This is a genomic window from Snodgrassella sp. ESL0323, assembly GCF_013346865.1.
GTDB classification, from domain to species: domain Bacteria; phylum Pseudomonadota; class Gammaproteobacteria; order Burkholderiales; family Neisseriaceae; genus Snodgrassella; species Snodgrassella alvi.
In genome coordinates this window covers 1-115343 of the sequence record NZ_JAAEDT010000018.1, presented here as the reverse complement: position 1 = coordinate 115343, position 115343 = coordinate 1, and the positions used below count along the sequence as shown (strand labels likewise).

99 protein-coding genes, 4 tRNA genes and 1 pseudogene are annotated in these 115343 nt (G+C 40.5%); 52 read left to right on the top strand and 52 right to left on the bottom strand.

Features of this window, described 5'->3' with window-relative positions; all coding sequences use genetic code 11:
• Positions 1–113: 113 nt before the first annotated feature.
• Positions 114–905, bottom strand: coding sequence for an NAD(+) synthase (gene nadE / locus GY065_RS07320; protein WP_025330923.1), 792 nt, complete (start codon positions 903–905; stop codon positions 114–116).
• 153 nt (positions 906–1058) lie between these two features.
• Here nadE and GY065_RS07315 point away from each other — a divergent pair, with 153 nt between their 5' ends.
• From GY065_RS07315 to GY065_RS07300, 4 genes are all read left to right on the top strand, one after another.
• Positions 1059–1445, top strand: coding sequence for a gamma-butyrobetaine hydroxylase-like domain-containing protein (locus GY065_RS07315; RefSeq protein WP_232346179.1), 387 nt, complete (start codon positions 1059–1061; stop codon positions 1443–1445).
• 69 nt (positions 1446–1514) lie between these two features.
• Complete coding sequence (gene ubiE / locus GY065_RS07310) at positions 1515–2252, top strand: bifunctional demethylmenaquinone methyltransferase/2-methoxy-6-polyprenyl-1,4-benzoquinol methylase UbiE (protein WP_174833633.1); 738 nt, start codon at positions 1515–1517, stop codon at positions 2250–2252.
• A 72-nt stretch (positions 2253–2324) separates the two neighbouring features.
• Positions 2325–3767: an aminoacyl-histidine dipeptidase gene (locus GY065_RS07305; RefSeq protein ID WP_174833632.1), complete on the top strand. Its 1443-nt coding sequence runs from the start codon at positions 2325–2327 to the stop codon at positions 3765–3767.
• A gap of 216 nt (positions 3768–3983) precedes the next feature.
• Positions 3984–5171: an LD-carboxypeptidase gene (locus GY065_RS07300; RefSeq protein WP_100125374.1), complete on the top strand. Its 1188-nt coding sequence runs from the start codon at positions 3984–3986 to the stop codon at positions 5169–5171.
• Positions 5172–5212: 41 nt separating this feature from the next.
• Here GY065_RS07300 and GY065_RS07295 read toward each other — a convergent pair whose 3' ends face one another.
• Positions 5213–5662 carry an Rrf2 family transcriptional regulator gene (locus tag GY065_RS07295; protein WP_174833631.1) on the bottom strand — a complete coding sequence of 150 codons (450 nt, stop codon included), beginning with the start codon at positions 5660–5662 and terminating at the stop codon, positions 5213–5215.
• Positions 5663–5749: 87 nt separating this feature from the next.
• A complete protein-coding gene (gene hmpA / locus GY065_RS07290) occupies positions 5750–6967 on the bottom strand; it encodes an NO-inducible flavohemoprotein (RefSeq protein ID WP_174833630.1) in 1218 nt (405 codons plus the stop codon).
• A 307-nt stretch (positions 6968–7274) separates the two neighbouring features.
• Here hmpA and lgt point away from each other — a divergent pair, with 307 nt between their 5' ends.
• Positions 7275–8126: a prolipoprotein diacylglyceryl transferase gene (gene lgt, locus GY065_RS07285; protein WP_174833629.1), complete on the top strand. Its 852-nt coding sequence runs from the start codon at positions 7275–7277 to the stop codon at positions 8124–8126.
• Positions 8127–8212: 86 nt separating this feature from the next.
• On the opposite strand, the gene GY065_RS07280 is transcribed toward lgt, so the two are convergent.
• The 5 genes from GY065_RS07280 to GY065_RS07260 all read right to left on the bottom strand — a co-directional run bounded on the left by GY065_RS07280 (position 8213) and on the right by GY065_RS07260 (position 15278).
• Positions 8213–10573: a DNA translocase FtsK gene (locus GY065_RS07280; RefSeq protein WP_174833628.1), complete on the bottom strand. Its 2361-nt coding sequence runs from the start codon at positions 10571–10573 to the stop codon at positions 8213–8215.
• 112 nt (positions 10574–10685) lie between these two features.
• Positions 10686–11801, bottom strand: a complete 1116-nt coding sequence (locus tag GY065_RS07275; protein ID WP_110414301.1) for an anhydro-N-acetylmuramic acid kinase — start codon at positions 11799–11801, stop codon at positions 10686–10688.
• Positions 11801–12565 carry an exodeoxyribonuclease III gene (xth, locus tag GY065_RS07270; RefSeq protein ID WP_084587094.1) on the bottom strand — a complete coding sequence of 255 codons (765 nt, stop codon included), beginning with the start codon at positions 12563–12565 and terminating at the stop codon, positions 11801–11803. Before xth ends, GY065_RS07275 begins: the two co-directional genes overlap by 1 nt.
• Positions 12566–12640: 75 nt before the next feature.
• Complete coding sequence (locus GY065_RS07265) at positions 12641–13972, bottom strand: LysM peptidoglycan-binding domain-containing M23 family metallopeptidase (protein WP_174833627.1); 1332 nt, start codon at positions 13970–13972, stop codon at positions 12641–12643.
• Between the two features lie 79 nt (positions 13973–14051).
• Complete coding sequence (locus tag GY065_RS07260) at positions 14052–15278, bottom strand: YihY family inner membrane protein (RefSeq protein WP_174833626.1); 1227 nt, start codon at positions 15276–15278, stop codon at positions 14052–14054.
• A gap of 126 nt (positions 15279–15404) precedes the next feature.
• On the opposite strand from GY065_RS07260, the gene wrbA reads away from it, so the two are divergent.
• Both wrbA and nfsA read left to right on the top strand, forming a co-directional pair.
• Complete coding sequence (gene wrbA, locus GY065_RS07255) at positions 15405–16004, top strand: NAD(P)H:quinone oxidoreductase (protein ID WP_174833625.1); 600 nt, start codon at positions 15405–15407, stop codon at positions 16002–16004.
• 20 nt (positions 16005–16024) lie between these two features.
• Positions 16025–16765, top strand: coding sequence for an oxygen-insensitive NADPH nitroreductase (gene nfsA / locus GY065_RS07250; RefSeq protein WP_174833624.1), 741 nt, complete (start codon positions 16025–16027; stop codon positions 16763–16765).
• A gap of 73 nt (positions 16766–16838) precedes the next feature.
• On the opposite strand, the gene GY065_RS07245 is transcribed toward nfsA, so the two are convergent.
• From GY065_RS07245 to GY065_RS07235, 3 genes are read right to left on the bottom strand one after another with little or no spacing between them, the layout of a single operon-like run.
• Positions 16839–17954 (bottom strand): SGNH/GDSL hydrolase family protein, encoded by a 1116-nt coding sequence (locus GY065_RS07245; RefSeq protein WP_174833623.1) that lies wholly within the window; start codon positions 17952–17954, stop codon positions 16839–16841.
• 37 nt (positions 17955–17991) lie between these two features.
• Entirely contained in the window at positions 17992–19203 is a 1212-nt protein-coding gene (locus tag GY065_RS07240) for an SGNH family hydrolase (protein WP_174833622.1), read from the bottom strand.
• On the bottom strand, positions 19190–20695 hold the full coding sequence (locus GY065_RS07235; protein WP_174833621.1) for an MBOAT family protein: 1506 nt from the start codon (positions 20693–20695) through the stop codon (positions 19190–19192). Before GY065_RS07235 ends, GY065_RS07240 begins: the two co-directional genes overlap by 14 nt.
• Before the next feature lie 697 nt (positions 20696–21392).
• Here GY065_RS07235 and GY065_RS07230 point away from each other — a divergent pair.
• Genes GY065_RS07230 through GY065_RS07220 form a run of 3 tightly spaced genes read left to right on the top strand, consistent with a single transcriptional unit; the run spans position 21393 to position 23810 of the window.
• A complete protein-coding gene (locus tag GY065_RS07230) occupies positions 21393–22388 on the top strand; it encodes a cation diffusion facilitator family transporter (RefSeq protein ID WP_174833620.1) in 996 nt (331 codons plus the stop codon).
• A gap of 44 nt (positions 22389–22432) precedes the next feature.
• Positions 22433–23086 carry an HAD family hydrolase gene (locus GY065_RS07225; RefSeq protein WP_084586335.1) on the top strand — a complete coding sequence of 218 codons (654 nt, stop codon included), beginning with the start codon at positions 22433–22435 and terminating at the stop codon, positions 23084–23086.
• Positions 23087–23111: 25 nt separating this feature from the next.
• Entirely contained in the window at positions 23112–23810 is a 699-nt protein-coding gene (locus GY065_RS07220; protein ID WP_174833619.1) for an aspartate/glutamate racemase family protein, read from the top strand.
• 70 nt (positions 23811–23880) lie between these two features.
• Here GY065_RS07220 and GY065_RS07215 read toward each other — a convergent pair whose 3' ends face one another.
• The 5 genes from GY065_RS07215 to GY065_RS07195 all read right to left on the bottom strand — a co-directional run bounded on the left by GY065_RS07215 (position 23881) and on the right by GY065_RS07195 (position 30791).
• Positions 23881–24765: an NAD(P)H-hydrate dehydratase gene (locus GY065_RS07215; RefSeq protein ID WP_174833618.1), complete on the bottom strand. Its 885-nt coding sequence runs from the start codon at positions 24763–24765 to the stop codon at positions 23881–23883.
• Positions 24766–24788: 23 nt separating this feature from the next.
• Complete coding sequence (glnD, locus tag GY065_RS07210) at positions 24789–27353, bottom strand: [protein-PII] uridylyltransferase (protein WP_174833617.1); 2565 nt, start codon at positions 27351–27353, stop codon at positions 24789–24791.
• 2 nt (positions 27354–27355) lie between these two features.
• Entirely contained in the window at positions 27356–28594 is a 1239-nt protein-coding gene (locus GY065_RS07205) for a multifunctional CCA addition/repair protein (protein WP_174833616.1), read from the bottom strand.
• Positions 28595–28848: 254 nt separating this feature from the next.
• Entirely contained in the window at positions 28849–30162 is a 1314-nt protein-coding gene (locus GY065_RS07200) for an SLC13 family permease (protein ID WP_174833615.1), read from the bottom strand.
• A gap of 446 nt (positions 30163–30608) precedes the next feature.
• A complete protein-coding gene (locus GY065_RS07195) occupies positions 30609–30791 on the bottom strand; it encodes a hypothetical protein (protein ID WP_100117165.1) in 183 nt (60 codons plus the stop codon).
• 309 nt (positions 30792–31100) lie between these two features.
• Here GY065_RS07195 and GY065_RS07190 point away from each other — a divergent pair, with 309 nt between their 5' ends.
• A complete protein-coding gene (locus GY065_RS07190; RefSeq protein ID WP_174833614.1) occupies positions 31101–31802 on the top strand; it encodes a hypothetical protein in 702 nt (233 codons plus the stop codon).
• A 5-nt stretch (positions 31803–31807) separates the two neighbouring features.
• A complete protein-coding gene (ribA, locus tag GY065_RS07185) occupies positions 31808–32431 on the top strand; it encodes a GTP cyclohydrolase II (protein WP_174833613.1) in 624 nt (207 codons plus the stop codon).
• Positions 32432–32487: 56 nt separating this feature from the next.
• On the opposite strand, the gene GY065_RS07180 is transcribed toward ribA, so the two are convergent.
• The 5 genes from GY065_RS07180 to GY065_RS07160 all read right to left on the bottom strand — a co-directional run bounded on the left by GY065_RS07180 (position 32488) and on the right by GY065_RS07160 (position 50962).
• Positions 32488–35829, bottom strand: coding sequence for a PilC/PilY family type IV pilus protein (locus tag GY065_RS07180; protein ID WP_174833612.1), 3342 nt, complete (start codon positions 35827–35829; stop codon positions 32488–32490).
• A gap of 368 nt (positions 35830–36197) precedes the next feature.
• Positions 36198–39542 (bottom strand): PilC/PilY family type IV pilus protein, encoded by a 3345-nt coding sequence (locus tag GY065_RS07175; RefSeq protein WP_174833611.1) that lies wholly within the window; start codon positions 39540–39542, stop codon positions 36198–36200.
• Positions 39543–39905: 363 nt separating this feature from the next.
• Positions 39906–43262, bottom strand: a complete 3357-nt coding sequence (locus tag GY065_RS07170) for a PilC/PilY family type IV pilus protein (RefSeq protein WP_174833610.1) — start codon at positions 43260–43262, stop codon at positions 39906–39908.
• Positions 43263–43745: 483 nt separating this feature from the next.
• Positions 43746–47126 (bottom strand): PilC/PilY family type IV pilus protein, encoded by a 3381-nt coding sequence (locus GY065_RS07165; protein WP_174833609.1) that lies wholly within the window; start codon positions 47124–47126, stop codon positions 43746–43748.
• Positions 47127–47599: 473 nt separating this feature from the next.
• Positions 47600–50962 (bottom strand): PilC/PilY family type IV pilus protein, encoded by a 3363-nt coding sequence (locus tag GY065_RS07160; protein ID WP_174833608.1) that lies wholly within the window; start codon positions 50960–50962, stop codon positions 47600–47602.
• A gap of 854 nt (positions 50963–51816) precedes the next feature.
• Here GY065_RS07160 and GY065_RS07155 point away from each other — a divergent pair.
• The 4 genes from GY065_RS07155 (at position 51817) to GY065_RS07140 (ending at position 52480) form a co-directional block, all read left to right on the top strand.
• Positions 51817–51892 (top strand) — tRNA-Val (locus GY065_RS07155).
• Positions 51893–51924: 32 nt separating this feature from the next.
• Positions 51925–52001 (top strand) — tRNA-Asp (locus GY065_RS07150).
• Between the two features lie 28 nt (positions 52002–52029).
• Positions 52030–52105 (top strand) — tRNA-Val (locus GY065_RS07145).
• Between the two features lie 290 nt (positions 52106–52395).
• Positions 52396–52480: transfer RNA gene (locus GY065_RS07140), tRNA-Leu, on the top strand.
• Positions 52481–52879: 399 nt separating this feature from the next.
• Here the strand turns inward: GY065_RS07140 and argS are convergent.
• The 4 genes from argS to GY065_RS07120 all read right to left on the bottom strand — a co-directional run bounded on the left by argS (position 52880) and on the right by GY065_RS07120 (position 58040).
• On the bottom strand, positions 52880–54601 hold the full coding sequence (gene argS, locus GY065_RS07135; protein WP_174833607.1) for an arginine--tRNA ligase: 1722 nt from the start codon (positions 54599–54601) through the stop codon (positions 52880–52882).
• Positions 54602–54993: 392 nt separating this feature from the next.
• Positions 54994–55590: a methionine biosynthesis protein MetW gene (metW, locus tag GY065_RS07130; protein ID WP_025330891.1), complete on the bottom strand. Its 597-nt coding sequence runs from the start codon at positions 55588–55590 to the stop codon at positions 54994–54996.
• Complete coding sequence (locus tag GY065_RS07125) at positions 55587–56726, bottom strand: homoserine O-acetyltransferase (RefSeq protein ID WP_174833606.1); 1140 nt, start codon at positions 56724–56726, stop codon at positions 55587–55589. The genes metW and GY065_RS07125 overlap by 4 nt, the downstream gene beginning before the upstream one ends.
• 336 nt (positions 56727–57062) lie before the next feature.
• Positions 57063–58040: a malate dehydrogenase gene (locus GY065_RS07120; protein WP_174833605.1), complete on the bottom strand. Its 978-nt coding sequence runs from the start codon at positions 58038–58040 to the stop codon at positions 57063–57065.
• A gap of 220 nt (positions 58041–58260) precedes the next feature.
• On the opposite strand from GY065_RS07120, the gene GY065_RS07115 reads away from it, so the two are divergent.
• From GY065_RS07115 to GY065_RS07065, 11 genes are all read left to right on the top strand, one after another.
• Positions 58261–59025, top strand: a complete 765-nt coding sequence (locus GY065_RS07115; protein WP_174833604.1) for a GntR family transcriptional regulator — start codon at positions 58261–58263, stop codon at positions 59023–59025.
• A 141-nt stretch (positions 59026–59166) separates the two neighbouring features.
• On the top strand, positions 59167–59547 hold the full coding sequence (gene sdhC, locus GY065_RS07110; protein WP_174833603.1) for a succinate dehydrogenase, cytochrome b556 subunit: 381 nt from the start codon (positions 59167–59169) through the stop codon (positions 59545–59547).
• Positions 59544–59891 (top strand): succinate dehydrogenase, hydrophobic membrane anchor protein, encoded by a 348-nt coding sequence (gene sdhD / locus GY065_RS07105; protein WP_025330885.1) that lies wholly within the window; start codon positions 59544–59546, stop codon positions 59889–59891. The genes sdhC and sdhD overlap by 4 nt, the downstream gene beginning before the upstream one ends.
• 2 nt (positions 59892–59893) lie before the next feature.
• Positions 59894–61663: a succinate dehydrogenase flavoprotein subunit gene (sdhA, locus tag GY065_RS07100; protein ID WP_037395298.1), complete on the top strand. Its 1770-nt coding sequence runs from the start codon at positions 59894–59896 to the stop codon at positions 61661–61663.
• Between the two features lie 12 nt (positions 61664–61675).
• A complete protein-coding gene (locus GY065_RS07095; RefSeq protein WP_025330883.1) occupies positions 61676–62380 on the top strand; it encodes a succinate dehydrogenase iron-sulfur subunit in 705 nt (234 codons plus the stop codon).
• Positions 62380–62631, top strand: coding sequence for a succinate dehydrogenase assembly factor 2 (locus tag GY065_RS07090; protein ID WP_078475763.1), 252 nt, complete (start codon positions 62380–62382; stop codon positions 62629–62631). Before GY065_RS07095 ends, GY065_RS07090 begins: the two co-directional genes overlap by 1 nt.
• A 78-nt stretch (positions 62632–62709) precedes the next feature.
• Positions 62710–63993, top strand: coding sequence for a citrate synthase (gltA, locus tag GY065_RS07085; protein WP_174833602.1), 1284 nt, complete (start codon positions 62710–62712; stop codon positions 63991–63993).
• A gap of 187 nt (positions 63994–64180) precedes the next feature.
• On the top strand, positions 64181–67003 hold the full coding sequence (locus GY065_RS07080; protein ID WP_174833601.1) for a 2-oxoglutarate dehydrogenase E1 component: 2823 nt from the start codon (positions 64181–64183) through the stop codon (positions 67001–67003).
• 65 nt (positions 67004–67068) lie between these two features.
• Positions 67069–68286, top strand: a complete 1218-nt coding sequence (gene odhB / locus GY065_RS07075) for a 2-oxoglutarate dehydrogenase complex dihydrolipoyllysine-residue succinyltransferase (RefSeq protein ID WP_174833600.1) — start codon at positions 67069–67071, stop codon at positions 68284–68286.
• 151 nt (positions 68287–68437) lie between these two features.
• Positions 68438–69850 carry a dihydrolipoyl dehydrogenase gene (gene lpdA, locus GY065_RS07070; RefSeq protein WP_174833599.1) on the top strand — a complete coding sequence of 471 codons (1413 nt, stop codon included), beginning with the start codon at positions 68438–68440 and terminating at the stop codon, positions 69848–69850.
• Positions 69851–70040: 190 nt separating this feature from the next.
• Entirely contained in the window at positions 70041–70601 is a 561-nt protein-coding gene (locus GY065_RS07065; protein WP_037476461.1) for a TIR domain-containing protein, read from the top strand.
• A 12-nt stretch (positions 70602–70613) separates the two neighbouring features.
• Here the strand turns inward: GY065_RS07065 and GY065_RS07060 are convergent, their stop codons facing one another.
• The 6 genes from GY065_RS07060 to GY065_RS07035 form a co-directional block, all read right to left on the bottom strand.
• Positions 70614–71024 (bottom strand): RNA-binding S4 domain-containing protein, encoded by a 411-nt coding sequence (locus GY065_RS07060; RefSeq protein ID WP_174833598.1) that lies wholly within the window; start codon positions 71022–71024, stop codon positions 70614–70616.
• A 108-nt stretch (positions 71025–71132) separates the two neighbouring features.
• Complete coding sequence (pncB, locus tag GY065_RS07055; protein WP_174833597.1) at positions 71133–72371, bottom strand: nicotinate phosphoribosyltransferase; 1239 nt, start codon at positions 72369–72371, stop codon at positions 71133–71135.
• 395 nt (positions 72372–72766) lie between these two features.
• The gene (locus GY065_RS07050; protein ID WP_174833596.1) at positions 72767–73204 is read right to left on the bottom strand and encodes a PaaI family thioesterase; all 438 of its coding nucleotides are present in this window, start codon (positions 73202–73204) and stop codon (positions 72767–72769) included.
• Positions 73201–73680 carry a PaaI family thioesterase gene (locus GY065_RS07045; RefSeq protein ID WP_174833595.1) on the bottom strand — a complete coding sequence of 160 codons (480 nt, stop codon included), beginning with the start codon at positions 73678–73680 and terminating at the stop codon, positions 73201–73203. Before GY065_RS07045 ends, GY065_RS07050 begins: the two co-directional genes overlap by 4 nt.
• Before the next feature lie 58 nt (positions 73681–73738).
• On the bottom strand, positions 73739–74572 hold the full coding sequence (locus GY065_RS07040) for a ScpA family protein (protein ID WP_174833641.1): 834 nt from the start codon (positions 74570–74572) through the stop codon (positions 73739–73741).
• A gap of 8 nt (positions 74573–74580) precedes the next feature.
• On the bottom strand, positions 74581–75354 hold the full coding sequence (locus tag GY065_RS07035) for a ThiF family adenylyltransferase (protein WP_174833640.1): 774 nt from the start codon (positions 75352–75354) through the stop codon (positions 74581–74583).
• A 102-nt stretch (positions 75355–75456) separates the two neighbouring features.
• On the opposite strand from GY065_RS07035, the gene GY065_RS07030 reads away from it, so the two are divergent.
• A complete protein-coding gene (locus GY065_RS07030; protein ID WP_174833594.1) occupies positions 75457–75927 on the top strand; it encodes a universal stress protein in 471 nt (156 codons plus the stop codon).
• 134 nt (positions 75928–76061) lie between these two features.
• Here GY065_RS07030 and GY065_RS07025 read toward each other — a convergent pair whose 3' ends face one another.
• The 4 genes from GY065_RS07025 to trkA all read right to left on the bottom strand — a co-directional run bounded on the left by GY065_RS07025 (position 76062) and on the right by trkA (position 81546).
• The gene (locus tag GY065_RS07025; protein WP_174833593.1) at positions 76062–76604 is read right to left on the bottom strand and encodes an isochorismatase family protein; all 543 of its coding nucleotides are present in this window, start codon (positions 76602–76604) and stop codon (positions 76062–76064) included.
• Between the two features lie 107 nt (positions 76605–76711).
• Complete coding sequence (locus GY065_RS07020; protein WP_174833639.1) at positions 76712–78580, bottom strand: lytic transglycosylase domain-containing protein; 1869 nt, start codon at positions 78578–78580, stop codon at positions 76712–76714.
• A 50-nt stretch (positions 78581–78630) separates the two neighbouring features.
• Positions 78631–80136 carry a TrkH family potassium uptake protein gene (locus GY065_RS07015; RefSeq protein ID WP_174833592.1) on the bottom strand — a complete coding sequence of 502 codons (1506 nt, stop codon included), beginning with the start codon at positions 80134–80136 and terminating at the stop codon, positions 78631–78633.
• Between the two features lie 12 nt (positions 80137–80148).
• Positions 80149–81546 carry a Trk system potassium transporter TrkA gene (gene trkA / locus GY065_RS07010; RefSeq protein ID WP_174833591.1) on the bottom strand — a complete coding sequence of 466 codons (1398 nt, stop codon included), beginning with the start codon at positions 81544–81546 and terminating at the stop codon, positions 80149–80151.
• A 373-nt stretch (positions 81547–81919) separates the two neighbouring features.
• Here trkA and GY065_RS07005 point away from each other — a divergent pair, with 373 nt between their 5' ends.
• From GY065_RS07005 to GY065_RS06990, 4 genes are all read left to right on the top strand, one after another.
• Positions 81920–82825: a M48 family metallopeptidase gene (locus GY065_RS07005; protein WP_174833590.1), complete on the top strand. Its 906-nt coding sequence runs from the start codon at positions 81920–81922 to the stop codon at positions 82823–82825.
• Between the two features lie 232 nt (positions 82826–83057).
• The gene (acnB, locus tag GY065_RS07000) at positions 83058–85643 is read left to right on the top strand and encodes a bifunctional aconitate hydratase 2/2-methylisocitrate dehydratase (RefSeq protein ID WP_174833589.1); all 2586 of its coding nucleotides are present in this window, start codon (positions 83058–83060) and stop codon (positions 85641–85643) included.
• Between the two features lie 326 nt (positions 85644–85969).
• The gene (cysK, locus tag GY065_RS06995; RefSeq protein ID WP_037476438.1) at positions 85970–86902 is read left to right on the top strand and encodes a cysteine synthase A; all 933 of its coding nucleotides are present in this window, start codon (positions 85970–85972) and stop codon (positions 86900–86902) included.
• Between the two features lie 173 nt (positions 86903–87075).
• Positions 87076–87570, top strand: coding sequence for a prokaryotic membrane lipolipid attachment site family protein (locus tag GY065_RS06990; RefSeq protein WP_037476435.1), 495 nt, complete (start codon positions 87076–87078; stop codon positions 87568–87570).
• Positions 87571–87698: 128 nt separating this feature from the next.
• Here GY065_RS06990 and GY065_RS06985 read toward each other — a convergent pair whose 3' ends face one another.
• The 5 genes from GY065_RS06985 to GY065_RS06965 all read right to left on the bottom strand — a co-directional run bounded on the left by GY065_RS06985 (position 87699) and on the right by GY065_RS06965 (position 91857).
• Positions 87699–87980 (bottom strand): YciI family protein, encoded by a 282-nt coding sequence (locus GY065_RS06985; protein ID WP_037476434.1) that lies wholly within the window; start codon positions 87978–87980, stop codon positions 87699–87701.
• 326 nt (positions 87981–88306) lie between these two features.
• The gene (locus GY065_RS06980) at positions 88307–88738 is read right to left on the bottom strand and encodes a carboxymuconolactone decarboxylase family protein (protein WP_037476433.1); all 432 of its coding nucleotides are present in this window, start codon (positions 88736–88738) and stop codon (positions 88307–88309) included.
• A gap of 468 nt (positions 88739–89206) precedes the next feature.
• A complete protein-coding gene (locus GY065_RS06975; protein ID WP_025330861.1) occupies positions 89207–89698 on the bottom strand; it encodes a peptidylprolyl isomerase in 492 nt (163 codons plus the stop codon).
• A 52-nt stretch (positions 89699–89750) separates the two neighbouring features.
• On the bottom strand, positions 89751–90731 hold the full coding sequence (locus GY065_RS06970) for a class 1 fructose-bisphosphatase (protein WP_037395147.1): 981 nt from the start codon (positions 90729–90731) through the stop codon (positions 89751–89753).
• Positions 90732–91008: 277 nt separating this feature from the next.
• On the bottom strand, positions 91009–91857 hold the full coding sequence (locus GY065_RS06965) for a 23S rRNA (adenine(2030)-N(6))-methyltransferase RlmJ (RefSeq protein WP_174833588.1): 849 nt from the start codon (positions 91855–91857) through the stop codon (positions 91009–91011).
• A 185-nt stretch (positions 91858–92042) separates the two neighbouring features.
• On the opposite strand from GY065_RS06965, the gene GY065_RS06960 reads away from it, so the two are divergent.
• The gene (locus GY065_RS06960; RefSeq protein ID WP_174833587.1) at positions 92043–92729 is read left to right on the top strand and encodes a glutathione S-transferase family protein; all 687 of its coding nucleotides are present in this window, start codon (positions 92043–92045) and stop codon (positions 92727–92729) included.
• A 62-nt stretch (positions 92730–92791) separates the two neighbouring features.
• Here GY065_RS06960 and GY065_RS06955 read toward each other — a convergent pair whose 3' ends face one another.
• The 3 genes from GY065_RS06955 to GY065_RS06945 all read right to left on the bottom strand — a co-directional run bounded on the left by GY065_RS06955 (position 92792) and on the right by GY065_RS06945 (position 95130).
• Positions 92792–93853: a dihydroorotate oxidase gene (locus GY065_RS06955; protein ID WP_174833586.1), complete on the bottom strand. Its 1062-nt coding sequence runs from the start codon at positions 93851–93853 to the stop codon at positions 92792–92794.
• A 213-nt stretch (positions 93854–94066) separates the two neighbouring features.
• Positions 94067–94516 (bottom strand): large conductance mechanosensitive channel protein MscL, encoded by a 450-nt coding sequence (mscL, locus tag GY065_RS06950; RefSeq protein WP_025330856.1) that lies wholly within the window; start codon positions 94514–94516, stop codon positions 94067–94069.
• Positions 94517–94785: 269 nt separating this feature from the next.
• Positions 94786–95130 carry a hypothetical protein gene (locus GY065_RS06945; protein ID WP_174833585.1) on the bottom strand — a complete coding sequence of 115 codons (345 nt, stop codon included), beginning with the start codon at positions 95128–95130 and terminating at the stop codon, positions 94786–94788.
• Between the two features lie 293 nt (positions 95131–95423).
• Here GY065_RS06945 and GY065_RS06940 point away from each other — a divergent pair, with 293 nt between their 5' ends.
• The 19 genes from GY065_RS06940 (at position 95424) to GY065_RS06860 (ending at position 110373) form a co-directional block, all read left to right on the top strand.
• On the top strand, positions 95424–99797 hold the full coding sequence (locus tag GY065_RS06940) for an RHS repeat-associated core domain-containing protein (RefSeq protein ID WP_174833584.1): 4374 nt from the start codon (positions 95424–95426) through the stop codon (positions 99795–99797).
• Positions 99772–100122, top strand: coding sequence for a hypothetical protein (locus GY065_RS06935; protein WP_202984072.1), 351 nt, complete (start codon positions 99772–99774; stop codon positions 100120–100122). The genes GY065_RS06940 and GY065_RS06935 overlap by 26 nt, the downstream gene beginning before the upstream one ends.
• Positions 100123–100278: 156 nt before the next feature.
• Positions 100279–100485 carry an RHS repeat domain-containing protein gene (locus GY065_RS13090; RefSeq protein WP_202984071.1) on the top strand — a complete coding sequence of 69 codons (207 nt, stop codon included), beginning with the start codon at positions 100279–100281 and terminating at the stop codon, positions 100483–100485.
• Positions 100486–100515: 30 nt separating this feature from the next.
• Positions 100516–100776, top strand: a complete 261-nt coding sequence (locus tag GY065_RS13085; protein ID WP_202984070.1) for an RHS domain-containing protein — start codon at positions 100516–100518, stop codon at positions 100774–100776.
• Between the two features lie 6 nt (positions 100777–100782).
• Positions 100783–101340 (top strand): RHS repeat-associated core domain-containing protein, encoded by a 558-nt coding sequence (locus GY065_RS13080; protein ID WP_256433040.1) that lies wholly within the window; start codon positions 100783–100785, stop codon positions 101338–101340.
• A 21-nt stretch (positions 101341–101361) separates the two neighbouring features.
• Positions 101362–101682, top strand: coding sequence for a hypothetical protein (locus GY065_RS06925; RefSeq protein ID WP_174833583.1), 321 nt, complete (start codon positions 101362–101364; stop codon positions 101680–101682).
• Between the two features lie 177 nt (positions 101683–101859).
• The gene (locus GY065_RS06920; RefSeq protein ID WP_174833582.1) at positions 101860–102471 is read left to right on the top strand and encodes a hypothetical protein; all 612 of its coding nucleotides are present in this window, start codon (positions 101860–101862) and stop codon (positions 102469–102471) included.
• A 333-nt stretch (positions 102472–102804) separates the two neighbouring features.
• Positions 102805–103164: an RHS repeat-associated core domain-containing protein gene (locus GY065_RS06915; protein WP_174833637.1), complete on the top strand. Its 360-nt coding sequence runs from the start codon at positions 102805–102807 to the stop codon at positions 103162–103164.
• Between the two features lie 2 nt (positions 103165–103166).
• Positions 103167–103682, top strand: coding sequence for an Imm15 family immunity protein (locus GY065_RS06910; RefSeq protein WP_174833581.1), 516 nt, complete (start codon positions 103167–103169; stop codon positions 103680–103682).
• 247 nt (positions 103683–103929) lie between these two features.
• Positions 103930–104391 carry an RHS domain-containing protein gene (locus GY065_RS06905; protein WP_174833580.1) on the top strand — a complete coding sequence of 154 codons (462 nt, stop codon included), beginning with the start codon at positions 103930–103932 and terminating at the stop codon, positions 104389–104391.
• A 116-nt stretch (positions 104392–104507) separates the two neighbouring features.
• A complete protein-coding gene (locus GY065_RS06900; protein ID WP_174833579.1) occupies positions 104508–105092 on the top strand; it encodes a hypothetical protein in 585 nt (194 codons plus the stop codon).
• Positions 105093–105242: 150 nt separating this feature from the next.
• Positions 105243–105560, top strand: coding sequence for an RHS domain-containing protein (locus GY065_RS06895; protein ID WP_174833578.1), 318 nt, complete (start codon positions 105243–105245; stop codon positions 105558–105560).
• Entirely contained in the window at positions 105502–105663 is a 162-nt protein-coding gene (locus GY065_RS13605) for an RHS repeat-associated core domain-containing protein (RefSeq protein WP_174833636.1), read from the top strand. Before GY065_RS06895 ends, GY065_RS13605 begins: the two co-directional genes overlap by 59 nt.
• 334 nt (positions 105664–105997) lie before the next feature.
• Positions 105998–106276: a hypothetical protein gene (locus GY065_RS06885; RefSeq protein WP_174833577.1), complete on the top strand. Its 279-nt coding sequence runs from the start codon at positions 105998–106000 to the stop codon at positions 106274–106276.
• Positions 106277–106499: 223 nt separating this feature from the next.
• A complete protein-coding gene (locus tag GY065_RS06880; RefSeq protein WP_174833576.1) occupies positions 106500–106904 on the top strand; it encodes a hypothetical protein in 405 nt (134 codons plus the stop codon).
• Positions 106905–106913: 9 nt separating this feature from the next.
• Positions 106914–107204, top strand: a complete 291-nt coding sequence (locus tag GY065_RS06875) for a hypothetical protein (protein WP_174833575.1) — start codon at positions 106914–106916, stop codon at positions 107202–107204.
• Positions 107205–108418: 1214 nt separating this feature from the next.
• The gene (locus GY065_RS06870) at positions 108419–108589 is read left to right on the top strand and encodes a hypothetical protein (RefSeq protein WP_174833574.1); all 171 of its coding nucleotides are present in this window, start codon (positions 108419–108421) and stop codon (positions 108587–108589) included.
• A gap of 26 nt (positions 108590–108615) precedes the next feature.
• The gene (locus tag GY065_RS06865) at positions 108616–109008 is read left to right on the top strand and encodes a DUF2750 domain-containing protein (protein WP_174833573.1); all 393 of its coding nucleotides are present in this window, start codon (positions 108616–108618) and stop codon (positions 109006–109008) included.
• 147 nt (positions 109009–109155) lie between these two features.
• Positions 109156–110373 (top strand): hypothetical protein, encoded by a 1218-nt coding sequence (locus GY065_RS06860; protein ID WP_174833572.1) that lies wholly within the window; start codon positions 109156–109158, stop codon positions 110371–110373.
• A gap of 353 nt (positions 110374–110726) precedes the next feature.
• Here GY065_RS06860 and GY065_RS06855 read toward each other — a convergent pair whose 3' ends face one another.
• The 9 genes and pseudogenes from GY065_RS06855 to GY065_RS06820 all read right to left on the bottom strand — a co-directional run bounded on the left by GY065_RS06855 (position 110727) and on the right by GY065_RS06820 (position 115228).
• The gene (locus GY065_RS06855; protein WP_037474727.1) at positions 110727–111044 is read right to left on the bottom strand and encodes a hypothetical protein; all 318 of its coding nucleotides are present in this window, start codon (positions 111042–111044) and stop codon (positions 110727–110729) included.
• Between the two features lie 534 nt (positions 111045–111578).
• A complete protein-coding gene (locus tag GY065_RS13075) occupies positions 111579–111803 on the bottom strand; it encodes a hypothetical protein (RefSeq protein ID WP_202984068.1) in 225 nt (74 codons plus the stop codon).
• Between the two features lie 29 nt (positions 111804–111832).
• Positions 111833–112174 carry a hypothetical protein gene (locus tag GY065_RS13070; RefSeq protein ID WP_202984067.1) on the bottom strand — a complete coding sequence of 114 codons (342 nt, stop codon included), beginning with the start codon at positions 112172–112174 and terminating at the stop codon, positions 111833–111835.
• Between the two features lie 662 nt (positions 112175–112836).
• Positions 112837–113106 (bottom strand): hypothetical protein, encoded by a 270-nt coding sequence (locus GY065_RS06845; RefSeq protein WP_174833571.1) that lies wholly within the window; start codon positions 113104–113106, stop codon positions 112837–112839.
• A 120-nt stretch (positions 113107–113226) separates the two neighbouring features.
• A complete protein-coding gene (locus tag GY065_RS06840; RefSeq protein WP_174833570.1) occupies positions 113227–113427 on the bottom strand; it encodes a hypothetical protein in 201 nt (66 codons plus the stop codon).
• A 44-nt stretch (positions 113428–113471) separates the two neighbouring features.
• Positions 113472–113558: pseudogene (locus GY065_RS13600) on the bottom strand (RHS repeat-associated core domain-containing protein); the annotation flags it as partial.
• A 214-nt stretch (positions 113559–113772) separates the two neighbouring features.
• Positions 113773–114027, bottom strand: coding sequence for a hypothetical protein (locus tag GY065_RS06830; protein ID WP_174833569.1), 255 nt, complete (start codon positions 114025–114027; stop codon positions 113773–113775).
• 329 nt (positions 114028–114356) lie between these two features.
• Positions 114357–114545 carry a hypothetical protein gene (locus tag GY065_RS06825; protein ID WP_174833568.1) on the bottom strand — a complete coding sequence of 63 codons (189 nt, stop codon included), beginning with the start codon at positions 114543–114545 and terminating at the stop codon, positions 114357–114359.
• A gap of 125 nt (positions 114546–114670) precedes the next feature.
• Positions 114671–115228: a hypothetical protein gene (locus GY065_RS06820; protein ID WP_174833567.1), complete on the bottom strand. Its 558-nt coding sequence runs from the start codon at positions 115226–115228 to the stop codon at positions 114671–114673.
• Positions 115229–115343: the final 115 nt, after the last annotated feature.

The window sequence follows — 115343 nt, the reverse complement described above, 5'->3', positions numbered from 1 at the left end:
GGTTTTGGCTGATTATTATTAAAAAATAATAATCTGATTTGATAATGTAATTATGGTTGCAGTTTGAAGATTACTAAATAAAAAACCAGATTTTGCAATCTGGTTTTTTTCTATTATTTAAGTAATTCGTCCGGAATCTTGCATACCGGAATCGGGTTGATTTTATGCTGCATGGCACGATGATAACGTTCATAAATAGCAAATACTTCGCGCTCGCGGCCGGTAAAATCGTCTATTTTATGAGTATCGTAGACACTCATAGCCCATTCGAGCTCAGGATAGGTTGCACCAATTTGCTCTTCATCGGTTTTATCGGCATCCCATAATCCATCCGTAGGCGGAGCATCAATAATATTCTGATCTATGTTCAGTTCTTCAGCCAGTGTATATACCTGACTTTTGAGCAGATCGGCAATCGGGCTGAGATCTACACCACCATCGCCGTATTTGGTAAAGAACCCGACGCCGAAATCTTCTACTTTATTACCGGTTCCGACCACAAGCAGACCGCGTTCCTGAGCGTAGTAATATAGTGCAATCATGCGCAGACGGCTGCGTGCATTGGCCAGTGCCAGCTGGGTTTGCTCATCTTTATTGTCACCAATGTCTACTGCCATGGTAAATGAGTCAAAGGTGCGGGTAAGGTCTACCCAGTGCTCTTCTATGTTGTTATAACGGCTTTTCAGCTGACGAATATGCTCCTGTGCCCGTGCTATCTGATTAACTTTCTGATGAATAGGCAGTTCCAGTACCAATGTGGGCAAGCCTGTTCTGGCAGCAAGAGTTGAGACTACGGCAGAATCGATACCGCCGGAAACGCCTACAACAAAACCTTTGCATTTTGCCTGAGTGGCATAATCACGTAACCAGTTAACAATATATTCAATGATGGCTGCTGTTTGCATGGTGTATTCTTTCGCTGATTATTGAGCAGGATTAATATACTTCTTTAAGCCTTGCCTTGCAAAGGGTCTGTTGCGGCTGTTGCTGCCGGCTTATGTATTTAATCTGATTGGGCAGTAAGTGGTATATTAGGTTAGAATAGGTATAGTTTGTTAATGTCTTGTGACGGAAAAAATAGTTATATGCAGGATATGGTACCAGCTGAAATCCGCTTAAGTCAGAACCGGCAGAGATTACGGCTGGTTTACGGAGCAAAAACATATGAGCTTGAGGCTGAGTTTCTGCGGGTATTTTCACCCAGTGCTGAAGTGCGCGGTCACGCGGCGGGGCAGGAAGTATTACAGACAGGTAAGCGTGATGTAACGATTACTGCTTTGTCTCAGGTTGGTAATTATGCTTTGCGTATTGCATTTTCAGACGGACATGATACAGGGTTGTACGACTGGGATTATTTGTATGATCTGGCTGTTCGTCAGGCAGAACTCTGGGCAGGTTATGAAAAGCAGTTACTTCTTGCCGGTGCCAGCCGTGACCCCGACTGATTTGCGGTTATTCGGATGTAGGCAGCCGGATAAGTTTATTTGGGCAATATTTAATTCTGAAAGTGTGGTATGAGCGATCACAAAACTCATTTTGGTTATCAAACTGTTGATGAAGATGAAAAAGCGGGTCGTGTTGCCGGTGTATTCCATTCGGTGGCCAAAAACTATGATGTGATGAATGATGTGATGTCCGGCGGTTTACACCGTATCTGGAAGCACTTTACCATTACCACAGCTCCGGTACGTAAAGGTGATAAGGTATTGGATATTGCCGGTGGTTCAGGTGATTTATCGCGCGGCTGGGCCAGACGGGTAGGACGCAGCGGTGAAGTCTGGCTTACTGATATTAATTCTTCTATGCTGACAGTGGGCAGGGATCGTTTGCTTAATGAAGGGCTGGCATTGCCGGTGGCTCTGTGTGATGCAGAAAAACTGCCTTTCCCAGATAATTATTTTAATCTGGTGTCGGTATCGTTTGGTTTGCGTAATATGACGCATAAAGAAGTGGCACTGGCGGAAATGTATCGCGTTTTACAACCCGGCGGTATTTTGCTGGTACTGGAATTTTCTCATGTATTCAAGCCGCTCAAGCCGGTTTATGATTTATATTCATTTAAGATGCTGCCGCTGATGGGTAAGCTGATTGCCAAAGATGCAGACAGCTATCAGTATTTGGCAGAATCAATCCGTATGCATCCTGATCAGGAAACGTTAAGAAAAATGATGCTGGATGTAGGATTTGATAGTGTGAATTATCATAATTTAACCGCTGGCGTGGTGGCTTTGCATAAAGGGGTTAAGTTTTAGTTTGTCAGTTGACACTGTGTTCAGGCTGCCATATGGTGGCCTGATTTGTTTTATATGTGACTGGATAATGTTATGAGTGAAATTGAACAATTACAGCCGCAGCCGGTATGGCAGTGGTTTGCGCGTTTGTGTGCGGTACCGCGTCCGACATTTCATGAACAGGCTGTGCGGGAAATGCTGGTTAAGGCAGCACAAGAGCATGGTCTGAAAACAGATATTGATGCTAAGGGAAATTTGCGTATTTGCAAACCAGCCACATCAGGTATGGAAAATTGTGTGCCGGTAGCCATTCAGGCGCATATGGATATGGTGGCACAAAAAGGTGCTGATTCGCAGCATGATTTTCAGCGTGATCCGGTGCAGACCAAGATTAAAGATGGCTGGGTTTGGGCTAATGACACGACCCTCGGTGCTGATAATGGTATCGGTTTGGCTATGGGGCTGGCAGTAATATTCAGTGAAGGTATTGCGCATCCTGAATTAACGCTGATTGTTACGGTTGAAGAAGAAATTGGTATGGGCGGAGCAGAAGCGCTAAGTGCCGATTGGTTGCAGATGCCCTATCTGATTAATCTAGATACCGAAGAAGCGGGTGAGATTTTTATTGGCTGTGCCGGTGGCCGCGATGCCAGTATGACCTTACCTCTGAACTGGCAAGCCGGTAAGCTGTCTGCATGTACTGTTCGGGTGTCCGGTTTGCGTGGTGGTCATTCAGGCGTGGATATTGATAAAAATCATGCCAATGCTAATGTATTGCTGGCACGGGTGCTGTCTGGTTTGTATGCACAGATACCTTTTGCTCTGGGTTCATGGCAGGGTGGGGAGCTGCGCAATGTAATCACACGTGAGGCTCAGACTGTGATTGGCCTGGATGCTGATACAGCACGTGCAGCTGTTGCACCAATTGCTGCTGTTATTGCTGCAGAATGGGCAGAAGAAACACAGTTAAATATTGAAGTCTTACCGGCAGAGGATCTGACTCAGGCCGCTACTCTGGAAAGTACTCAAAAAGCGCTTGATTTGCTGCTGGCTGTGCCCAATGGTGTAATGCGCATGAGTGAGCAGTTTAAGGGAATTGTGGAAACTTCTTCTAATATGGGGGAAGTGAAAACCGGAACCGATGGTTTACTGATACATTGTCTGATGCGTTCGCTTCTGGAAACACCTAAAGATGAATTCAGTTTGCGTCTGGCTGCATTAGCGCGAATGGCCGGGGCAAATCTGGAGTTAACAGCAGATTATCCGGGCTGGGCACCGAATGCAGACTCTTCTTTACTGAAACTAACCAGCACTATTTTTGCCCGTCACTATGGTAAACAGCCACCGTTGCAGATTATTCATGCCGGACTGGAATGCGGGATTCTCAGTGGTAAAGCACCTCATCTGGATATGGTGTCATTCGGACCGACAATACGTGCAGCACATTCTCCTAAAGAACGGGTAGAAATTAAAGCTGTGGCTGAATGCTGGTCTGTTTTGCTGGATTTACTCAAATCTATACCGCCGCGGCAGTAATCAGGTTGCCGGTTGGTACTGAAAAGGCATGGCTGTGACATGCCTTTTTGCTATTTTTTTGCTGCTATTCTTCGTAAACAGGGTATAGTAAGCCTTAGCCGGTTTGTACCGGCATAAATAATTTCGGTTCTGACTATTGTTAATCAGAATGAATTACTTTTACAATGGCCCATATATTTTTGTCCGGACAATCTGCCGGATCAGGAAGTGAGTTTTATGGATACTCAACAAAATAGCCGTCGTAATTTTCTGCGTGCCGGTGCTGCTTTTGCAGGTGCCGGTCTGTTGCAGGCTTGTCGCAGCAATCCGAAGCCTGACGTCAAAACAGCATCAACACCTAAAGTACCTGTGCAAACCAATAATAATCTTAATACTATGCGTATTTTTGCCTGTTCCGGATTTGGTGAAAGTGTCAGCCGAAGTGAGCTGGCAGCCCAGCGTCTGGCTATAGCCGGTTTTGCCGTGAGTAATCAGCAGGCGTTTATGCGTCGCTATCAGCGTTTTTCCGGCAGTGATGCTGAGCGTGCTGCAGATTTGCAGGATGTTGCTATCGGCCGGGTACCTGTACCGAAGGTGCTGATGGGGCTGCGTGGCGGATACGGGGCGATGCGTATTCTGCCTCTGGTTAACTGGTCTTCTCTGGGTGCAAGAATGCGTGAGCAGGGTACATTACTGTATGGCTACAGTGATGTTACTGCTGTGCAACTGGCATTGCTGGCTCAGGGGAAAATGTGCAGTTTTGCTGGACCAATGCTGTATAGTGAGTTTGGTAAACCACAGATGAGTTTATTTACCACTCGTTCTTTTATTGAGAACAGCTGTAATCCGAAAATGTCAGTTACAGTTGCCGATATACAGAATTATCAGATACGGGCTGAGGGTATTTTGTGGGGAGGCAATCTGAGTGTGTTGTCTGCGCTCGCCGGCTCTCAATTTATGCCACAGGTGAATGGCGGCATTTTGTTTATTGAAGATGTGGGTGAACAGCCATACCGGATAGAACGCATGCTTCAGACATTGTATCTGAGCGGAGTACTTGCACGACAGCAGGCAATTATTCTGGGTAATTTCCGTATGGGCTCGATTCGTGATGTCTATGACAGTAGTTATACTTTAAATTCTGTGATTCAGACGATGGCAAGGCTGACAAAGGTTCCGGTACTAACTGGATTTCCTTTCGGGCATATTACCGATAAGGTTACCTTTCCCCTGGGCGCCAAAGCAAGTTTGTATTCTACCAATAATGGTGGTTATCAGATCGATTTCAGTGATTATCCGGTTTTGAATCCTTCTGTACTGGCTTTAAATACGCTGCTTCCGCAACCGCCTGCCGTTGAGGGACTACTTAACGGATCTACTGCGCCTGCTAATGATTCTTCATCTGAAACCGAAGATACAATGTAATTATTCTGGCAGTAATTTATCAGCTTGAGTTTTCAGCTGATTTATTCTGGCTGCTCCAGCCATTTGATAATTGCCTGATTGTCAGCCGGAGCCTTGAGCTGACTGAGGGTATAGCGGTTCAGGGAATGATAAAAGGCTTGCTGCGCTTCGCTGAATAGTCGGGGAAGATAGCAAAACTCTGCCATTGAGCATGGGGGTTGCCGGCAGTTGATTAAATGAGGGGTCTCTGATGAGGCCAGCTCCAGTGCCTGAACAATATCACCCAGTTTGAGCTGATAGCTGGAGTCAGCCAGTTTTATACCGCCTTTTCTGCCCTTAAAGGAATCAATCCAGCCGCTCTGCGCCATGAAATATACAATTTTTACCAGATGATTTTTAGATACGCTGAGCTGTGTGGCCAGACTTTCTACGGTAGAAAGTCTGTTCTCAGGCAGGTATTGTAAAGCTAATAATACGCGTAAGCCTAAATCGGTAAAACGGTTTAATTGCATGGCAGACTGTCAGACTAATGGAAGGTTAATTTTGCCTGTTTTCAGCTGCCATGAAAAGATTTCGTTTAAATAATTTTAAAATGGTTATTATGCTGCCAGCTGGCTGAATCCGCCTGTACCAAACAATTCCATGAAAATCTGGTTTTGTGGTATCTGTAAATCACGCAGAGCTTGATATTGTGCATGCATAAATTCTATCGGGCCGCAAATATAATAGTCTGCATCAGCAGGCAGCAGTGAGCTGTCCAGTTCGGATAAATTCAGACGACCAATTTTATCTGCTGCTAATTCTTTACCCGGGTTTTCACAGGCCAGAAAGCTATGTAGGTTAGGCATGCTTTGCTGCAATTCGGTGATATGCTGGTGCATTGCCAGTACATTACTGTTGCGGCAGGCATGAATAAAACTGATATGCTGATGCGGATTTTTTTCTGCAGCAAGGGTATTCAGAATAGCAATCATGGGTGTGATACCAACACCTGCGCTAATCAGAACAGTATTTTTATGCGGATGGTGCAGTATAAAAGTACCTGTCGGGTTGGTTACTTCCAGTTCATCACCGATCTGGTAATGTTCATGCAGTGTTGTAGACACATAACCTTCAGCATGCTGTTTGTCACCAATTTCTTTTTTGACGCTGATGCGGAAATAGTTCGGATGATTGCTGTCGGAAAGTGAGTACTGACGCGGTTGCCGGATGCCTAACTGAGGTACCATAACCCGAACGGAAATATACTGACCGGGCTTATACTCCGGCAGCGGACTGTTGTCTGCCGGTTGCAGATAAAAAGAGGTAATCTCGCTGCTTTCAATCTGCTTATCAACTACTTTAAATTTTTTCCAGCCATTCCAGCCGCCTTCAGTTTGATCTTGTTTCTTATATAGATTTGCTTCTGTGGTAATAAGAATGTCGGCCAGTTGCTGATAAGCGGCAGTCCATGCTTCTATCAGTTCGCTTTCCATGGGGACGTTCAATACCTCACTGATGGAGTGCAGCAGATTGGTACCAACAATTGGATACTGATCCGGCTGAATATCCAGACTGACATGCCGGTGAGCGATCTGACTAACTGCATCGCCGAGGTTCTGTAATTTGGTAATGTTTTGAGCATAAGCCAATACTGCACTGGCCAGTGCATGTGGTTGCGCATCATTGCGCTGGTTGCCAAGGTTAAATATTTCTTTCAGGTCGGGGTTATTAGTGAGCATCCTGTTGTAAAAGTAGCGGGTTAGTTCAACACCGTGTTCCTTTAGAGTTGGAATAGTAGACTGAACCAGTTCGATTTGTCTGGTAGTAAGTTGCATGATTGTTCTCCCGAAAATTTTGTATAATTTAATATGTATATAAAATACATATTTTATATTAGGCTGCTTAATAACAGCTGTCAATAAATACTGAATCAATTAAATGAATAATTTTTCTATTTCAATCTGTTCGGTATTGCTATCAAGGGATGAAATGCGGAAAGTGGCGCATAGATTGGCTAATATGAGTTAAACTGTCTGTTATTTTGGTTGTGGTATTTCTGGTCATTCCGGTTGTTATCCAGAATAGGGTGACAGGCTGTTGTGACTGATGAAATAAGCAGGATATCTGAGGAATGCTAAATTTATGATGATCCATCCGAATTTTGATCCAGTACTGATACATCTGGGTCCTTTGGCCATTCGCTGGTACGCATTAAGTTATATTGTTGGTTTTTGTTTGTTTATCTGGCTGGGACGCAGACGGATTAAAAGCGGGCAGACCATATTTACCAATGAATTGCTGGAAGATTTATTGACCTGGGGTGTATTCGGCGTGATACTGGGCGGGCGTCTGGGCTATGTGTTGTTTTATCAGTCTGCGTACTATTTCAGTCATCCGCTGAATATTCTGAAAATCTGGCAGGGTGGTATGTCGTTTCATGGTGGCTTTATCGGAGTGCTGGTCGCTATGTGGCTGTTTGCCTGCAAACACAAGGTTAAATTCTGGGCAGTAGCCGATTTTGTGGCGCCGCTGATACCGCTCGGACTGGCATGCGGCCGTATTGGTAATTTTATTAACGGCGAGCTGTGGGGACGTGTTACCAGTGCTGATGCATTCTGGGCAATGGGTTTTCCGCACGCTCATGATGATGATGTGGCGCTGGTGAAGCAGGATCCGCAACAATGGCTGCCGGTATGGGATAAATTTCAGATGCTGCCGCGCCATCCTTCACAGCTGTATGAATTTATGCTTGAAGGAATTGTGCTGTTTGTGATTATGTGGCTGTTTACCAAAAAACCTCGTCCGCTGGGGCAGGCATCTATGCTGTTTTTACTAGGCTACGGTGTATTCAGGTTTATTGTTGAGTTTGCGCGTGAACCTGATGACTATCTGGGTTTGCTGGCGATGCATATGTCTATGGGGCAATGGCTCAGTCTGCCGATGATTGTGATTGGCGCAGTCGGATTCGCTTATACTTGTAAAAAAGCAGCTTAAACTAAATTTATAAAGCTGTTAAAGCCGCAATAAAATATATTTATTGCGGCTTTAATTATTGGCAGACCGAGAAAGGTAATTAATCTTTACAGGCTGTCTTTGTGTGCCAGAATCCGCCGGCTGCCACCCAGCTCAGCAGGTGAAACGATACCTGCGGCTTCGAGTGCTTCCATCAGATTTGCTGCACGGTTGTAACCAATGCGCAGATGGCGTTGTAAAGATGAAATAGATGTTTTACGGGTTTCCAGTACAAAGGCTACCGCCTGATCGAATAATTCGTCACTGTTGGCGTTCGGATTAACCTGATTAACATTGGTCTGAGCAGCCTCTCCTGATAATAAGCCTTCTACGTATTGGGCAGGAGCCTGCTGTTTAATGAAGTTAACGATGGCATGAACTTCATCATCGGAGACAAATGCACCATGCAGACGGGTAGGTTCTGCCTGACCGGGCGGTAAAAACAACATATCACCTTTACCCAGGAGGTTTTCAGCACCCATCTGATCCAGAATGGTACGGCTGTCAATTTTACTGGATACCTGAAATGAAAGTCGGGTGGGAATATTGGCTTTAATCAGTCCGGTAATCACATCAACACTCGGGCGCTGTGTTGCCAGTATCAGGTGGATACCGGCAGCACGGGCTTTTTGTGCCAGCCGGGCAATCTGCTGTTCTACTTTTTTGCCTTCTACCATCATCAGGTCAGCCAGCTCATCAATAACAACAACGATATAAGGCAGTTTATCCAATGGTTCCGGATCGTCCGGATTGGTACTGAATGGGTTAACCAGTGGCGTTGATGCTGCTTTGGCAGCTGCTACTTTGTCATTAAAGCCGGTAATGTTGCGTACTCCGACATGCGCTAACAGCCGGTAACGTTTTTCCATTTCGGTAACACACCAGTTGAGTGCCTGAGCTGCTTCTTTCATATCGGTAACTACCGGAGCAAGCAGATGCGGAATGCCGTCGTATACGCTTAATTCCAGCATTTTCGGGTCTACCATGATAAAGCGCACTTCGTCTGGCTGTGCTTTGTATAAAATCGACAGAATCATGCAGTTAACACCGACAGATTTACCAGAGCCGGTAGTACCGGCAACCAGTAAATGCGGCATTTTCGCCAGGCTGGCAATCACGGGTGCACCGGCAATATCTTTCCCCATAGCCATGGTTAATTTATCAGCGGCTTCATGAAAGATTTTTGCGCCCAGTATTTCTGACAGCAGAACGTTTTGGCGTTCTTCATTAGGCAGCTCAATGCCCATTGTGGTTTTACCGGCGATGGTTTCTACAACACGTACGCTTTGTACTGAAAGGGAACGGGCCAGATCTTTATTAAGATTGACTATCTGGCTGCCTTTTACTCCCTGTGCCGGCTCGATTTCATAGCGGGTAATAACCGGGCCTGTAGTGGCACTGGTCACTTCTACTTCAACGCCGAATTCTTTCAATCGGGATTCGATGTGTGCAGCCGTTTGCTGCAAAAGCTCGCTGTTAACCACAGCAGGCTGACCGGAGGGTTTGCTGAGTAATTCTGTATCTGGTAAGTGAATCAGACCATTATCACTTTTTACTATAGATTCAGATACCGGTGCCGGTTTTGTTAAATCCTGTGCAATGGGTACTTCTGTACGTACAGCCACGGTTTTACGGTTGCTGGTGGTAAGCTCGGGTGGTTCGATATTTTTTGCTGTGATATTTTTGGCCTGTTTGACTACACGCCGGACGGTTTTGTTGTTTGGAAATTCGGTAATTAACCGCTGCGGTCGGCGCAGTAATTTGCACCAGAACCATTCAAACTGTGCACCAAGTTTTTCGATTACGGTTAACCACGATACCTGCAATAACATTGACAGTCCGATCAGCATCATAAATATACTGATAATCAGACCACCGGTCATACCGAAGAATTGATGTAATAGTTTTCCGAAACTCTGCCCGGTTAAACCTCCGGCACCAATAGGCAGAGCATTCTCAAGCATACTGGTAAATACCAGATTTTCCAGGGCAGGGCTGAAAACCAGAAGTACAGTTAAACCACTCAGAGCCAGCCAGCTGCTGTAGGGTTTACTGTCAACACTGGTGTTAAGAGAGCGTGCATTGAGCGGACGAAAGCTTTTATACAGGGCGATAATGGCAGCAATAATTAACCACCAGACAGATAAACCGAAAATATAGTAGCCGATATCAGACAGCCATGCTCCGGTAAGACCAGCCAGATTATGAGTTTTATTAATTTGTGCAATACCGCGTGACCATGCCGGATCAGCCATATCAAAGCTGGCTAATGACAGTATGACAAACAGGGTAATCATCAGTGCCAGCAGCCAGAAAATATCATTAATGAGATTCATTAACCATGGCTGTCTGGGTTTGCTGATTTCCTGTGGTTTGAGTTTTTTCGGTAACTGCTTGCTCGGAGCAGTTTTTTTTCGTGTTGTGGCCATAAATGTTGCAGCTTAATTTGGTATTTTTATCAGAAATTAACTGGTTATTATACGTTCTGTCAGGCTCTGTATCTGATATTAGTAACAGGATTTAACGGTTTTTTGCGGAGTATCAAACCCAGTAACCGCAGCCGGGTATACGTGCACCATGAGCACCCGTAGCATGATGAGTGGCTACAGGCTGACGCTGATACCAGCATGCAGCCAGCCAGGCAAAGGCAGAAGCCTCAACCAGTTGTGCCGGAAGTTGTAAAGTATCGGTGCTGTATAGAGATATCCGATGTAATTCAAGCTGCTGTGCCAGTGTTTGCATCAGAAGCAGATTTTGCGCCCCGCCGCCACATGCATATACGCAGCCGGCATCAGGTGCGGCATTTATAATGGCATTTACTGCACTGTGTGCGGTTAGTTCAAGCAGAGTGCGTAATACATCTGCGGGATTTTCCTGTCCGTTAAGATACTGGCTGAGCCAATCGAAACTGAATAAATCACGGCCGGTGCTTTTGGGATAAGGCTGGCTGAAATAGGCATGGCTGAGCATGGCTTGCAGCAATGGCTCAATTGTCCGGCCTTGTGCGGCAAGTGTGCCGTTAAAATCAAATTCCTGCTGCCAGTTTTGCTGTACCCATGCATCCATCAGCATATTGGCCGGACCGGTATCGAAGCCGAATGCCGGCTGGTGTGGTTGCAGAACGCTGATATTGGCAATGCCGCCCAGATTCAGAACCACACGGCATTGCTTTTCATCAGCAAAAACTGCCTGATGGAAGGCCGGTACCAATGGCGCACCCTGACCACCGGCTGCTAAATCGCGGCTGCGAAAATCACCTACTGTGGTAATACCAGTAAGTTCGGCCAGCAGAGCCCAGTCCATTAGCTGAATACTGTAATGCTGTTCCGGTACATGACGTATGGTCTGACCGTGACAGCCTAGTGCTGTCACGGCTCGTGCTTCGGTTTGTGCTGTACTGAGCACTGTACTGACAGCCTGTGCATTCAGGCGTGCCAGCTGCTGTGCCAGTACGGCTGCCTGTGCCAGTTCGTTCTGCTGTGGTATTTGTAATGATAATAGCTGCTGCCTGAGTGTTTCCGGGTAGGCGACGAATGCATGTGCACAGACACCTAGCCATTGAGTACCGGAAAGTTTGGCCAGTACGGCATCAATACCATCCATGCTGGTGCCTGACATCAGGCCGATATAGTATTGAAAAGAAGGTGTGCTGTTCATCAGGCGAAAGTAGCCATTACCGGTGCATGATCACTGGGGCGTTCCCAGCCGCGGGCTTCGCTGTCTATCTGTACTTCACGCAAAGCCGGCAATAACGCATTGCTGATCAGTATATGATCTATGCGTAAACCAAGTTTACGTTTAAACATATTCATACGGTAATCCCACCATGTATAGTTTGTGCTGTCCGGATAAAGATAATACAGACTGTCTGTTAATCCCAGATTCAGCAACTGCTGAAACCAGCTGCGCTCCTGTGCTGAACACAATACTTTGTCCTGCCATTTTACCGGGTCATAAACATCTGTATCGTGTGGTGCGATATTAAAATCGCCCAGCAATATGGTTTTGGGATGTTGTGCCAGCTCAGTGTTGATATAGTTATTCAGTGCCGCAAACCAACACTCTTTATAGGCAAATTTTTCGCTGCCTACAGCCTCACCATTGACGCAATAAGCACAGATAATTCTGACATCATTAACCGTTGCCGCAATAATACGTTTTTGCGGTTCATTCAATTCGGGGATATCAACTGTTACGTCCTCAAGAGGCTGTCTGCTGAGTATGGCAACGCCATTATAGGTTTTCTGTCCGTTCCATGCTGCATGATAGCCAATTTGGGTAAAATCAGTTTCCGGGAATTTATCCTGCTCAAGTTTCAGTTCCTGCAAAGCCAGTATATCCGGCTGGTTTTCTTCGAGCCAGCGCAGCGTATGCGGCAGACGCACATTGAGAGAGTTGACATTCCAGGTGGCAATTTTCATGATGGATTCTGTTTCAGCAAAACGGGTATTGTATGCGTAAAATTTGGTGAGTTCCAGAGCAGATACCGCTATCAGTTAATCCAGCTGGGCAATGGTAACATTCAGATTACGAAAGCCGGATAACTGCTTATCCCAGTGATGCTGTTTCTTTTTGAAGTCAGCCAGTTCACGTGCATTCAGTGTGCGGGTCGGCAGGGCAACGCTGGTCGGATTTACCGGCTGTCCGTTAATCCGGACTTCGTAATGCAGATGCGGACCGGTAGAAACACCAGTACTGCCTACGTATCCGATAATATCACCAGCCTGTACACGCTGACCAACACTTAGATTAGCAAAAGCACTCATGTGTCCGTACAGGGTTTGCATGCTGTCGTTGTGTCGCAGCACAACTGCATTGCCATAGCCCCCTTTGACACCAAAGCTTTCAACAGTACCATCCGATGGGGCATGTATGGGTGTTCCGCTGGCAACAGCATAATCGATACCGCTGTGCATGCGCAGAGTTTGCAGTATCGGATGAAAACGTGTACCAAAGGGGGAAGAAATCCGTGCACCATCGACTGGAACACTGGAAAACCCTTTGCGCAAAGGTTTACCGTTTATATCATAGTACTGGCCGTTACCATCATTACCGGTATCGTAATAATAGGCATGATAAATATTGCCATTGTGGCTGAATTCTGCTGCGCGTATATCACCTGTTGCCAGTTCCTGACCGCGATAATACAGGCTGTCGTAAATCAGGCGGATAGTATCGCCACTTTGCAGCGAGTTAATATCAATTTTGTCTTTGAAAATTTCACGCAGTGATTCTCTGATTTCTACCGGAATACCTGCTTGTGCCAGTGCTCCTCGTGCAGAGGTTTTAACGACAACGGCTTTAAATGTCGGCAGAGTTTCAGTATCCACTGCGCTGATATCGGCATTCCAGTTATTACCGGTTTTTTTCAGTGCCACCAGATTTTTTTCGCCATTATCATCATCATTAAAAAACTGGATATCGGTAAGGAGGCCATTGTTATCGGTGCGGATACTGAAAACCTGATTGACCTGTAAATGCTGTACCTTATTTTTGATGATGTTAAGACTGGTAATGCGCTGAATTTCATCTGCACTGATACCAAAGCGGCTTAGTACCATGTTAATCGTATCGCCGGGCTGGACGATTTCGTCCCGCCAGAAATTCTGTACAGGTGCCTGGGTTTTAATGTTAACCGGTGCCAGTTTAAGTGTTATATGCTTTGGCTGATAACGATCTGAATTGTGTTTACGGCCGGATATGAGTACAACCAGTATAATCAGAAGCAATACGATTGCCACGGCAATACCACACCAGAGTTTTGGTTTGGCGGCTATTTTCTGTTTTAACTGCTTTAACAAGGCTGATGATTGAGTTAACAGGGACATGGTTGTGTATCGGGCAATCCATCCTAAAACAGGTAAATGTAAAACTATTTATCTGAAATTACCAGTGTCAGAATAATTTTTATGATTGATTTTGTGTTTGCTGTTGTAGTTGTCTTGCCCATCGGGACAGACTGATATTCAGTTGCTGTAAACATGGCTGTAGCAAGATGTTTACGGAAGTAGCTACGGCTGAATTGTGATTAGGCTGATAAATAAATAGTTGATACAAATCTGACAGCATGATTTTATCCGGATCTTTTTGCAATATCCAGCCGTCACTACAGTAAGCAATATAATGCCGCTTTTCGAGTTTAGAAAGTATCTGGTCTAAATGTTTATCACTGATTCCGAGCTTTTGCTGCAACAGACAGGATTTGACAACCTGTCCTTGTTGCTGAGCTGTTACCAGCTGATACAACAGATCAAGTGCATTTTCAAATGGCTGATACTGACGCAGATGGCGAAATCTGTCCTGATGCCAGTAGGGCAAAGAAGAGGTAAGTACAGCACCGGCAAGTAACAGTAACCATAATAAATTCAGCCAGATTAAAAATACCGGTATTGCTGCAAATGCACCATATACTTTCTGATAATTGCCGAAATAGGTAACAAAAATGGCAAAACCGCGCCGCAATAAATCCAGCCCCACTGCTGTGATGAAAGCACCCAGCAAAGCATGCTGCCATCGAACAAAACAAAATGGTACCAGTTTATATAATAAAAACAATAAAATGGTGAATAGCGCCAGATTAGTGATAATTTTAAAAAATATGCTGTAAAACGGTATCTGATTAGCCATATTGGCCGGATTAGATAATAAACCGATAAAAGACAGACTCATTCCCAGTACGACCGGTCCCAGGGTTAGTAGTGCCCAGTAAATCAGAATACGAATCCATAGTGGTCGTTGATCGCGTGCTTGCCAGATTTGATTAAATGCATGCTCGATTGTTTGAATCAGCATCAGTGAGGTAATAATCATAAAACTGATACCGACAGCGGTTAATCCACTGGCTTTATCTCGAAAATCATACAAATAGTCACCGACAGAATCGGCACCGGCTGCCGGAACAATAATGTGAGTCAGAAACTGATTAAAGCGTGTGGCCATATCTGCAAACATGGGAAACGCGTTAATGACAATAACAGTAATAGTAAAAAAAGGTACCAGTGCCAGCAGCGTAGTAAATGTCAGGCTGGCGGCAATAAGCGGCAGCTTGCAGCGCTGATAGTTATGCGCAACAAACAATAAAAACTGTGGCAGGCGCTGCTGTAAATATTTGCTTTTAAATAATTGTATATTCATGGTGACTCCTCACATGGCTGATTGTAACCAAAAAGAGCAGGCGGCGCAGACTTTCCGTGCAGGCTGGTCAATTTATGACACTTACGGCACAATAATAGCCTTCAGACAATCTTTAAGGAGCAGTATATGGCTGATTTACCTATTCTGGTGGTGTATTACAGCCTGTCAGGCAGTACCCGTAATCTGGCACTGGCACTGGCTCGTGGTGCAGACAGTGTAGAAGGGTGTGAAGCTTTGTTACGCACTATACCGAAAGTGTCGGCTGTATGTGAAGCAACAGCAGCGGAGATTCCGGATGAAGGAGCGCCTTATGTTACTCTGGATGAAGTTCAGAACTGTGCAGCACTTGCTCTGGGCAGCCCGACGAGGTTTGGAAATTGTGCTGCACCGGTTAAATATTTTCTCGACAGTACCAGCAGCTTGTGGCTGGCGGGTAGTCTGATTGGCAAACCAGCCTGTGTATTTACCAGTACCACCAGTTTGCATGGTGGTCAGGAAAGTACGCTTTTAAGTATGATGACTCCGCTTTTGCATCACGGGATGCTGTTGTGCGGTATTCCGTTCAGTGAACCACAGCTTAATGGTACCCATAGTGGCGGAACACCTTACGGTGCCAGCCATGTGGCCGGTCATAATAATAATACTCAACTAAGTGCTGAAGAAGAGGCACTGGCTTTTGCGCAGGGTAAACGGCTGGCTGAACTGGTGCTGCGTCTGAAAAGCTAAAATTAATATCAGGAATAATCATGAGTTACCACACCAATCTAAAGAGTGAAGCTACTTTACCGACTATTTACCGTCATCGCTCTATCCGTAAATTTACTGAAGAAGCTTTAACGGATGAGCAGCGTGAAGCGATCTGGGAGGCCGGTCGTGCTGCTTCTTCATCCAGTTTTATGCAGAGTACCCAGATTATTCGCGTTACAGATACGGAAAAACGTGCGGCTTTATGTGAAGTTGCAGCCAATCAGAAATACGTACGTACTGCTGCAGAATTCTGGGTATTTTGTATTGATTACACAAAACACAAGCAGGCTTTTCCTGAAGCCCAGCTGGACTGGACTGAAGGATTAATTCTCGGTGCTGTGGATGCCGGTATCATGGCACAAAACTGTCTTCTGGCAGCTGAATCAATGGGCTTGGGTGGTGTGTATATTGGTTCTCTGCGTAATGATGTCGCCCGTGCGGCAGAAATACTGGCGTTGCCGCCATTAACTTTTCCGCTGTTTGGCATGTGTATCGGGCATCCAGCTCAGGATCCGATGTATCGTCCCCGTCTGCCTTTGGAAACACTGGTGAGTGAAAACCGTTATAAGGCACTTGATGCAGCCAAACTGGCTGCTTATGATGAACAGCTTACTGCTTATTATAAAGAGCGCAGTGGTCTGGATCTGAACTGGAGTAAAGCTGTGACTAACAATTTTTCTCAGCCTTTACGTCCGCAGATTCTGCCATTTTTGCATCAACAGGGGCTGGCGAAACGCTAAGCAGACTGCATAAAAATAACCGGTTTTGTAGGATAATTACCCGCAGAACCGGTTTTTTTATTTAAAGTAAGAATTACCGCTGCTGACGCATGGATAAAATACTTTCACCCAGTGCCTGACCAAGCCGCTGATAACCTTTTGAGGTAAAGTGAACACCATCATTGCGGGCCAGTCCCTGATTAATCCATGGTTTCATACTGCATTCACCACCCATTACCGCCTGCCAGTCCCAGAAAAATACCTGCTGGCTTTGTGCCACTTCTTTTTGCATTTCCTGTAATTCAGTTAGTTTTTCCGGTCGTACGCCGCATGAACCGGCTGTACTCTTCAGACTTTCCGGTGCGCCCAGAATCATGATGGCACTGTCGGGAGAGGCTGTGCGAATGCGGTTAATAGTTTCAATCAGATTTTGTTTAACAGTTTCAGTTTCAACCCCGTTAAAAGCTTCGTTCGTACCATAGGCAAGAATAATCAGGTCGGGAGCAATGACATTCAATTCCTGCTGCCAAGCCTGGGTATTCCAGCGGTTCCACTGAGTAAGCTGGGCTCCATTAATTCCCAGAGCAGAAAATACCACTCCCTGGCGGTTTGGATTACGTACCCACCAGCCGCCTATGGCTGTCTGAAAGTTCATACCGGCAGTAACGGTAATCGGAAAACGTGCATTAAACTGACTGAAATGCCATTGATTGTCTTTAGGTTGTGCGCCAAGTTCAATCTGTTTACCATTACTGTCGGTAATCGTTAAATCTTCATCATTCGGTCCCTGACGGATAGTGACGGTAACCGTTTGTTCGGCTTCGGGCTCTCCACGTGTTTTGATGGTCATCACAGCCCCTACAGAAGGAACAGCTACCAAACCGCCAAGTGCATAATTTTGGCTGGTATCGGTACGGCTGGAGATAGCCTGCCAGCCCTGATTCTGATAGGTAAAACGCGCCAGACGTAAACCTGGAAACTGAGTCGGCATAGCCCAGCCGGGACCGCCATTGCCTAATTGCTGCTGTAAGTACACACGGGCAGCATCAGTAAGGTAATCAGCTGCTGTATGTGAATCACCAATTTGTACTATATTGATGCTTTTTTTCTGTAATGCCTGGGCTATCTGAGCAGCATGATTATTCTGCGAAGATGCTGATACCTGTTTGCGGCCAGATTTTGCCGGAACCGGATCTGCTGAACAGGCCATGATCGACAGGCAGCAACTTAAAATGACAAAATGTTTTTTACTGTACATTTGTTGAATCGTTATCCATAGTTTGTGCTGGCAGGTTAAAGCGGTTAAAAATATTTTGGGCAATAATTTTTTGCCCGGTCACAGTAAAATGAATCCCGTCTGAACTGCGGGTTTTAATTTTTTTTCCATCGGTTTGCGTTACCGTATCATAAAATTCATCACCATTACTACCCAGCATTGCGCGGGTATCCATAACATACCCTTGATTCTTGTTTACTTCATCGGTAGTGATCTGACGCAGATAAATCATTTGTTCATTCAATTTCTGTTTTCTCATACTTGGCGGAGTCAGCCACAAAACAGTGACCTGATGCTGTCGGGCGCTATCCATAATGGTTTTAATGCGGCTGCGGTAAATGCTTTCCCATTGAGGAGAAGCAAAGCTGATAAATCTGCTGCCGTTATGCGGATCAGGAATATCCCATGGATCATTAGGACCAAGAAACATAACCAGTATTTTGATTTGCGGATTAGTAGCCAGTGTATTTCCGATTGTTTGCGGCCAGTTAAAAAAGCCCGGATAGGTTAATCCGGTACTCTGTTTGCTGAGATTAATGGTTTTAATACCATAAGTTTCACTGAGCCATTTTTGCACATGTGGTGCCACCCCCTGCATTAATGAATCTCCAGCAAAAAACACTTCATCAGCAGCTGCAAGTGTAAAGGCCGCTTTCATATTCTTTACTTTGGCTGCTTTTTTCAGGGCATGCCTGTGCTGCTCCTGAGCAAATTTTATTTGTTGCTGTATTTTGGCTTTATAGCTGTCAGTATAGGCGTAATTATCATTATAAGCAGTGATGATGCTGAGGTTAGCAGACTTGATATACTGATTAAGCTGGCTGATACCTTTATTAAGTGTTTCGCCTGCACGGCTGCCTGTTTGCCACCATGTCTGCTGTTTCAGGTTCGTTAAAATACTATTGCTGTGGTAAGTTTGCTGATAATAGGCGATGACTGAATTTTGCATCAGCCAAAGTGAAATAGTTGCAGTGATAAAAAAGAATAGTAAAACAAAACGAAATTGTTGTTTATTGCTTTTCTTTGGCTGCTCTCTGGTTTCTGTTTCTTCACTTGCAACGACAATAGGTACGGTCGTGATGGTTTTTACACTAACAACTGGTATTTCCCTGAACTGGGAAAACTTTTTTTTACTTCCCTTTTTGCGGTAAGAAGGCACGCGGCGATATTTAGAAATTGGCATAGATAAATCCCGGAATACCAGCCGGCGCACAGATTAATACCAGAACCACTAACAGTAATAAAGGAAGAATCAAACTGTATCGGGGCAAAGAATCGGCGCGCTCATATAACATATTAGTCAATTTTGCCAGAAACGGATACATTATCCATGCCAGCAATAACAAACTGAAAAAATAAAACGGATTGGTACTCAGTGGTACATTGATATTGTTGTAAAGCAATGCGTGTAACAAAAGCATAGCATCGTTAAGTGTAGGTGCACGGAAAAAAACAAAACAAAAACATACAAAATGTACAGTCACAACAATGCTGATAATTTTAGCTGGCCGGCTGCTTTTACTCAGAGCGTCTCGAGCTTTATTTAATTCACAATGACGCAGACGACTGTACAGCCAGTCGCCCAGATTAAGCAAGATCATCCCGGCTGCATGCAATAAGCCCCAGATTAAAAAATGCCAGCCTGTCCCGTGCCAGATTCCGGATAATGCCATGGCTATCAGTAGGTTAAGCTGAGTGCGTGCCATTCCATGTCGGCCACCGCCCAATGGGATATAAATATAATCCCGTATCCAGGTTGATAAGCTGATGTGCCAGCGCAGCCAGAATTCGCGGATATTGTGTGCCAGTAATGGTGCGCGGAAATTCACCGGAAGGCGAAAACCCAGTAGCAGCCCCATCGCTATCATTAGGTCACTGTAACCGGAAAAATTAAAAAACAGCTGAACAGTATAGCCATATATGGCAGCCAGTATTTCCAGACTATGATATTGCATGGGATTGGCAAATACCGGATCTACCCAATTGTCGGCAATCCAGCCGGAAAGCCACCAGTTTTTCATTAAAGCCATTACAATCAGACACAATGCCAGAGTAGGTGCCAGAATTCTGCGGCGTTGCGGAGTATAGATTTGTGTTACCATGCCGCATGGCTGGTTATATATATCCGTTAACCCGCGTGCATCGTAGGCGCGTGCAATCGGTCCTGCAGTAATAGTAGGGAAAAAAGCCAGATGCAGAGCCAGACCCGGTAATGAAAAAACTTTACCGGCAGGCTGATTGTGGCATCGCTCCTGATAAAGAGAAACCAGATAGCTGATAGCCTGAAATGAGTAGTAGGACAGTCCCAGCGGTAATATGATATCCGCCAGCCATTCGGAACTCAGTTTCAAACTATCCAGACCATAGCTGACAGACGTGCGGAAAAAATCAAAATATTTCCATAATGCCAGATTCAGAATAGTACATATGATTGCAGTTATCAGCCATATTTTGGGTTTAGCGGCATGAACTATTCGTACAGATGTGGCATAAATAAATACCGTAAATAGCATTAATGCAATTAATGCCTGTATTTTTCCGCACAAATAAACAATCAGATAACTGGTACATAGTAAAAGCAGATTTTGCAGTTTCGGTTTGCTGCCCAACAGCCAGTAAAGACAGAAAAAGGCAATAAATGAAAGGCTGAATTCAATAGATATAAAACTAAACATGAAACAGATAAACAGTCAAAAGTAGTGATTGTTAAACCATGCCAAACATAAATAATAAGAAAAGGAACAGTTGAGAATCAGTTAATTCATGTTTCTGCTTAAGTTCAGATTAATTCCGGCAGCTAGTATATGCATACAATCTTCGTTTTGTAAGAGTATAATTAATTCAATGATCTGGTATTATGAATAAGCTTACAAAAAATCTCACATTACCAGAATAAACAAGTATTCTCAGTGTGAATGAAAACTACATATTCATAAAATATAAACACTTCAAACCGAAATATGTATTCTTTTCGCTTAATCTGGATTGGCTGTCAATTCTCAAGTCTCTTAGTGATCAGCCGCACACTGAACATGACTTGTACAAGCAGGTATTTTACCTTGATATGTGAAATAATGTAAGGAAATAATAGATAAAAATTTATTATTTTAATAATAAACATTTAAAAATAATTGCTGCTTTTACTGATATCAATATTTCTCCGCACGAAGCCTGAGTAAACACCGGCAAAATTTCTGTGTTTTCTGCTATTATCAACTTATGTAAAAAATTTATTGCCGGTATGTATATAAATATTAACTATGGATTCCAGAATGTTCTGAGCTGAAATCTGCTGATATTCACATTTGACTTTTACCATATGTTAGGGTTTAACGTATTAATGGTATTAGACAATATTTATAAAGGAATACTATGCACGACCACGACCACGACCATAACCATATACATGAGCATAAACATGATGAAACTCATCATCACCATCATCATCTAGGTGCACATAGTGCAGATAAAAAAGTTTTAAGTATTTCACTGCTGATTATCGGTGCATATATGGTGGTAGAGATTATTGGTGGTTGGTTAACCAATAGTCTGGCACTGCTGTCGGATGCTGGTCATATGTTTTCGGATGCACTGGCGCTGGCATTGTCGTTAATCGCATTTCACCTGAGTGAGCGGCCGGTAAACGGTCGGCAGACCTTTGGTTATAAACGCTTTGAAATTATTGCGGCGGCAGTAAATGGTCTGGCGCTAATGGTAATTGCAGTCATGATTGTTTATGAAGCCATAGGTCGTTTTGTTAATCCGCCGGATATTGCTACCCGGGGCATGCTGGTTATCAGTACGATTGGTTTACTGGTAAATATTATTATTGCCTGGTATATGCACAGCAGTAGTGAAACGGAACATAATGTAAACATGCGCGGGGCGTTTTTACACGTACTGGGTGATTTACTCGGTTCGGTGGGTGCTATTGCCGCGGCTGTACTGATGATGCTGTTTGGCTGGCGCTGGGCTGACCCGGTAGCAAGTATAGTGGTAGCCTGCCTGATTGCTTACAGTGGAATCGGAATCCTGAAAACTACTTTGCGTATTCTGATGGAAGGCACACCGGATGCAATTGAGCTGGAGCAGCTGGGCAGAGTAATTCAGGAAATGCCAGGAATTAAAGCAGTACATGATTTACATGCCTGGACTATTACCAGCAATATGAATGCTTTGTCCTGCCATATTGTTGTTGATGGTACATTAACGATAACGGAAGCAGAGAAACTGGTTAATGAACTGGCAGAAGTATTGCTCAGACATGATATACATCATGTTACAGTACAGACAGAAAGCGCAGCCCATAAACACAGCAATAATCTTTTATGCTGTATCCCTTCTGTTGCCGGTCAGCATGTTCATTAATACAATATAATCAGATTATCAGACCATATTTCAGGTAGAAAATCATGATTAAAGCTGTGTTATTTGATCTGGACGGTACCCTGGCCGATACGGCGCCGGACTTAGGGATAGCCCTTAATAATGTGCTGCAAAAGCAGAATTTACCGCCTAAAACGATGGCAGAGATTCGTCCGGTTGCCAGTCATGGCGCAGCAGGACTGATTAAACTCGGTACAGGTATGCAGCCTGATAATCCTGCGTTTGCAGCTTTGAGGCAGGATTTTATGGCTGAGTATGAACTGCATTTTACTGATCAGACAGTTTTATTTGGCGGCATCAATGAGTTATTAGAAAAACTGGCTGAACAGAACATAGCCTGGGGGATTATTACCAATAAGCCGCATGTTTTTACTGACCGTCTGGTACCAAAACTCGGATGCAGTATTGAACCGGCTGTAATAGTAAGCGGAGATACCACCAGTGCGCCGAAACCCAGTACCGAACCCATGTTCTATGCCTGCCGTCACATTGGCGTAGCTCCCGAAAACTGCCTGTATATCGGTGATGCAGAGCGTGATATGCAGGCAGGACGTAATGCCGGCATGATTACAGTACTGGCGAACTGGGGATATATCGGTGCAGAAGACAACATATCGCAATGGCCAGCCGATTATATTGTTGAGCAGCCAAAAGAAATTCTTCAACTATTAAGTAAATAATTTTTTAAACGAACAAGGGGAAAACATGAAAACCATTGGGTTGCTCGGTGGCATGAGCTGGGAAAGTTCTGCTGAATATTATCGCATGATTAATGAACAAGTACGTGAGCGTCTTGGCGGTACGCATTCAGCCCGCAGCATCATGTTATCTGTAGATTTTGCCGAAATCGAAGCTTTGCAGCATCAGGGACGATGGGATGAACTGGCTGAAAATATGTGTACAGCAGCACGACAGCTGGAGCAGGGCGGAGCACAGTGTATTGTAATTTGTACCAATACCATGCATCGTATGGCTGAACGGGTACAGAATAGTATAACAATACCTTTGCTGCATATCGCTGATGCAACAGCTAAGCAAATTTGCAGCCAGAAACTGCTAAAAGTTGGCTTACTGGGTACCGAATTCACCATGAAACAGGATTTTTATAAAGGCCGGCTTACAGAAAAATTTGGTTTAGAGGTATTGATTCCTGACGATAAAGATTGTCAGACAGTACATAAAATTATTTATGAAGAGCTGGTATCAGGTATCATACGTGAAGAATCACGCCAGCAGTACCGGCAGATTATCCGGCGTCTGGTTGATAAGGGCGCTCAAGCCATCATTCTTGGCTGTACCGAAATTATGTTACTGGTTTCGCAGGATGACAGTCCGGTACCGGTATTTGATACTACGGCAATTCATGCTACTGCAGCAGTAGACTGGGCTTTAACAGATAAATAATGCAGTTTCCGAAATATAAAAGCGGATAAACTGATAAAACAGATGGCTATCTAACCATCTGTTTTGTTTTTCAGACAGATTCAGTTAAACGGTTGCGCAGCCAGCGTGCAGCCGTAGCTATTTCTCCGGCGCATAAACCTATAGGGCCGGTATCATTGGCAGCAAGAATATCTGCCGCAGCACCATGTAACCATACTCCGGCTGATACTGCCTGCTCCGGTGGGATTTGCTGAGCCAGCAAACTGCCGATTATGCCGGCTAAGACATCACCGCTACCTGCTGTTGCCAGTCCCGGATTGCCGGTTTCATTTTGCTGTATCTGGCCATGAGGTGAAACAATCAGGCTCTGATGACCTTTTAAAACTATCCATGCTGAATATTTTTGCGCCAGCTGGCGTGCGGCCTGATAACGGTTATTCTGAATTTCACTAATACTGCATTGCAGTAAGCGTGCAGCTTCTCCCGGATGCGGTGTTAAAACAACATTTTGATTATTTTGCCTGCCAGTCAGCAAAGCAGGCTGCTGAGCAAGTAAATTCAGTGCATCGGCATCGACTACCATCATATGCTTCTGTTGCAGACATTCAGTCAGTGTTGCCAGTGCCGTAGTTGAGGTACTCAGACCACAGCCAATCACCCATGCGGTAATATCGGAACGGTGTAAAAGCCGTTCAGCGGTATTTAACATAATTTCTGGCTGCTGGCTTAGTATTGGCATTGGTAATATTGGTTGCTGAAACCCAAGCCATACTTTACCGCAGCCACAATGCAGTGCAGCTATTCCGGCCAGAATAATCGAACCGGTCATGCCTTCTGAACCACCCAGAATACCCAGCGTGCCAAACGTACCCTTATGGCTCTGAGATGGACGCTGCTGACACAATGCAGGAAACTGTCTGTGTGCCTGCCGTTGCCACTGGCTGAGAATATTTTTATCAATCTGAAAACTGTTCATTATCTGTTTCCCGTTATCACTGCTTAGCGCAGTAATTGATCCAGAAGGGCATTTTTAAGCTGCAATTGCTGTTGAGTATCGGCCAGTTGAGGCGCATATACCAGAAAACTGTCTTCTACCCGTTCATCCAGAGTAGTGATTTTGGCAAAGCGAATACTGATATTTAAATCGGATAAAACAGCAGCAATGTTGGCAAGTAAAAAACGCCGGTTTGCTGTAATAATGTGCAGGCTGTACCAGCCGGGATTATCTTCTTCATCAATACTGATTCGCGGTGCAATCGGAATATGACGGCTGCGCCGGCTCAGACTGGCCGGATTGCTCGCAGACATCGGCAATTTACCATTTACAAACTGATTAAGCGCCAGCTCGGTTTTATTCTGAATGGTCAGATAATCATTCGGGTTGAGATTCGGCGGAAATTGCAGAATAAAAGTATCCAGAATAAAGTTGTGTTCGGTGATATAGGCACGGGCAGTCAGAATGTTCATTCCTGCTTCACTGAAAACCGAAGCCAGCTCAGTGAAGAGTTTCGGGCGGTTAGGCATATAAACCATCACCTTCAGGGTATCATTATCCGGCAGCATTTGGCTGTGTGCCTGAGCCTGCTGTTCATAATTAATAATTTTTGATAAATGCCATAAAATATCTTGCCACTCATGGCGGGCAAAATAAGCCTGACCAAGAATATGCCACAATTGGCGTTGCTGTGATTCGCTGATGTGATATTGATTTAACTCATGCATTGCCTGTTGCCGGCGGTCAAGAATAGTCGTGTGCCGGTTACTTTGTTTACCATTGAGCTGATGCAGCGTGGCTTTATATAAATTTTCCAGCAAACTGGCTTTCCATGAATTCCAGATTTTCGGATTGGTGCCCCGGATATCTGCTACGGTCAGCAGATATAAAGCAGTGAGCCGTTCAACTGTTTTAACCTGTTTGCTGAATCGGGTAATCACTTCAGGGTCCTGAATATCTTCTTTCTGCGCTGTCATTGACATCAGCAGATGCTGTTCTACCAGCCACGCCAGTAAATCGCTTTCTTCATTATCCAGAAAATGATCTTCGGCAAAGGAGCGGGCATCGGCTACGCCTTTTTGTGCATGGTCACCACCACGGCCTTTGGCAATATCATGAAACAGTGCAGCCATATACAAAATATGTTTGCGTGCAAAAGTATGCATTAATGTTGCGGCAAAAGGCAGTTCATGGCTGTGCTGTTCCATAGCCAGACGCCGCATATTGCGTACCACCATTAAAATATGATCATCTACCGGATAAATATGAAATAAATCATGTTGCAGCAGACCGACTATTTTTCCCCATGCTGGCAAATACCGGCCGAGCACACCATACAGATTAATAAAGCGCAATAAATGAGTCAGACCCTCCCCGTGTTTGAAGAATCCGGCAAAGCATTCGCGATTTGCTGGATTTTGATAAAACTCTTCATTCACCAGCTGATGTGCAGCCGCCCACCATACACGCAGGGTTTTTGGTGCCAGACCAATTATGTCATTGTGTTCCTGAGCAACACGTAAAATGGTAAATATATGCTCAGGCTGTTGCGAGAAAAGTTCAAGATTATGCACCGCCAGCATATTACCTACCTGATAATAATGCTGATCCAGATTAACCACCACACGCGGCAGAGAAGCGTAGACACGGTCGCGCAGCATAGGTACCAGAATACCACTGAGTTGTTTCACGCCTTTTAGTGCACGATAAAAATCATGCATTAGTTTTTCACTGGCACGGGAATTTGCATCATCGCGATAGCCAAGATTCTGTGCTACCTGAGTTTGTAAATCAAAAATCAATCTGTCTTCAGCCCGTTTGGCAGTCAGATGCAGCTCAATACGGATTCTGGCCAGCTGTTTCTGGCAGCTCAGTAACAGCCTGGCTTCAGTTCGGTTCAGAATAGCATTTTTCATCAGCTGATGAATCTGAGGAGGTAATCCCTGAACTTTTGCCAGCCACAATAAAGTATGAATATCGCGTAAACCGCCCTGAGTGGTTTTTACATTGGCTTCCAGCAGACTGGCTTCACCGGCCGCTTTGGTATATCGTTGCCGTTGTTCCAGTATTTTACCTTCGATAAAAGCAGCCACATCCCGCTGTAAATCAAGCTGATGAATCAATTCAGCAGCCAGATCCTGCCGGCCGCATAAATACCGGCTTTCCAGTAAGGCTGAATCACCCGTTAAATCAACCCGGGCACTTTCACATAACTCATTAATTGTTCCTACCTTAGGGGCGGGCTGTAAATGGATATCCCATAATATTTGAACAAAAGCACCAATTTTCTGCTGAATATTGTCATCAATCGGATTTCTGCTGACAATAGCAATATCCATATCCGAATACGGATACATTTCGCCGCGTCCGAATCCACCTATTGCCAGCAGACACATTTCTTCTTCGGCAAACAACTCCTGCCACAGTGTAGACAGCACATCAGCAATTACTCCGGTATGCTGGCGAAAATAGACAAACGGATGCCTGCGCTGCCGGTATATTTCTGCAGCTTGTTGTTTGTGCTTGTGTAGCTTGTCCGACAACTGAGTAATAAGTGCTGAAGATGACATAATTAATAGCCGTGTAGTTGAGATTGACAATATGCATTTTGTATCGGGCGAATCTGATTCAGCCTTGCCTGATCGATTGCCTGAGCTATCTGCTGCGGTTCAGCCACTGTCCGGGCAATTGATGCTGCATCAATTGCCATTGCCGCAGACTGTAAATTTAACCAGTGCTGTTGCTGAGGATATGGCTGATGTTCAAATCTGAGGCGTCCGCGTATATCAGCGAGGCATACACGCAAAATCTGCCTAAATCGATCCGGACGGCGCAATGCATCGGTTTTTTTCAGAATATCCAGTGTCGTTTTGGGTTTAAGCTGACTGACACTATGTAACTTGATATGATATTCACATACCAGTAATGCCAATTGCGCACAGGCTTTGGGTACCTGCCAGCGCCGGTTTACCGCTTCTACGGGTTTTATTCCGGCATAATCATGTCCGGGGTGGCGTGGTAATTTATCTACCGGAGTCAGTGCTTTGCCTAGATCATGAGTGAGAGCAGCATAACGTTCTTCCAGTGAATAATCATTTTCAGCAGCATATTGCAGACACAGTAAAGTATGCTCACCGGTATCTATTTCAGGGTGGAAATCAGCGCGTTGCGGTACGCCGAATAACGCATCAACCTCTGGTAAAATTACTTTCAGCGCACCGCAGGCACGTAAAACGTCTATCATCAGCCGCGGATTCTTTTCCATCAGCCCTTTAGCCAGTTCCTGCCATACCCGTTCGGCAACCAGAGCATTTACCTCACCATTATTTACCATCCGACACATCAGTGCCATAGTTTCATCGGCTACTTTAAATCCATAACGCGCTGCAAATCGGGCAATGCGCAAGATACGTACCGGGTCTTCTGCAAAAGCAGGGCTGACATGACGTAATATACCGCAGCGTAAATCAGCCAGTCCGTTATACGGATCAATCAGATTACCCGATGCATCTTCGGCCATAGCATTAATGGTTAAATCGCGTCGTTGTAAATCCTGCTCCAGCGTCACATCTGCCGCTGCATGAAAAGTAAAGCCATTGTAACCGGCAGATACTTTACGTTCGGTACGCGCAAGCGCATATTCTTCATGAGTTTGCGGATGCAGAAATACCGGAAAATCCTTGCCTACAGGCTGATACCCGGCTTCCAGCATTTTTTTTGCATCTGCGCCAACCACTACCCAGTCGCGGTCGACCACCGGACGTTGCAGATACTTATCTCTTACTGCACCACCAACCAAATAAATTTGCATATAAAATATAAAAAAGTATTAACAGAAAACAGATGATCATTGTGCCGTAGTCCAATCAGCTTGTTAACTGGTTTTTTGCAAACAGACTAGCTGTCTGTTCCGTCAGCCAGCATTAATAAGCAAAACAGCCTTTGGAAAAAAGCAGGCTGAATCCAAATCATCTTAAAGAATATTTAACAGGCAGATAAATATCTGCTGTACGGAAATATAAAACGCTCTGCTTTAAAGCAGAGCGTTTTTAAATAATATTGATATTACATCATCAGAGCCGGAACAATCATAGCTAGTCCGGGAAAAAACGGTACTGTAGCAAAGGCAATAATCAGTAAACGTTTAAACATCATTTCCTGCTGTTTTTCTTCGGTCACACTTACCACCAGAGTACCGGCAATATGAATCGGATTAACGACACTGAGCATAGCTGGTGCCGCACAGGCAGTCAGAATCAAAGAAATTTGCGGAGAATCGCCAAAAATCGTAAATACCATCGGAATCATCAGGCTGATAACACCTAAAGTAGAGGACTCCACATTACTCAGGAACGTAGTCAGGTAAGCGAGCATAAACAATAAAGCAATTTTACTGCTGGTCATACTGAGCAGACCTTGCTCTACCGCTTTCATTGTATCTACTTGCATCATGGTGCCGATGAAAACCAGCAGACCACTAATAACCACTACAGCATTCCAAGGGATTTTTTTCACAAAATCTTTACTTTGCTGCGTAAAAAACAGCATCATAATTACTGCCAGCGTCAGAGCAGTCAGACCGACATTGGCTTTAGCAAATATCACTAATATCAGAAAAATCAATACCGCAATAGTAGAACAGATTGCATAAAATGGCTGTAACTGATGGTTATCACCATTTTCCTGTTTAATTGGTTTTAGCAGTACAAAGCCTTTTTCAGGCGCTTTAGAATCACTTGTTTCGACTACTCTTTTATCCTGAAATACAATTTGCAGGGCAATAACCAGCACAAAACTGATTAACATTCCCAGAAACCAGACTAGCCACGGACTATACTCAACATGTGCTTTTTTTGCTGCATCCAGAATAACCTGACCAGTAGGATTAATAGGTGAAAGTGCACCGGTATTGGCACCAATAATTGCTGCCATTTCACAGATGAAAAATAATCTGGGATGTTTTCTGCCTAAAGCAGCAATAACCGGAACCAGCAACGTTATCGATGCCGTAGAAAAGGCACCGGCTGTCGAAATCGCAAATCCGATAAAATAGCCAATCCAAGGAACAATATTAGTGCGATGCCCCATTTTTGCGTAAATCTGATCTGTAAACCAGCTTAAGCCACCGCTTTTTTCCAGATGAGCAAAAAGTAAGGACACACCGATTAACAGCGTTACAATGGCTCCGGGAAAATGGCTGAGTACATCCTTGCTGGTTAAGACTGTATATGTATCAGAACCATCAGCAATTGCAGTTGTTGCCATAACCATTATAGCCGCAGCACTAAAACCTAAAAGACCAATATTGACATGTCGCCAGACTGCCAGAACCAAAATCACAACCAGTAATATAAGCGATAAAATTTGTGGTAAGTTCATAAGTTGTCCTGACATTCAATAGCAATAATATTTATTCCTGACTGAAGAGCGCTTTGATTTAGAAATAATTATTATCCAAATGGAATAAATTATGTAATCTTTATATTTATAAAACAATTATTTACTTAGTAGTAATTAATACATATCAGATGATATAAAAAGGAGCTTTTAATGTAAATAGAAGTATAAGAAAATTTTTTTATGTTAATTAAGATAGCAATAAATTTATTTTGTTTTTGTACAATACTTTTGAGTTTTGTTCTTATTTTAGACGGAAAATATTTTTCTTAAAGCCACAATTAGTGTAATAAATAGTGTAATAAAAGCTTTATAAGAAATAAAGAAAGCCATCTAGTAAATTATATCGTCATAAAATTGTCTGAAATAAATTATTAATTGCAATTATATGATTACCTAACCAGATGGCTTAGAAGCAAGAAACAAATTTAATGTTTACCGTCAGGTGTCCGGTTTTTTAATTGCCAGCTATTACCCGGATGCTGAGTAGGAGGTGCTTTTTCATGGTCTTTAATAGTTGCATAATTTTCCAAAGCATGACCATGCTGATCAACTTCCTGATAAATCCCGCCATTTGTACCGGAATTATCACCGGGTTTCAGATTGCTCATATACAGCTCCTTTTCAATTATTACCGTGAATCTACGGTGAGTTTATTATTGGTTTAAAATATAAATAATACAAGTACTTAATCTGAATTTAATTTAATAAAACTAATTTAACCAAGTAAGTGACATTAATGCCGGTTTATTCACCGGCTACTGAAGATACACTTAAAGATAATAGCTGCTTCACCTGGATCAAGAAATACCTGAGCAGCACAGTGGCTATTTTTGATATGGTTGAAATGTTGTTATATCCGGTTTCAGCATCATTTTCGGTTACAATAACTGTTTGCAAAGAAAAAAGTAAGGATGTGTATGACATGCGCTCAAGTGCGTGATTACCTGCAAACACAAGGATTGAAATTACCAGTACAAGAAATACAGATGGCAATGCTGGCTACACAATCTGTACTGGAGCTGGCACAGGCAGAAATAGATCTGTCTGTGTTATGGTATGAGGAAAACGGATTTAGTCTGGCTGAAAAATTTAATTTAAATACAAACGCACTGCGCCAAACACATCCGGCAGACTTATTTACATCCAAGGATAACATTGCCTATACCTTGCGTCAGTTGTATCTGGCTCTTGACTCGGTAGCAAGCCGACATCATAACGATACATTTGCTTTATATTTATATGAAGGAAATGATGAAGCAGGGGAGTTATTTCGGCTACTGGCTCGTGGTTGCCAGCTTCCGGCTATATTGAAATGCGATCAGCAGCAGATAAATCAATATTTATTTGCACGCACAGCCATTACAGGCTGGTTGAATCAGGTAAATGATGTGCAATCGTGGCTGAATGATGGCAGCCTGAGCGGAAAACAGAACTCGGCTTCACAACTGGCTGTTCCTGTTAGCGGTGATCAGGGGCAGATACTTGGTGTTTTGTATGCTGCTCATCAGCAGCCTGATGCTATTACTGATACGGAACTGATTGAGTGGATTGCTCTGGCTATGGTGGCGACGCCACTATTATATAATCTGCATGATGCTGTAGCACATATCAAGGGATAAATACTATGTCAACATTACATCAAAGTCATATCAAAGATCATAGTCCTGTACGCTTTATTGCTTCCTGCCGTTTGCCAACGCAATGGGGTGAATTTACCATGCATGGATTTGAAGATGTACGCAATAGGCAGGAACATATTGCTCTTACCGTAGGTGATATTTCTACAGGAGAAGATATACTTGGCCGAATTCATTCTGAATGTCTTACCGGTGATGCTTTATTTTCCCGGCGCTGTGATTGCGGCCCCCAGCTTGAAGCTGCGATGAAAACCGTACAGCAGGCGGGAAAAGGCGTGATTGTATATTTACGCCAGGAAGGTCGCGGTATTGGTTTACTCAACAAAATCCGGGCTTATAAACTTCAGGATGAAGGATTAGATACTGTAGAAGCCAACCTGGCTTTAGGCTTACCGATAGATGCCCGTGATTTCACTCTGGCCAAATATATTCTTGATTATCTTAAAGTACAGTCTATACAGTTAATGACCAATAATCCGCAGAAAGTTGATACGCTCAAAGCACTGGGTATCAATGTTACAAATCGCGTGCCTTTACATGTTGGTCTGAATCCTGAAAACCAGCATTATCTGCAGACTAAAATGGAAAAAATGGGACACTTTGCTAATTAAAATCCAAAATTAAAATAACGGCCAGTATTTACTGGCCGTTATTTTATGATATCAGATTAGCTAGTATAGTTATTTTTCACTTCTCTCCAGGATAAACGTTTAAATTTGATCGAGCATTTGGGAATGTTAATGATAATTTTATTACCATTCGAATCGACACCAAAAACAGGTGTACGGCTACATTCTTCCTTTTTTGCATCAGGATCAGGTATCAATGAACCCTGTGTTCCATTAGTGCCAATATCTAAACCTTTTATAGTATCTGAATTGGATAAAGCTAAACCATACAAACCTTTAACTGTAAGAGCTGCGCCGAAAGGAGCGTTTGGATCAAATTCAATATTGGGATCTCCGCGTTTCAGTCTTCCGCCTGTTTTGATGTTATATTGTATTTTTCCGCTATAAACATCACTTTCCTGCTTACGTTCAGTTACCTGACACGGATCTTCCAGTTTATTGTCCTTTTTAACGTCGTATGCTCTGGAGAAAACCACTCCGGCGTAGGAAATAACAATTGGTTTGCTTACTACACGTTCGCCGGTAGTATTATCCAGATTGAAATACCAGCCACGATGCACCTTGGGATCAAACTTGTTGTCCGACAGCATACGATAGTTACCTGAAGCAGTTAATTGCTGTTTAAGCAGAGCTTGTTTTGATATTTCAGCTGGTGCTTTAACATTCAGATTATCATATATGCCATATACAGTTTGCTGATCTTTGTTATTTAAATCAGATTGATACACATCACTGCCAGTACCGAATGTAACAATTACAGTCGGGTTTTTACTATTGTTATTACCATTATTGTTTGTGTCTTCAACAAGAATAGCGCCCGGTGCCGAGGTTATTGGCGCACCGGCAGAGAATATTTTATGTACAGTCCATTGACTAGGGTCCGGTGATCTGAGATCAAAGCGATATAAATTGCCGCTGTAATCACCGGCATACACAATATCTGCCACACCATCGCCATCAATATCCAGTACTGTCGGGCTGGAAAGACCGCCAGTACGTTCATCAGAGTCGGGATTTTGCTCTGGAGCAAGAGTAGCAATCAGTTCCCCTTTGTTATAGCCGGTTTTTTGGAAACCGTCTGTACCGACATCCACACCCAGAATATCATATATATAAAGTACAGAATCTAAAGATGCATGACTGGCATTATTGCTGGCTAATGTCCCAGAATAATTATAGCCATTACTGATGAATGCAGCCTCACGGATATGATTGGCTACAGAAGTTGGTGATGCGTCCACATCTTCATTTACTCTTAACCGAGCAATAGCTGGGGTACCTACAGTAAATCCAAATAAATTTTTGTTACCTGTAGGGGTCTGAAACAGGGAGACATCCTTATACCAGCCATTACTGCCCGTATTGTCTGCACCAACGGGCTCTTTGGAAACCAGATCGTTACCGCCGATATTGATGGCAAAAGCACCGCGCCCCGCCTGACCCATATTTGATAGCATAAATGTCTGTTGCGGAAGCAGCTTACCTTTGGAGTCAACACGTTTTTCAGTTTGCTGAACAACCATACCGCCGTTTAACAGGAAACGATGCGGATGCTCACTGTTCTTACCGTACTCGTTATGAGTAAGATCTTTATAATAATGCGATACCAGGTCAGAGCCATCGTTACTTTGCCGCTCAATACTCATCGGCATGAAATTGAATTTCAGATCATAAGGATGATTAGCATCATTAGTAGCACTGAAAACATATACCATGCCGTCGTTAGCAGAGGTTACAAGATATTTTTGAAGACCACCATCCAGATTACCGGCAGTAATAATCGGATTATCAATAATATCACCCATGTCTCTGGTTCCGCCAAATCCGGCAATCGGTGAATCAGTCCGCTGACGATAATCAAGTACAAAATTGTCAGTTTTAATAGAAGCATCATCTTTAGAGCGGCTCAGCCAGGCCAGTAAGCCATTAGCCCATTCAGACTGATTTTTGCCATTATTATTAGCTATCTTAAAGTCATCATTCTTAAAGGCTGACAGGTTAGCAGAGTACAGATAAGTATTGGTACCGTTATTTAATAATAACTGGCGATTACCGTATGAAGGTTGAGCGCATTGGCTGCTATTGTTATCAGTAATTTTGCGGATACACAGTTTACTGCTCCATGCGCCTGATTCAGTGATGGCGGTGATGGACAATTGATTTTGCTCAGAGCTGGATATGGCTACACTAGGTGCTGTCGATGTGGTCGTGGTTGTTGTAGCTTGTTGTGAACCTTTAATTGATTCAAAGATTTTACCAAATGCTTCAAGAATTTCATTTTGAGAATTAGCATTATAGAAATTACCGGCAGGCATAGCGCCGTTTTCCAGATAATCAATCGCAGTATTGCCTATACTGTTATGTTTTTGACCCAGTCCCACACCGATAGTAAAGGTTTCGGCTTTCTGTTCAAAAGGTTGTTTAGTTAGCGGGTTTATAGCATTCCATGGTTGTCCGGCTTCATCGGTTGTGCGCTTAGAAGCCAAATAAATTTTCTTACCATCTTCTCTATAAAATGGAGCACTATAAATATAAGGACCAAAATTCTTTGTGGCAAGTGTATTGGTATAGTATTTCAGACGCTGAATTTTGGTGCCATAGGTATCGCCCTGAAAAAAGCTGTCTCTGTCTTTTTTATTTGTTCCTGCATCAAAATATCCATCCACATCCGCATCTGAAGTTGCATAATGATTATTAGATTCACCGTCAGTAAGTATTACAAGATAGGATTTCTGGCAGCGGTATTTTAATTTATTCATAACCAGATTTCTGGCTACAACGGCAGTTTGTTCTGTCAGTGGTGTAACAGTAGTGGCTGTAGCATTTTTTATGGTTTGAGTCAGTTTATTGTATTGTTCTGGAATGGAAGTATCAATAAATTCAAGATTTTTATCATTGCCGTATACTAAGGGGCGATAAGCAAAATACATATTATTACGATAATCATCCAAAATTAAAAGCAGAATTTCTTTTACACTTTCAAGTTTGGTCAAATTTTTACAATCATATTTAAACTCATTAGTATCATCCGGCTTTTTGTCAAAGCCAAATTGATATTCACTCCATGTTTTTGACCATACAATTTTTCCTCGCTTGTCTGTACCTATTGCTATTTTGTGGCGGCACTTATATGAATTTTTTAGTGGATCTTTCATACTACCTGACAGATCAAGTAACAAAGTTATATTGGGTTTAACACTATACGCAGTAGTGATGGTAGATGAATTTTGCAAATACAGCGGAATATCAGCGAATATATTGGTTTCTGCTTGTGCCTGACAGACAGAAAAAGTACTCAGTGCAGCAGTAATGGCTAAAAACAGGATCTTTCTGCCTTTGTAATATGAGCCTTTTTTATTTTTTTTTAAATTATGGTACATCTCGGTTACTCTCCCTGTGGTGTAACAACAATATTTAATATGCTTGTTGTATAAAATTTATAGCTTTATATATTGTCTCTCCTGAATTCATATTTATTCAAGTATCAATATCTTTTATAATAGTAAAAATATGTTAATTATTATGGCATTAATAAGATTGAATTTTGTTTTATATATCTGTTTTTTATGAATAACTATACGTTAAATTCAAATTGAGTATAATTATTTCTATATGATTGTTGTTATTTAAATAAATAAAAATTTGTAATATTTAATATATTTTTATTTTCATTAAATTTATAAACGAATTTTATAGTTTAAACATAAAAAACGGCTGAATATTCAGCCGTTTTTGTCAGAATGCTCAATCAATCCAAATAACTGTTTTTAACTTCTTTCCAGGATAAGCGTTTAAATTTAATTGGACATTTAGGTATATTAATGGTGACTAAATTTCCTTCTGTATCCACCCCGACAACAGGTGAACGAGTGCATTCTTCTAAAGATTTTGGATTAGGTGTTAATGGCGACTGAGTCATATTACCACCGATATCAAGCTTATTATTCACATCTGTCAGGGTAAAACTATACATTCCCTGAGTAAAAGTACCTGCACCAAACGGAGCTTCTTTATCAAATACAAAATTAGGATCACCTCGTTTTAATTGACCACCTGTTTTGATGTTATATTGTATTTTTCCGCTGTAAACTTCGCTCTTTTGTTCGCTAACAGTTATCTGACACGGGTCTTCCAGTTTATTATCTTTTTTAACAGTGTAAGCTCTGGAAATAACAGCTCCGGCATAAGAGATAGTCACTGGTTTGGTTACTACCCGTTCGCCAGTACTACTATCCAGATCGAAATACCAGCCACGGTATACTTTAGGATCAAATTTCTTGTCCGACAGCATACGATAGTTACCTGAAGTAGTTAATTCCTGCCTGAGCAGAGCTGTTTTCTTGACTTCAGTTGGTGCGGTATTATTCAGATTATCATAAATGCCATATACAGTTTGTTGATCTTTATTGTTTAAATCAGACTGATACACATCGCTGCCAGTACCAAAGGTAACAATAACAGTCCTTTCTTTGTTGTTGGCATTGTTGCCTGCGTTATTAGCCAGAATAACACCGGGTGCAGAGGTGATAGGTGCACCAGCAGAAAATATTTTGTGCACAGTCCATTGTTTAGGATCCGGAGACCTCAGATCAAAGCGATATAAATTGCCGCTATAATCACCAGCATATGCAACATCTACTACACCATCTCCGTCAACATCCGCTACTGTCGGGCTGGAAAGACCACCAGTTGCTTTATCATCATCCTCAGAATCCTGTTCAGGTGCCAATCTGGCAATCAGTTCCCCTTTGTTAAAGTCGGTTTTTTTGTAGCCGTCAGTACCGACATCCACACCCAGAATATCATATATGTAAAGTGCAGAATCTGTAGAGCGCAGGCTTGCATGATCGCTGGCCAGGGTCTCAGAATAATTATAGCCATTACTGATAAATGCAGCCTCACGGATATGATTGGCTACAGAAGTAGCCGATGCATCCGGGTCTTCATTTACTCTTAGCCGGCCAATAGCCGGAGTGCCTATGGTAAACCCAAAGTAATTGTCTTTACCGGTAGGGGTTTGGAACAAAGATATATCTTTATACCAGCCGGCACTGCCCATATTGTCCACGCCAATGGGCTCTTTGGAAACCAGATCGTTACCGCCGATATTGATGGCAAAAGCACCGCGTCCCGCTTGACCCATGGTTGATACCATAAATGTCTGTTGCGGACGCAGCTGACCTGTTGCCGGGTCAACGCTTTGTTCAGTTTGCTGAACAACCATACCGCCATTTAACAGATAGCGATGTGGATGCTCACTGTTCTTACCGTATTCGTTATTAGTAAGATCTTTGTAATAATGCGATACCAGGTCAGAACCATCATTACTTTGTCGCTCAATATTCATCGGCATGAAATTGAATTTCAGATCATAAAAATTGGCGTTATTGGTAGCACCGAAAACATATACCATGCCGTCGTTAGCTGAGGTAATCATATATTTTTGATAATCGCCATTCAGATTACCGGCAGTAATAATCGGATTATCAATAATATCACCCATGTCTCTGGTTCCGCCAAATCCGGCAATCGGTGAATCAGTCCGCTGACGATAATCGAGTACAAAATTGTCAGTTTTAATAGAGGCATCATCTTTAGAGCGACTCAGCCAGGCCAGTAAGCCATTGACCCATTCAGACTGATTTTTGCCATTATTATTAGCTATTTTGAAATCATCATTCTTAAAAGCTGACAGGTTGGCAGAGTACAGATAAGTATTGGTACCGTTATTTAATAATAACTGGCGATTACCGTATGAAGGTTGAGCGCATTTACTGTCATTGGTATCAGTAATTTTGCGAATGCAGATTTTACTACTCCATGTTCCGGATTCTACAGTTGCAGTGATAGACAGGTGATTCTGTTCTGAGCTGGATACAGCTACGGTAGGTGCAGTAGATGTGGTCGTGGTTGTTGTAGTTTCCTGTGAACCTTTAATCGATTCAAAGATTTTACCAAATGCATCAATAATTTCTTTTTGAGAGTTGGTATTAAAGAAATTACCAGCAGGCATAGCGCCGTTTTCAAGATAATCAATCGCAGTATTGCCTATGTTGTTATGTTTTTGACCCAGTCCCACACCGATAGTAAAGGTTTCGGCTTTTTGTTCAAAAGGCTGACCAGTGAGCTGGTTTATAGCATTCCATGGTTGTCCGGCATCATCGGTTGAGCGTTTTGTAACTTTATTAATCTGTAAACCAAGGTTGTCATAAAAAGGAGCATTATAAATATAAGGACCAAAATTCTTTGTGGCAAGTGTATTGGTATAGTATTTCAGACGCTGAATTTTGGTGCCATAGGTATCGCCTATAAAAAATTTGTCTCTGTCTTTTTTATTTGTTCCTGCATCAAAATATCCATCCGCATCAGCATCCGATTTCGCATATAGATTATTAGATTCACCGTCAGTAAGTATTACAAGATAGGATTTCTGGCAGCGGTATTTTAATTTATTCATGACCAGATTTCTGGCAACAACGGCGGTTTGTTTAGTAAGTGGTGTACCAGTCCCGGCTGTAGCTGTTTGTATTATATTAATAAGTTTATCGTAATTAGCCGGAATGGAAGTATCTATAAATTCATTATTGACATCCTTCTCGGGAGTATAAAGCGGGCGATAGGCAAAATACATGTTATCACGATACTGAGCAATGATACCTGTTAAAACTTCTTTGACACCTTCCATTTTGGTATATAACTTACATTTATACTGTATATCATCAGTATTTGTAATGTTCTTGTTATCAAAGCCATATTGATAAGCACTCCATGGCGACCACGTAAGCCGTCCACGTTTGTCTACAATCCGGGTTCTAATTTTGCATTTACGAGAATCCCCTTGCAGGTATTCATTCATACTACCTGATTCATCAATTAACAGAGTGATATTGGGTTTAACACTATAAGCTGTTTTAGTTGTTGATGAATTTTGTAAATGCAGAGGAATGTCTGCAAATATATTAGCGAGGGTATTATCAGCTGCTTGTGCCTGACAGACAGGAAAAGTGCTCAGTGCAGCAGTAATAGCTAAAAACAGGATCTTTCTGCCTTTGTAATATGAGCCTTTTTTATTTTTTTCAAAATTATGGTACATATTGGTTACTCTCCGTATGGTGTAACAACAATATTTAATCTGTTTTGTTGTATAAATTTTAAAGCTTTATATATTTTCTCTCTTGCATCCGGCCTTAATCAAGTATAAACCCTCTTTTTTATAGTAAAGATTTGCAAAATATTATTATATTAATAAATTTATATTTAATATAAATATATATTTTATATATTATTTTATAATATTTATTATTTATATAAATTAATTATTAATATTTAATTATTTTCAAAGTGTAAATTAATAATATTTGATAAATTTATTTTTGTTCTGTTTATGATTGATTTACAGTATTTAAAATATAAAAAAAACGGCTGAATGATCAGCCGTTTTTGTCAGAATGTTCAATCAATTGAAATAACTGTTTTTAACTTCTTTCCAGGATAAGCGTTTAAATTTAATTGGACATTTAGGTACAATAATGTTGATTAAATTCCCTTCTGTATCAACACCCACAACAGGAGAGCGGGTACATTCTTCATAATTTTTTCCATCAGGATCCAATGGTGACTGAGTCCCATTACCTCCAATATCGACATTATTATTAAAATTGGATATGGTAAAACTATACATTCCTAAAGTAATGGTACCTGCACCAAACGGAGCTTCTTTATCAAATACAAAATTAGGATCACCTTGTTTTAATCGGCCACCTGTTTTGATGTTATATTGTATTTTTCCGCTGTAAACTTCGCTCTTTTGTTCGCTGACAGTTTCCTGACATGGGTCTTCCAGTTTATTATCTTTTTTAACATCGTAAGCTCTGGAAATAATAGCTCCTGCATAGGAAATTATAACCGGTTTACTTACTACCCGTTCACCAGTAGATCTATCCAGATTGAAGTACCAGCCACGATGCACCTTGGGATTAAACTTGTTGTCCGACAACATACGATAGTTACCTGAAGTAGTTAATTCCTGCATGAGCAGAGCTGTTTTCTTGACTTCAGTGGGAGCCGTATCATTCAGATTATCATATATGCCATACACAGTCTGCTGATTTTTGGTGGTTAAATCAGACTGATATACATCGCTGCCAGTACCAAAGGTAACAATAACAGTTCCTTCTTTCTTGTTGTTACTAGCCCGAATAACACCAGGAGCAGAGGTGATAGGTGCTCCGGCAGAAAAGATTTTATGCACAGTCCATTTATCAGGGTTGGGAGACCTCAGATCAAAGCGATATAAATTACCGCTATAATCACCAGCATAAACAACATCTACTACGCCATCTCCGTCAACATCTACTGCTGTCGGGCTGGACAGACCGCCAGTGGCTTTTTCATCTTCTTCATCTTCAGAATCGGGATCTTGTTCAATAGCTAACTTAGAAATCAGTTCCCCTTTGTCATAGCCGGTTTTTTTGTAGCCGTCAGTACCGACATCCACACCCAGAATATCATATATATAAAGTGCAGATTCTGAAGAGGGCAGGCTTGCATGATCGCTGGCCAGTGTATCGGAATAATTATAGCCATTATTAATAAATGCAATCTCGCGGATATGATTGGCTACAGAAGTAGGGGATGCATCCGGATCTTCATTTACTCTTAGCCGGCCAATAGCCGGAGTGCCTATGGTAAATCCAAAGTAATTGTTTTTACCGGTAGGGGTTTGGAACAAAGATATATCTTTATGCCAGCCGGCACTGCCCATATTGTCCACACCAACGGGCTGTTTGGAAACCAGATCGTTACCGCCGATATTGATTGCAAAAGCACCACGTCCGGCCTGACCCATATTTGATACCATAAATGTCTGTTGCGGACGTAGCTGACCTGTTGCCGGGTCAACACTTTGTTCAGTTTGCTGAACAACCATACCGCCATTTAACAGATAGCGATGCGGATGCTCACTGTTCTTACCGTACTCGTTATGAGTAAGATCTTTGTAATAGTGCCGTACCTTGTCAGAACCATCATTACTTTGCCGCTCAATATTCATCGGCATGAAATTGAATTTCAGATCATAAAAATTGGCGTTATTGGTAGCACCGAAAACATATACCATGCCGTCGTTAGCAGAGGTAATCATATATTTTTGAAGACCACCATCCAGATTACCGGCAGTAATAATCGGATTGTCAATAATATCACCCATGTCTCTGGTTCCGCCAAATCCGGCAATCGGTGAATCAGTCCGCTGACGATAATCGAGTACAAAATTGTCAGTTTTAATAGAGGCGTCGTTTTTAGAACGGCTCAGCCAGGCCAGTAAGCCATTAGCCCATTCAGACTGATTTTTGCCATTATTATTAGCTATCTTAAAGTCATCATTCTTAAAGGCTGACAGGTTAGCAGAGTACAGATAAGTTGTAGTTCCGTCATTTAATAATAACTGGCGATTACTGTATGAAGGTTGAGCGCATTTACTGTCATTAGTATCAGTGATTTTGCGGATGCAGATTTTACTACTCCATGCTCCGGATTCTACGGTTGCAGTGATAGACAGTTGATTCTGTTCTGAGCTGGATATGGCTACGGTAGGTGCTGTCGATGTGGTTGTAGTAATTTGAGAATCCTGTGAACCATTAATTGATTCAAAGATTTTACCAAATGCATTAATGATTTCTTCTTGAGTATTAGCATTGAAAGAATTACCGACAGGGTGTTGACCGGGAGGAGTAGCACCATTTTCCAGGTAAGGAATAGCAATTTTGCCTTTACTGGTATTTTTCTGACCTAATCCAAACCCGATAGTAAATGTTTCAGCATATTGTTCAAAGGTTTTTTTGTTTATCTCATCCCAGGAGTTCCAGGGTTGTCCGGCATTATCTGTTGTGCGTTTAGGAACATTATAAAAAGCATTACCATCATTAGTGTAAAGTTTATTAGTATAGATATAAGGACCAAAATTCTTTTTGGCAAGTTTTTGTGTATAGTATGCCAAACGATCTACTTTGCGTTGTGCATCACTGTGTAAAATTTTTTTTCTCTCCTCATCTGTTGTTTCTCCATCAAAATATCCATCTACTTTGACATCTGATTCTGCATATTGATTATTGGCCTCGCCGTCTGTAAGCAACACAATATAGGATTTCTGGCAGCGGTATTTTAATTTATTCATCACCAGATTTCTGGCTACAACAGCAATCTGTTCCGTAGTCGGTGTACTACCACCGGCTGTAGTATTTTTTATGATGTCAATAAGTTTGTCGTATTCCTCAGGAATAGATGTGTCAATAAATTCATTATAGCGATCGTCTAAACCCAGAAGCGGGCGATAGGCAAAATACATATTATTACGATATTGGGCGATGATCTTAAGCAAGACATCCTTCACCCCGTCAATTTTTCTGTATTGTTTACAACTATATTGTGTGTCATTATTACTAGCAGGTGCTCCATTTGGATATATATACTCATATTCACTCCAGGGCGACCATGATGTAGTTTTTCCTTTTTTGTTTTTACCTATAGAATTACGGTGCCGGCATTTTACTTCTTTAGTTTGCAGTTTTTCATGCATACTACCTGATTCATCAATTAACAGAGTGATATTGGGTTTTACACTATAAGCTGTTTTAGTTGTAGATGAATTTTGTAAATGCAGAGGAATATCTGCAAATATATTAGCGAGTGATTTATCAGCTGCTTGTGCCTGACAGACGGGAAGAACACTCAGCGCAGCAGTAACTGCTGAAAACAGTGCTTTTCTCCCTTTAGTAAATTTGTCTTTTTTATTTTTTGCATGTTTGTGGTGCATATTGGCCACTCCCCATTGGTATAACAACAATATCCAGTTTATAAAGTAAAAACACTCTCTTTATAGTGTTATATCTATATCATTTCTCTTGAAATTATACACTTTCAATCATAATTTATCACTAAATTAACAAATTTATATAATAAGTAATATTAATTATTTAGATAGCAAAATAAGTAAATATGTATTTACTAATAATAAATATTTATTTTATTTACAAAATGTTAAGCTTTATGATAATGGTAATAGCTTTGTGTACAGGTATTTGGATATTCTGGAAATTTCACTATAAAATATATTTAGATTAATAAGTTAAACTAAATATATTTAAAATGTATATAAAAATTATAACAATAAACTTTAATGAGTTTTAAAAAGAAAAATTTATAGGGATTTCATATTTAAATTATTGGTTTATAATAATTAAATGATTATAAAAAAAACGGCTAGTAAATAATAGCCGTTTGTTGTATTAATGCTAAATTAGTCACTGTAGCCGGGTTTTATTTCTCTCCATGATAAACGCTTGAATTTTATTGCACATCTGGGAGCATTAATGGTAATTGTATTACCGTTAGTATCAACACCCACAATCGGTGACCGAGTACAATCTTCCAGTTCCTGATTTCTCTGCTTTTCCTCCAATGGGGTCTGAGTCAGATTGCCGCCTATTTCTACACTATTAGCGGCTGAAGAAATGGTAAAACTATACAAACCACGAATAGTCACAGATGAACCAAACGGAGCATTTGAGTCAAAAATAAAATTAGGATCTCCCTTTTTTAATCGGCCGCCTGTTTTGATGTTATATTGTATTCTTCCGCTATAAACATCGCTTTCCTGTTTGCTTTCAGTTGCCTGACACGGATCTTCGAGCTTATTGTCTTTTTTGACTTCGTATGTTCTGGAAATAACAGCTCCGGCATAGGAAATAACAGCTGGTTTGCTCACAACTCGTTCACCGGTGCCGTTTTCCAGATTGAAAAACCAGCCACGGTGTACTTTGGGATCAAATTTTTTATCTGTCAGCATACGATATTCACCTGAAGCGGTTAATTCTTGCTCGAGCAGAGCTGATTTGTTAACTTCAGTAGGTGAGGTGTCATTCAGATTATCATATATGCCATAGACAGCCTGTTGGTTTTTATCCTTTAAATCTGATTGATATATATCGCTACCTGTCCCAAATGTAATAATTGCGGTCATTTTTTTGCGGCTGCTATTACCTTTTGCATCTACATCATTAACCATAATGACGCTTGGTGCAGAAGTGATAGGTACTCCCGCAGAAAATATTTTGTGCACAGTCCATTGTTTAGGATCCGGAGACCTCAGATCAAAGCGATATAAATTGCCGCTATAATCACCAGCATAAACTATATCTGCAACGCCATCTCTGTCAATATCCAACACTGTAGGGCTGGAAAGACCGCCAGTTCGTTCATCGGAATCCGGATCCTGCTCCAGACTAAGCTTGGCAATCAGTTCTCCCTTGCTATAGCCGGTTTTTTTGTAACCATCGGTACCGACATCTACGCCCAGAATATCATATATGTAAAGTGCAGACTCCGGTGACGGATGGCTTGCATGATCGTTGGCCAGTGTACTGGAGTAATTATAGCCATTACTGATGAATGCAGCCTCACGAATATGATTGGCTACAGAAGTAGGGGATGCATCCGGATCTTCATTTACTCTTAGCCGGGCAATAGCCGGAGTACCTATAGTGAATCCGATGTAATTGTTTTGACCGGTAGGGGTTTGGAACAAGGATATATTTTTATACCAGTCGGCATTGCCCATATTATCCACGCCAATGGGATTTTTGGAAATCAGATCGTTACCGCCGATATTAATGGCAAAAGCACCACGTCCGGCCTGACCCATAGTTGATACCATGAATGTCTGTTGTGGACGCAGCTGACCTGTTGCCGGGTCAACACTTTGTTCAGTTTGCTGAACAACCATACCGCCGTTTAACAGGAAGCGATGCGGATACTTATCGCTCTTACCATAATTTTCATTAACCAGATCTTTGTAATAATGCGATACCAGGTCAGAACCATCATTACTTTGCCGCTCAATATTCATCGGCATGAAATTGAATTTCAGATCATAAAAATTGGCGTTATTAGTAGCGCCGAAAACATATACCATGCCATCGTTAGCAGAGGTAATCATATATTTCTGATAATCGCCATCCAGATTACCGGCAGTAATAATCGGATTATCAATAATATCACCCATGTCTCTGGTTCCGCCAAATCCGGCAAGCGGTGAATCAGTTCGCTGACGATATATCAGCTCAAAATTGTCGGATTTAATATCCTCATCAGGTTTCGAACGGCTCAGCCAGGCCAGTAAGCCATTAGCCCATTCAGACTGATTTTTACCATTATTGGTTATTTTGAAATTATCATTATTCAAATCTGACAAGTTAGCAGAGTACAGATAAGTTTCGGTGCCATTATTCAATAATAACTTGCGATTACCGTATGAAGGTTGAGCGCATTTGCTGTCATTAGTATCAGTGATTCGGCGGATACACAGTTTACTGCCCCATGTGCCCGATTCAATGATTGCGGTAATGGACAGGTTGTCTTGTTCTGAGCTGGATATGGCTACAGTTGGTGCAGTAGCTGTTGAGGTAGTGTTAGTGGTTTCAGTAACACCTTTAATGTTATCGAAAATATCTTTGAATGCCTGAATAATATTTTCCTGAGAATTGGCATTATAGTTATGTTTACCATCGGCAGGCATGGCACCTTTTTCCAGGTATTCACGAGCAATTTTTTCCGCTGCGGTTGCTGTCTTATCATTCGGCTCTTTCAGTCCCACGCTAATAGTAAAGGTCTCAGCTTTTTGTTCAAACGGCAGTTTGGTGTGCTCGTCTATAGTATCCCATGGTTGACCGGCATCATCTGTTAAGCGCTTTTTAGCTGAAGAATAAATTGCGAAACTATCAGATGTATAAAATTTACTTTCATAGATATACGGACCAAAATTTTTGGTGTAAAGCGTATTGGTATAATATTGTAAGCGCTTAGGTTTATTTTCGTTCTTATATTTAGCCCGAACAAAGAAATCATATCTTTCAGCATCCGAACGCCCTTCATCAAAATAGCCGTCTTTCACTACGTCTGATTTAGCAGAAGTATCATCAGCTTCACCATCAGAAAGCAGCACGATATAAGATTTCTGACAACGGTACTTTAGCTTATTCATGACCAGATTTCTGGCCATGACTGGATACTGTGCAGTTGTAGGCGTACCACCAGCCGCGACGGTATTTTTGATAAGACTAGTTAATTTTTTATACTGCTCAGGATCAGAAGGTTCGAAAAATTCATTATAGCGGTCATCAGTGCCAATTAAAGGGCGATAGGCAAAATACATATCATTGCGATAATTAGCCAGAATACTCAATAAAACGTCTTTTACGCCGTCTAATCTTGTGGCTTCCTGGCATTGATATTGATTATCATTATTATTGGGTGGAATTGTCTTTTTTTCATACCCGTATTTATATTCACCCCAGGGTGACCATGCAATGGTTTTATCTTTACTATTTTTTTTAATGGATGTACGCGTTCGGCATTTGTATGAACCCTTAAGTTTTCCAATCATGCTGGCCGAAGAATCAATAAAAAATACAATGTTGGGTTTGACACTATATGCAGTTTTGGTTGTGGATGAGTTTTGCAAATGCAATGGAATATCTGCAAATATATTTACCTTATTTACTTTATTCTCATTATCCCCTGCCGATACCGGTGTGGTTAATGCTAAAGCAAAAGCACTTAATAAATATTTATATATTTTTCGAAGTCGGATTTTTCTATTATTTATATATAATAATGTCATAATAATTGGTTTCCAGCTTGATGATTTGTGAAATTTAATAAGGATAATTCTATACATAAATTATCCTAATTATATACTATTTTATATAACTTAAATGAATATTAATAGCTGTATGTATATTGTTTTAATTTGAATTATTTTAAATAGATAGATTTTGTATTATGTTTTTATATAAATAATAATATATTTAAAAATAAAAAAACTAACCGGATAAATATAATTTATTTATATTTATTTGTATTATTATTTTTTATTTTAAATGTATGTTTATATAAAATAATTCATTTTTTTAAATATCTCTCTATTTGAATTTATTATTAAATTATAATTATTATATAAATATTTAGTTTTTCATCTGTAAATATTCATTGAATGTTTAGATTAAATATTTCAGATTTTAATTCTGAAAATTTATATTATATTTTAAAAAATGGCTGAAATTTTCAGCCATTTTTATTTAATATTTACAATTATTAATATTTGGGTTTGATTTCACGCCATGAAAGTCGCTGAAATCTGATCGGGCAGCGTGGTACATTGATGGTTAATTTTTCTCCGTCAGTAGTGGCAGCTATCACAGCAGCGCGAGAACAGCTTTCAAACAGTTGTGCTTGTTCACGCAATGGTTTTTGTGTAAGAGAGCCGCCAATATCATATATATTGTTACCCACCACGGTAAAACCAAATGGTCCTTCACTATTCACTATGCTACCAACCGGTGCTTTATCGTCAAACACAAAGTTTGGATCAGTTTTAAGTAATGCACCACCGGTTTTAACATTAAACTGAATTTTGCCGGTAATAACCGAGTTGCGCTGAGTTATTGTGGTTGGCTTGCACGGATCAGGCAGTTTTTCTTCTTTGTTTACATTATAGATACGCGAAAGTACTGCACCAGCATATGATACAATCACAGGTTTGCTTACTACGCGCTCTCCGGAATTACTTTCCAAATTAAAATACCAGCCTTGATGTACTGAAGGATAAAATGGATAGTTACTGAGCTGGCGATAATTTCCATTCTTGGTAAGCGTTTGCTCTAGAAGTCTGCTTTTGCTGATCTCTTCAACATTTTCCCGGCTCAAATCGTCATATATTCCATATACAGTTTGCTGGTCTTTATTGTTTAAATCATTCTGATAAATATCGCTACCTGTTCCAAATGTAACTATTGCAGTTAGTCTGGGTGTTTTATTACCACTAGAGGATTTGGTACTCGTTTTTGCCAGAAATACATTCGGTGCGGCTGTAATCGGGCCATTGGCTGTAAATATTTTATAGACTTTCCAGTCAGACGGATTGGGGGCACGTAAGTCGAAGCGATATAAATTACCACTATAATCACCGGCATAAATAATGCTGGCAATGCCATTCCCATTAATGTCAATCGCAGTTGGGCTTGAAAGTCCCCCTGAGCCGCCAGGTGCGACTAGTTTGGCAATCAGTTCACCTTTTTGTGTACCGGTACGGGTGTATGCCTGGGTACCAACATCTATACCAAGAATGTCATAAATATACAATGCAGATTCAGGTGAGGGTTTTGCTGCAATATCCTGAGCCAGCGATGGAGAATAATTATAACCATTACTAATAAATGCAGCCTGACGGATATGATCCGTTAGTGAAGTTTCCGAGGCATCCGGATTTGAATTAACCCGAATGCGGGCTATGGCAGGTGTCCCTACTGTGTATCCGAACTGATTATTTTTTCCGCCGGGAGTTTGAAACAGGAATACGCTTTTATACCAGTCAGATGCGTTCATATTCTCAGCAGCCAGGGGTTGGTCGGTAAGGATATCGTGGCCGCCGATATTAATAGCAAAGGCTCCGCGTCCGGCCTGGCCTAAAGTAGAGACCATAAATATTTGCTGAGGACGATTATTATCTCCGTCCGTTTGCTGAACTACCATCCCTCCGTTAAGCAGATAAAGGTGATGATTAGTATCATTGGAAGCATAATCTTTACTGGCTAAATTTTTGTAGTAATGTGATACTAAGTCCGAACCGTCATTGCTTTGTCTTTCTATATTTATTGGCATGTAATTGAATTTTAAATCATAAGGATAGCTGGAATTATTTCTTGAGCGAAAAACATAAACCATACCGTCATTAGCTGAAGTAATCAGATATTTCTGACGGTTATTTTCAGTTTTGCCGGCTGTAATGATTGAATTATCAATAATATCCCCAATGTCGCGAGTGTTTCCGAAGTCTTTAAGCGGACGGCGTTTTCGATAATTCAGAGTGAAATTATTTTTTTGCTGAGTGGCGTCAGTTAATGAGCGATTTAACCAGGCGAGCAGCCCGTCACGCCATTCATCACGATTCTTATCATTACTGCTAAGTTTAAACGTATTATTGCTAAAGCTATTGAGGCTATCACTATATAGATATGTATTTTTACCGTCATTGAGTAATAACTGCCGGTTATCATAAGAAGGTTGCATCGGACAGGAATTATTGCTTTGCTTTTCTATGTCATTAATGCAAATTTGGCTGCTCCATGAACCTGTTTCAATTTTTGCCGTAATAGAGAGGTTACCCAGATCAGTATTTGAAATAGCTATGGTAGGAGCTGTATTGGTTGTTTGCATGGTTGATGAGGTAATCTCACCTTTGATGGTTTTAAAAACCTTGTCAAAGGCTCTGATAATTTCATCGCGGGAATTGGCATTGAAAAAGCGTCCGTCAGGATTGGTTTTTTCATTGTATTCTCCGCCTGGCGTCGCAGCATTTTCTAAATAGGGAATAGCTATTTTTGCTTCATTGGTATTGCGCTGACCCAATCCTACACCAATAGTAAATGTTTGCGCTGTCTGAATGAATCGTTTGCCTGTGTGTGGATCGATCTCATTCCATGGCTGGCCTGCATCATCAGTTTTTCTTCTGTCTGGTGATGCACTAATGGATTTACCGGTAGCGTTGTAATAGTCTTTGGTATAAATATAATCACCAAAATTATAATTATTGAGCCTGTCTGTATAGAATTTCAGACGTAATGGCTTATTAACATTATGATTACGGGCAAAAAAATCTAATCGTTCGTTATTACTTTGAAAATCACGATCGAAGTAGGCATCGTAACGTGAATCATTGGTGTTATTGTAATTTTTATCCGAAACTGAATATGTATTATCGGCCTCACCATCACTGAGTAAAATAATATATGATTTTTGACAACGATATTTGAGTTTGTTGATTACTAAATTGCGGGCAATAACCGGGAACTGACGGGTGGTAGGGGTATCACATGGCGTTTCCAGGCGATTAATATTATCAAGCATACTTTCGTAATTATCCTGATCAGAAGTATCATAAAATTTATTAAATTTTTTCTGATCGCCGGTTCCGCACATCGGGCGAAAGGCAAAGTACATATCATTATGGTAGGTTTTAATGATATCTGTCAGAACTTCTTTTACAGCATCAATGCGCCGGTATGTGTTACAGCTATATCTAACTTCCGAAGTGTTTTTAGGTTTTTCATTAAATCCGTATTCATAACCACCATATGGCGGCCAGCTGCCACCTTTACCATTAGGATTAGGAATCCATCTGCTGACCCGGCATTTATAGGTAATGGGTACGATGTTCATAGACATGCTGCCGGAATCATCGATGTAAAGCGTTATATTGGGTTTAACGCTGTAAGATGAAGTGGTAATAGATTTACTTTGCAGATGTAAGGGGATATCGGCAAAAATATTTGCCGCAGCCAAAGCTGATGGGATTGTAGTAAAATTAAAAATACCCAGAAATACAGAAGTCACTATCTGGCCGGATAGGGTGTATTTGATTACTGAAATTTGGCGAAGTTTATTTTTTTGTTTATTCATGAATTTCCTTGTTTGGTTATTGCTTTCCCAACTATCTGTAAAACCTCTGTACGATTCGGTAGATTAGTGAACTATAAGGAAATCTGATGAGTTGCTATAAGTCAGGAAAAGATAAAGTTTCTAATCAGGATTTATGTTTAAATGCTCTGGCAGATATGATTCAAATATGGCTGCAGGCTGGGTTAAGGTTTAACTAAATATATATTAATATTTCAATGTGTTATTAAGCAATTTTATGCTAAAAATTTAAATAAAAAGGGGTTTAACTATCAGTTGATTGTAGAAGAAGATAAATTAACTTTGCTTAGATAATGCTAATAAATAAGCGTAAATTTATAAATAATTGCTTAAATTAATTGGAAATTTGTCTTTATTAAATTGAAAATATTTTATTTTATTTATTCTGGTAGCTATTTAAAAAAATTATTTAAAATTAAATAATTTGTTATTGAATATTTTGAGCAATTTAATTGCTAAAATTTATGATAAATATCGTTTGATAATGATAATTTTATATATATATATATTATTGAATTTAAAGCTAGGTATATAAGATATAAATATAAACTTGGGTTGATATAACAAAAGTAATACATGTTTTGCAGACACATTTAATATGCTATCAGCTTCAGTTTCAGAAAACAGATAAACTTCGAACTAAGCCAGTTACTTTAAAGATCCATATGAGAAGAGGGTATCTAAATCATACCCTAAAGCTTAATTAAAAGATAAATTTTAAATAACATAAAATTTAAATTGAAAAAACAGTAAACTAAAAAAAATATGCAACATCGCGATAAAAAGGGCTTGCTGTGTTTCTTACTCTGTGATTAAATACGCGCCTCAACAGCACAGGGTGATTAGCTCAGTTGGTAGAGCGTCTGCCTTACAAGCAGAATGTCGGCGGTTCGACTCCGTCATCACCCACCAGTTTTCTGTTTTATGCGTTGCATAAAACTTGCGCGGTGGTAGCTCAGTTGGTTAGAGTACCGGCCTGTCACGCCGGGGGTCGCGGGTTCGAGCCCCGTCCGCCGCGCCACTTTCATATTTGCTGTTTTCTCTCTTAGGGGTGATTAGCTCAGTTGGTAGAGCGTCTGCCTTACAAGCAGAATGTCGGCGGTTCGACTCCGTCATCACCCACCAATATGTTTTTCTCCTGATTTCTGATTTAATTAAATTCTTGATTGTTAGTGAGCTATTTGTTTGCTGTTTTTTATATGCAATCAAACTATCTGTGCTGGTGACATTCATAGCAGATAATCAGTTTGTGATATTCGGGCTGTTATTATTTTATATTGGGCACTAAGAAACTTCCCGGCATTTATGTTCACTCACAGCTTATTTGCATCTGTCTGTATATGCTTAAGATATTTCACTTGGCACAATTTGCAAACTAACCTATAATTCATCGCTCAATCTTTTACTGATTGATTGCGGATATGGCGAAATTGGTAGACGCACCAGATTTAGGTTCTGGCGCTGAAAGGCGTAAGAGTTCGAGTCTCTTTATCCGCACCATCGAATTTTAAAGATATCTTATAAGCTAAGATATCTTTTTTTATTTCTACTCAGTCTGTCTGAACACTAACTAAAACTACTTAGAAATTTTTTATCTGCTGTCAATTTTGTATTTTAAGTATAATTGTCATTGGTATGATATTCGAATTTATCTGAATTCGAAGTTAAATTAATTCTATATATACTGTTGTAAGCTTTCATTGACAGGTATTTATACAGATATATATTTTATGCGTAAGGTATGGTTTACGGATAAATAATATTTATCAATAGGTAAGATTTCAAACGTATATTGTAGATATTATCTGACTGATGTTGGGCTGATTTGCCAGTTGAAAAAATGCACCATTATATAAATTTAAATGGTGCATTTTTATTTTGCTGATATGTTTGTTTTAGTTACATGGTTTCAAGTGTATCTATACCTAATAATGCCAGACCCTGTTGCAGGGTTTTGCCGGTAAGGCTGGTGAGCTGCAACCGGCTGTTGCGAGTGGCTTCGTCTGCTTTCAGTATTGGGCAGGCTTCATAAAAGCGGCTGAACAGGGTGGCAATCTGATACAGATAAGCGGCGAGATAGTGCGGATAAGAGGTATTGGCAACACTATCCAGAACATCTTCAAATTTAAGTAATTCTACAGCCAGTTGTTGTTCCATGGCTTCGTTCAGGGTGATCGCAGCATTGTTATCCCAGGTACCTGCTTTGCGAAAAACACTTTGTACACGAGTATAGGCATATTGTAAGTAAGGAGCAGTATTACCTTCGAAAGAAAGCATGCTGTCCCAGTCGAATATGTAATCACTAGTACGATTTTTACTTAAATCTGCATATTTTACGGCACCTATGCCTACGACTTCACCTATATGCGCGATTTCATCGGTGCTCAGTTCAGGATTTTTGCTGGCAACCAGAGCAGATGCACGTGTTACAGCTTCGTTTAGTAAATCCATTAATTTTACTGTGTCACCGCTACGGGTTTTAAACGGTTTGCCGTCTTTACCCATCATGGTACCGAAAGGTACATGTTCCGCATGCACGGTTTCAGGCAGCCAGCCGGCTTTACGGGCAACTGTAAATAATTCATCAAAGTGCAGGCTTTGGCGCGCATCCACAACATATAACAATCTGTTGCCGTGCAAGGTATTAATCCGGTAACGCAGGCAGGCTAAATCGGTACTGGCATACAGGAATCCGCCATCTTTTTTCTGAATAATAAATGCTGCTGGTTCATTATCCTGATTTTTAAACTCATCCAGAAAAACAACTTTAGTACCGTCACTGTCAACGGCAATACCTTTGGCAAGAAGTTCATTTACAGTTGATTGTAACTGATCATTATAAAATGATTCGCCGGTTACATCGGCTGGTAAAAGTTTTAGGCCAAGTTTTTTATAGACCGCCTGAGCATGTTGCAAAGAGGTCTGTACAAACTGTTGCCACAATGCCAGTACGCTGGCATCTCCGCTTTGAAGTTTAACTACGTAATCACGTGCTGTGTCGGCAAAGTTTTTATCTTCATCAAAGCGTACTTTGGCATTACGATAGAATTGTTCTAAATCCGCCAGTTCGAGATCTGCACGCCCGTTTTGCTGTTGTTCTATCAGGTAGGCAACCAGCATACCAAATTGTGTGCCCCAGTCACCTACATGATTTTGGGCAATAACTTTATGTCCAAGAAAAGTAAGTACCCGGTTGAGGCTGTCTCCTATGATGCTGGAGCGTAAATGACCTACGTGCATTTCTTTAGCTAGATTGGGTGAGGAGTAATCTATAACTATTGTTTGTGGCTTGCTGTTTCTGGCAATGCCCAGATGCTCATCCTGCAATGAGGTCTTAATATATTGTGCCAGTTTTTCAGGACGAAGTTTTAAGTTAATAAAACCAGGGCCGGCAACTTCTGCTGTGGCAATCAGTGGGTTCTGCTGTAATGCATCGGCAACTTTTTGTGCCAGTTCGCGAGGGTTTTGTCTGGTTTTTTTGGCGGCACCCATGACGCCGTTAATCTGATAATCGCCAAAGTCACGATTTTTGGCTGGTTGCAGAATAATTGGCTGGTCTGTGAGCCCGTTTGCGCTAAATGCTTGTTCAACTTCAGCTGCAACTAGTTGATGTAATTTCATGTTAGTCTGATAAATAGGAAAATAGCTAATTTTCGCATAAATAAGCGTAAATCGCATTAGCGCAGCACAATGAATAAACAGACTTGACGGGAATAATGTCTAAATTAGTTAAGAAAAATTTTCTGTGGTTATAGCGGTTATAAAATAATTATATAGGGGTTAGGATTGTTATTTATAATAAATAAATTAAATAAAATCAAATATTTATATAAGTATATATAGTTGAATTATCGAACTTTTGATTAAGAATACTATATCGATAAATGAATTGGTAATTATCAATTAGATTAGCTGATTTATGCTGGATATGAGTTGTGCGTTTTTAGTGTGTAAATGGATAATGTTGTTAAAGTATACCAGATACCAGCCGGTATACTTTAACTGTGTGATGATCAGCCTACGCGATAAAAGGCCAGACTACCAAGCAAGTTTGGCCAGAGGGAAATGCGTTTATTTCCGCTCATTACTGCTCGTTGCAAAATTTTTAAATGATTTTTGGCACATAATTTATCAAAATCCTGAAGGGTGCACCAATGAATGTTCGGGGTGTTATACCATTGATAGGGCATGCGTTCGGATACCGGCATATGTCCGCCCAGTGCGATTTGCAGGCGGTTGCGCCAGTAGCCGAAATTGGGAAAGGTGACAATAGCTTCTGCGGCGACTCGTTTCATTTCCTGCAGGATGTTTTCCGTATTTTGCATAGACTGAATGGTTTGGCTCAAAACGATAATGTCAAAGCTGTTATCATTAAAATGTTGCAAACCGGCTTCCAGATCAGCCTGTATTACGTTGATGCCACGTTGCATAGCAGCTAATACGCTATTGGTATTAATTTCTAATCCATATCCTTGACAATTTTTGTGTTTGACTAGTGCGGCCAGCAGTTCTCCGTCTCCGCAGCCTAAATCCAGTACACGACTATTGGGTGTAATCCAGTCGAAAATCATTTGCAGGTCATCACGCAGTGGTACTGATGATATGTTCATTGTGTTAGTTCAGTGGCAATATTGTTGAAATAAATGCGGATAGCCGCCTGATAATCAGCATCTTCCATTAAAAAGGCATCATGTCCGTGAGCTGATTTAAGGGCAATATACTGCACGGGTTTGTTGGCTGCTACCAAAGCATCGAGTAATTCCTGTGAGCGTCTGGGTGAAAAACGCCAGTCGCTGCTGAAGCTGGCTATCAGTATTTTGGCCTGAATTGCCGATACTGCGGCTACCAGATTACCATCATAATCACGCGCCGGATCAAAATAATCAAGTGCTTTTGTCATCAGTAAATAACTATTGGCATCGAACACTTCAGCGAATTTATCGCCCTGATAGCGAAGATAGGATTCAACTTCAAATTCAACGTTGTAATCATACTGGTAGTTTGGTTGTCGCATCTGGCGACCGAATTTTTTACCCAATCCGTCTTCTGCCAGATAGGTAATGTGTCCCATCATACGAGCGATACGCAAACCTCGCCGTGGAATTTTCTGCTGTTGCGCGTATTGTCCCTGACAAAAATCCGGATCAGTAAGAATGGCTTGTCTGGCTACATCATTAAAGGCAATATTTTGGGTAGATAATCGTGGAGCTGAGGCAATAATCAATGCATGTCTCAGGCGTTGCGGTTTGTCGATTGCCCATTGTAATGCCTGCATCCCGCCAAGACTTCCGCCCATAACCGCAGCCCATTTATCAATGCCGAAGCGGTCGGCCAGCATAGACTGACTTTCTACCCAGTCCTTTACGGTTACCATTGGAAAATCAGCGCCGTAAGCTTTTCCTGTGTCCGGATTGATACTCAACGGACCGGTGCTGCCGTGACAGCCGCCCAGATTATTTAAGCCGACAACAAAAAAACGATTGGTATCAACAGGTTTTCCCGGACCAATCATATTATCCCACCAGCCGGGGTGTTTATCATTTTTACTATGGTAACCCGCTACATGGTGATTTCCTGACAGTGCATGACATATTAATACCGCATTACTTTTATCTGCATTAAGTGTGCCGTAGGTTTCAATCATTAATTCAAACCGAGACAGAACACAACCGTTTTGCAGGGTGAGCGGGCTGTCAAAAGACCACTTTTGCGGGGTTACAATGCCAATGCTGTCTATTTCTTTCATAAGATTAGTTAAAAGAATAGAAAACTGGCATTATAACGACTTTGTCTGGTTTGCACAGATATAACGTGTTTTGGAAAATAAATGATAGGCCGTTTGCTTCGTCTGTTTCTTTTTGTAATGTTATTGGGTGTTTTGCTTAAGTATATACTTGGAAGGCAGCAAAAACAGACGCTCGGATACTGGGTAAACTGTCTGGCGCTGGTGTTGATAGTAATTAGTTCGCTAATATTGCTGATATTTGTATTGAAATCTGTTTTGTATTAATCAGCATTAATACAAACAGGTGATAAAAAAGCCGGTCTCATGTTTCAGGCCGGCCAGAGATATTTTCAGTATTTAAAGTAAGCTGCTCACTTCTGCTTTTTCTTCTTCAAGTTCAGTCAGTGTCTGATTAATACGCTGCTGACTGAATTCATCAATAGGTAAATCCTGAACAATAGTGTATTCGCCATTTTCACAAGTCATGGGAAAGCCGAATACTATTTCTTTTGGGATGCCATAAGAACCGTCTGAGGGTACGCCCATAGTAACCCATTCTCCATTACTGCCGATTACCCAGTCATGAATCTGATCGATAATTGCATTGGCGGCACTGGCAGCAGAAGAAAGACCCCGGGCTTCAATGATAGCTGATCCGCGTTTGCCTACTTTAGGTAAATACTCTTTTACATACCAGTCCTGATCATTAATCATTTCTGCTACGTTTTGATTATCTATCTGAGCAAAGCGGTAATCAGTGTACATGGTGGGACTGTGATTTCCCCACACGCACAGTTGTTTTATTTTGCTTACTGGTTTATTAATTTTTTCTGCCAGCTGACTAAGTGCGCGATTCTGATCCAGGCGCATCAGTGCGGTAAAATTTTTCGCCGGTAAATCAGGGGCAGACTTCATGGCGATATAAGCATTGGTATTGGCTGGATTACCAACAACAAGGACTTTAACATCGCGGCTGGCTACTTTATTCAGTGCTGCACCCTGTGTTTTGAAGATTTCCGCATTGGCCTGTAATAAGTCGCTGCGTTCCATACCTTTACTGCGCGGACGTGCACCGACGAGGATAGCTATATCTGCATCTTTGAATGCCAATTCTGGATCATGAGTTGCAAACATATCGGTAAGCAAGGGAAATGCACAGTCCTGTAATTCCATCATTACCCCCTGGGCAGCAGTTTGCGACTGAGGCAAATCAAGCAATTGCAGGATAACCGGAGTATCAGCTCCCAGCATGTCACCGCTGGCAATCCGGAACAGTAAAGCATAACCAATCTGACCGGTAGCACCCGTCACGGCAATGCGTACAGGTTTTTTCATAACATATCCTCTTAAAATAAAAACACGACTATAAATATTTTTTCTTGTCTTAAAGGTATTTAATATGTCTGTACTACAAGAATTTGGGCTGTATGATAGCAAAATTATTTTCAAAATTAAATTAATTGAAGTAATAGATTGATGCTTTTTTGAGAATATTAAGTGAGTTTTTCTGTGTTATCTTATGTCTTATATAAGACTTTATTTACATGAGTTTGAAATGTCGTACAATAGATTTAAAATCAGTGCGCTTAAAAGACACATTCCTTTATACCAGTCTGTAATGCAGCGGGTTTTTCATTTGCTTGCTGATGGTGATTTCAAGCCTGGTCAGCCTTTGCCCAGTGAATGGGATCTGGCCAGGCAGTGGAATGTAAGTCAGGGAACTGTGCGTAAAGGTTTGAGTGAACTGGCGGCGCGGGGTATTTTACAGCGTTATCAAGGGGTAGGAACCTTTGTTACCCAGCAAAACTGGGACTGGGGATATTATCCTTTTACTGAAATTCCGGTATTGCAACAGGCTAAAACTGAGCAGGTTTGGCCGGTAGCTGAAGTTTTGAGTGTGACTGTTGCTGTTGCGGATGAAGAAACTGCTATGCAGTTAGGTATAAAAATCGCAGAACCGGTATGGAAAATTATGCTGCTATGGCGTACCGGTTATATTGAAGTGGCGGTAGATGAATTATTTTTACCTGTTGCGTTATTGCAGGATTTAAATGTACGTTTTATGCGCCGCCGCCGTAGTTTTTATGCTTTTTTGTTGCTTGAGTATGATGTTTTGATGGATACTTCGCGACAATGGCTTTGGCAAACAGTTTTGCGTCCTGAGATTGCCAGACTGTTGAAGGCAGATATGGCTTCGCATGCCCTTTGTATCGGGCGTTTGAGCCAAAGTGTCGACGGTGTTCCTTATGAATGGCGCCGGCGTTATTTACAACTTGGAAATCAGTCTTTGCTATTAAGTGGTAGCTCTGCTGAGTACTGATAACTGTATTGTAAATAATTCGTGTGTAGTAATGTTGCCTGTTTGTTAAAAACTGGGTCAATTGCAGTAAATTTCGGTTGAGTGCGGCTTTGGCCGCTGGTTTTGAGTTTATATCTTCTAATAATACAAGAGGAGTCACCGATGCAAAAAGAAAGGCCAGTGTATCTGGATATACAAAAGATACGATTACCCATTCCGGGTCTTGTGTCTATTTTTCATCGTTTTAGTGGTATCGCGCTATTTATCTGTATTCCGCTGTTTTTATGGCTGTTTTCAGGTACGCTTTCTCATGAATCTGCGTTCAATACTTATCAGGAGCTTGTACATCATCCTTTGGTGAAGTGCATTCTTTTTGTTCTTTTGCTGGCATATGTTTACCACAGTCTGGCCGGTATACGTTTTTTGTTTATGGATATTCATAAAGGCACAGAACTAAAAACGGCACGCGCTTCGGCTAAAGCGGTGGTTATTTGTGCAATTGTATTGTCCGTTATTATTTATGGAGCGTGCTTGTTATCATGATTGATCGTAAATTAGCCGGCGCGCACTATGGTCTGCGCGATTGGATTATGCAGCGTATCACGGCAGTAATCATGCTGGTGTACTCAGTCTTGTTTTTAATTATGATTATCTGTTTACCGCATAGTTATCAGGAATGGCAGTGTTTCTTTGCTCAGACGTGGGTTCGTCTGATAACACAGATTTTTGTGCTGGCACTGGTATTGCATGCATGGGTTGGTATACGTGATTTGTGGATGGACTATATCAAACCAGCAGGTTTGCGTCTGTTTTTGCATGTTGCCACTATCCTGTGGTTGGTTGGCTGTCTGATTTATTCTGTTAAAGTGATTTGGGGGGTAGCATGAATATGCCCAAGAGTTTGCCGGTACGTCGTTTTGATGCAGTAATCGTAGGCGGCGGTGGTGCAGGGCTTCGTGCCGCTCTGCAATTATCTAAAGCAGGTTTAAATACAGTAGTGCTATCTAAGGTTTTTCCAACTCGTTCTCATACAGTAGCTGCCCAGGGCGGGATTTCTGCTTCGCTGGGTAATGTACAGGAAGACCATTGGAACTGGCATATGTACGATACCGTTAAAGGTTCCGACTGGTTAGGTGATCAGGATGCAATCGAATTCATGACACGCCGCGCTCCTGATGCTGTAGTTGAACTTGAACATATGGGTATGCCGTTTGACCGGGTTGAATCCGGCAAAATTTATCAGCGCCCGTTTGGCGGACATACTGCTGAGTTTGGTAAACGTGCTGTAGAACGTGCCTGTGCAGTGGCAGACCGTACCGGCCATGCAATGCTGCATACCTTATATCAGCAAAATGTGCATGCAGAAACTCAGTTTTTTGTGGAATGGGCTGCTCTGGATCTGATTCGGGATTCAGAAGGTGTGGTAATCGGGGTTATTGCAATGGAAATGGAAACGGGTGAAGTTTTCATTTTGCATGCAAAGGCTGTACTTTTTGCTACTGGCGGTGCCGGACGTATCTATGCTTCTTCTACCAATGCCTATATGAATACTGGTGATGGTCTGGGTATGGCTGCCCGTGCAGGCATTCCTCTGGAAGACATGGAGTTCTGGCAATTCCATCCTACTGGTGTGGCGGGTGCCGGGGTGTTGATTACTGAAGGTGTGCGTGGTGAAGGCGGTATTCTGCTCAACAGTGAAGGCGAGCGTTTTATGGAACGTTATGCGCCAACTGTAAAAGATCTGGCCTGTCGTGACGTGGTGTCCCGTGCAATGGCTATTGAAATTCATGAAGGCCGTGGTGTAGGTAAAAATAAAGACCATGTACTGCTGAAAGTGGACCATCTTGGCGCAGAAAAAATTATGGAAAAACTGCCAGGTATCCGCGAGATTTCCATTCAATTTGCCGGTGTGGATCCAATTAAAGATCCGATTCCGGTGGTTCCGACCTGCCACTATATGATGGGCGGTATTCCTACTAATTATCATGGTCAGGTGGTAATGGCCAAAGGTGATGATCTGGAAGCTCCGGTTCCTGGTTTCTATGCAGCAGGTGAATGTGCATGTGCTTCAGTGCATGGTGCAAACCGTCTGGGTACTAATTCTTTACTTGACCTTGTGGTGTTCGGGAAAGCAGCCGGCGATCATATGATTGACTACATCAAAAAGCAGGTAGCACATCGTGAGTTGCCAGCAGATGTTGGTGAAAAAACACTTGCACGTCTGAGCCGTCTGGAAAATCAGACTAATGGTGAAGAGGTATCTGAAGTGCGTAATGATTTGCAGCGGTGTGTACAGTCACATGCCGGGGTATTCCGTACAGATGCTCTGCTGAAAGAAGGAATTGAAAAAATCAATGAAATTGCCGAACGTGTAGCCAAAACCCAGATTCATGATAAGAGTAAGGTTTGGAATACTGCGCGGCTAGAAGCGCTGGAGCTGGATAATCTGATTGAAGTGGCTCAGGCGACCCTGGTTTCTGCTGAGGCACGTAAAGAATCACGCGGAGCACATGCTTCTGATGATCATCCGAACCGTGATGATGAAAACTGGATGAAACACACATTGTACTACGCTGAAGATCAGCATCTGGAATATAAACCAGTACACACTAAACCTCTGAGTGTGGAATACATAAAACCAGCTGAACGCGTTTACTAAGGAACTATCAAGATGGAAAAAATCCGCTTCCAGGTGTACCGCTATAATCCCGATGTGGATGATAAGCCGTACATGAAAGATTATGAACTCGAAATTGAACCGACTGATGTAAAGCTGTTGGATGCGCTGATTAAACTTAAAGCGCAGGATGACAGTTTATCATTCCGCCGTTCCTGCCGCGAAGGTATTTGCGGTTCTGACGGTATGAACATTAATGGTAAAAATGGTCTGGCATGTCTGACCGATATTCGCAGTCTGAAACAGCCGATAGTGTTAAAACCGTTACCTGCTTTGCCGGTTATCCGTGACCTGATTGTCGATTTTACTCAGTTCTTCAATCAATATCATTCAATTAAACCCTATGTGATCAATGATACAGCTGCTCCGACACGTGAACGTTTGCAGTCACAGGCTGAGCGTAAAGAGCTGGATGGTTTATATGAATGTATTCTGTGTGCCTGCTGTTCTACTTCATGTCCTTCTTTCTGGTGGAATCCTGACAAGTTTGTTGGTCCTTCAGGTTTGTTGAATGCTTACCGCTTTATTGCCGATACTCGTGATACGCGCACCAATGAACGTCTGGACAATCTGAATGATCCTTACCGTCTGTTCCGTTGTCATACGATCATGAACTGTGTGGATGTTTGCCCTAAACATCTGAATCCGACACGTGCTATCGGTAAGATTAAAGATTTAATGTTGAGAAGAGCTATCTGATGCAGGATTTTGATGATAATGCCAAACGTCGCATACGCTGGCTAACCCGACGCGGTTTACTGGAACTGGATATTATTCTTGGTCGGTTTATGACACATGCTTTTGATCAGTTATCTAACGAAGAGTTAGCTGTGTTTGTGGCGTTAATGGATTTGCCTGATCCGGAAATTCTGGCGTTAATCAATCAGTCTGAGGGTTGTACTGACTCTGAATTTGAGTCTGTTCTGGCTAAAATCAGGCAGGCTCAGTAGCTGTAAATACCTGGCTTTTGTTAATGTATTTAAGTTTAGTTTATTTAAATAGAAAAATTGAAAATTAAGGAGTTGGAGATGACTAAGAAAGCTATACTGAGCATTGAGGGGCAAGAGCCTTTTGAGATGCCGGTTTTGTCTGGCAGTTTGGGTCCGGATGTAGTGGACATTCGTAAACTGTATGGTGAGACCGGGAGATTTATGTTTGATCCCGGGTTTACTTCAACCGCATCCTGCGAATCCAAAATCACTTTCATTGATGGTGAAAAGGGGCAGTTATATTATCGGGGATATCCGATTGAGCAACTGGCTGAACACAGTGATTATCTGGAAACATGCTATCTGCTCATATATGGTGAATTACCTGATGCAGTCGAAAAACAGAAATTTGAACTAGGTGTTTTGCGCCATAATATGGTGCATGAACAATTAACCTGGTTTTTCAGGGGTTTTCGTCGTGATGCTCATCCGATGTCAATGATGGTCGGGGTGGTAGGTGCACTGGCTGCATTCTATCAGGATAGTTTGGATATCAATAATCCTGAACACCGCCGAATTGCGGAATACCGCATGATTGCCAAGATTCCGACTCTCGCAGCTATGTGTTACCGCTACTCAAAAGGATTGCCATTTAATTATCCGCGGAACAATCTGACTTATACCGGTAATTTCCTGCATATGATGTTTGCTAAACCAACTGAGGATTATGTTGTTAATCCTGTGCTGGAACGTGCTTTAGACCGGATTTTCATTTTGCATGCGGATCATGAGCAGAATGCATCTACTTCTACAGTACGCATTGCCGGCTCTTCCGGAGCTAATCCGTTTGCATGTATTGCTGCCGGCATTGCTTGCTTGTGGGGACCTGCTCATGGTGGTGCCAATGAAGCAGTATTGAAAATGCTGGATGAAATTGGTGATGTGTCCCGTGTTGAAGAATTTATTCAGGGAGTTAAAGAAAAGCGTTATCGTCTGATGGGTTTTGGACATCGCGTGTACAAAAATATGGATCCGCGTGCCAAAATCATGAAGCAGACATGTGATGAAGTGTTAAAGGAACTGGGATTGCATGATAGTCCTAAATTCAAGCTGGCAATGGCTCTGGAAAAAATTGCGCTTGAAGATCCTTATTTTGTTGAACGCAAGCTTTATCCGAACGTTGATTTTTACTCCGGTATTGTGCTGAGTGCTTTAGGTATTCCGGTAACTATGTTTACCGTGCTGTTTGCACTGGCACGCACAGTAGGCTGGGTATCACACTGGCACGAAATGATAGCTGATCCGAATCAGAAAATCGGTCGCCCGCGTCAGCTGTATACAGGATCCGGTCGGCGCGATTATCTCTCGGTGGATAAACGCTAGTTATTTATGTATTCAGGCAGCTTTATTGCTGCCTGAAGCATACTGATGCTTCATCACCATGCTTATGCGTGGTGATCTGGAATCGGTATGTTGATATGCGGTAATCTGGAATCGGCAATCGATTCTTTATTGGTAGGGGATAGTGATATTCCTGTTTTATTAGTTTGAGGTAAAAAGGATTTTTACCATGATGGAAGAACAAACCAATCTTTCTTATTTATATGGTGCCAATGCTCCTTACATTGAGGAGCTTTACGAGAGCTACCTAAAGGATCGTGATTCAGTTGACGAATACTGGAAAGATTATTTTGACAAAGTAGCTGCATTACCGGGCTATGTTGCCAAGGATATACCGCAATTACCGATTCAGGAATCTTTTGTTAATCTGTCCAGACAGCATGCTGCTACTCAGGGTAGTGTTGATTTAAATGTATTGCAAAAGCAGGTATCAGTATTAAATCTGATGAACGCTTATCGTATTCTCGGTGCGCGTAATGCAAATCTGGATCCGTTAAAACGCCGTCCTAAAGAATATCTGGCTGAACTTGACCCGGCACAATACGGGCTGACTACGGCAGATATGTCTACTAAATTTTATACCGGTAGCGATTTTGGAAGCAGTCCTAAACTGCCTTTATCTGAAATTATTAACCGCCTGGATCAGACTTATTGCGGCACCGTGGGTGTGGAGTATATGCACATTACCCGGCCAGATGAACGTAATTGGGTACAGGAGCGGGTGGAAAAAGATTTATCAGTTTCCAGTTATACGCCTGAGCATAAACGTCGCATTCTGAAGCAACTGACTGCGGCTGAAACACTTGAACGCTATTTGCACACCCGTTATGTCGGTCAGAAACGCTTTTCGCTTGAAGGTGGTGAAAGTACAATTGTTGCCCTTGATTATCTGATTCAGCACTGTGGTAGTCAGGGTGTTGAAGAAGTTATGATTGGTATGGCTCATCGCGGCCGCCTGAATGTGCTGGTAAATATTCTGGGTAAAGAGCCCCGTGATTTATTCAGCGAATTTGAAGGTAAATATACAACTACTCTGCCAAGTGGTGATGTGAAATACCATATGGGTTTCACTTCTGATCTGGCTACCGGTAACGGTCCTTTACATGTTTCACTGGCTTTCAATCCTTCTCATCTGGAAATTGTTAACCCTGTTGTCGAAGGGGCAGTACGTGCGCGGCAGAAACGCCGTGGTGAATCTGGTCGTAATGCGGTATTGCCGGTATTGATTCATGGTGATTCTGCATTTATTGGTCTGGGTGTCAATCAGGCTAATTTCAATCTGTCACAAACCCGCGGCTATACTACTGGCGGTACTATCCATATTGTCATCAATAATCAGATTGGTTTTACGACTTCTGATTTACGTGATACCCGTTCTACGGTTTACTGCACAGATCTGGCTAAAATGGTTGATGCGCCGATTTTCCATGTGAACGGTGATGATCCTGAAGCAGTTAGCTATGTAATGGGTCTGGCAATGGATTACCGTAAGTCTTTCGGTAAAGACGTGGTGGTGGATATTGTCTGCTTCCGTAAATTGGGTCACAACGAAGGTGATGATCCGATGCTGACTCAGCCAATGATGTATAACAAAATTCATCAGCATCCGGGCACCCGTTCTCTGTATTCTGATCGTCTGGTGAGTGAAAATGTTATTACCAAAGAACAGGCTGAAGGGCTGATTCAGGCTTACCGTGATGCACTGGATAAAGGTGAGCATGTTGAGCAGACTACTCTGACTGATTATAACCATAAGTATGCAGTAGACTGGACACCTTATATGGGTACCCACTGGAATCATCCGGTTGAAACCGGTATTCCTGCTGCCGATATTAAACGTCTTGCTGAAAAATTTACTGCATTGCCGGAAGGGTTTACTCCGCATAATACGGTGAAAAAAATGCTGGCCAGTCGTATGGCGATGGCAGAAGGTACGCAGCCGGTAGACTGGGGTATGGCAGAAACTTTGGCTTATGCCAGTCTGGTGACTAATGGTAATGGTGTACGCATTTCCGGCGAGGACTCCGGTCGTGGTACTTTCTCACACCGTCATGCAGTACTGCACGATCAGAAACGTGAAAAAAGTGATGCCGGTGCTTATGTACCATTGCGTAATCTGAGCGAAAATCAGGCTTCTTTCTTAGTAATTGATTCTATTCTGAATGAAGAAGCTGTATTGGCTTATGAATACGGATTTGCCTGCAGTGCGCCAGACCAGCTGGTTATCTGGGAAGGGCAGTTTGGCGATTTTGCCAATGGTGCTCAGGTTGCCATTGACCAGTTTGTCACTTCCGGTGAAACCAAATGGGGACGTTTATGCGGTCTGACGGTCATTCTACCGCATGGTTATGATGGTCAGGGTCCGGAACACTCTTCTGGTCGTCTGGAACGCTGGCTGCAATTATGCTCTGAAGAAAATATTCAGGTTGTAATGCCGTCTGAGGCTTCTCAGATGTTCCACCTGCTGCGCCGTCAGGTATTACGTCCATACCGTAAACCACTGGTAATCTTCATGTCTAAACGTCTGCTGCGCTTTAATGAATCCATGAGCCAGCTCAGTGACTTTACTGAAGGCCACACTTTCCGCCCGGTTATCGGCGATCAGGTTGAAGGTAATGAAAATAGTGTTAAGCGTGTGATTTTGTGTGCCGGACAGGTTTACTACGATATCAATAAAGCACGTCTTGAACGTGATCTGGGTAAAGACATTGCGATTATTCGCGTAGAACAGTTATATCCGTTCCCGTACGAACAGCTAGCTGCTGAACTGAGCCGTTATCCTAATGCAACTGAAATTCTTTGGGCTCAGGAAGAACCGAGAAATCAGGGTGCCTGGTTCCAGATTCGTCATCGCATTGAAAAGATTGCTGGTAGCAAGCAAAAGGTTATTTTTGCAGGCCGTCCGGCTAGTGCCTCACCAGCAGTGGGTTACATGAGTAAACACGTTGCCCAGCTTAAACAGCTGGTTGATGATGCGTTGGACTTGAAGTAATCCGAATCTGTTATGAATAACTGGCCACTGTAGTGGTGGCCGATACCCTTTTTTAGGAGTAATCCATGATTATTGATGTAACCGTTCCTATGCTTCCGGAAAGTGTGACCGAAGCTACCCTGATGACCTGGAATAAAAAAGTGGGTGATTTCGTACAGCGTGACGAAAACCTGATTGACCTGGAAACAGATAAAGTTGTACTGGAATTACCGGCTCAGCAGGCAGGTAAACTAGTTGAAATCATTGAAGCAGATGGTGCTACCGTAACTGCCGGTCAGTTACTGGCAAAAATTGATACTTCAGCTACTGCTGAAGCCGCAGCTCCGGCAGCAGCCGCTGCTGAAACTGCTCCGGCAGCTGCTGCAACTCAGGCTGCCGCTCCGGCTAATCAGTCTCAGGCTGGTGTTGCAATGCCTGCTGCTGCCAAACTGGCTGCAGAAAAAGGTGTGAATACTGCTAATATTCAGGGCTCAGGCCGTGACGGACGTGTACTTAAAGAGGATGTTGCCGCTGCTGCTTCAGCTTTGGCTGCTGCTCCGGTTATGGCAACCAGCAAAGCCTCTGCACCTTCTACAGCCGGCGAACGTGTGGAACAGCGTGTACCTATGTCACGTCTGCGTTCTCGTGTTGCTGAGCGCTTATTACAGTCACAGCACGAAAATGCTATTCTGACAACATTTAATGAAGTGAACATGAAACCGGTTATGGATTTACGTAACCGTTATAAAGAACAGTTCCAGAAAGAGTATGGCGTTAAACTGGGCTTTATGTCTTTCTTTGTTAAAGCAGCTGTTGCCGCATTGAAAAAATATCCGGTTGTTAATGCTTCTATTGATGGTACTGATGTTGTATATCATGGTTATTTTGATATTGGTATCGCGATTGGCAGCCCGCGCGGTTTGGTAGTACCGATTCTGCGTGATGCAGATCAGATGAGTATTGCCGATATCGAACAGGCTATTCATGATTATGCAGTTAAAGCGAAAGACGGCAAGCTGGCACTTGAAGACCTGACTGGTGGTACCTTCAGTATTACTAATGGCGGGACTTTCGGTTCTATGATGTCTACACCGATTATTAATCCGCCTCAATCTGCCATTTTAGGCATGCATGCTACTAAAGAACGTGCTGTAGTAGAAAATGGTCAGGTTGTTGTACGTCCGATGATGTATCTGGCTCTTTCTTACGACCACCGTTTGATTGATGGCCGTGAAGCCGTACTGACTCTGGTAGCAATTAAGGATGCTCTTGAAGATCCTGCTCGTCTGCTGCTTGAACTGTAAGCAAATAAACTGGCTGCTATAGTTAGTATTTTTATCTGGCAGGCAATATTAACAACCGTAATGATGGCAGCCACACATTATCAAATGACGTTTGTGCCGCATTACGGTTTATTTTATCAGTCAGATATATTTATGATTGAAAGGAATTTTAATGTCTCAATTTGACGTTGTGGTAATTGGTGCAGGTCCTGGTGGCTATGTCGCTGCTATTCGTGCTGCTGAACTGGGTTTTAAAACTGCTTGTATTGATGCCGGCTTGAATAAACAGGGTGATGCACCGGCATTGGGCGGTACCTGTCTGAATGTTGGCTGTATTCCTTCTAAAGCTTTATTACAGACCAGTGAAAATTACCATGCAGCGCAAACTGAATTTGCCGAACATGGTATTGATGTTCAGGTTAAAGGCTTTGATGCCAGAAAAATGATTGAACGTAAAGATGCCATTGTAAGTAAACTGACTAATGGTATCGGTTTTCTGTTTAAAAAAGATAAAGTAGAAAGTATTTTTGGCCGGGGTTCTCTGCAAGGGCAGGCTGATGGTTTATGGCAGATTGAAGTTGATACTAATGGTAACAAGCAACAGATAACTGCCAAACATGTAATTGTGGCGACAGGATCTTTACCTCGCCCGCTGTCTTTAACTGAAATTGACAATGTTAATGTACTGGATAATGAAGGTGCGCTGAATCTGGAAGCGGTACCAGCTAAACTGGGCATGATTGGTTCCGGTGTTATCGGGCTTGAAATGGGTTCTGTTTGGAATCGTCTCGGTTCTGAGGTGACTATTCTGGAAGCAATGCCGTCCTTCCTTGCTGCAGCTGATCAGCAGGTGGCGAAGGAAGCTTTCAAAATTTTCACTAAAGAACAAGGTCTTAATATTCAGCTTGGCGTAATGGTTAATGAAATTGTTAAAGGTGAAAACAATGTCACTGTTAAATATACAGTTGACGGTGAAGAAAAAACTGAAACTTTTGATAAACTGGTTATTGCTATCGGCCGTGTTCCCAATACTAACGGTCTGAATGCTGAAGGTGTTGGTCTGCAGAAAGATGAACGTGGCTTTATTGTCGTTGATGATGAATGCCGCACCAGTTTGCCAAATGTCTGGGCAATTGGTGACGTGGTTCGTGGTCCGATGCTGGCACATAAAGCTTCTGCTGAAGGCGTGGCTGTGGCTGAACGTATTGCCGGTCAGAAACCTTTTGTAGATATGAACACTATTCCTGCGGCTATGTATACTCATCCGGAAATTGCATGGGTTGGTCAGACTGAAGAACAACTAAGAGCTGCCGGTGTAAAATACAAAAAAGGTCAGTCCAACTTTGCTGCCAATGGTCGCGCCCTGGGTATGGGTCAGGCTAAAGGGTTTGTGAAAATTTTGGCTGATGCAGATACTGATCGTGTACTGGGTGTGCATATTATTGGACCTGTTGCATCAGAACTGATTGCCGAAGCAGTTATGGCAATGGATTTCAAAGCTTCCAGTGAAGATATTACCCGTATTGTTCACGCTCATCCGACTTTATCTGAAGTGACTCATGAAGCAGCATCTTCAGTTAAATAAAATTTAAATAAATATCTATAATCAACCCGTAATCTTTCCTTTAGATTACGGGTTTTTAAATAATTATTTATATAGTTTGATTTATCTGATTGTATCTAATTATTTTTTTTATGGTCTTTTATTTTAATTTACTGTAATATTCAAAATTTTAAACCTATTTATATTTGAATAAATAATGTCGGAGGGATATATGGCAAAAAATTACAGCGTTTTTCATGTAGAAGAACCATTTAATGAGCTGTCTGCTGGGGCAATGGCTCAGAAAGATTATTTTTATTATAATCAGCTAAGAACATGGAAATTTAAAGATGAGCTTTTTCCTTTTAATGATTTGCATGTAAAAAAATATGATGTTCGCGATGGAAGTGACTGGGATACTGTATTAAAACCGCGTATCAAACAACGTCTAGATCAAGCAGATAACATAATTTTAATTTTAAGTGAAAATACTTTTCAGTCCAGATGCTTAAAAGCAGAATTAGAGTATGGCATCGGACATCTTAAACTACCTGTTATCGTAATATATGCCGACATAACTGATAAAAAGCATATGAAGGTAGAGGGAAAAAAAGATATGAGTTTTAAAGTTCACTATTTTTTAAATAAATTACCCGTTTTTAAGCAATTAAAATCTCAGGTACCAGTTTTACATGTTCCGCTTGATAAAGAAATGGTAGCTAAAGCTCTGAAAAAAAATAATTTTGTTAAAAATACTCATCTACAACCAAATAATTATATGTTAAATGATTAAAATATTATTTAATTATTCCTGCCAGTGTTTTTTCACTTTATCAAGTGCTCTGCGATCGCGTTTAGTAGGTCTGCCGTCAGGATATGCGGCAGTTATCTGACTCGCCTGATTCAAAGCTTTAATGTCTTCACGTTTAGCGATGCTGCTGCTGTCTTCGCTGTAAAGTAAACGGGCTTCAGGAGCGGGACGGCGCATATGATTTAATCTTTTTACCTGAATTTTATAAGGCAGAGAATTAAGAGTTAAATCAATAGTATCACCAACCTGTACATTTTTACTGTTTTTGACTTTTGCACCATTAACCTGAACTCTTCCAAGTTCAATATGCTTTTGTGCTAGAGCGCGGGTTTTAAAGAATCTTGCTGCCCAGAGCCATTTATCCAGACGCATTGCTACTGTGCTGATATTGTTGCTTTTATTCATATAATTTATATATTCCTGTTTGTAATCTTTATTTATTTTAGTTGCTGATAATTGTTGGATTAAATGATTTAGCTTATTTAAAGCAGATTTTGCGCGAAATGTATCATTTTAATCCGGGTTAACAGAAATTTTGTCGGTTATATTGAAAACCTGACGTAAATAAGCCAGAAAAGTGCTGTTATCTGTCATGGTTTTACCCGGCGAATCCGATATTTTGGCCACAGACTGACCATTACATTCAACAAGTTTTAATACGATATTCAACGGGGTTAAACCCATATCATTGGTAAAATTGGTGCCGATACCAAAGCTGGTTTTAAAACGGCTGTTAAAATGAATATATAAGTCCCATGCGCGTTGTAAATCCAGACTGTCGCTGAAAGTCAGCATTTTGGTGCGGGTATCTATTTTGAGTTTCTGATAATGGGCATAAGCTTTTTCACCCCAGATATACGGATCACCGCTATCATGGCGCAGTCCATCAAATAATTTGGCAAAATACAGATCAAAATCACACAAAAATGCATCCATGCCGACTACATCTGTTAAGGCAATACCCAAATCACCACGATACTCATGTACCCAAGCTTCCAGTGCCGCTTTCTGAAAATCACGTAACCGGACATCTAAGGCCTGAAAAGCCTGCAAAAATTCATGAGCCATAGTGCCAATCGGAATCAGATTGAGTTCTTTGGCGATATGTACGTTGCTGGTTCCTCTGAAAACGCCGGGAGCCGCCTCATGAAGGGTTTTAATCACATGCTTTTGCCATGAATAACGATAACGCCTCCGGGTGCCAAAATCGGAAACAACAAAAGGAGAGTTGTAATGATGCTGTTCATTAGCATAGTGATGAATCAGTTCGGCCTTTGCTTGCAGACGACGCTCTCCCTCTGCCAGTATTTCCGGAGATTCCAGCCGATGAAAGTACAATTCGTTAACAATAGACAGCACAAATATTTCGAAAAACATCGCCTGAATAATCGGTCCTTCAATGCGGATATTCAGGTATTGATTATCATCTACAGATGTTTTGATAAAACGCCGTTTTAGTTGAAACAGCTCCATATAGTCGACGAAATCACTTTTAATAAAGCGTAGGCTGCGCAAATATTGCAATTCATCTTCAGTGAATTTCATCTGGCATAGCCGGTCAAGCTCCCAGTCAAGTTCTTCTAAAATTTCACCAAGCGGGTAGGCTGTTTCATGATTGTTACGGCAACGAAACTCATAGACACCGGTTGCCTGAGGGAATTGATGCAATACTACCTGAAGCATGGTGAATTTATATAAATCTGTATCCAGTAAAGACTGAATAATGGGCGGACGGTTGGTATCTATGGTCATATTGCTGGAGCAATTCATAAAAGTAATTAATATGTACTATGCAGAAATATATGTACTGAATTCTGTTTCAGAATTGTTACAGAATTTTTATCCGCATTTCAAAATTTGAGCTCGTTCATTAACAACCCTTCATCTGTTCAAATCAAACCTTTCAGCTCCTGTTTTCATTTAAGAAAAGGATTTTATCTGTATAGCTGTAATCGTTACTCGGTTGCTGAGCAGTTCATCTGAATAACTGTAACATGATTTATTATTACAGTTGCGTTGCTTGAATATAATTTACTATCAATATTGTTTGTTACTCCTGATTTGCTTTGAATTTACTTAGATTGTTATTCCGCTTAATTTCATGTTCAGCTGAGATTTAATACTGTTTACTATTGAAAAGCTTTTTATTAGTTAGCGATTGCTGGCATTTGCAGATGTGCCCGTGCAAAAGCAATGGGTTTATCTGACTGAGCCTGCCACATAGTTGCAGTAACATGTGAAATGCGCTTTCCGGCATGCATAATTTCACATTGTGCATAACTGTCTACAGGTTTACCGCTTAATAAATAATCCGTTGAGTAGTCAATAATCTGGGCAGATTCTTGCAGGTTTTGCTGCTCCATCAGATATAAGCTGATACAACTCTGTAAAAAGCCGCCAATCAGCCCCCCATGCAGTGCAGGCAGGAAAATGTTACCAATATTTTGTCTGGCAAAAGGCAAGCTGTACAGACGTTTATTAAGACTATCCGTACCAATTTGCAGATTGATTGATGCACAGTACGGTATACGCTGATGAGCTTGAATAGTTAGCTGTTCATCCAGTTGAAAAATTGTTGGGTTCATTTTGCCTGCTCCTGTTGCAGATACGCCTGTAATGCTTGCTGTTCTACTTGGGTTAATGGGTTATGAATAAAAGTAGACATTCCCAGTGCAAATGGCCGGGTTTCATCATTTTGAAAGCAGTGGCTGCGGATAAAGGCAATTGGACCTTCCTGCCGGTAACAGTGTGCACGTACATGTATAGGCTGATCAGGCACTGGCTGCATCAGATAATCTATGCGCATATCCAGTGTAGCAGTCGTTTCAAACTGTTGAAACAATGCTGCTAATGTACATGCGGAAGCCATATCTACCAGAGTAGTAATGACCCCGCCATGAATATTGCCGGTTTTCGGACTTTCCAGCAATTCGTCGCGCCAGTCTACCGAAATAACAGGTTCATCAGAACTACTGTCACCGTAGATTTTTAACCAGCGGCAATGCGGAATATTTAAGTAATGATTAAACAGAGTTTGAAATAATACAGGGTTAGCAGGCATAAGATTATCCTGATTGGAATATTAACTGTTATATTATGGTTTTTTACAGTTATTGTCACTAGAATGCTGGTTTATTAATCAATTCTTGATTGTTGCCGGATTCGATACCGGCAGTCTGGATAGAAATCGGATCTCCGGTACTATGCTGGGTAATAAATACAAGCCCTTCTTTGGCCAGTTCCAGTAATGCTATGAAGGTGGTGACAACCAATGCCATACTGTCGTTATGCTTAAAGAGTTCCGTGAAATAACAGTGCTGCCGAGTTTGCAGGAAGCGCAGGACAACGGTCATCTGAGCCCGTACTGATAATGTTTCTTTGACCACATTATGGCTACGATTGTGCTGAGAGCGGGCAAGAATCGCCAGCCATGCCCGGGTTAAATCAGCTACTTGTACATGCGGTGGTTGTGTTACGGCTACCAGTTCAACTGGTAACCATGCCCAGCCGAAATCACGTCCGGCACGGGGTAAAGCATCCAGTCCGGCTGCAGCCAGCTTCATTTGCTCATAGGCAAGCAGACGGCGAACCAATTCAGCACGCGGATCGGCTACTTCTTCTTCGCTGGCGGGCGGAGCAGGGAGAAGTAAACGGGTTTTAATTTCAATCAACACCGCAGCCATTAGCAAATATTCAGCGGTTAAATCCAGCTCATGCTGTTGCATCTGATGAATATAGGATAAATACTGCTCTGTAACAGTAAGCATGGGAATATCCAGTACATCAATATTTTGCTTACGAATCAGATACAGTAATAAATCCAGCGGACCTTCAAAGCTTTGTAATACCACTTGAAGTGCATCCGGGGGAATAAACAGATCCTGTGGAATTTCAGTAACAGGCTGCCCGAAAAGCATAGCAACAGTTTTATCCGCTATACTTTCTTTACTCATGTTATGGTTCAGTGTTTGCACAGATATTCCAGACAAGCCTGAGCACAGCGCAAACCGAAGCTGGCTGTTACTACCATAGAGGCACCATAACCGGCGCAGGAAAGACCTTGCGGAGTAGTTTGTTCTGTTAGGCAGATACCGGACTGAGGAGGAGTTATAGTTTCGCTGGAATAAATACAGGGGATGTGCATTTTATCTGCCGGCTGACGGCTAAAACCATAGTATTTACGCAATGTATAACGCATATTTGCCAGCATGCGGTCATGGGTTACTCTGCTTAAATCAGCGCATTGAATCAAACCGGCATCTTTCTGTCCGCCTGCTCCACCGGAAACAATAAAAGGCTGGTTTCGGGAGGTAAAAAATGCAGCCATAGCCGCTTTTACGCGTACCTGATCAATTGCATCTATTACGAAATCAAACGGCTGGCTGAATATATGTTCGATATTATCTGCTTCCACAAAATCTTCAATGCAGGTAACCTGACAATCTGGATTAATATCAACAATACGTTCGGCCAGAGCTTCGACTTTGGGCTTGCCAATCAGGCTGATTAAGGCCGGAAGCTGGCGATTGATATTTGATTCGGCTACATTATCCAGATCAATCAGGGTTATATAACCAACACCACTTCGTGCCAGAGCTTCTACTGCCCATGAGCCGACGCCGCCCACTCCGACTATACACACATGAGCCGAGGCAAAACGCTGAAGACAATCTTCACCGTACAATCTGGCAATGCCGCCGAAGCGACGTTGATAATTTGCAGAAAAAGTGAGTATTTGCGACACGTAAATTAAATCCGTAAAGCTGTTTTAGGCAGGTAGTGGTATTATACTGTATCTGCCAAGTGATTCGAATTGCTAAAAAGATAGGAGGGTTTCATGTATAGACATTTACTGGTAGCGGTAGATGGCAGCCATACTTCAGAAAATGCCTTAGATCATGCTATTGGTCTGGCTAAGGGGGAGGATGCAGAATTAACTGTCGTGAATGTTGCCAATCCGACTGAATATATGGCTTTGGCTCCTGAATTTCTGCAACATGAAAGTTATGAAGCTGCTGCGTTGTCAGAAGGCAATACTGTACTGGATGCAGCAATCGAAAAAGCTAAAGCAGCTTTACCGGAGACTAAAGTTCATCGGCATCTGCTGATTGCCAATAAAGGGGCAAAAGAAATGGCTCAGATGCTGGTTGATTATGCTGACGAGCAAGGTAGCGATCTGATTATTCTCGGTACTCACGGACGCAGTGGTCTGATGCATTTATTAATGGGCAGCTTTGCTGAAACCGTTATGCGTGAAACCAATCTGCCTCTACTGATTATTCGCAGTGAATCCAAAAATGAAGGTTAAATAATTTGATTTTATACATTAAGTATAAAGTCTCAGATGAAAATAAAGCTGAATCCGTATCAAATCGGATTCAGCTTTTTGGCTATTTGTCTGGATTGCGAAACCGTACAGTAATGTAAAGGATTCTGGCAAATTTAACGGATATATTTTTTATGAATGTCTCTGAATAGCGGGTTGTTGGCACTACCCAGCCATTCAAATGCAATCATTTCACGACTGACAATTTCACAACCGGCTGCCTGCATACGTGCCAGACCTAATTTAACGTCTTCCTGTTCGCGAGAGCTGACTGCATCAGCAACCACAAAAACCTCATAGCCATGTGCGCGCAGATCCAGAGCTGTCTGCAGAACACAGATATGAGCTTCAATACCGGATATGATGATCTGGTTAGCCTGTTGCAGGCTGTCTTCATTCAGCACACCGGCAGCATATACAGAAAAACTTTGTTTCTGGACAATTCTTGCTTGTGGTGCAGCAGTGATGATTTCTTCACGAGTTGCACCGATTTTATCGACACAATGTTCACTGATTAGGGTAGGAATCGCCATATCATGCGCCAGACCGGCCAGCCAGATATTATTGGCCAGCAATTCTTCCGTGTTGTTTAAAGCAGGCAACAGGCGTGTTTGTAAATCAATCATTAATACTGCGGAACGTTTACTGTCTAACAACATAATGTGCTTTCAGAAAGGTTAAATAATCTGCATGTAAATTATGCAGTATTTATATGTAGCTTAAGGTAAACACAGGTTAATCAGAGCAATGATGCTCACTGGCTGTACTAGCGGGCGGGGACGGTACCCATGCGTTCTGTCAGGGTGGTTCTGGGTTCACCAAACAGATTGGCGTAATAAGTCGTATTGGCCATTACATTTTTAACATAAGTTCGCGTTTCATCAAAAGGTATCGTTTCCGCATAAATTGCTCCTTCAAGAGGCGTATTAGCCTGCCAGCGACGAGCACGTCCGGGGCCGGCATTGTAGCCGGCTGTGGCCAATACTTCATCGGCAAATTGTTTACGTACGCTACTCATATACCATGTACCCATACGAATATTTCCGCTCATGGTATACAGCTCGCTGCTGTCCATACCCAGACGTTTGGCTATATCGCGAGCTGTAGCCGGCATGACCTGCATCAGTCCGGTCGCGCCAACACTGGATCGTGCACCAATCATAAAACGGCTTTCCTGCCGGATTAAGCCATACACCCAGGCAGGATCGATGCCGACTTGCTGAGCAAACGGAACAGTCAGTTCTTTAAATGGTGCCGGATAGCGCAATTCATAATTAAGCTGGTTATCAGCCCGGTCTGCACTATAGATACTCATTTCATAAAAACCATTGTTTTCGGCTAATGTTGCGGCAGCAATTAAGGTGTCATCATTGAAATTACGTGTCGCATAGCGCCATTCCTGCTGAGCCTGACGTCGCATTGTCCAGTTGTTTTCAGCCTGTGCAGTTTTAAATAAAGTCAGGGAACGGTCAATATTGCCATCGGTTGCTATTTTGCTTTGAATTTGCTGGCTGCTTTTAGCAACAGTGTTTTGAACATTTACTTTGTTGCCAAGCGCTTCTTTTGCAAGCAGAGAATAAAAATTGTGTCCGCGTTTGGCTGTCTGCTCAAATATTTCACGTGCCTGATTATTTTGCCCTAATGCACGGTAACTGCGTGCCAGCCAGTACTGCCATGTAACCTGTTGCTGCAAAGCTTCTGGCATGCTGCGAATAATGCTATTCAGTTTTTGCCAGCGCTGTAACCGCAGTGCTGAACGGGCATACCATTCCCACATTTCATTATTCATCTGTGCCGGATCGGCACGGTCGAAATAAGTCAGTGCATTTGCTGAATTCAGACTATAAGCCTGAGCCAATCCCAATTGTCCCCAGCCGAAACCGATTTGCTCTTTAGTCAGACTGGCTGATATTTGCTGTAATGTGTTTGCAGCACTGTCTTTACTGCGGTTTTCTTTGCTGGTTACCTGGTATAACAAAGCTTCACGTGCCCCCTGACTGTTTCCCGCAGTGGCACTCAGCGGATCAGGTAAAGGACTACCCAAAGCCTGAGCCAGATTACGTGCATTAGTAATTTGATTCAGTGCAAGCAGATAACGTACACGCCGCCAGCCATTTTGTACATTAATTTGCTGGCTGGCAGCAGCTTGTACAAGCAGGCGATTACATCCTGTCGGCAGATTACCTGTTTCCTGGCTCAGGCTAGCGATCAGGCTGGAATCACTTTCTATACCCCCTTGTACTGCATAGCAACGGGTTTCCATATCACGGACATTTTTATCCATTAATGAGTATTGCTGACGAAATACAGCCCAGTTCCCCCTTTTTCCCAATTGCTGTAACCAGTTATTACGAATACTGTTACTCATTGCACTATCCGGCTGACGGGCCAGGAATTGAGCGGGTAATACATCATCTCCGTTTTTAACCGCTTTAAGAGCATTCTGATATTGCTGGAAACTGCTAATAATTTTATCCGGTGTTTCGCTGGCCTGGGTTCCCGGCAGAACCGCATTACCTGTATTAGAATTAATTGGCTGAATAGGTACTTCATGCTGATTGCTGCATGCAGTTATCAGAAGCAGTGTTCCGGGAATCAGCCGATGCTTTTGAACAGCTAATTTTGATTTCAGCATCATTAAATGTTTAATCAATTTCTTTCCTTCATTTTTTCTCATAATATAATTTATTTTTTCCAGTAAGCCGGCGTAAAGAGTATAAAAACAGTAAAAATTTCCAGACGACCAAGTAGCATAATCATAATACATAACCACTTTTGAATGTCTGAAAGAAAAGCAAAATTATTGGCTGGCCCTACAGCACCCAGTCCGGGGCCGGCATTAGTAATACAGCTTATGGCAGCGGTAAGTGCAGACAGAAAATCTAGTCCGCTGATCATCAGTGCAAAGCTGAATAAAATAATAGTCAGCACATATACAAATACAAAGGCCATTACTGTCAGTGCACGCCGGTCAGGAATATTGCTGCCGTTTATTTTAACCATACTGACAGCATTTGGATGCAGCATCAGCAGCATTTCTCTCAGACTGAATTTAAATAATACAATAGCTCGTACCGTTTTGATACCGCCACCGGCTGAACCGCCGTTAGACAGTATATTGGACAGAAAAAACATCCATAATGAAGCAATTAAAGGCCATTTGGCAAAATCTGTATTTGAGTAACCGTTTGCCAGTCCGATTGAAATCAGATTAAAACTGGTGTAGCGAAATGCTTCTGAAAAAGAATAAAAGCTATGCCACCACAGATACAGGCTGATACCGACAATGCTGAATAAGAGAACACATAATAAAACTCTTACCTCTTCATCACGCCAGTAATAACGTAATGAGCCTTTCTGTAATGCATTAAAATGATTACTGAAATTGATTGCGCCTAATAAAGTGGCAATACTAAGAATTATTTCAATTGGAACGGAATGGAAGTAGGAAATACTGTTGTCGTGGGTAGAAAATCCACCCAGTGAAAAAGCAGACATGGCATGACAGACCGCATCAAACCAACTCATTCCGGCCAGACGCAGTGCCAGTAAAGTGACTATAGTAAATAAAACATAGACACCCCATAAGCGCTTAGCCGTTTCAGAAATACGCGGTGCCATCTTACTGTCTTTATTTACACCGGGTATTTCTGCTTTGAATAGCTGTGTTCCTCCTACGCCGAGCATAGGCATCACCGCAACAGCCAGTACAATAATACCCATGCCACCCAGCCAGTTAAGCATGTGGCGCCAAAAATTCAATGATGGCGCAAGTGAATCCAAACTGGTAATAATAGTAGCACCGGTAGTAGTCAGCCCTGAAATAGCTTCAAAATAGGCGTTAGTAAAGCCTAGTCCGGGTAAATAAATATAAAAGGGCAGACAGGCAATCAGCGCAAAGCCAATCCACAGCATAAATACCAGTGTATAACCATCACGCGGTCGCAATTCACGGTTATAGCGCATGGTTAATAACCATGCCACTACACATACACTCATGCAAATTCCGGCAGTGAAAGCAAATGCTGGAAACACATGATCCATATAGATTAAAGAAACAATCGCCGGAGCAAGCAGTAACAAGGAAAACAGAAAACCGGTTTTAGCCACAATATGTGCTGTAGGCGCAATTTTATTTAGAAAACCTGATTCCTTGTGATGCAAAACAAAGCGATTGGTAAAATGGCTCATAGTCTGGCAGCCTTAAGCAAAAAAGCCCAGTTTGACCTGAATCATTTTTTCCAGATCCTGAACAGCCTTACGCCGAGCGATAAAAAATATAACATGGTCTCCATCTGCAAGAACTGTATCCTGATGATACATAATTATTTTTTCATTGCGAATGACTGCACCAAAATAACAGCCGGCTGGCAGTCGCAGCTGAGTCATGGTACGACCGATTAACTTAGATGTATGGCGATCACCGTGCAGCACTACTTCAATCGCTTCTGCAGAACCGCGGCGTAGCGGATAAACTGCCATAATATCGCCCAGATGTACATGAGTCAGGATAGAACCAATCGTAATTAAATGCGGAGATATCACAATATCAATGGCACTTCCCTGCAATAAATCAACGTAGCTGGAGCGATTAATAATCGCCATTACTCTTTTTGCACCGAGATTTTTAGCCAGCATTGCCGACATGATATTATTTTCATCATCATTAGTAAGCGCACAGAACACATCTATTTCATCGATATATTCGTTTTCCAGCAGACTTTCGTCGGATGCATTACCTACCAGCACAAGAGTATTGTTCAGGTTTTCCGCCAGCCATTCAGCACGATTTTGTTTTCGTTCAATAATCTTGATATCCAACTTGGTTTCCAGTTGTTTGGCAACGCGATAGCCAATATTTCCGCCACCGGCAATCATTATCCTGCGTGTGCGTTTGTTAATCGGTCGCAGCTCACGCATGATGTTTTCTAGATAGGCTGTGGGTGTAAGAACAAAAACCTCATCATCTTCCTGTATGACTGTACTTCCGGTGGGAACGAGCAGATGATTGTTGCGGTAGATAGCACAAATCTGACAATCTACACCTTCTTCCAGATGCTGTTTCAGGTTACTGATGGGCTGATTGACCAGCATACCGCCATTCTGAGCACGAATTACCAGTAAACGAATTTTGTCGTGTGCAAATCGCAGAATTTGCAGTGCACTGGAATGTAGTAATAAATTGACAATCTGCTCTGTTACCAGTTGCTCAGGACTAATGGCTTCAGTGATATTGAATAAGTCCAGACTGGTTTTGTAATTATTATTACCGGTTTCGAATTCAACAAAATCGCTGTAGCGAACCCGAGCTATACGGTTAGGTGTATTGAATAGAGCATAGGCAATCCGGCAGGCTGCCATATTGGTTTCATCATTCTGAGTTAATGCTAATATCATGTCTGCATCCTGTGCACCGGCTGCGGACAATACGGAAGGCCAGGCACCATTGCCTACAATAGTTTGTACGTCAAGGCGTTGGTTAATTTGCTGCAAGGCAATCTCATTGATATCAATAATAGTGACATCATTATTAGTCATTCTGGCCAGATTACTGGCAATAGTTGAACCAACCTGCCCGCAACCGAGTATCAGGATTTTCACGTTATTTACGTCATCTCAGTAGTATCTTTGTTATTTTATCGTTTGTACTGATTGATGCAAATATTGGTGTAAAACTGCGACACTTATGATAATAGATTAATGCAAATGAAATAATAAACGAATACTTTTAAATTGTATGGAATTAAGATTCAAATAATTGAATATATGAATTAATAATGAAACAGTTAATTGCTGGTAACGGCTAAAAATTGGTCTGACTGATATTTTAATGTATGATTATGTTAATTTTACTATATTGAAATTAATATAATAAAATATAATATAAATATTTATTACATATGGCCTATTGATGGCTTATTGAAAAATTGCGAAAAGTATTAATTTTCAATTTCTTTTTTTATTTGGATAAATTATGAATTTACTCAAAATCAAACCGAAACTACTAACTGCTACTGTAGCAACTATTTGTATGGCTTTAAGCGGCTGTGCACAGGTTGCGGATGTGATGGGTTATGATACACAAACATTAAATGAATCTGCAGCTAAGAGCTACTCCCAGATGATGGGGCAGGCAAAGGCTAAAGGTCAGATAGAGACCAATACTCCTGTTGCCAAACGTGTACGTACAGTATTTCAGCGCTTAGTGCCGTATGCTAATGAAGCTAATAAAACGGGTGTGGCATTTAACTGGCAGCTTAATGTAATTCGCAGTAATGAAGTAAATGCCTTTGCAATGCCGGGTGGAAAAATGGTGGTTTATACCGGTATTGTGAAAAATCTGAATCTGAGTGATGATGAAATTGCAGCAATCGTTGGTCATGAAATGACTCATGCTCTTCAGGAGCATAGCAAAAAAGCTGCCGGACAACAGATCTTGACCAGTACAGCTCTGGAAGTGGGCGGTTCTGCTTTGCAGTCAAAAACAGGCGTTAATGCTAATGATATGAATTTTTATAAAGATATATTAAATCAATATGGTTTAAACCTGCCTTTTTCACGTCATCAGGAAAGTCAGGCTGATGCCGGTGGACTGAGACTAATGGCACAGGCTGGTTATGATCCGAATGCAGCCGTTACAGTTTGGGAAAAAATGAATAAAGTAATGGGTAACAATAGCAGCACAAGCCTGTTATCCACCCACCCAAGTAATGATGCTCGTATTAAAGCATTGAAAAAAATGTTGCCTGAAGTATTACCTGTTTATGAACAGGCAAAACAGAATAATCTGACAATGCAAAAACGCCCGGTTAGTCAAAGTAAAAATACACAGGGTAGCGGCGCGCGCAAAGGAACCACTAAAAAGAAAAGTCGTTCCTGAATTTAAATAAATAAGATTGATTTCTTCAGATTAAATTCCGTATCTTTACTATTTACAGCAGCCCGTCCGGGCTGCTTTTATTTTAATCTTTACATTTCCTTATATCGACTACATCTGACTACAAAATGTTTCAATCGTTCCTGTTTTCGGTTATCATTCAGGTTATTGCATTGCTAATGCATAATTAATTTACAAGAAAAATTTAAAAACCATTACATTAAGGACATTCGAGATGTTAGAAGCCTACCGCGCAGCCGCTGCTGAACGCGAAGCACTGGGTATTCCGCCATTGCCGCTAACAGCTAAGCAGACAGAAGAGTTGGTTGAATTGCTGAAAAATCCTCCCAAAGGAGAAGAAAAGTTTCTGGTTGAGCTGCTGTCGCACCGGGTACCGCCGGGTGTAGATGATGCTTCTAAAGTAAAAGCATCTTTTCTTGGTGCTGTTGCAGAAAAAACAGTTATCAGCCCGTTAATTACACCAACTTTCGCAGTTGAATTACTGGGTACCATGCTGGGTGGATATAACGTCCAGCCTTTAATAGAGTTTTTGGATAATGAAGAATTGGCTTCTACTGCAGCAAATGCTTTAAAACATACCTTACTGATGTTTGATGCTTTCCATGATGTAGAAGAAAAAATGCGCGCCGGTAATCAGTATGCTCGTGAAGTCATTGAATCGTGGGCTAATGCTGAATGGTTTACTACGCGTGAAAAAGTTCCGGAAAAAATCACGATTACCGTATTTAAAGTAGTAGGTGAGACCAATACCGATGATTTATCACCTGCACCTGATGCATGGAGCCGTCCGGATATTCCTTTGCATGCACTGGCTATGCTTAAAAATCCGCGTGAAGGCATTCAACCCGATAAGCCGGGTGAGGTAGGGCCGATCAGACAACTGGCTGAGCTGAAAGCCAAAGGTAATCTGGTTGCCTATGTAGGTGATGTAGTTGGTACAGGTTCTTCTCGTAAATCAGCAACGAATTCCGTAATCTGGCATACCGGTAAAGATATTCCTTATGTACCGAATAAACGCTTCGGCGGCGTATGTCTCGGTGGCAAAATTGCTCCGATTTTCTTCAACACACAGGAAGACTCAGGTGCATTGCCTATAGAAGTTGATGTATCCAGCTTGGAAATGGGTGATGTAGTTGATATTTTGCCTTATGAAGGCAAAATTATCAAAAACGGCGAAACTGTTGCTGAATTCGAATTGAAATCTCAAGTAATTCTGGATGAAGTTCAGGCGGGTGGTCGTATTAATCTGATTATTGGTCGTAGTCTGACAGCTAAAGCCAGAGATGCACTAAATCTGGGGCATTCAGAAGTTTTCCGTTTGCCACAGTCTCCGGCGCCAAGCACAGCCGGTTTTACTCTGGCACAAAAAATGGTTGGCCGCGCTTGTGGTTTGCCGGAAGGTCAGGGTATTCGCCCGGGTACTTATTGTGAACCGCGCATGACTACAGTCGGTTCACAGGATACTACAGGCCCCATGACCCGTGACGAGCTGAAAGATCTGGCCTGTCTGGGATTTAGTGCGGATTTGGTGATGCAATCTTTCTGCCATACCGCCGCTTATCCGAAACCTGTTGATGTTAAAACCCATAAAGAATTGCCGGTATTCATGTCTTCACGCGGTGGTGTGGCTCTGCGTCCGGGTGACGGCATTATTCATTCATGGCTGAACCGTATGCTGCTACCCGATATGGTAGGTACTGGCGGTGATTCACATACACGTTTTCCTCTGGGTATTTCATTTCCCGCAGGTTCCGGTCTGGTAGCTTTTGCTGCTGCAACCGGTGTTATGCCGCTGGATATGCCGGAGTCAGTATTGGTACGCTTCTCCGGTAAAATGCAGCCGGGTATTACTTTGCGTGATTTGGTTAATGCCATTCCCTTACAGGCTATCAAAGAGGGTTTACTTACCGTTGCCAAGGCAGGTAAAAAGAATATCTTCTCTGGCCGGATTCTGGAAATCGAAGGTTTACCGGATTTGAAAGTTGAACAGGCCTTTGAGCTCACAGATGCTTCTGCAGAGCGTTCAGCTGCCGGCTGTACAGTAAAACTGCATAAAGAACCTATTGAGGAATATCTCAGATCCAATATCGTATTGCTGAAAAATATGATTGCCAATGGTTATCAGGATGCACGCACACTGAAACGCCGTATTGAGAAAATGGAGCAATGGCTGGCAGAACCGAATTTACTTGAAGCTGATGCAGATGCAGAATATGCTGCCATTATTGATATTAATATGGATGAGATTAAAGAGCCTATTCTGGCTTGTCCGAATGATCCGGATGATGTGAAAACCTTGTCTGATGTGGCAGGTACCCATATTGATGAAGTATTTATCGGCTCATGCATGACAAATATTGGTCATTATCGAGCTGCCTCAGCATTACTGGATGGTAAAACTGATCTGCCAGTCCGGCTGTGGGTAGCTCCTCCTACCAAAATGGATGCCAAAGAGCTGTCTGATGAAGGGTATTACGGTATTCTGGGCCGGGTAGGTGCGCGTATGGAAATGCCGGGCTGTTCTTTATGTATGGGTAATCAGGCACAGGCAAGAGAGGGATCAACTGTTGTTTCAACCTCTACCCGTAATTTTCCGAATCGACTGGGTAAAAATACCAAGGTATATCTGAGCTCAGCCGAACTGGCAGCCATCTGTTCAAAACTGGGACATATTCCGAATATCGATGAATATCGCGAAAATATTGCCATTATCAATGATAAAGGTATTGAAATTTATCGTTATATGAACTTCAATGAAATTCAGGAATATGTAGATGTAGCGGCTAAAGTGGATGCCTAAGATATAACATATACTGATTGCTGTACAAAAGGCTACCGGTGACGGCAGCCTTTTTTATTGGCTGAAATTTTTTATGGCAATATCAAATCTGAATAAGCTTCCTGATTAAGTAATTTTCCAAATGTTAAGATTAAATAATTTTTCAGATTACTGTTATAATAATTGATAGCATTTTAGCAATAATATTAATATTTTAAGCCTATATCATATATATTTAGTACGTCTATATAAATATTAATTGTATCTATCCGCATATAAATTATTTAGGCTGGTCACAATTTTCATCTAAGATAACAAAGATAGTTTCTCATGACGAAGGATAATAAATGAATATCGCCTCTAGCATCACCGATTTAATTGGTAATACACCACTGGTACAGTTGAATCGTCTAAGTGCGGGTTTACCGGGTAAAGTTGTAGTCAAACTGGAATTTTTTAATCCGGGCAACAGTGTTAAGGATAGAATAGCAGCCAGTATGATTGATGCTGCAGAAAAAGCCGGTAAAATTCATTCTGATACAGTAATTGTAGAGCCGACAAGTGGTAATACCGGTATTGGGCTGGCCATGGTTTGCGCTGCACGCGGATATAAACTGATTATTACCATGCCGGAAACAATGAGTAAAGAACGGCGCATGTTATTGCGTGCTTTTGGCGCTGAGCTGGTATTAACGCCCGGAGCAGAAGGCATGTCTGGTGCCATTGCCCGTGCACAGGCTTTCGTTGATTCAGACCCGAAAAAATACTTTATGCCGCAACAGTTTGAAAATCCGGCTAATCCAGAGATTCACCGTGAAACTACTGCACAGGAAATATGGCATGATACCGATGGAAAAATTGATATTTTCGTAGCCGGTGTCGGTACAGGAGGTACCATAACCGGGGTAGGGGAAGTATTGAAAGAGAAGAAGCCTGAAGTAGAAATTTATGCAGTTGAACCTGAAGCTTCTCCGGTATTGTCCGGTGGTTGCAAGGGTCCACACCCGATTCAGGGTATTGGCGCAGGTTTCATTCCTAAAACTTTGAATACCAATATATATGATGGAATTATTGAAGTGCCGAACGATGTTTGTTTTGATACTGCACGTGCCATGGCATCTAAAGAAGGTATTCTGGTCGGAATATCTTCCGGAGCTGCTGTATGGGCTGCTCTGCAGCTTGCAGCCAAACCGGAAAACAAAAATAAACTGATTGTAGTTTTAATTCCTTCTTATGGTGAGCGTTACCTGTCAACACCATTATTTGCCGATCTTGCCTGATCAAACTATTGTATGAATAAAACCGAATCAGAAAACAACTGGTTCGGTTTTTTATTACAGTCATGGCTGTGATACAATTGTAAACGATATATGTACAGCCATACGCTTAAGCTAGCTGGCTTTTAATTTTGTTTTAAGCAATATTTTCAAGCAATATACTGAGTAAACAAATGATGAAAAAAACATTAGCATTATGTGTCGTTGCAGCCTTTTTGGGTGGTTGTTCATCTTTTAATAACCCTTTAACGACTAAGGATAGTAAAGAAGTTAAACCGGTACAGGTAGTAAATGGTACTGCAGCAAATACTGAATTTCATTTAGCCAGCAGCCATTGGTCGGATGTAGCACGGATTCGTAATGAAGCTACTCGCCTGAGTTTTCAGGTTTCACAGGGAAATATGACCAAAGTTCAGGCTGCACAATTACTGGATCAGTTTCGCATAGCTCAGGTAGGGCATAACATGGTAGATGATGACATGTATGCCATTTACTTACGCAGTGTGGTTGAAAGTCAGCAAGGTTCAATTGATACAGCACAGTCGAAAGCTTATATACAGAATGCTTTATCAGGCTGGCAGCAGCGCTGGCCGGTAATGCGCTCCAAACCGGCTAATCCGGCATTTACCAATTTCCTGATGGAAGTAATGAATATGAAGCCACTTCAATAAATCATTTTATATGGCTAAATACCCTGCTAAAATAGTTTAGCAGGGTATTGTTTTATTCATCGATACAGTTTTATTTAATAGCATAAAAAGCAGCCTTTAACAAGACTGTCTGCTGTGAAAATATGAACTTAATTATTTAATAAGTTAGGTGAGATTTTAGCAGCCTGAAATAAAGTAAATTCTAAATCAACAAGATCATAAACACAAAATGGATCTGATTTCATAATATTTTTCACTTCTTCAAGCGAATCACTCATTACTATAATAATAGCACCAGTTTTATTGTCTAAAGGACCTGATGCTATAAACTTATTTTTAGCAAAATACTCATCTAAAAATTTATTATGTTCTTCAAATTTAGCCAGTAGTTCTTCCAGCGGTTTTTTGAATTTGAAAGTTACTATAATCATTAAGTACTCCTTGTATTTTAAATTATTGAAGTAAATTTTTAGCAGAATTTTTCAAGGCCAGAAAATTTTGCTTATTCAAGTGAATCACTCATTACTATACCGCGATGCTTTTAATGACTTCATATAAAGTAAAGAGTTTAATGAAAAGCTTTTGTAGACATTCCCATCAGGTGCAATAAATTCTTTTTCAAGAAAGAAATAGTCTGCTTCCCTATTCAGATAAGCACTTAAGGCTTTAAAAAAGAAATTACCAGCACCTAGACTCTGATTCCTAAATAACCTACACCTTACTTAAGTCAACTGTTCAACATTGCCCATAATGCACCTTATTGCCGCATAGAAATGGCAAGTCTGTTCATTCCATTCATCAGCGATATCGCAAATGTAAGGTCAGATATCTCTGTATCATTGAAGAAATTTTTTAATAACTCAAACGACTCATCATCGGCGTGGCTTGTCGATATTAGTGTTAACTGCTCTGCCCAGTTCAGTGCCGCTTGTTCTTTTTTAGAAAATTGATCACTAACACGCCATCCTGCTACTTCAGATATGCGGCGCTGCGTTTCACCAGCTTTTAGCAGGGAATTTGTATGTAGATTTAGGCAATATGCACATCCATTAATTTGAGAAACTCTGAGATAGACTAACTCAATAAGATTCTGTTCTACAACGCTTTTCTCAAGGGCGACTTTCACGGCTCTAAAACCACTCATGAGTTCTGGTGATAAGTCAAAATATTTCATTCTAAGATTTTTCATGTTCTCATCTCCTTAATTATCATTATTGTCTGCTAAAAATATTAATAACGTAGCGGCAGAATAAACTATAACATTAAAATTAATCATCATTCTTACCACAAATAATATTAACATATTTGCAATAATAATGATTTTGTTCTTTACGTTAATAATAGCACCAGTTTAATTGTCTAAATGACCTGATGCTATAAACTTATTTTTAGCAAAATATTAATCTAAAAATTTATTATATTCTTCAAATTTAGCCAGTAATTCTTCCAACAGTTTTTTGAGTTTGGAAGTAACTATAATCATTGTGTCCTCCTTGTATTTTAAATTATTGAAGTAAATCTTTAGCAAAATTTTTCAATACCAAAAAATTTGGCTTATGAAGACATCATTAATTATACAAAAAAGAGTTAAAAAAGCAGTTAATTGTTTTTTAAAAATGCATCAGGATTATCTAATGCATTTATTTTTTAATGTTCTTTAAACAATTTCAGCTTTTTCAATGATCACATTTTCAACCGGTACATCCTGATGCGGGCCATGATTACCGGTTTTAACGCCTTTAATCTTATCAACCACATCTTGTCCTTCAACTACTTTACCAAATACAGCATATCCCCAGCCGTGTAAATCCGGTTTAGTATGGTTCAGAAAATCATTATCTTTTACATTGATGAAAAATTGTGCGCTGGCTGAATGAGGCTGCATGGTACGAGCCATTGCAATAGTATAGCGATCATTTTTCAAACCATTATTGGCTTCATTTTCAATCGGTTCATGAGTGGGTTTTTGTTGCATATCTTTATCAAAGCCACCACCCTGAATCATAAAACCATCGATAACCCGGTGAAAAATGGTTCCATCATAAAAGCCTTCACGAACATAGCGTTCGAAATTTTCAGCGGTTTTGGGTGCTTTCTCATGATTAAGCTCAATACCGATAACACCAAAATTTGTAGTTAATTTAATCATTAAAATCTCCTGAGGGAGTAAAATAAAAAAATTGCAGAAGGATCTGCAATGGTTAGTCTGCATTATGCATAGCAGTAACGTAGTCTACTTCTTCCTTGCTGCCAAGTACAACGGCTACACGCTGATGCAGGCCTTCTGGTTGAATATCAAGAATGTTCTGACGAGTGTTTGTAGCAGCTCCTTGAGCTTGCTCAACCAGCAAACTCATAGGATTTGCTTCATACATTAAGCGTAGCTTACCAGGTTTATCAGGGTTGCGATTATCCTGCGGATAAGTAAAGATACCGCCACGAATAAGAATTCGGTGCACCTCGGCTACCATCGATGCCACCCAGCGCATATTATAGTCTTTTCCGCGACAGCCACTTTTACCTGCTAGCAACTGAGCAATATAATTTTGCATAGCTGGCTGCCAGTGGCGCTGATTAGACATATTAATAGCAAATTCAGCTGTAGATACTGGTATCTGCGGATTTTCCTGAGTCAGTTGAAACTGGTTATGTTCATTCAGAGTAAACATGGCAATACCATGTTTCAATGTCAGTACCAGAATGGTTTGCGGTCCGTACAGCACATAACCACTGGCAAGCTGTTGCCGGCCGGATTGTAAAAAGCTTTCTGTAGTAAGCGCACCATCCGGTTTAGCCAATACCGAAAAAATAGTCCCGATGGATATGTTCACATCAATATTGGAACTTCCATCCAGTGGGTCGAATAACACCAGAAACTGTCCATTCTGACTGGCTGTAACAAATGAATCCTCTTCCTCGCTGGCCAGTCCGGCAATAGCCGGATTAGCAGAGAGGGTATCAATCATAATCTGATTGGATAAAACATCCAGTTTTTTCTGCTCTTCACCTTGTATATTACCTGTATGAGCGCTGCCCAGAATATTATCCAGAGCGCCCAGACGTATTTCACGATTAATGTGCAGACAGGCCTGACTAATGCTAGTAATCACATCAGGCAAATGCGGTGTAACAGCATATTTTTGCTGCTGCTGTTGCAGATAATCAGACAGTAAAACAGACATGCGAATACTCCCTTTTAAAACTCACTATTATTATACATTTCTTAAGTATTATTCAGCTCGTTTAATCACTATATACATTAGAATGTATTTATCTTTGAATGATTTTTTTCAGAAAATCAATGAAATTATTCAGCGATAATGATTGCGGATTTCCACTTTAATCCGACCTTCTGATTTCTTTATTACAGGCCGGATACACTGCGCATGTAAGCTTACAGAATAGCTTTAACTTTTCCCGACTAAATAACAGAATCTGCTAACCATAAATTATTTATATTCAGGCAATCACAGAGTTAAGAACGAAATGTGCGCTGTCATCCTGAGCCAGTAACCGAGTCATTGCCGGTAATACCTTTTCCAATATCCCGGGCAATGTGTACGGCGGATTGATAATAAACATACCACTGCCGTGCATACCAAAACCATCCGGGCGTGGTGCGTGTACATACAATTCTGCCTGAACAAAATTATCAGGAGCCAGTTTTTGCAGATTTTGGGGTAATTTCAGACTTTCACCACGGCTCAGACATGGATACCATATTAAATAACAGCCACTAGCAAATTTTTTCAGGGCGGTCTTAAGCGTGTCTGTTACCTGTTGGTAATCTTGTTTTAATTCATATGGCGGATCAATTAACACGACTGCACGCCGGCTTGGCGGGGGAAGCATAGATAGCAGACCTTTAAAGCCATCATCGCAAAAAACTTGAGCACGGTTTGGCTGTTTAATATTACGCATATTATTACGCAATAGTTCTGCATCCGCGGGATGTAATTCAAACAGGCGCAGACGATCCTGTTCACGAGCCTGAGCCTGAGCCAGCCATGGGGAGCCGCAATAAAGATTTGTATCATCCGGCAGGCAGGAGACAACAGCATTACGGAATTGTTTTAAACTATTTTCCAGATTAGTTGCAGCCAGAAGCCTGCCGATTCCCTCCCTGTATTCACCAACTTTCTGAGCTTCTTTACTGATCAGGCTATATAGCCCTGCACCTGCATGAGTATCAACATAGCAAAAAGGTTTGTCTTTCAGTTTGAAATATTCCAGTACTGTCATCAGACAATAATGTTTAAGAATGTCGGCATGATTACCGGAGTGAAAAGCATGGCGATAGCTGAGCATGTGCAATAACTGCTGTAGGACTGATTAATTTAGCCTGTTATTGTACCGAATTTACCGGCACGGGCAAAAAAATCTGTATTAAAGCACTTTTCTGATTTATCTTTCCCTTGCGCTAGATTACACAAGATTAAGCTGATACTATGCTTAATCAATTAGAAAATATGACTACTAAAAGAAAAAAGCGAATGAATTACACACTTTATATCGGCAATAAAAATTATTCTACCTGGTCAATGCGGCCATGGGTAGTCATGAAGCATTTTCAGATAGACTTTACTGAGCATCTGGTACGCTTTGACAGTTTTGCACCCGATTCGGTTTTTAAACAAACCATACTGCCGCTCAATCCTTATGGTACTGTGCCTGTATTAACAGATGATGATCTGATTGTCAGTGATTCTCTGGCAATTTGTGAATATCTTGCAGAGCAACATCCGAAACTGGCATTATGGCCGCAAGACTATAAAGCCCGTGCCAGAGCTAGAAGTATAGTGGCTAAAATGCATAATGGATATAATCATATACGCCGGCATTTTCCTATGAATATCGAGGCAGTGTTGCCTGAAACCGGCCAGATTATCCTGCGGGATTTTCCCGCAGTAAAACAAGAAATTGATTTCCTTGATCAGCATTTGTCATCATTTCTGGCTGTATCTGAAGGGCCGTTTCTGTTTGGTAAATTCAGTATTGCCGATGCTTTTTATGCACCCATGTGTTTAAGATTAAAAGGTTTCCAAATTCATACTTCAGCAATCCTGACTGATTATATAAATGCATTATGTGCCAATGAAGCAGTAGCAGCATGGATTACCCAGGCACTTGAAGAAAAAGATTTTATTGCTATGGATGAACCTTATCGTATAAAGCGATGAAAAAATTCTGTACATAATAAAGCAGACAGCCTGATTAACTTCTGGTTGTCTGCTTTTATATATTATTTATTCAGACTTTTCTTAATTTCAATAGCCAGCTGCGGATTCCACATGGCACCAGTAGCACTCATCACAGCATCAGCTCCGGCGGCACGGTAAGCCTGATAATGTTCAGTACAGCTTACACCACCAACACCAATAATCGCAAAATGGTTTTGCAGACGGGCTCTTAATCTGGCCAGACGTTCTACCATTTCTAATCCAGCCCAGCGGATGGCATCACCACAAACACCACCGGTAGGCCGGTCTGCACCTAATGCAGGTTTACCATCTGCATCAACCGGTCTGGCTGATAACGTATTTATAGTACTGTAGCCGTCAACAACTCCGTCCAGCTTACTTAATAAGGGAAAGATAGCATTATCATCTGCAAAATATGCTAGTTTCAGAAACAAAGGTTTATCCGGCACAGCATTTTTAATTTCTTTAGCTATCCGCTCCACTTTGTCAAAATCAAAGCACAATAATTTATTTACCCCTTCATTCGGACAGCTTAAATTAGCTTCCAGTATCGGTGCCTTTGTTTCATTGACCAGAACGGCCGTTCGGGCATAATCTTTTTCTATACTGGATTCATTACCCGGCGTTCCCTGAAAGCTGCCGATAACATATTGGCCTTTCTGCGCAGCCTGAATTGCTTCTGCCATATCAGCCTGCCAGATATCCGGATTATAAGAAGGTACACCAAAAGAATTTGTTATAGATAAAGGCTGAGTGTACTGATTATCAGCCAGAACAGTATCCACATTAGCAGAAAGCTTACCGGCAGGATGAATAGATAGCACATTAGGCAACGGGTGGCTGGCCTGAGCTCGGCTTCGGACAGTTTTATAAACACATAAATCAAAACCATGCTTAAATGCAGCCCGAATAAAATTTGCATTTAACAAAGGGCCGGCAGGAATACCAAAAGGTAAATTAACCTCCATATTCAGAAAACACTCAGGCTGGCTTTGAATATCAGCAGATACATTTAAATTTCTGAAATCACCGAAAGGCCCTTGATGATAATTATCTTCATAGCTTAATAAAGGGTTATAAAACGGAGTCGGGCTATTTTGCATTGTTATTCCTGTAAGTTTAAATTATTTTCTGTGACATATTGAGTAAATATTTAATACGCACACTTATCCATTGCCTGCCTGAAAATATATATAATTCGCTGGCGCAAAAAAAGCTACAGACAATTTGTAGCTTTTTTCAATCGTCTCAAAACTCAGATTTTGTTTGATTACTTGTAGTGTACACTACGTTTTAAAACAAAATATTGTTTTAAATTAATTTAACTCGGATGTGCAGTTCGGGCAGCGTTTTGCTTGAATTGGAATATCTGTACAGCATTGAGGGCATTGTTTTGTGGTAGCTTTTGGTGCAGGACTTTTATGCAGTTTGTCGATTCCTTTGACAACCAAAAAAATCGCAAATCCAATGATTACTAAACTAATAACAGTATTGATGAATAAACCAATATTAAGTGTTACCGCACCAGCAGCCTGTGCCGCACCCAGTGTTTCATACGGGCCCGGATATTTAGAACCACTGCGTAAAGTAATAAATAAATTGGAAAAATCTACCCCGCCAATCAGCAGACCAATTGGTGGCATAATGACATTATCTACCAGTGATTTCACCATATTAGTAAAAGCAGTACCCACTACCATACCGACAGCCAGATCAATGACATTGCCTCGTAATAAAAAAGCTTTAAACTGTTCAATAAATTTCATGTTTGCCTCCATAGTTGGCCAGAAAATCAAGTATTTGGCTTTTTCATAGTAGCGCGATAAAGCAGGCAGTCATACCAGAGCTAAGTTATTCAATGTAAAAATAATAAAAGATATAACTTAATTAAGAATAAATTAAGTTGGCTAAAGAGAATAGGATAATTAAAACAGATGGCTTCAACTTAAATTGTCAATCTGGTTACTTTATATACAGTTTGCTAACCAGATTAGTAGCATAATAAAGCAAGTCAGGTTTTGTTTATTAGCTTGGTTTAATTTTCAGATTTCTTAATATCTGAATATTTAAGTTCAATAATAGAATATTCACACATATCCATATAATGCATACAATGGTCAATCGCTTCATCCATGACTTTTCTGTCAGTTGCATGCGTTGCCTTCATAAATGCCCGGAAATTTTTCTTTTCCATTTTACGCAGAGCAGATGCATTACAAATATTTAATTCCTGACAATAATCATGCTGTACCTGCTGTTTAATAAATTGTTTTACTGCTTTTTTCTGTTCCTGAGAACCATCGTAATCCATTGGATGAATAAATTCAGCCCGTGCAATTGCAGAAAATAATAATGTTAAAAATAATATGTTTTTCTTCATTAAATTCCGCTTTCTGCGTTTTTATTTATTATTGAAAAATTAAACATAAAAAATAATAAATTTCAATAGATATGTTATTTAAATAAGTAATTTTATGGTATTTGTAATTAAATTGGAATTGATTAAAATTATTTTCATATTATTTTAATAATATACAAAAAAATACAATATAAAATATAATAATTATATATGTAATTTATAGTAAAAAATAATATAATATTACTTATTAGATTTCAACTATTTAAATGTAATATTCTCAGCGATAAATACTCAATTAAAAAAAGGATGCTGCTATGGGGGAAGCATACTGGGCTGCCAGGAAGGATGATATTCTTTTACATACTTCAATATGGGCTGATATAGCAGGTGCAGCAGTCGAGCTAGCTTGTTACGGAGCAATAAGTTTGATACCCGGTGGTTTGATAGTGTCTGCTCTGGTCGGCGTGGCCGTTGAACTATCTGGACTTGGTTCTGTCATATCAGATTTGGCAGATGCAGTCAGCGGGCTATTTCCGCCGGTGGAAGACGGAATAATTTTTACAGGTTCAGCCAATACTCATACCAATAGTAAGCCGGCAGCCCGGGCTGCGGGTATTTTAATTGAAGAAGTTGCCGGCGAACCTGAACAACCTGAAAGCTTTATCGATACCGCAAAAAACATCTTAAAGAATTTCGGTGAAAATCCTGTACAATCAATCACAAAAGCTGCTCAGGAATTCATGAGGCCAACCGTAGATTCACCACAGCAACCGGTGATACCTCAAAACGAAGATACCATTACCTGTGCCAAACATCCTTCCCCTGTTTCCTCACCTGAATATCTGGCCGAAGGTTCTAAAAAAGTCTACATTAACAGCCAGCCGGCAGTACGCAGCAATGACCGCAGTACCTGCGAAGCAAAAGTCACTGATGACTGTGAAGGTGGTATCAAAGTTTCTAATAATGTACGCATCGGGGGCGAATCGGTTGTCGTACGTGAAATTAGAAGCGGTAAACATCCTATAGGCCAATTAATTTCTTTAGCTACATTAATTTTTAATCGCAAAAAGATCTGTACTTCATTTGCCTGTTTCGGGCTGGGATTTATGCTCGATTCTGCCGCTAGCTATACTGGATCCAAAATAGCAGCAGCTCTGAATAAAGGTAATCCCGTCCACCTGCCAACCGGTGCCAAAATGCTCGCCGGTCCCGAAGAGCTTGACTTCTCCCTGCCGACTCACCTGTCCTTCGAATGGCAGCGTTTCTACAGCAGTGTCGATACCCGCACCCACAATATGTTCGGTGCCGGCTGGAGTGTCGGCTATGAAACTGAAATGGAAATCGACCCGCAGCCCGACGGTTCCTGCGCCGCCGTCTTTATCGACGAACAAGGTCGGCGGCTGGAAATCGAGCCCATGCAGCCGGGTGAGAATATGCGTGGTCTTAACGAAAATCTATCCATCTATCGTGGCGGCCAGGACCGCTGGGTAATTGAAGATGATGACGGCCTCTACCGCCTGTTCGAGCCCGATCCCAACAATCCAAAACGTCTGCTGCTAAGCATGCTGCAGGACCGCAACGACAACCAGTTACTTATCTACCGCGATTCCCATAGCCGCATCGTCGAAATTGCCGATAACGACAACGCCGCTCGAATCAGCCTGCACTATCAGGATCAGCGCCATCCGCAGCGTGTAACCGAAATCCGCCAAGAGCTGAGCGACGGTAGCAGCCGCTTACTGAACCGTTACCAGTACACCGAACAAGGTGACCTGCAACAGGTCTTTGATGCCGAGAACCGCCAGACCCGCGAATTTGCCTACAACAGCGACCGGCGCATGACCTACCACCGCCTGCCCACTGGCTTACAGTGTTATTATCAGTGGAGCCACTTCAGCACAGCAGCGGCAGAGACCGCATGGCGGGTAACCCGGCACTGGAGCGAAGCCGACGGTCAGCGACTGGAAGACTATCGTTTCCATTATGATTTAGATAAACGCCTGACCACAGTAGAGGACAGCCTGGGTCGTGTTAGCGAACATTACTGGAATGAAATTTACCAGATTACCCGCTACACCGATGCCCTTGGTCAGACCACCGAATTTGAATGGAATGAATATGAGCAGCTGGTCTGCATGACCGATCCGCAGGGCGGACAATGGCGCTACAGCTATGATGAACAAGGACGCGAAACTGCAGAAATCGACCCACTGGGCAGAACTACCCAAACCCAGTGGTTGCCGCACTGGGCACTGCCGACCATCAGCGTCGACCCCGACGGCAGCAGCTGGCGCTATTACTACGACGAGCGCGGTAACCTGCTCACCGTCACCGACCCGTTACAGCAGCATACCCACTACCAGTACGACCGGCACGGACAGGTTGTCTGCATCACCGATGCACGCGGCGGCAACAAACATCTGCGCTGGAACGAAAACGGCCAGCTTATCCAGCATGTAGACTGTTCCGGCTCCATCACCCATTTCTATTACAATACCGCTGGTAACCTCACCGGCATCACCAATGCCATCGGTAACAGCAGCAAATACCAGTACAACGCAGCCGGCCAACTCATTGGCGCCACCCTGGCGGACGGCAGGCAGGAACACTACAGCGTCAATGCCGCCGGCCAGCTACAAAGCTATACCGATCCGGCCGGCCACACCACCTGCTACCGCCGTGACCAGCGCGGACTGGTACATACCCGCATCGACGCCGCCGGCCGTCAGTTCGGCATCAGCTACGATGCCTACGGCCGCCTTACCGCCCTGACCAATGAAAACGGCGAACAGTACCGGTTTCAGTATGATGCCGGCGACCGCCTGACCGAACAGACCGATCTGGACGGGCGTAAACAGCAGCTGAGCTACGACCTGCTTGACAACGTCAGCAGCGTGCGTTTTGCAGCCGGCAGCCCGCATCAGATCGAACACCGTTTCAAACGCGATGCCGTCGGGCGCTTAATTGGCAAATACACCCCCGACGGCACCACCGCCTACCAGTATGACAAAGTCGACAACCTGCTCAAAGTCGGCTTTAAAGCCGCCGGTTTAGCGCCGGAAGCCGAACCGGAACTGATCAGCTTCAGCTACGACATAATGGGCAACCTGCTGAGCGAAACCACTGCACAGGGTGTTCTGCAGCATCAGTATGACAAACTGGGCAACCGCATCGCCACCACCCTGCCAGACGGACGTACCATCAACAAACTGTATTATGGTTCCGGCCATCTGCACCAGATTAACCTGGACGGCCAGATTATCAGCGACATCGAGCGCGACCACCTGCACCGGGAAACCCTGCGCAGCCAGGGCAAAATGAATACCAGTTTTCAATACGACCGCACCAGCCGCCTGACCGGCAAACAGACCAAATGTCCGGGAGCGGGTATCCTGCCGGATATCATACTGGACCGCAGCTACAGCTACGACAATCTGGACCGGCTGGTAAGCAAAAAACACAACCGACAGGGACAGAGCGATTACCGCTACGACGTGACCGGACGCATCGAAAGCTGCCGCAACGAATCCTACTGGGAAACCCTGCAATACGATGCTGCAGCCAACCTGCTGGACAGAAGACGTGGCGAAGAAGAAAGCAATCAAAACCTGATCCGCTTTAATCAGCTGCTCAGCTTCCGTGGACTGAAATACAGCTACGACGAACACGGACGTACCCGCAGCAAAGAAACCGCCAGCGGTACCCAGTATTACCATTACGATGCCGAACACCGCCTGACCGAAGTGCGTATCGGACAGCTGAACCATACTGAACGCTACGGTTACGTCTACGATGCACTTGGCCGGCGGATTGAAAAACACCGGCTAGACCGTGACGGCAAACCATGCAATCGCACCACCTTCCTGTGGGACGGGCTGCAGATGATTCAGGAAAGCAGTGCGGACAAACGGCAGAGCCTGTATCTGTATACCGACCAGTACAGCTATGAACCGCTGGCACGGATAGACAGAAACGGTAATCAGGAACAACACATCTACTACTTCCACACCGACCTGAACGGCATGCCGGAGGAGCTGACGGATGAAGCCGGTGAAATCGTCTGGGAATGCTCATACCAGTTATGGGGCAAACCGGTACAGGAGATTGCTCATACAGAGATACAACAGAACCTGCGTTATCAGGGACAGTATTTGGACAGAGAAACCGGACTGCACTACAATACTTTCAGGTATTATGATCCGGATACAGGCCGCTTTACTCAGCCTGACCCGATTGGATTAGCCGGTGGCTTTAATCTGTATCAGTATGCGCCTAATCCGCTAATGTGGGTTGATCCGTTGGGCTGGTACGCAGGAGAAGGAGAACGAGAATTAGGAAAATACCATGTATTTCATGAACACAATTTAGACCCTTCAGAATACAAGCTTTCTGATAAAGCGCAATTTAGGCGAGCAAATCAGTCTATTTATGAACGATTGCAAAATGATCCTGCTTTTAGGAGAGAAATGCAAACTAAATATCCGGGAGTCGTTGCCCATGTACAACCAAATTCAAAAGGTAAGTTTAAAAGCAAATCTCCACCAGGGTTAACATGGCATCATGAGAATAAACCAGGTGTATTGAGTCTTGTTGATTATAAAGACCATAAAACTTATCATAAAATTTATCATCCCGATGGTTCTGGTGGCCGTCACAAATGGGGTGGCGGAACAAAATGTAGAAAGTGAGGCAAATATGAAGACTGCAACAGGATTTACTAATTTATTGAAAATTTCTAAAAATATTCCTTATTCTGATGGATGGTATATTTATGTTGATTTAGATTTTGATGATACGAAAAAATGCATTGAATCCGCCAATTATTATCTTACTGAAACGGAAGAGGAAGATGATGATATGGAAGAACAGGAAGATAAATATCTAGCCTGGCTGGAGTACGCAACATTTTGTGCAATTATTTCTAATAAACTGGACCATCACCCTAATGCCTCTGAAGACGATTTAATAGAGGCTGTGATTTATTATCTTGAACTAGATGATTTTCTGGATTAATAATAAAATCGGCAATATACATGAATAAAGATATTTAATTAAGATAATTTTAATTTTTATTAGTATAAAATTGGATAGTGCCATATTCGCACAGATGTCATTATATGAAGACACAGTGAAGAAAACAGCAACTAAAACCTGATCCGCTTTAATCAGTTGCTCAGCTTCCGCGGACTGAAATACAGCTACGACGAACACGGACGTACCCGCAGCAAACAAACCGCTAGCGGTACCCAGTATTACTATTACGATGCCGAACACCGCCTGACCGAAGTGCGTATCGAACAGCTAACCATACTGAACGCTACGGCTACGGCTACGATGCCCTTGGCCGGCGCATCGAAAACACCGGCTGGATCGTGACGGCAAGCCGTACAACCGCATCACCTTCCTGTGGGACGGGCTGCAGATGATTCAGGAAAGCAGCGCATACAAAAACGGCAGAGCCTGTATCTGTATACCGGTGAAGGCAGCTATGAACCGCTGGCGCGGATAGACCGGACCGGTAATCAGGAACAACACATCTACTACTTCCACACCGACCTGAACGGCATGCCGGAGGAGCTGACGGATGAAGCCGGTGAAATCGTCTGGGAATGTTCATATCAGCTGTGGGGCAAACCGGTACAGGAGATTGCTCGTACAGAGATATAACAGAACCTGAGGTATCAGGGACAGTATTTAGACAGAGAAACCGGACTGCACTACAATACTTTCAGGTATTATGATCCTGATACAGGTCGCTTTACCCAGCCGGATCCGATTGGATTGCTGGGTGGCTTTAATCTGTATCAGTATGCGCCGAATGGATTAACCTGGATTGATCCGTGGGGGCTTACTGGTGAAGATGTAACAGGTCGACCATTATCTAGTCCTAATTATAGCGTCTGGTTCCAAACAGAAATTCCGTCGGATATTCATACTGCTTCTAGAAGTGTGCATTTCCAAAACGCAAACAAGCAGCTATATGAAGCTATACAGAAGGATCCAAATTTAGCTAAAATGTTACCGCCAGAGGTTGTTGCTCATGTGCAACCTGGGAAGAGAGGTGCATTTGCAAGAAATAGTCCACCGAATCATTCTTGGCATCATCAAGCTCAAGATCCAACAAAAATTGAGTTAATTCCTAGGGGGCAACATCAATCATCAGGTGCAGTTCAAAATACGTTGCATCCTAATCGAAAGGGTGGATTTAAAAAGCTAAGCAGTAATTGTTGATAATATTTAACGAGGTGATTTATGAAGCTTATTTCCATTGACGATGTTTTATCTTTTCCAGAAAATAATACAGAGTATTTTTGTTTACCTCCAAATAAAAACAACTGGACATTGAATACAAAGGGTGTTTTTACTTTAGATGCAAGGGATTTTCCTCCTGATTCTGATGAGTATTTACCAAAACAAGTTAAAAATGATGGCTGGATTGAAGTTTTAGATGGAGGGACAATTGAAGAAATTGTAGCAAATGCAAAAGAACAATTAGGTGTTCCGTCATTAGATGAATTATTTAAAGCATTTATTTTTTATTATGAAAACGATGCTTTTTTAGAATTCAAATAAAATAGCCAGAAAGTTATGTCGATCTTTCGAAATGTTTCATTAATATCATATTGTTCCATAGAAAATTATCTGAAGCTGAATAATCAATCTATTTTTTCAATAGTATAGGTTGAAGAAAAGTGAACTTGATAGATTTAAAAGTCTATAGGATTCTACTAAAAAAGGGAAATCCTAATTATGGCTAAACGTGTTGTTTGGAAAAAAAATGATCTGGTTAATATCCAGTTACGCGATGACTTATATACAATAGGGCAAATGTTAGTTAGCCCTGCAATGAGATTCTATGATATTTCCAATACTGATGGAATATGGAATGATATTGATTTAAATAATGTAAAGTCATTATTCAGAGTTTATGTGGGAAACGTAATTAACAAATACTTAATTCATAGTAAGATAAAATCTCCGACTGTAATTCCCAGCTCTGAACCGTATGAAAGGTATTGGATTCAACCATATACAATTATGGATGGTGACCACTATAAGGGAGATTTTGGTTTTGTATTTTTAGGAGGAGAATTAGTAGATGTTGGGGCAAATGGGGAAAAAAGTGTAACACATGCACCGATTATAAAAGAGGATTTAACTTTACCAGAGGATCGTAATCTTATTGAAAAATATGAACTGACTAATATGTGGGGTGATGGCGATTTAAGAGATCGCCTTTGTCGGTATTTTGATACGGGGATAAATCGTGATGATCTGAAGTTTGAGGTTTTCCCAGAATTATGGGATGACAGGGAAAAACTTCGTCCTTTAACAAGACGCCTTCCTGAGCCTTATCGTTAAATAATATATAATTTATGGATGAAAATATTGAAATCTTTTCCTGCCAGTTTTTTAATTTAATAAGATTAACATGGTGAAAATGGGCATTATTTAACTAATCATGCCTTTGCCTATTTTGTGGCCAAAGACGTGTAATAAAATCCAAATAAAATAGCTATTGCTGATTTTTTATTCTGATAATCTGAAAGATTTTAATTTTATTTATAAAAGAATAATTATATTAGATTGTGTCAAGTTAATTGGTTTGCTATATGTAGCACAAATAAACATGATATTGTTTGCAAAATAGCTATAGCTACAGCCCACGGTGTTTAGATAAAGACCTAAGATTACATACAATACTTTAGGTACTACGATCCGGATACAGGTCGCTTTACGCAGCCTGACCTGATTGGATTGCTGAGTGGTATTAATCTGTATCAGTATGCGCCCAATGTGCTGATGTGGATTGATCCATGGGGGCTTTCATGTTCACCTAAAAATGCAAAAAATAAAGTTTCTAGAGGACAATGTCCTAAAGAGATAATAAGAATAGATGCCCCAGAATCTAGTGTACCAGGTTCTCAATATCATGCACATGGAAAAAATGGGGGCGCAATCAATTTAGATGGATCTATACATGATAGAGATCCAAAATTTTCTAGAAAAACACTAGAATGGCTTAAAAGATTTGGTTGGAATACGGGTGATTAAATATGAATAAACTTGAAAAAAAATTGCAGCATCTTATAAAAAAAGAAGGGCTTGATAATTATTCAATTTTTTTTTCTGAATATAAAACTTTTGAGGAAATTCCATTATTTTCTAGATTTAAGCATATATCATTTTTATCATCATTTTCATTTAATGAAAAAAACAAAATTTTAATAAAAAAAAGTATAGAGTTAATTGATGAATGTAAATTAAATGCTAAACATTATATTAATGATAAAAATTTAAGTGACTTTTTTATTTGTGTCAGTATAACTGATTGGGATGATTATGAGGAGATAAATTGTTTAACTCCAAATATATATATATCTAGAAAAAAAAATTGGTTGTTGTCACATTTAAAACTAAAACATTCTCAAACTATAGAAGAAAATATAATAAGAGAATATCTATTTTCAATTAAAGAATTTGATTATACTGTTTTAATTTCAAACACATTTAAAGACTACAAAAGAGTATACATTATACATAAATCCATTATTTGTAAAACTATAGATTAAAATGAAAAATTTTATAATTTTAGTTAAAAATACATAATGCACTTAGAATAAATGAGTTATCATTTTTCTAGTAAGAACAAAATAAATGCAGACACGAATTCAATTTTTGCTCGTTATATTCGTTAATATAAAGTATTTGAAAATATTTATAGACTAAAAAATATCTCTTAAATAATTATGGAATGCTACCGGACGTATCGAAAGCTGCCGCAACGAAGCGTACTGGGAAACCCTGCAATACGATGCTGTGGCCAACCTGCTGGACAGAAGACGCGGTAAAGAAGAAAGCAATCAGAAACTGATCCGCTTTAATCAGCTGCTCAGCTTCGGCGGACTGAAATACAGCTACGACGAATACGGGCGAACCCTTAGCAAACAAACCACTAGCGGTACCCAGTATTACCATTACGATGCCGAACACCGCCTGACCGATGTAGGTATCGAACAGCTGGTGCATACTGAACGCTACGGCTACGCAGGTAAACGGCAGAGCCTGTATCTGTATACCGGTGAAGGCAGCTATGAACCACTGACGCGGATAGACAAAAACGGTAATCAGGAACAACACATCTACTACTTCCACACCGACCTGAACGGCATGCCGGAGGAGCTGACGGATGAAGCCGGTGAAATCGTCTGGGAATGTTCATACCAGCTGTGGGGCAACCGATACAGGAGATTACCCATAGAGAGATACAACAGAATCTGAGGTATTAGGGACGGTATTTAAACAGAGAAACCACTCCACACTAGAATACTTTAAAATACTACGATCTGGATACTATTAAGATTAGTTTGCACACATACATTCAGTAAACTCTACAAATGGGGGAAAGCATTTATATGATAAATAATGAAAAATTAATTATATTCCCTGTTCCTAATTGGAATAGAATAATTAGTTCTGATCTTGATTCAATGGCATATTGTATATGCTATCAATATAATATTGATTCGAATGGTTTTGGAGCTTATGGATTTAATACAGAGAAAGCCGAAAAAATAATAAGTAATACATTTCCCAATTTGATGTTTTTAGAAAAGGACAGTAAGGATTTTGTATCTTTAAAAGATACTAAAATTATTCAACAGTTTGGCATCTATCTATATGGCAATTCTGCAAAATTAGAATCATTAAAGATTGAATTGAAAAATTATTATATTGAAAAAAAGAAAAATGAAATTAAATTTAAAAAATCTTTGATCCCAATATCTTTACCCATCGAGCCTTTGATTATGTCATTGGTGAATAAGGATCAAACTCAAAGTTATACTATTAAAAAATTAGTAAATTCAAATATAGGGTTAATTTTTTGTCATCATTATATGCCTGAAGCAGGTTTAACATTAATAATGTTTGAAAAAAAAATATTATTAGAATTAAAAAAAATGCTATTCATAATAAAGTGAATTTCGTCGAACTGAGTTCGATTGATGAAATGAAAGCTTGGTAATATTGGACTTTACAATACTATTTTGGTGATTAAACCATACTATCTATTGGATAGTATAAAAAATAGAATAAACTGGACCCATCCAACACAAAAGCATGACCTGCAGATGATTCAGGAAAACAGCGCAGACAAACGGCAGAGCCTGTATCTGTATACCAACGAAGGCAGCTATGGACCGCTGGCGTGGATAGACAGAAACGGTAATCAGGAACAACAACACATCTACTACTTCCATACTAACCTGAAAGGTATGTCAGAGGAGCTGACGGATGAAGCCGGTGAAATCGTCTGGGAATGCTCATACCAGCTATGGGGCAAACCGATACAGGAGATTGCCCATAGAGAGATACAACAGAACCTGAGATATCAGAGGCAGTATTCAGGCAGAGAAAACGGACCCACTAAAATACTTCAGATGCTATGATCCGGATACAGACAGTTTTACCAAGTACGATCCGATTGGGTTAGTCTGTGGATTTAATCTGTATCAGTATACGCCAAATGCGCTGATATGGATTGAACCCTAGGGACTGGGTCCTAGTTGCACACAAACGTATTAAACATGTACGAAATTGCCATATAAGGCGATATAACAAAGCTGGTAAAAGTAAATATAGTTAAGAGAAAAAATATTTCCAATCTAAAAATAAATATAAAAAACTAATCAATATCGTAAGCTAAAAAATAGAATTATGAAAAATCCAGATAGAGTTATTCAACAACGTAATGGAAGGATTCGTTATGAAAAGGGTTATAATTGTGTAATATGTATAAGGGTGGAAAAGGAGATATTGTTATTTATGATCCAAAAAGAAGACAGAATAATTACATCTTATTCAACCCATGAATAGAGTTAATATAATGTTAAATTTTTCATATTTATCTGATACTGATGGAAGTAAACCATCGTTACTTTTAAGCGACAAAAATATTGAATCGTTAAATGATGCATTTTTCTATTTAGAAAAAAAAACTGGAATTTATATTGATCCTTATGGTACAACAAAAGTTCATCCTGACCATCAAAAAATCCTAATTAATTATTTATCAAATAATAAAGACAATGAAATAAAAAAATTATTAGCTTATTTGAGAGAAGCAGTTTCTCAAGATGAAGTAATACTAGCAGATGGAGATTAAAAATTGAGTATTCAGTCAAAAAATTATAATTATTAAGATATAAATATCGGTGTAATACCACGGATGTACCCGCAGCAAATAAACGGCAGAGCCTGTTTCTGTATACCGACCAATACGGCTATGAACCGCTGGCACGAATAGACAGAGACGGCAATCAAGAATAGCACATTTACTATTCGGATTGACCGGCAGACTCAAGCTTTATCAGTATGCGCCTAATAGATTGACTTGGATTGATCCATGGAGCTGGTGTAAATATTCTAAAAAAGCTTTTAAAAAAATATATATAGAGAGTCAAAGTGATAAAATAAGAGTAAATTCGGGTTTAAGTATTTTACCTAAAGGAGAAAAAGGTACAATAGTAGACCATGTTAAAGGGAAAGATACAGGATATATATCAGTTTCTGAAAATATATCTGGAACTAAAAAATATAGTTCAAATAGTGGCTTAGCAAAAATAGATGTAGCTAAAGCTACGCAAAATGATGCAAAATATATACCTCTTCAAAATGTTCAACAAGTTGTAAATACAAAGGGATCTTTGACCGATAGAAAAAACGTCAAAAGCGCTAATGGGGGGTTATTTCAAGGAGAAATACCCTACGAAGCAATTGAAATTATTAAATAGGAGTAATTTATGCCAGCGTTATCAGAATATGCAAATGTCTCAAATACAGTTTTTAATATTTTGGATAAAAAAGGATATCAAATTTGGTATGATGATGAAATAGATGTGTATTGTGCCCAAAAAAATGGTTGGGATTTTATGGCGGATTCACCATGTGGTTTATTAGGTTTAGTTAATATTTATGAATTTAAAAAACCTGCAATTTATGAGGAATATTGGTGGAGAGATAATGAAAAAGATTTAGTAGATAATCTGAGCAGAAAGAAGCCTAAATATATTTCTGTTATATATCAGAAATAAAAGAAATCAAACTAGTTAAATCTATCTCATGAGGCTAAAATAGCTGAGAAACAGAAATATACCATTTGTTTTTAAAAATTTATTATAAAAAGTGGTGTTGTAGTGATCTAGATTTTTAGCCTCAAACATGGTTGTTATTAATAATTTACGTGATGATGTAATAAAAAACAGAGAAAACTTGATTAAAAATAAGAATTTTATAGTATTTTTTCGTTATTAAAGTAAAAAATTAAGATCTAAAAGATTATATGAGCTTTTAAACTAATTCTAAGCCATTAACTTAGTAAAAATTCTATAAAATAACCAAACAACACAGTTCTGCTTTGTGTGAGATGGTTTAAGGATGATAGAGGAAACCAGTCCGAATCGACAGCAAAACCTTTACCTCTATATCGACACCAATAGCTATGAACCGCCGGCTCGGATAGACCGAACCGGAAATCAGGAAGAACATATCTAATACCCCATACCGACCTGTACGGCATGCCGGAAGAGCTGTTCCCTGTCAGTGAGGCTGTAAAAGCTAATTATTCAGGCTTTTTATTAGATAAATTTAGAACCTATTTATAATAATTTAATTACTAGTTAAGGTTTACATATATTATATTTCTGATAGTAGTTAGTTTACACAGTCTGATACGAGTAAAGCAGAATATAATAAAATAAAAACAACAAATGTAATTCGAGCAAATAATCATAGCAAAAGAGCACAAGGTGCTATTCAAGGTAAACCCACGGATGTTTATATTACTACAGTACCTCCAGAGCAGCTGAATATCATAAAAAAGGGAAGGGTGGGTTGACTAAAGTAAAGAGTGCTCATTATTTTTTATTTGAGATTGACCGATCTAAACTTGATTTAATAGATCGACAGAATGATTTTTTAAGACTTTATACAAAAGGAGATGTTAAACTTAGGGATGAGAATAATAAACTCAGAATAGATGTAAAACGTAGAAAAATTTTTGTGATAAAAAGTAATAATTTTGGGAGCATATATGGCAGAATGGACTGGTTATTGGTATGAATTTTATACTAACAAACCCATAGATTCATTCATTTGATCATTTTATAACAAAATAGAAATTTATCATTCTTATAAGTAGTATATTCGTACTGGTAATTAATGGCTAACACCTTTTTTCCATTCAGAAAATACGGAATATCATTTAGAGTATGGTTATAATGTTGATATGCAAGGAGAAGGTTGCTTTATGATACAAGCGCAAAAAATAGAATTGAAAGGAAAGGCAACTTTATTTGAATTCGAAGATGAAAGTGGTTTTGGTTGTAAACCTTATGATATAGATTTACGTTTTAATAGTTTATTCGGTTACGTACTTGTTAATATGATAATACTGGTCGCAAGAATGAAACCAGTATAAACAAAAAATTTGAGGAATAATTATTCATGATATTATCAGCTAAAGAAAAAGAAGCTATGTCTAAAAAGGGAAGCAAAGACAGATATATCTATTGTATAAAAAGAATTGTCGACTCTGAGCAGGCCTGGGTATTGGATAATGATGGTTTTGCTTTATGTGGACAAAATGGTAGTGATAATGAAGTTATTATGTTATGGTCTGCGCGCGAATATGCTATGAATTGTGCCTTTGATGATTGGAAAGATTACAAACCAAAAGCATTATCTCTAGATTATTTAATGAATGAATTATTGCCTGATTTATCAAAAGAAAAAATTCTGGTAGGTATTTTCCCTGTTCCTACCTTATGTGATACTCCGGTTGTTGATCCAAAAGATTTATTACGTGATTTAGAACACATCTGTAGTGATTATTTTTAAATTATAGTTAAAGAGCAACATTAAGCTCTTCAGCTTATTATTTGAATATGATAAAGAAATTTTATAGAAACAAAGTAAATATTGTTTTTAAGCCCAAAATATTTTACTGCTATTAATAATAAGATATATAATGCTATGGAAAATTTTTTGAAATTATTAGATAAAAAAAAGATAAATTATTATTTTGATAATAATAAAATTATCATTAATGATAATCTAAATTTGAAAAAAAATATTAGTATTTTACCTGACAATCTGTTTATTTATGGTGATGTAAATTTAAGTGAAACAAAAATTCAAAAAATACCAAAAACCTTTGCTGTCACTGGTAGTTTAAACTTAGCATGGTCTGAGATTCAAGTATTACCGGATAATTTCCATATATGTGGTAATTTAGATTTAACAGCTACTAAAATTAAAATGCTGCCTGAAAATTTATCAGTAAAAGGTAATTTAAATTTAACAGCTTCACTTATCAAGAAATTGCCAGAAAATTTATATGTTGGTGGAGATCTATGTTTAGCTAGTGCCTATTATATTCAAACATTACCAAAAAAATTATCAATTAATGGCAATCTAGATCTATCATATTCAGCGATCAAGGTATTACCTGATAATTTATCAGTGGCTAATAATTTAGATTTAACTTATTCAGCAGTTGAAGTATTGCCTGATAATTTATCTGTAGGAGGAGATTTAAATTTAGCAAATACAAATATTAATACCTTACCTAAAAATTTATTTGTAGGTGGAAATTTAGATTTAATCAATAGTAAAACTAATACATTGTCTGAAAATTTAACAATTGGTGGCGATTTAGACTTAGGATATTCTAATATTCAAACATTACCAGAAAATTTATCAATTGGTGGTGATCTAGATTTAAGATATACCAATATTCAAGAACTACCTAAAAAAATTTGTATTAATGGTTCTTTAAATTTACGTGGTACAGATATCAGATTTTTACCTGATAATTTATCTATAGGGAAAAATCTAAGTATAGCCAAAACACAAATTCAAATATTGCCTGAAAATTTATTTGTCGGAAAGTATTTAAATATTGAATCAACGCAAATTACGCTTTTATCCAAAAATTTATTTGTTGGTAATGGAATATATTTAGATATAGATAAAATACAAAATATTATTTACAGAGAAAATAGTAAAGATAATTCAAAAGTCATTTTTGCATGTTGGGTTAATGGAATGTTTTCCATTCAGGCCGTTGGTTTTTTTGGTTCTCTAGAAAGTTTTAAAAAAATGGTTGATGGAAAATATTCTAAAGAAATAGCCATAATATACAAAAAATTAGCAAAGGAGTGCGTTGATGAATTGACTAAAAAATTAAATATTGCTGATTGAGTAGGTTAATACCACAATGTTATTTATTACGGTTGCATTAAAAATTATCTTATAGATCTAGTAATTAAATATTTAGTTTAGAAATCCTAAAAGTATATTATTGCAATCAGAACAGTTAATACTGTTTTATTTAAATTATTAAATTTTAAATAAAATAAATAATTAATAATAAAATTATAGTGAAATATTATTAAAATTAAAAAATAAGTGTTTTGTAAAAAGACGTTTTGAATAAAAAATTAAATCGTAATTATAATAAAAATGTGAACACAGCACTATCCAATTTTATACTAATAAAAATTAAAATTATTTTAATTAAATATTTTTATTCATGTATATTGCCGGTTTTATTATTAATCTATAAAAGCATCTTCTTCAAGATAATAAATCACAGCCTCCAGTAAATCGTCTTCAGAGGCATTAGGGTGGTGCTCCAGTTTATTGTCGATAATTGCACAAAATGTTGCGTACTCTAACCAAGATCGATATTTATCTTTCTGTTCATCCATATCATCATCTTCTTCTTCCGTTTCAGTCAGATAATAATTGGCTGATTCAATACATTTTTTCGTATTATCAAAATCTAAATCAACAAAAATATACCATCCCTCAGAATAAGGAATATTTTTAGAAATTTTCAATAAATTAGTGAACCCTGTTGCAGTTTTCATATTTGCCTCCTTATTTTTTATCAACATTCTGTTACGCCATCCCATTTATAGCGTATGCTAGAACAATCAGGATGATAGATTTTATGATAGGTCTTATGATCTTTTCGATCAACAAGATTCAATATACCTAATTCATTCTCATGATGTCATGTTAACCCTGGTGGAAGGGCAGTTTTAAACTTACCTTTTGAGTTTGGGGTTGTACATGTTGAACAACTCCGGGATATTTGATTTGTATTTCTCTCTTAAAAGCAGGATCTTTTTTTATTATTTATAAAGAGCTTCATTTCCTCGCCTAAAGTGCTCTGCATTAATAAGACTGTATAAAGTATTGTAATGTAATCTCAGGTCTCTATCTAAACACCGTGGGCTGTAGCTATAGCTATTTTGCAAACGATATCATGTTTATTTGGAATACAATTAGCAAACAAATTAACTTCATACAATCTAATATAATTATCATTATATAAATAAAATCAAAATTTTAGATTGTCAGAATAAAAAATCAGCAATAGCTATTTTATTTGGATTTTATTACACATCTTTGGACACAAAATAGGCAAAGGCATGATTAGTTAAATAATGCCCATCTTCCCCATTAAATTTCTTCGCAGCGTCCGGCCAGGCAAAAAAACGTGTCTCAGGTTTATCCGCAATCTGCCCCGATTCCCGATTAATTAAATAAACTTTCTTGGCGCCTTTTTTAAATATTTTCCATACCGCTTTTACAAATTTATCGGTTTCGGGTCGTTTTACCAAATCATAAGAAGCAGTTAATCGACCATTTCTTAAAGACTCAGTATCATAACCGGGTATTCAGAACGTGAAAAACGGACAAGACCTTTTCCCACCCAGCCACCCATATAACCTGATCCTGCAGGGTGGGGCATCACATATTCTTTTTTATAACGTTCAATACTTAAAATATCAGTATTTATAATACTAAAATCTATATTTTTAGCTATTTCCATATTTAGTACATCGGAAATTGGTATATTCAGATCAGGCCATGGAAATTGCTTAATAAATTTAACCGATTCAATTTGATCTTTTAAAATTTTGGAGAATTCTACTACATCCACTGCAGTCATAAAGATTTCTAAAGCAGGCAGTTTAATTTTACCAATCATATAATTTCACTTTAATAAGTTAGATGAAATGCTAATCTACTACCATCCTTTATATATATTTCCGCTTTCCATTTTTGATATATCAAGCACTCCCGGATCAGGCATAGTTCCTTTTGGTACGGTAATCACAATTGCATCAGGATTTTGCTTAAAAATGATAATGGCATTTTATAAATAAAATTAAAATCTTTTAGATTGTCAGAATAAAAAATCAGCAATAGCTATTTTATTTAGATTTTATTACACATCTTTGGCCACAAAATAGGCAAAGGCATGGTTAGTTAAATAATGCTCATTTTTCCCATTAAATTTTTTCGCAGCGTCCGGCCAGGCAAAAAAAACGTGTCTCAGGTTTATCCGCAATCTGACCCGTTTCCCGATTAATTAAATAAACCTTTTTGGCGCCTTTTTTAAATATTTTCCATACCGCTTTTACAAATTTATCGGTTTTAGGTTGTTTTAATAAATCATAAGTAGCAGTTAACTAACCATTTCTTAAAGATTGGGGTGCATAACCAGCCAATCTGGAACATGCAAAATAGCTTGTCATTTAGCATATCGACCAAATTACGTTTAAATTTTAATAATTAAGCTTTATATATAAAATTAATGGTAAACCATTAAAGTAAAAAATATTTTAAATTATTTGTGCCTGTAATTTATTATCTAGGCATAATCACATCATTTGCAATTATATTTATAATATCACCTGATTGCATTTCTATCTCTATATTTTTATAAGTAGCATCATTTTTAAGATTAAATTTATTTACGCTTACACTTTCACCCCACTCATCCCATTTTGGTATGTTAATATATTTAATACTTTTGAATATAATATCTACAGGAAGAGAATTATTATTAAGGAACTTAATAACAAGTGTACTTTTTTCCCAATCAATAATCAAAGATACTAGTGTCCAGTCATGCATATTTAAAGCTTTCTATTATTTGGTGTCTAATGGCAAGTGTGCTTCAGGTGATTCATTTGGTACAACTTTACCGTCAATATCAAGACGTTTTCCAGCTACATCATTTACATGACAATGTGGTCAATTTGGTTCAAGATGAACTAATACACGCTGTTTGCCAGTAATAGGATCTATATATGCACCTTTCCCTGTCATTGGATCTGGTCCTTTTGAAATTAACCCATGATTCCAAGTAATTTTATCGATTTCAGAAGGCTTCTTGCCAGCAATATCTTTAGGATTAATATGTGGTGATTTGCTTTTTTTGGTGTTGGCCCACATATTAGACCTAACGAATCAATCCAAGTTAATTCATTCGGTGCATACTAATACAGATTAATGCCACCCAGTAATCCAATCGGATCCGGCTGTGTAAAGCGGCTTGTATCCGGATCGTAGTACCTGAAAGTATTAAAGTATTGTGGTGAAGTCCGGTTTCCCTATCTAAATACTCTCCTTGATAACGTAGGTTCTAACGAGTCGTCCTAATGCATCGTAGACGTAGCCATAACGTTTAGTTCTTCTATACTTACTTCGTCAGGGACAATTATGTGTGTCAAGGAGTCAGTATGGCTTAGTTTTGCTACTGGGCGACAGCCTTTATTTATTCTAGATATTTTTAAAAAATTACCACATTTCATTAACCCATAAAGATTCTTTTTTTGTTTTAAAAAAATCTGGGGAATTAAAGTTTATACCATTTTTTATCGAATAAGAAAGTAATAGATCATAGGTAACTCTATCGGCAATTCTTCTTTTAGAATAATATTGTTCATCTTCAAACCATAAAAGATCACCTATTTCATCAAAAATCCATTTATCGTCTTTCATCGATCTTACTAAACGAATCGTTTCTCCAGAGTCTTCAAGCGTCATCTCCATACATGGTTCTGCTCCACTAAATAACCTGAATGATAGATAGCTAGAATTATTTGCTTTCGTTATACAATAAAGTAAGGAACTCCATCCATCAGATAAATTAGATACAAATACTAACTGATTGTTATTCACACATGGATAATAAAAAACACCACTGCTGGAAAATTACTTCCTTTACGAATGTCCAAATGTATTTCTTCGACCCATTTTCGGCTTGGTATTGGTTCGTCCGACCAATTTAGTCCATTTTTAAGTATGGTTTCTATCTCTGTGAGATTGCTATTCACTATGCTAAAAGCTAACATCTTATTTTCCAATTGAGGAGCCACTTATTAAAATATTGATAATCCACCTAAAATATTTCCTGATTTGTCAATTAACCAAAATGTATTTCTGGCATTAGGATCACGACTTGGTATAGTGCTTTGATGTCCAAGGCTACCCTTTAATGTTGTATCTACTTCAATATTATAGTGTTTTCCTTTGTAATTATATTGAACATCTGGCTTATTTGTACCCACTTTATTTCCATTAAAATCTACTTGACTTACTTCGTCAGGGACAATTATGTGTGTTAAGGAGTCAGTATGGCTTAGTTTTGCTATTGGGCTGACAACCTTTAATTATTCTAGATATTTTTAATAAATTATCGCATTTTGTTAACCCATAAAGATTCTTTTTTTGTTTTAAAAAAATCTGGGGAATTAAAGTTTATACCATTTTTTATCGAATAAGAAAGTAATAGATCATAGGTAACTCTATCGGCAATTCTTCTTTTAGAATAATATTTTTCATCTTCAAACCATAAAAGATCACCTATTTCATCAAAAATCCATTTATCGTCTTTCATCGATCTTACTAAACGAATCGTTTCTCCAGAGTCTTCAAGCGTCATCTCCATACATGGTTCTGCTCCACTAAATAACCTGAATGATAGATAGCTAGAATTATTTGCTTTCGTTATACAATAAAGTAAGGAATTCCATCCATCAGATGAATTAGATACAAATATTAACTGATTGTTATTCACACATGGATAATAAAAAACACCAATGTTGGGAAAATTACCTCCATCATGAATGTTCAAATGTATTTCTTCGACCCATTTTCGGCTTGGTATTGGTTCGTTCGACCAATTTAGTCCATTTTTAAGTATGGTTTCTATCTCTGTGAGATTGCTATTCACTATGCTAAAAGCTAACATCTTATTTTCCAATTGAGGAGCCACTTATTAAAATATTGATAATCCACCTAAAATATTTCCTGATTTGTCAATTAACCAAAATGTATTTCTGGCATTAGGATCACGACTTGGTATA

Excerpts from the sequence above, each read along its gene's own strand:
- nadE (WP_025330923.1), bottom strand. The coding sequence starts at position 905 with ATGCAAACAGCAGCCATCATTGAATATATTGTTAACTGGTTACGTGAT.
- GY065_RS07315 (WP_232346179.1), top strand. The coding sequence starts at position 1,059 with ATGTCTTGTGACGGAAAAAATAGTTATATGCAGGATATGGTACCAGCT.
- ubiE (WP_174833633.1), top strand. The coding sequence starts at position 1,515 with ATGAGCGATCACAAAACTCATTTTGGTTATCAAACTGTTGATGAAGAT.
- GY065_RS07305 (WP_174833632.1), top strand. The coding sequence starts at position 2,325 with ATGAGTGAAATTGAACAATTACAGCCGCAGCCGGTATGGCAGTGGTTT.
- GY065_RS07300 (WP_100125374.1), top strand. The coding sequence starts at position 3,984 with ATGGATACTCAACAAAATAGCCGTCGTAATTTTCTGCGTGCCGGTGCT.
- GY065_RS07295 (WP_174833631.1), bottom strand. The coding sequence starts at position 5,662 with ATGCAATTAAACCGTTTTACCGATTTAGGCTTACGCGTATTATTAGCT.
- hmpA (WP_174833630.1), bottom strand. The coding sequence starts at position 6,967 with ATGCAACTTACTACCAGACAAATCGAACTGGTTCAGTCTACTATTCCA.
- lgt (WP_174833629.1), top strand. The coding sequence starts at position 7,275 with ATGATGATCCATCCGAATTTTGATCCAGTACTGATACATCTGGGTCCT.
- GY065_RS07280 (WP_174833628.1), bottom strand. The coding sequence starts at position 10,573 with ATGGCCACAACACGAAAAAAAACTGCTCCGAGCAAGCAGTTACCGAAA.
- GY065_RS07275 (WP_110414301.1), bottom strand. The coding sequence starts at position 11,801 with ATGAACAGCACACCTTCTTTTCAATACTATATCGGCCTGATGTCAGGC.
- xth (WP_084587094.1), bottom strand. The coding sequence starts at position 12,565 with ATGAAAATTGCCACCTGGAATGTCAACTCTCTCAATGTGCGTCTGCCG.
- GY065_RS07265 (WP_174833627.1), bottom strand. The coding sequence starts at position 13,972 with ATGTCCCTGTTAACTCAATCATCAGCCTTGTTAAAGCAGTTAAAACAG.
- GY065_RS07260 (WP_174833626.1), bottom strand. The coding sequence starts at position 15,278 with ATGAATATACAATTATTTAAAAGCAAATATTTACAGCAGCGCCTGCCA.
- wrbA (WP_174833625.1), top strand. The coding sequence starts at position 15,405 with ATGGCTGATTTACCTATTCTGGTGGTGTATTACAGCCTGTCAGGCAGT.
- nfsA (WP_174833624.1), top strand. The coding sequence starts at position 16,025 with ATGAGTTACCACACCAATCTAAAGAGTGAAGCTACTTTACCGACTATT.
- GY065_RS07245 (WP_174833623.1), bottom strand. The coding sequence starts at position 17,954 with ATGGCCTGTTCAGCAGATCCGGTTCCGGCAAAATCTGGCCGCAAACAG.
- GY065_RS07240 (WP_174833622.1), bottom strand. The coding sequence starts at position 19,203 with ATGCCAATTTCTAAATATCGCCGCGTGCCTTCTTACCGCAAAAAGGGA.
- GY065_RS07235 (WP_174833621.1), bottom strand. The coding sequence starts at position 20,695 with ATGTTTAGTTTTATATCTATTGAATTCAGCCTTTCATTTATTGCCTTT.
- GY065_RS07230 (WP_174833620.1), top strand. The coding sequence starts at position 21,393 with ATGCACGACCACGACCACGACCATAACCATATACATGAGCATAAACAT.
- GY065_RS07225 (WP_084586335.1), top strand. The coding sequence starts at position 22,433 with ATGATTAAAGCTGTGTTATTTGATCTGGACGGTACCCTGGCCGATACG.
- GY065_RS07220 (WP_174833619.1), top strand. The coding sequence starts at position 23,112 with ATGAAAACCATTGGGTTGCTCGGTGGCATGAGCTGGGAAAGTTCTGCT.
- GY065_RS07215 (WP_174833618.1), bottom strand. The coding sequence starts at position 24,765 with ATGAACAGTTTTCAGATTGATAAAAATATTCTCAGCCAGTGGCAACGG.
- glnD (WP_174833617.1), bottom strand. The coding sequence starts at position 27,353 with ATGTCATCTTCAGCACTTATTACTCAGTTGTCGGACAAGCTACACAAG.
- GY065_RS07205 (WP_174833616.1), bottom strand. The coding sequence starts at position 28,594 with ATGCAAATTTATTTGGTTGGTGGTGCAGTAAGAGATAAGTATCTGCAA.
- GY065_RS07200 (WP_174833615.1), bottom strand. The coding sequence starts at position 30,162 with ATGAACTTACCACAAATTTTATCGCTTATATTACTGGTTGTGATTTTG.
- GY065_RS07195 (WP_100117165.1), bottom strand. The coding sequence starts at position 30,791 with ATGAGCAATCTGAAACCCGGTGATAATTCCGGTACAAATGGCGGGATT.
- GY065_RS07190 (WP_174833614.1), top strand. The coding sequence starts at position 31,101 with ATGACATGCGCTCAAGTGCGTGATTACCTGCAAACACAAGGATTGAAA.
- ribA (WP_174833613.1), top strand. The coding sequence starts at position 31,808 with ATGTCAACATTACATCAAAGTCATATCAAAGATCATAGTCCTGTACGC.
- GY065_RS07180 (WP_174833612.1), bottom strand. The coding sequence starts at position 35,829 with ATGTACCATAATTTAAAAAAAAATAAAAAAGGCTCATATTACAAAGGC.
- GY065_RS07175 (WP_174833611.1), bottom strand. The coding sequence starts at position 39,542 with ATGTACCATAATTTTGAAAAAAATAAAAAAGGCTCATATTACAAAGGC.
- GY065_RS07170 (WP_174833610.1), bottom strand. The coding sequence starts at position 43,262 with ATGCACCACAAACATGCAAAAAATAAAAAAGACAAATTTACTAAAGGG.
- GY065_RS07165 (WP_174833609.1), bottom strand. The coding sequence starts at position 47,126 with ATGACATTATTATATATAAATAATAGAAAAATCCGACTTCGAAAAATA.
- GY065_RS07160 (WP_174833608.1), bottom strand. The coding sequence starts at position 50,962 with ATGAATAAACAAAAAAATAAACTTCGCCAAATTTCAGTAATCAAATAC.
- argS (WP_174833607.1), bottom strand. The coding sequence starts at position 54,601 with ATGAAATTACATCAACTAGTTGCAGCTGAAGTTGAACAAGCATTTAGC.
- metW (WP_025330891.1), bottom strand. The coding sequence starts at position 55,590 with ATGAACATATCATCAGTACCACTGCGTGATGACCTGCAAATGATTTTC.
- GY065_RS07125 (WP_174833606.1), bottom strand. The coding sequence starts at position 56,726 with ATGAAAGAAATAGACAGCATTGGCATTGTAACCCCGCAAAAGTGGTCT.
- GY065_RS07120 (WP_174833605.1), bottom strand. The coding sequence starts at position 58,040 with ATGAAAAAACCTGTACGCATTGCCGTGACGGGTGCTACCGGTCAGATT.
- GY065_RS07115 (WP_174833604.1), top strand. The coding sequence starts at position 58,261 with ATGTCGTACAATAGATTTAAAATCAGTGCGCTTAAAAGACACATTCCT.
- sdhC (WP_174833603.1), top strand. The coding sequence starts at position 59,167 with ATGCAAAAAGAAAGGCCAGTGTATCTGGATATACAAAAGATACGATTA.
- sdhD (WP_025330885.1), top strand. The coding sequence starts at position 59,544 with ATGATTGATCGTAAATTAGCCGGCGCGCACTATGGTCTGCGCGATTGG.
- sdhA (WP_037395298.1), top strand. The coding sequence starts at position 59,894 with ATGCCCAAGAGTTTGCCGGTACGTCGTTTTGATGCAGTAATCGTAGGC.
- GY065_RS07095 (WP_025330883.1), top strand. The coding sequence starts at position 61,676 with ATGGAAAAAATCCGCTTCCAGGTGTACCGCTATAATCCCGATGTGGAT.
- GY065_RS07090 (WP_078475763.1), top strand. The coding sequence starts at position 62,380 with ATGCAGGATTTTGATGATAATGCCAAACGTCGCATACGCTGGCTAACC.
- gltA (WP_174833602.1), top strand. The coding sequence starts at position 62,710 with ATGACTAAGAAAGCTATACTGAGCATTGAGGGGCAAGAGCCTTTTGAG.
- GY065_RS07080 (WP_174833601.1), top strand. The coding sequence starts at position 64,181 with ATGATGGAAGAACAAACCAATCTTTCTTATTTATATGGTGCCAATGCT.
- odhB (WP_174833600.1), top strand. The coding sequence starts at position 67,069 with ATGATTATTGATGTAACCGTTCCTATGCTTCCGGAAAGTGTGACCGAA.
- lpdA (WP_174833599.1), top strand. The coding sequence starts at position 68,438 with ATGTCTCAATTTGACGTTGTGGTAATTGGTGCAGGTCCTGGTGGCTAT.
- GY065_RS07065 (WP_037476461.1), top strand. The coding sequence starts at position 70,041 with ATGGCAAAAAATTACAGCGTTTTTCATGTAGAAGAACCATTTAATGAG.
- GY065_RS07060 (WP_174833598.1), bottom strand. The coding sequence starts at position 71,024 with ATGAATAAAAGCAACAATATCAGCACAGTAGCAATGCGTCTGGATAAA.
- pncB (WP_174833597.1), bottom strand. The coding sequence starts at position 72,371 with ATGACCATAGATACCAACCGTCCGCCCATTATTCAGTCTTTACTGGAT.
- GY065_RS07050 (WP_174833596.1), bottom strand. The coding sequence starts at position 73,204 with ATGAACCCAACAATTTTTCAACTGGATGAACAGCTAACTATTCAAGCT.
- GY065_RS07045 (WP_174833595.1), bottom strand. The coding sequence starts at position 73,680 with ATGCCTGCTAACCCTGTATTATTTCAAACTCTGTTTAATCATTACTTA.
- GY065_RS07040 (WP_174833641.1), bottom strand. The coding sequence starts at position 74,572 with ATGAGTAAAGAAAGTATAGCGGATAAAACTGTTGCTATGCTTTTCGGG.
- GY065_RS07030 (WP_174833594.1), top strand. The coding sequence starts at position 75,457 with ATGTATAGACATTTACTGGTAGCGGTAGATGGCAGCCATACTTCAGAA.
- GY065_RS07025 (WP_174833593.1), bottom strand. The coding sequence starts at position 76,604 with ATGTTGTTAGACAGTAAACGTTCCGCAGTATTAATGATTGATTTACAA.
- GY065_RS07020 (WP_174833639.1), bottom strand. The coding sequence starts at position 78,580 with ATGCTGAAATCAAAATTAGCTGTTCAAAAGCATCGGCTGATTCCCGGA.
- GY065_RS07015 (WP_174833592.1), bottom strand. The coding sequence starts at position 80,136 with ATGAGCCATTTTACCAATCGCTTTGTTTTGCATCACAAGGAATCAGGT.
- GY065_RS07005 (WP_174833590.1), top strand. The coding sequence starts at position 81,920 with ATGAATTTACTCAAAATCAAACCGAAACTACTAACTGCTACTGTAGCA.
- acnB (WP_174833589.1), top strand. The coding sequence starts at position 83,058 with ATGTTAGAAGCCTACCGCGCAGCCGCTGCTGAACGCGAAGCACTGGGT.
- cysK (WP_037476438.1), top strand. The coding sequence starts at position 85,970 with ATGAATATCGCCTCTAGCATCACCGATTTAATTGGTAATACACCACTG.
- GY065_RS06990 (WP_037476435.1), top strand. The coding sequence starts at position 87,076 with ATGAAAAAAACATTAGCATTATGTGTCGTTGCAGCCTTTTTGGGTGGT.
- GY065_RS06985 (WP_037476434.1), bottom strand. The coding sequence starts at position 87,980 with ATGATTATAGTAACTTTCAAATTCAAAAAACCGCTGGAAGAACTACTG.
- GY065_RS06980 (WP_037476433.1), bottom strand. The coding sequence starts at position 88,738 with ATGAAAAATCTTAGAATGAAATATTTTGACTTATCACCAGAACTCATG.
- GY065_RS06975 (WP_025330861.1), bottom strand. The coding sequence starts at position 89,698 with ATGATTAAATTAACTACAAATTTTGGTGTTATCGGTATTGAGCTTAAT.
- GY065_RS06970 (WP_037395147.1), bottom strand. The coding sequence starts at position 90,731 with ATGTCTGTTTTACTGTCTGATTATCTGCAACAGCAGCAGCAAAAATAT.
- GY065_RS06965 (WP_174833588.1), bottom strand. The coding sequence starts at position 91,857 with ATGCTCAGCTATCGCCATGCTTTTCACTCCGGTAATCATGCCGACATT.
- GY065_RS06960 (WP_174833587.1), top strand. The coding sequence starts at position 92,043 with ATGAATTACACACTTTATATCGGCAATAAAAATTATTCTACCTGGTCA.
- GY065_RS06955 (WP_174833586.1), bottom strand. The coding sequence starts at position 93,853 with ATGCAAAATAGCCCGACTCCGTTTTATAACCCTTTATTAAGCTATGAA.
- mscL (WP_025330856.1), bottom strand. The coding sequence starts at position 94,516 with ATGAAATTTATTGAACAGTTTAAAGCTTTTTTATTACGAGGCAATGTC.
- GY065_RS06945 (WP_174833585.1), bottom strand. The coding sequence starts at position 95,130 with ATGAAGAAAAACATATTATTTTTAACATTATTATTTTCTGCAATTGCA.
- GY065_RS06940 (WP_174833584.1), top strand. The coding sequence starts at position 95,424 with ATGGGGGAAGCATACTGGGCTGCCAGGAAGGATGATATTCTTTTACAT.
- GY065_RS06925 (WP_174833583.1), top strand. The coding sequence starts at position 101,362 with ATGAAGCTTATTTCCATTGACGATGTTTTATCTTTTCCAGAAAATAAT.
- GY065_RS06920 (WP_174833582.1), top strand. The coding sequence starts at position 101,860 with ATGGCTAAACGTGTTGTTTGGAAAAAAAATGATCTGGTTAATATCCAG.
- GY065_RS06910 (WP_174833581.1), top strand. The coding sequence starts at position 103,167 with ATGAATAAACTTGAAAAAAAATTGCAGCATCTTATAAAAAAAGAAGGG.
- GY065_RS06900 (WP_174833579.1), top strand. The coding sequence starts at position 104,508 with ATGGGGGAAAGCATTTATATGATAAATAATGAAAAATTAATTATATTC.
- GY065_RS06895 (WP_174833578.1), top strand. The coding sequence starts at position 105,243 with ATGATTCAGGAAAACAGCGCAGACAAACGGCAGAGCCTGTATCTGTAT.
- GY065_RS06885 (WP_174833577.1), top strand. The coding sequence starts at position 105,998 with ATGTTAAATTTTTCATATTTATCTGATACTGATGGAAGTAAACCATCG.
- GY065_RS06875 (WP_174833575.1), top strand. The coding sequence starts at position 106,914 with ATGCCAGCGTTATCAGAATATGCAAATGTCTCAAATACAGTTTTTAAT.
- GY065_RS06870 (WP_174833574.1), top strand. The coding sequence starts at position 108,419 with ATGATACAAGCGCAAAAAATAGAATTGAAAGGAAAGGCAACTTTATTT.
- GY065_RS06865 (WP_174833573.1), top strand. The coding sequence starts at position 108,616 with ATGATATTATCAGCTAAAGAAAAAGAAGCTATGTCTAAAAAGGGAAGC.
- GY065_RS06855 (WP_037474727.1), bottom strand. The coding sequence starts at position 111,044 with ATGAAAACTGCAACAGGGTTCACTAATTTATTGAAAATTTCTAAAAAT.
- GY065_RS13070 (WP_202984067.1), bottom strand. The coding sequence starts at position 112,174 with ATGATTGGTAAAATTAAACTGCCTGCTTTAGAAATCTTTATGACTGCA.
- GY065_RS06845 (WP_174833571.1), bottom strand. The coding sequence starts at position 113,106 with ATGCATGACTGGACACTAGTATCTTTGATTATTGATTGGGAAAAAAGT.
- GY065_RS06840 (WP_174833570.1), bottom strand. The coding sequence starts at position 113,427 with ATGTGGGCCAACACCAAAAAAAGCAAATCACCACATATTAATCCTAAA.
- GY065_RS06830 (WP_174833569.1), bottom strand. The coding sequence starts at position 114,027 with ATGGAGATGACGCTTGAAGACTCTGGAGAAACGATTCGTTTAGTAAGA.
- GY065_RS06820 (WP_174833567.1), bottom strand. The coding sequence starts at position 115,228 with ATGTTAGCTTTTAGCATAGTGAATAGCAATCTCACAGAGATAGAAACC.